The following is a 114,323-nucleotide window of genomic DNA, read 5'->3' as shown; positions in this document are numbered from 1 at the left end:
GCCACTGGGGCGGGCTCTTCAATTCGAAAATGCCTTGCACTGGCCGCAAGGAGGATCCGCCTTGCGCCGTCGCATGGATTTATGGATCGCCCGCAAATGGTTTCGCAGCCGGCCGTCATGCTCCCTGGTGACATTGCCGAGATGACGCCGGTAGTAGATCGCGACCCTGTCCGACAGCGCGTAGCGCGGGCCCGTTTCGAAGACACGCAACAGATAGTCGGTGTCCTCGGCCTGTTCGAACTCTTCGTCGAAACGACCGATACGATCGACAAGCGCACGGGAGAACAGCGCGGCGCTCAGCGAGATCCCGCGGAGCGTCATGCTCCGGCTGCCCGCCGCCGGCTCCAGTGTCGCGTCATCGATCCGGTCGACCAGCATCATCAGCGAATAAGTCAGATCGAGGTCCGGATCGACGCCGAACCTGGCAAGATCACCCTTGAAACGTCCGGGGAGCGAAATGTCGTCGGAGTCGAGGAAGGACACGAAAGCGGTCTCAGGCGGCAGGCACCGCAGCCCTGCATTGCGTGCCTTGGCGACGCCCATATTGGCTTGCTGGAACAGACGGATGCAGGGGTATTGGCTAATCATCGACCGCACCGCCTCGGCCGAACCATCGGTCGAGCCGTCATCGATGACGATGATGTCGAGATCGGCGGCGTCGCGCTGCCTGACCAGCGAACGCAATGCCGAAACGACATAGCGCTCGCTGTTGTAGACAGGCATGATCACGCTCAATTTCATCAGCCGCCCCGTGCGAGGAAATCCGCAATCGTGCCGGCGATTTCCACCGGGTCCCGTCCCAGGGAAAGCTGGTGGCACGGCAGCAGCCGGGTGAGATCGCTGAAGAAGCGAAAACCGCTTTCCCGCTCGCCAGGCATTTGCGCGATGCCCGAGGGCGCCAATGCGATCATGGCATCCCTGCGCGACATCGGCACGATCGAACTCGTCTCGCCGCCGCCGATATGTGGCACCATCAACGCAAAGATGTCCAGACTTGCAGGGATCGGCCTGGGGGCGACGGCTTCAATGTGGAATGTATGCTTGCCTTGCCAGTTGAGGGGGCCGTCGATTCCCAGCCGATTCTTCAAGCCCAGCCGCGCAAACCCCCGGGGATCCTGCTTGAGTGTCGAAAACAGCGGCCGGGCGCTCACGTCGCCCTCGAGATCGACCAGCACATAATCGTCGCCGACACTATCCAGCCCATGGAGCAGGCCGGCAACGACGGTGCCGGATTTCCCGGCGCCGCCGGCGCCGGCCAGCAGCACGCCTTTGCCGTCTAGGCCGAGTGTCCCGGCATGGGCAAGCCGCATGCCGCGGGCGGCATACTCCCAGTGCAGGAAGGCGCGCAGTGGCGAACCCGGCTCCCAGGGCGGAAATGCCTCCGCCGACCGCATCAGCTGGACGCCGATAAGGTGCTCGGGATCGTAGAACTGCCAGAAATCCAGATCGTGGAAGTGATGGCCGCGCAATCCGGCCTCGGCGAGCTCTCGGGCGAAGCCGTGTTCGGTGAAATGCGCGTCGCCCCAATGCGCCGGCTCCGGCAGCTCGCCGATGCCGGGATGGCCGATGAAAATACTGAGTTGCCGCGCGCCCGACCGATCGCCCCTGGTTTCGACGAAAGCCGGACCGATCGCGTCCGCAAGCATACCCTGACCAAGATGTACGGTGATTTCCATCCCGGGCAGGTGGACGGTTCGCGTGACCGGGAAATGCGCAGAGGCGCCTTGCGCGGCCGCAAAGAGATAGCGGGCGTATTCCGATAGGGTTGCCATGGTCACGCGTGGCATGGTCTGTCCCGGCCTAGCCTCGTCTGCATGCGGTTCGTGCGGCGCCGCCTTCTCAGGCCTGCTTAACCGCCGGCCAGCCGAGCGGCTCCTCGACCTCGTGGATCGGGTCGACGATGATCAGGTCGGCAAGGTCGTCGTGGACGCTGACATCGAGCGGCTCGTTGGCCGCCGCGAGCACTGCCGGGAAACCGTCGGGCAACGGCTGTGGCGTTGCATCGGAAGGCGCCAGCAGCCCGAACTCGACCAGTTGCGCAACGAAGGCTTCAAGCGCCGCGGCGTCGATCATCGCCGCCCCGGCAGCGGATCCGATCAGGGCCTGCGTGCCGACCCCTGAGGACAATGCCTGCCAGATCGCGCTGCCAGAATCGGAGAAGCCGAAATACTTGCCGTTGGAGAGATCGAGCACGACAGCTTCGCCGTCGAAGGACTCGAAGACAATATCCTTGCTCGCAACCGCATAGACATCCGAACGATGCATTGGTCCTGACCCCGCTCCGCAAACCCAGCCCGGACGTAGTGACTGGCGCTTATCCCTCGACAACGCCTGTAAACACTCGAACATGCACTGGCAAGGTGAGGGTCATTCAACTGTTGCTGACCCATTTTCGCGATCGATCCATGGTCTCGCATGGATCAGGCCTCGATCTCCAGCGCCGACAACGGCTTCGAGCAGCAGGCGAGGATGAAGCCGTCATCGATCTCATGGTCGAGGATGCCGCCATTGTGGCTCATCTCGACATCACCCGACACCTTCTTCACCTTGCAGGTGCCGCAAAGGCCGAACTCGCAAGCCGCCGGTATGCGCACACCCGAGGCGCGCGCCGTCTGCAGCACGGTCTGGCCGGCAACGCATTCGGCATCGACGCCCGACAGCGCGAAACGGACGGGTGTCACCGCCTCGACCGGCGCGCCTTCGCCATCCGGTGACGCGAACGGTGGCGGGATTTCCTCGACGGCCGGCGCCGCGAAACTCTCCTGGTGGTAGCGGCTCATGTCGAAACCCGACATTTCCAGCATCTGGCGCACCGCGCGCATGAACGGATCGGGGCCACAGCAGAAGACCTCCCGCTCGCGGAAATCGGGGGCAAGCAGCGGCAGCCTGATGGCGTCGATACGTCCCATATGGCCGAACCAGCCTTCACGGCTCGACCGTTCCTCGATCATGAAGCCGAGCGACAGGCCGGGCATGCGGGTGCCGAGCAGCTCGAGCTCCTTGCGGAAGATGATCTCTTCTGGCCGCCGCGCGCAATTGACGAAGCCGACATCGGTCCATGGCGCGCAGTCATTCAGCCAGCGCAGCATCGACATCATCGGCGTGATGCCCGATCCGGCCGAAATGAACAGATATTTCGCGGCCGGATGGCTGTGGTGTGAGAAATCGCCCGCCGGTCCGTAAGCCTTCACGAGCGTGCCGGGCTTCAGGTTGTCGAACATCCAACGCGTGCCGATGCTGCCGCCTTGCGCCTTCACCGTCACCGCGATCGAGAACGGCCGCGACGGTGACGACGACAGCGTGTAGGTGCGCATTACCGGCCCGTCGGCGGCCGGCAATTCCAGCGTGATGAACTGGCCGGGCTGGTAACGGAACCATGTCTGGTTGTCGGAACGGAAGGTGAAGGTTTTGACGTCGGGCGCCTCGTCGGTGATGCCGATCACCTCCAGCATCTGCAGCCGGTCGTTCCAGGGCGTCATTTCGTCGAGATGACGGTAGAGGCCGAGTTCGGTCATGGCGTTCACCCTTCAAACCTTTTCGTTTTGCGCATGTCGTAATCCCAAAACCGCTCAACACTTTCGGGCGACATGCGCTAGGCAACGCTGCGCAGCGCCGGTCGACCATCACTGGCCAGCCGCGACCCAATGAAAGAGGCGTACCATTCGACGAACTGGATCACGCCGCCTTCATGCAGCTCCGAATACGGGCCCGGCTCGTAAGCCGGCGACAGGATGCCGAAGGCGTTCTCCTCGACGATGCGGCGGTCCTGATCGTTGGTTTCGGTCCACACATGGGTCAGCTCGGCAAGATCGTAGTCGACGCCTTCGACCGCGTCCTTGTGCACCAGCCATTTGGTCGTCACCGCCGTTTCGGTGGCGCTGATCGGCAGCACGCGGAAGGTCACCGCATGATCGATCAGGATGTGGTTCCAGGTCGTCGGATAGTGGTAGTGCATTAGCGTGCCGATGCGGTCGGCGCTGACATTGGCCGAGAGGTTTTTCTTGACGGCGCGTTTTCCCGTCATGGTGTAGCTCACGGCGTCGCGCAGCAGCGGAGCGCGGGTGGCGCGATACTGGCCGGCCGGATCGATGCGGAATTTGCTCGGCAGACCGGCCGCCTCGCATTTCGCCCAGTGGGCGACCATTTCCGGGTCGCTCTCGGCGCCGTTGACACCGGTCACGGTCGGGGCTTCCGGGAAAGTCTTGCACAGTTCGGGATGGTTGCCGGCGCAGTGATAGCACTCGCGGTTGTTTTCCCAGACCAGCTTCCAGTTGCCTTTCTCGATGATCGTGCTCTCGAAGGCGACCTTGGTCTCGGCAAGGCGATGCGGCGCAAGGTAGGGCTCGATCATCGCGCGCATCGGTGCAAAGTCGGCGGGTTCCTTTGCCAGGCAGATGAAAATGTAGCCGGCGACGCTTTCGCAGGCGATCGGCTTCAATCCGAACTGGCTCTTGTCGAAACCGTCCGCCATCTGGCGGGCGAACAGCAATCGGCCGTCGAGTTCATAGGTCCACTGGTGATAGGGGCACACCAGCTTCGCCGCCGTGCCCTTGTCGGTGTTGCAGACGCGGCTGCCGCGGTGGCGGCAGGAATTGTGGAAGGCATTGATGTTGCCCTTCTGATCACGCACCAGCACGATCGGATAGTCGCCGATCCGCGCGGTGATGAAACTGCCCGGCTTTGGCAACTCGCAATCATGGCCGATGAACAGCCAGTCGCGGTACCAGATCAGCTCCATGTCGAGCTTGAAGAAGTCGGTGTCGGTGTAGAAAGGCTGTTCCAGCGAATAGCCGGGCTTGCGGCTCTGCAGGAGCCTCAGCATGTCGTCACGCGCATCCATGTCCTGTCCTCATCATCAAGGACTGAACTGGTGGAGATGGAGAAGAAGGGCGGCCACCAGCAAAAACCGGCAAGCGCCATCCGCCTCTTGATCGCCCACCGCGATCAGTCGAGTTCAAATGTCTCGGGCTGGTTTCCGGGCTCTGGAGCTGCCCATGCGGGCGATCGCGACACCTTCCCAGGCCGATGGCCCAGTGGTCTCCCGTTGCGATTTTCACTCCACCACCGTTGCGGGGGCAGCGCCGGATTTCGACCGGCTTCCCAATTCTCCGCTCCGTCACGACGAAGCGGCACCTGAGATGCGACGATCTAATCACGACACGCCATGGTTCCGCCGGTATGAAAACGACATCGCATCCATGCGGCGCGACACGCCTGCCGGCTTGTCTGGGCCCCTATGGCGACATTCTTTGGGACCGGTTGGCAGCGAATCGGCGCTTCGAAAAATGGCTTCGCGCCGATGCGTAACGGCCTCCAAGTGGCTAACAGTATCGAAAAGTGACTATTAGCAGGTTCTAAAATCGAACCGAACGGTTCGTTTCTGTTGACGGTGCGTACAGGAAAGGGTGAACATTGGCACCTTGATACACTTGGTGAGCCAAATGAGAACACTATGTAAACATCTGGATTAATTGCAGAAAAATATGATGGTAGGCATGCTTAGGAAAATTTCAAGATGTGGATTCATGGTCCAGGTGGAAAAACTTCGTGATTGGAATCCGGCAATCGGCTCACCCACATCGGGGCTGTCCGAACGACGCGATTTCATTCCCAAGACACGCCGCTAGACGGACTGAATAAAAATACTGGAGTAGCAAAAATGAAAAAGATTGTTCTCACTGCCGCCGCCCTTCTGGCAATTTCCGGCAGCGCCTTCGCTGGTAGCGACAACTACGGTTCGAAGGCTGCCAATCCGCCGGCCGTTTCGGTCGACTCTTCTTACACCGCCTCGGTCCGCAACGCCGAAGCGGCCACTCAGCTGCCTGTCAAGACGGGCGCCGACCACAACCTTTTCGGCAACAACTAACAGCCGACTTTGAACAGGCGGCGGGCTTGCCCGCCGCCTCGGTCGGATCAAGAAATTCAGGAGCACTAAAATGAAAAAGATCATCCTCGCCGCCGCCGCCCTTTTGGCCGTCTCCGGCAGCGCGTTCGCCGGCAGCGACAATTACGGTTCCAACGGCGCCAACCAGCCGGCCAACGCGGTGGACTCGTCCTACACGGCTTCGGTCAAGTCCGAGCCGGCTGCACAGAAGCCCGTCACCACGGGCGCTGACCACAATCTGTTTGGCAACCACTAACAGCCGAATTCGGACCGGCGGCGGGCTCGCCCGCCGTCTCGGTCCGATCAAGAATTCAGGAGTAAATGAAATGAAGAAGCTCATCCTTGCCACCGCGGCCATTCTGGCCGTTTCCGGTGCGGCGTTTGCCGGCAGCGACAACTACGGCAACGGCGGCGTCAACCAGCCGGCCCCGGCTGTCGACACCACGCGCACCTCGTCGATCAGCACGGACTCGCCGGTTTACAAGCTGCTTAACTCGTCGGGCGACGTGCAGAAGTCGGCCCCTCAGGGCGCCGACCGTGTCCACTTTGGTCACTAATAGGCCTCAGAGAGTAACATGAGTAAGAAAGGCGGCGGGCATGGCCCGCCGCCTTTTTCTTTGCCAGGAAAGCTCGGCCTTGGTTTGTCCAGCCAGCGTGCCTGCGCAGCGCAAGCGTCAGGCGGCCTTGGCTTGCTCGCGCTGCAGGCTGAACGAATGGCCATCCGCGTCGAAGATATGCAGGTCGCCGGCGTCGGCGTTCAGTTTGAGCGTCTCGCCGCGCTTGACCTCGACATTGCCCGGCAGCTTGGTCACCAGCGGCAGATCGGTACGGCCGATATCGACATAGACAAGCTGCACCTCGCCGAGTTGCTCGACGTAATCGACCTTGCCTTCGAACAGATAATCCGTGCCGGTGGCGATCGAGAGGTCCTCCGGTCGCACGCCGAAGCTCACCGCCGCGCCCGTCGCGGAGGCAGGCGTGGCAATCGGCACCGTCGCCTTGCGGCCGCCGACATGGCTGACCACGGTCGGGTTGCCGGCTTTGTCGATCTTGGCGGGCAGGATGTTCATGGCCGGTGAGCCGATGAACTGCGCGACGAACAGATTGCCTGGACGCTTGTAGAGCTCCATCGGCGTCCCGACCTGCTCGATATGGCCGTCTTTCAGCACCACGATGCGGTCGGCCAGTGTCATCGCCTCGACCTGGTCGTGGGTGACATAGATCATGGTCGTGGCGGGCATCGATTCCTTCAGCTTGGCGATCTCGATGCGGGTGGCGACACGAAGTGCCGCGTCGAGGTTCGACAGCGGCTCATCGAACAGGAACACCTTTGGATTGCGCACGATGGCGCGGCCGATGGCGACGCGCTGGCGCTGGCCGCCCGACATCGCCTTGGGCAGACGGTCGAGATATTTGGTGAGCTGCAGGATTTCCGCCGCCTGCCGTACGCGCTTGTCGATCTCGGCCTTGCTTTCCTTGCCGATCTTCATCGAGAACGCCATGTTGTCGTAGACCGTCATATGCGGATAGAGCGCATAGGACTGGAACACCATGGCGATGCCGCGCTTCGACGGCGGCACGTCGTTCACCACCTGGCCGTCGATCTTCAACTCGCCCGAGGTGATTTCCTCCAGCCCGGCGATGGACCTGAGCAAGGTCGATTTCCCGCAGCCTGACGGCCCGACAAAGACGATGAACTCGCCCGATTTGATGTCGAGGTCGATGCCGTGGAGAATGTTGAGGTTGCCGTATGATTTCTTCACCTGGTTCAGTTTGACATCGGCCATGATTTCGTCCTCCCAGTGATTGTTCCTAAAACTCAATCGATACGTCCGAACCAGGCGCCGTAGCCGCCAAGGCGGATGGGGCCATCGCCAGTCTGTCCCGAAAAGCCATGCCCCAGCAGGGGTTGCAGCGAGCCCTGGCCGAGATCGACCTGGGCCGCCTTGCTGCCGAGGTTGAAGACGCAAGCGATGCGCTCATTGCCCTCGCGGCGCGTGAAGGCGACGGTGTCGCCATCGCTTTCGATGAAGGTGATGTCGCCCTTGGCCAGCGCCGGATGCTGGCGGCGGAAGGCAAGGAAGCGGCGATAGTGCTCGAGCAACGAGTTGGCGTCGCCCTGCTGTTTGTTCACCGCATGCGGCAGGTGCTTGCCAGGTACCGGCAGCCACGGCTTGGCGGTCGAGAAACCGCCATTCCGGGCCTCGGCATCCCAGACCATCGGCGTGCGGCAGCCGTCGCGGCCCTTGAACTCCGGCCAGAAGCGGATGCCATAGGGATCCTGCAGGTCTTCGAACTGCAAGTCCGCCTCGGCGAGGCCGAGTTCTTCGCCCTGATAGATGCAGACCGAGCCGCGCAGCGACATCAACAGCGCCGAGATCACCTTGAGATAAGCGGTCGGGTCGGCCTCGCCGGCGGCCCAGCGCGAGGCCGGGCGCACAACGTCGTGGTTGGAGAAGGCCCAGCACGACCAGCCGTCGCTGGCGACCTTGCCGAAAGCTTCGAGAACCGAGCGCACTTTGGCGGCGCTGATCTTCTCCGGCGCCAGGAAGTCGAAGGAATAGCACATATGCACGCGCTTGCCCTGGGCAGTATAGGCGGCGACCACCTCCAGCCCGCGCTGCGAATCGCCGACTTCGCCGACGGCGGCTTGCGCCGGATATTCGTCGAGCAGCGCGCGGAAACGCTCGAGGAAGGCGAGATTTTCCGGCCGGCTCTTGTCGTAGATATGGTCCTGGTAGTTGTAAGGATTGACCGCCGGTGCGGTCTGGTCGTTGCGCTCTTCCGGCGGCAGCGGCGGGTTGTTCTCCAGGCCCTGGCTGTGGAAGTAGAAATTGATGGTGTCGAGGCGGAAGCCGTCGACGCCGCGTTCCAGCCAGAAGCGCGTGATGTCGAGCAGCGCGTCCTGGACTTCGGCGTTGTGGAAGTTGAGGTCCGGCTGCTCGGCCAGGAAATTGTGCATGTAATATTGTTGGCGGCTGGTGTCCCATTGCCAGGCCGAGCCGCCGAAGATCGACAGCCAGTTGTTGGGTGGCGTGCCGTCGGGTTTCGCGTCGGCCCACACATACCAGTCAGCCTTGGCATTGGTCCGGCTGGAACGGCTTTCCTTGAACCAGGGGTGGATGTCGGCGGTGTGCGACAGCACCTCGTCGATCATCACCTTGAGGCCCAGCCGGTGTGCTTCCGCCACCAGTGCTTCGAAATCGGCGAGCGTGCCGAACATCGGATCGACATCGCAGTAATCCGACACGTCGTAGCCGAAATCCTTCATCGGCGATTTGAAGAAGGGCGAAATCCAGATGGCATCGACGCCGAGCGCCGCGATATAGGGCAGGCGTTGCACGATGCCTTTCAGGTCGCCGATGCCGTCGCCGTCAGTGTCCTGATAGGAGCGCGGATAGATCTGGTAGATCACCGCGCCCCGCCACCAGTCGCGATCGACGGCGGGGTCCGGTTTCGAAGTCGCCTTCAGTGCCGATTGCATTGTTTCAGCCTCCTTTCACCGAGCCGGCCAGCAGCCCGCGGACGAAGTAGCGCTGCAGCGAGAAGAAGACGATCAGCGGCACGATGATGGTGATGAAGGCCGATGTCGTCAGGATCTCCCAATTGCCGCCGCGAGAGCCGAGCAGCGCGTTGAGCTTGGCCGTCAACACAATCTGGTCGGGTGCCGTACCGAGGAAAACCATCGCCACCAGCAGATCGTTCCATACCCACAGGAATTGGAAGATGGCGAACGAGGCCAGCACCGGGAAGGACAGCGGCAGCACGATCTTGACGAAGATCTCGAAGTCGCTGGCGCCGTCGATGCGTGCCGATTCCATGATCTCGCGCGGCAGGCCGGCGATGTAACTCCTGAGCAGATAGATGGCGAAGGGCAGGCCGAAGCCGGTATGCGCCAGCCAGATGCCGAGATAGGTCTTCGATGGCACGCCGAAGAACACACCGACATTGTTATAGAGCTTGAGCAACGGGATCAGCGACATCTGCAGCGGCACCACCAGGAGGCCGATGATGACCGCGATCAGCAGCGCACGGCCGGGAAACCGCATCCACGCCAGCGCGTAGGCGGCAAAGGCGGCGATCAGGATCGGAATGACGGTCGCTGGGATGGTGACGGTCAGCGAGTTCATGAACGAGCGGCCGATGCCTTCCGAAAACAGCACCGTATCGTAGTTGCCGGTGGTGAATTTCGGCGGTGCCGACGAGGCATAGTAGAGGCGCTGGCCGCGATCGCCTTCGAACGCCTTGGGCGAGACCATGACGAAGCTGCCGTCGGAATTGACCTGCAGGGTCACGCCGTCGCCGAGGTCCGCCGATGCGCCGGCCGGATATTGCGTCGGTGCCGCCGCCTTGACGCCGAAGGCGCTGATGCTGCGCTTGGCGCCGTCGCCGAAAATGTTGCCCTCGAGGACGAACTTGCCGTCCTTCTCTTTCTGCGTCGAGGCTGGCGGCAGGCGCCCGGCTTCGGTCTGGCTGGAGCTGTAGAACGAATTCCACCAGCCCGAGGCGACGATCTGGTCCTTGTCACGCAGCGACGAGACCAGGATGCCAAGCGTCGGAATGGTCCAAATGGCAACGAAGACCAGCACCGCGATGTGGACGCCGAAGCGGCTGGCGAATGAATTTCCGGTCGCGACGGCCATCTCAGTGCCCTCCCGTCTCTTTGTTGGCCTGGCGGATATTCCACACCATGATCGGGATGACCGCGATCATGATGATAATGGCGATTGTGGCGCCACGGCCGAAATCGCCGCCGCCGCGGAACATCCAGTCGAACATCAGATTGGCCAGCACCTGGCTGTTCCATTGGCCGTTGGTCATGGTCAGCACAATGTCGAACACTTTGAGCACCAGGATAGTGATAGTGGTCCAGACCACGGCGATGGTGCCCCAGATCTGCGGCACCATGATCTTCCAGAAGATCTGGAACGGGTTGGCGCCGTCGATGACGGCGGCTTCCAGCGTCTCCTCCGGAATGCCGCGCAGCGCCGACGACAGGATGACCATGGCAAAGCCGGTCTGGATCCAGATCAGGATGATCATCAGGAAGAAATTGTTCCAGAACGGCAGCGAGATCCACACCTGCGGTTGACCGCCGAAATGTTGGATAATGGCGTTGAGCAGGCCGATCTGCACCTGGCCCTCGCCGCGATATTCGTAAATGAACTTCCAGATCACGCTGGCGCCGACGAAGGAGATGGCCAGCGGTAGGAAGATCAGGCTCTTGGCAATCGTGCCCCACCAGATCTTGTCCGTGAGCACGGCAATGATCAGGCCGAGGAAGGTACAGGCGGCCGGCACTACCGCCAGCCAGAGCAAGTTGTTCAGGATCGAGCGTCGGAGATCCGGATCGCGTAAAGCCCACTCGTAATTGGCGAGGCCGACGAAACTGGTGCCACCGCGGTCGAGGAAAGAGAGCCACAATGTCGCGATCACGGGGTAGATCAGATAGATGGTGAGAATGATCAGCGCCGGGCCGACGAACAGCCATGGCCGCACCAGGCCTTGCCGGCGCAGGTTGTTGACGGCAGCCGTGCCGGAGACCCCGCGTGAGGGGAATATCAGGTCGAGCAGTTTGTTGGCGCCCCAGAAATAGGCGACACAGCCGCCGACGCCGATGATGATGACGAATATGGCCGAGAAAATTTGAGCCGCCATGGGTCCCTCTCCCTGCGCATGACCGGCCAGGCAATGCCGGCGGTCGGATGCACCGACTTTTCAGCTGTTCGGAACAATCGAAACGCGAAGGCTTCCGGCGTGCGCCGCCGGTCGGATCCGGGCCATGGCCCGGATCCAGTAGGAGGATCAGGAAGGTATCAGGTCGCGTAGCGGCCTGCTCGCCAACTGCCTACTTGGCAGCCGCCTACTTGATAGCATCCCAGCTCTTCTGGATATCGGCGGCGACGTCCTGGGCGGACTTGCCGCCGACCAGGTCGATCATGCCGGTCCAGAACGCGCCGGCGCCGATCTTGCCGGGCATCAGGTCGGAGCCGTCGAAGCGCACCGTCGTCGCGCCGACCAGGATCTCGCCCTGCTTCTTCAAGGCATCGCTGCCATAGGCGTCCTTGTTGGCCCCCTTGAAGGGCGTGACGAAGCTCTTCTGCGCCATCCACAATTCATGCGCGAGCGGCATTTCCAGGAACTTGATGAACTCGCGCGACGCCTTGGAATCCTTGGTGATCATCACCAGCGTCCCGGCGACTTCGAGCGGCGTGCCCAACTCCGGCTTGGAGGCGTAGGGCGGATAATTGAAGAAGTCCGCATCCTGGCCGAGTTTCACGCCCTGCGGGAAGAAGGACGGGATGAACGATGCCTGATGGTGCATGTAGCACTTCGGCGGTACGCTGAAGAGGCCCTTCGGGCTGTCGCGGAAGTCCGTTGCCGCAACCGCCTTGGCGCCGCCGTCCACCATCTTGTCGTCGGTGGCGATCTTGCCGAAAATGTCGATGGCGTTGACCACCGCCGGATCGGTGAACGGGATCTCGTTCTTCACCCACTTGTCGTAGACTTCCGGCGGCTGCGTCCGCAGCATGATGTCCTCGACCCAGTCGGTCGCCGGCCAGCCGGTGGCGCCGCCCGAACCAAGCCCGATGCACCAGGGCTTGCCGCCATCGGCGATGATCTTCTTTTCGAGCTCGGCCAGTTCTTCCTGCGTCTTCGGCACCTTGTAGCCGGCTTCCTGGAAATTATCGGGCGAGTACCAGACCAGCCCCTTCACATCGATCTTGTAGGGGAAGGCATAAAAGCCCGACTTGCCGTCCTTGCCATTGTAGGTGCCGAGCTTGGCCCAGGAGTCGCCCGCGGCGTAATTCTCCTTGATCCAGGCGGCGACGTCGTCGCCCAGCGGGGTCAGCACGCCCTTGGAAGCCAGATCCTGGATCAGGCCCGGCTGCGGCAGGATGGCGATGTTGGGCGGGCTGCCGGCCTGGGTGTCGATGACGATCTGCTGCTCGTAGTTCTCGGACGAGGAGTATTTGACCTCGGCGCCGGTGGCTTCGGCGAAATAGTCGAGCACCGAGCGGGCCAGGTCCTCGTCCTCGCCACGCCATGGCCCGAAGATGGTCAGCGTTTCGCCTTTGAGGTCGACCTTCTTGAGGTCGTCATAGTTGGCCCAGTGGAAGCGCGGGTCCTCGCCCGGCTTGAACTTGAGCTCGGCATGCGCCGGCAGGCCAAGGGTGAGCGCGGCAAACGCTGCGCCCAGCAAAAGCATTTTCTTCATCGCAATCCTCCCAGTGGTCGTCAAACTGTTCGGACGAAACCTCCATCTCGTCCGCCGACGCCGTGGAACTGTGACTCAGCGAGAAGGCAACCGCAACCTTTCGAAGAGCATTCCAAAGCGCTTTGGCTAAATTGATCTCGCCATCGAATTGGCAGGAAGTCAAGAGGGCTTCTACTCTAACCGATTTAAATAGTGCTCTGGAGGTTGAGAATTTGCATCGCAACATGCATTTATCGCACTGCAACAGCATTTTCTGCTTCAAACCGGCGCCCGCCGACACTATGGTCTTTCGGTCGGCGATGTTATCGGAGCGACATCGGATCGATTCAATTTGAAAGCGCTTTGAGGCTTGGAGGCCCCGATGAACCTCAAACAGCTCTCGCATATGCTGTCGCTCTCACAGACCACGGTGAGCCGCGCGCTGAACGGCTATCCGGAAGTCAATGAGGAAACGCGGCGCCGCGTCATGGACGCCGCCAAGCGCCATGGCTACCGTCCGAACCCATCCGCGCGGCGTCTTGCCACCGGCAAGTCGGGCATGATCGGCTATGTCCTGCCGACCGGCAATGCCGTCGACATCGATCCGCACTTCGTCGAATTCCTGTCCGGTCTCGGCGACTACGCCCGCGCGCACGAGCTCGACCTTGTGCTGTCGCCGGCCGACGCCGACGACGAGGAGACGACCTACCGCCGCATCGTCGCCAACCGGCAGGTCGACGCTGTCTACCTCTCCGCGCCGCGGCCGGCCGACCGGCGCCTGGCGCTGGTCAACACGCTTGGCATTCCTTTCATCGTCCATGGCCGCAGCGAGGGTTTCGACTTCGACTACCCCTATCTCGACATCGACAATGAAGGCGCTTTCCACGAGGCGGCCCGGCTGCTGCTCCAGCTCGGCCACAAAAGGCTTGCGCTGATCAACGGCACCGACCGTGAGACGTTCGCCATCCACCGCGAGCGCGGCATGCGCCGGGCGCTCAGCGCCAGCGGCCTGACGCTTGGCGAACGCCATATCTGCTCGGTGGCCATGACCGAGGAAAACGGCTACCGCGCCGCCCGCCGCCTGCTTGAGGAGAGCGAGCCGCCGACCGCAATCGCCTGCTCCAGCCTGATCATGGCGCTGGGCGTCGTGCGCGCCGTGCGCGACCTTGGCCTGACCATACCGGGCGACCTGTCGCTGGTCGCTCATGACGACGTCTTCCCCTGGCTGCGTCCCGAGAATTTCCCGGTGCCGCTGTCGACGACGCGTTCCTCGATCCGGCTGGCCGGCGCACGCGTCGCCGAGCGCCTGGCAGCGCGCATATCGGGACTGGAGGAGGGCGCCCGAGGCGAGGTCTGGCCGGTCGATCTGGTGGTCAGGGGGTCGGTGGCTGGCGCGCCTGTCTGATTTCTGTTGTGGGCCATTTTCGCCCTGCAGCCATCAGATCCGGATTTCGACCAGAGCATTGCGGTCGTGGGACAACGGTCTGCCTTCACCTGCACTTGATCTTGGAGGGTGGCAACCAGTAAGCCAGAGCCGTCAGAAGTCCTTCAGGGTGCGCCACTTGCCCACATTCCCGTTCTCCGAAGCGGACCCAGTCCAACATCCCGGCCCGTTGCCGAAGACGTCGGAGGTGATCATCGTCGGAGGCGGCGTTATCGGCGTAACGACGGCCCTTTTCCTTGCGACGCGAAACATTCCGGTGATGCTGCTGGAGAAAGGCCGGGTCGCGGCCGAACAGTCCTCGCGAAACTGGGGCTGGATCAGAAAGCAGGGCCGGGACGCGGATGAACTGCCGATCGTCATCGAGGCCATTCGCCTGTGGCGGCAGTTGGCCGGGGAATGCGGCGAAGACATCGGGCTGAACCAGACCGGTGTGACCTATCTGGCCCGCTCCGACAAGGACATGACCGGCTTCGAAGCGTTCATGAAGATCGCGGCGATCCACGAGCTCGACACGCGCCTTCTGGATGGAGACGAAACCGCAAAACTCATCAAGGGCATGTCGCGCAAATTCAAGGGCGCGATGACGACGCCCTCCGATATGCGTGCCGAGCCTTGGCTGGCGGTGCCCGCGCTTGCCCGGCTTGCCGTGCGGAAAGGCGTCAAAATCGTCGAGAATTGCGCGGCGCGAATCCTCGAAATCTCAGGCGGCAGGATCAAGGGCGTTTGGACCGAGGCCGGCTATATCGAGGCTTCCAGCGTGCTGGTCGCGGGCGGCGCCTGGTCATCCCTGTTCTTGAAAAGACACGGCGTCTCCATCCCCCAGCTCAGCGTCAGGGTCACCGTGGCGGCAACCGAGCCCTTGCCTGAAATCTACGCAGGCGCGGCCGCTGACGACCACATCGCCTTCAGGCGCCGGCAGGATGGCGGATACACGCTCGCCGCAGGCGGCAGCCACTTGCTTTACCTGGGGCCTGACGCCTTCCGGCACGCCACCCAATATCTTCCCGCCCTCAGGGACAATCCGCTGGGAACACGCTATTTCCCGTTCGCCCCGTCAGGCTATCCGGATGGCTGGTCGACGCCGCGCGATTGGGCGCCGGATTCGCGGAGTCCTTTCGAAAGAATGCGGGTCCTTAACCCAACCCCTGAACCTAAAGCCCTGCGTTCGATAGAACGCAACTTCAAAAGCCTTTTCCCACAGTTCGAAACAGCGCGCTTGAAGGCCGGCTGGGGCGGCATGATCGACGCCATGCCCGACGTCGTCCCCGTCGTGGATCAGGTAGAGGCAATCGGCGGCCTTTTCGTCGCGACGGGAATGAGCGGCCACGGCTTCGGTATCGGGCCTGGCATAGGCCGCGTCGTCGCCGACATGATCCAGGGAAACCAAACCGGACACGACCTCAGCCGCTTTCGACTGTCGCGCTTTTATGATGGCAGCCCTGTCCGGTTAGGCCCGGCGCTTTGAAACAGCCGACTGGCCAGTTTCACTACTTCGTGGTTTCGGCCGCCTTGAGGTCCAGCAGCCCATAGCCGAAGTCATTGTCGCGGCCCTTCGGGCCGAGATCCTTGGCCGTGGCGGCCAGCGCCTTCTCGATGTCGTCGGCCGAACGTTCGGGCGCGGCATGGATCAGATTGGCGATGGCGCCGCTGACGATCGCCGCCGCGAAGGAAGTGCCTGTCACCACGTCGGAGCCGGCGCCGCTCGGCGCCACCATCTCGACGCCCGGCGCCGAGATGAAGACATAAGCGCCGCGATTGGCCTGCGGCATCAACCCGTCCCTGGCGTCGGTGGCGGTCACCGCGATGACGCCGTCGAAGGCGGCCGGATAGCCATAGGGCGCCTTCGGCCCGTTGTTGCCGGCGGCGGCGACCAGCACGATGCCCAGCGCGCGCGCGTTGCGGCAGGCAGTGCCGAGCAGATCGTTCTCCGGGCCGACGAAGCTCATATTGATAATGCGCACGTCCTGTTCCGCCGCCCAGTCGAGTGCCGAGAGGATGACATCCATGGTTGACTTGCCGCCTTCAAAGGCGCGCGTGATAGATCCTGGCGCCCGGCGCCATGCCTTCCAGCGGCCCGACGCCGGCGATCAGCCCATCGACCGAGGTGCCGTGATCGCGCTTTACGATCGGCACGTTCGGCATGGCGTCGAACTGTTGGGCGATAACGCCGGCGAGCGCCGGATTGGTGGCGTCGATGCCGGTGTCGATAACGGCGACGCGCACATCCTCGCCGCTCGCTTGGCTGGCGTCGAGCGTGATGCGGTCGAAGGCGTAGTTCACGATGCCGGCAGCCTGCTGCAGCGTGTAGATATGGTTGGGCTCGCGCCGTTGCACGCGGCCGTCGGCAGCAAGCTGCGCCAGCACGACGCCGACCGGACGCCCGTCGGTGATGCCGAAGCGCACCAGCGTGGTGCCGAGCAGCCGCGACTGGCGTTGCGCGCGCACCTGCAGGCCGAAGGAATTTGCAATCTGCTGGACAGTGCCAGCGTCGCCATCGACGGTCACCAGCACCTCGTCGGGCACGAACTCGCCGCTGATCGCGCGCGCCGGCTCGGCCAGGTTGAGACCTTGCGGCACGGTGACGGGCCCGCTCGGCGTCGGCGCGGGTGTCGGCGTGCTGGTATTGCCGTTGGATGACGATGTCCCGTTGGACGGCGGTGGTGTCTGCGGGGTCGCGCCCGCCGGCGGGTTCGGGAAAAGATCGACGATCAGCGCTGGCAGCGACACTGCGCTACCTGTGGCGTTGCCGGCGCCCGTTGTCCCACCGCCATTCTTGGTACCGCCGTTCTTGTCGCAGCCAGCACCCGCCGCGGTCGTACGGTTCAGGCAGTCGACCTGCGTCTGGGTCAGGTTCGGATCGTTGGTCTGCGCAAAGCGGGCGCGGCGACAAAGGCCGCCGCGAGGAGTGCCGCATGAAGAATGACCGCCTTAGCCGCCATCAACCGGTTTCCTTCCCTGGATCACAGTATCCGCGAAAGGTTGGGCGGCAACAAGGCCAACCAATTTGTCGTAATCGGCCGCGTCGTTGGCCGGAATGGTCACATGGAAGACGCCGTCGGCGGTCGGCCCGCTGGCGATCTTCAACCCGTTCTGGCCAAGGAAGGCTGCGATGTCCGACATCTTCGCATCCGGCTTGAACTTGACCAGGGCGAAAGGCAGCTTCGCCAGATCGTCCTGCGAGCCGGCGACCTCGAAGTCGTTGCCCTTGCCGCCTGGACGCTCGAAGGATTGCACCAGGACGAGCGCCAGCAGCACTGCCGCCGCGGCCCAGGCGACGCCGGCGGGCATCGCCGTCAGCCGGCCGAGCGCCTTGGCAAGCCAGGACTGGCCGGCCGGCGCGCGCCGGGCCGGCTTCGGCGTCGAGCGCCTTGGTGAAGCGCGAGAGCGCATCGGCGGGCGGGCGGATTGCTTCATTGGCCGCCGCCGTGCCGGAGAATTCCGCTTCTGCCTCGCCAAGCGCGGCAAGCGCTGCCGGATCGGAAGCCAGCCATTCCTCGACGGCTTCCAACTCGGCGCCTTCCAGCGAGCCGTTCAGGTAGAACGGCAGCAGCGTTTCCATCTCGTCGCGGCGCGACATCTTTTCAGCGGCGCTCATGGCCACCCCCTGTCGTAACCGGCGGCTTTCAGGGCCTCGCCGAGTTTCTTGCGGGCGTAGAACATCCGGGTTTTGACGGTGGCGACCGGGATGTCGAGCACCTCGCCGATCTCGGTCACCGACTGGCCATGGTAATAGGCAAGGTCGATCACCACGCGGTGTTCTTCCGGCAAGGCGTTGATCATGCGGCGCAAGGCGGCGGCCTTGTCTTCCTTCATGGTGACGACTTCCGGCGTGTCGGCGCCATCCGCGATCTCGGCGGCATCATTGTCGTCGATCCAGTCTTCCTTCTTCTTGCGCAATGAGGACAGCGCCTTGAAGCGGGCGATGCCGAGCAGCCATGTCGAGACTTCAGAGCGGCCCTCGAAGCCGGGGGCTTGCTTCCACAGCTCGAGAAAGACCTCGTTTGCGATATCGTCGGCCATCATTTCCGATCCAGTCTGGCGCGCCACGAAGCGGTAGACCCGCGCGTGGTGACGCATGAACAGGAGCCGAACGGCGGCCCGGTCGCCCTTCGCGACCCGGTCGACGAGCACGCGATCGGTTTCGGTCGCCGCGTTCATGGCCGGTCGAGCCGCCTGGCTCCTCGTAGCTCTGTCGCTGATCGGTTCAAAAAGGTTCATCCTCCGCCAAGGAATTTTCGGAGGCTAACCGAAGAAAGCGGAGGTTGCCAGTACCCGGGCTTCAGCCCAAAAACGGCTTCGCCTTCATCGTCTCGGGTATCGCTACGCCAAGCCGGCTCAGCACCGTGGGCGCCAGCTGCAACTGGTCGAGCAGCGTATCGGCCTGCGGTCCTTTTGCCGGGCCGAAATAGTAGAGAGCGAAATCCTGCATCTCCTCGTCATGGCCGCCATGATGGCCGCGGTCGGTCTGGCCGTGATCGGCGGTGACGATCACTTCGTAGCCGGCCTGGCGCCATTGCGGCAGGAAGGCCGCCAGCATGGCGTCCATGGCGTAGCAGGCATAGTCCATCTCGTGGCAATCATGGCCGAAGCGATGGCCCATCGAATCCAGCGTGCAGGTGTGCAGGATGCCATAGTCGATGCCGTGGCGCTTCGTCAGCATGGTCAGCGTCGCGAACAGGTCGACGTCGCTCGGCGTCATCTGGTTCTTGAGATTGTAACCGGTCATGGTGTGGAAACGGCCATGCGTGATCGGCCCTTCCGGATCGTCGAACTCCATGTCCTCGACAAGGTCGAACGGAAAGCTGCGGAAGAATTCCGACCAGTAGGAATGGGTGACCGCGCCGGTCCTGCCACCGGCTTTGCTGACCTCCGAGAAGATATCCGGCTGGGTGACGCGAAAGCGGTTCTCGTTGGAAAGGATGCCGTGCACCTGCGGCGTGACTCCAGTGTGGATCGAGGCATAGCAGCAGGCCGAGGTCGACGGCAGCACGGAGCGCATCTTCCACACCTGCGCCTCGCCGGACTGCGCCCAGCCTTCGAGATTGCCCATCAGCCGGCGCCAGTTCCTGTAAGGCACGCCGTCGAGGATGAAGAGCAGCAGTTTGGAGTTGAGCGCCACGGCAGGTTCCTGTGATTGTCCTTCGAAAACAGAAGCGCCGCGTGTCGCGCGGACACGCGGCGCTTCCTTGAATTAGCTCGATATCAGGCGTTGAGCCAGCACTCGCTGAGCGCGTAGCCGTCCATCATCTCGCCATTCGGGTTCTTTACCCAGCCGCTGACCTTCTTGGTGTTGGAGGCATCGACGAACTGGTTGAAGAACGGCACGATCAGGCCGCCTTCGTCGCGCATCAGCATCGCCATGTCGCGGTAGATCGCCTTGCGCTTGGCCTGGTCGAGCTCGCCGCGCGCTGTATAGAGCATCTTGTCGAATTCGGGCCGCTTGAAACGGGTGTCGTTCCAGTCTGCGGTTGACAGATAGCCGGTGGAGTACATCTGGTCCTGCGTCGGCCGGCCGCCCCAGTAGGAGAGCGAGAAGGGCTGCTTGTTCCAGACTTCCGACCAGTAGCCGTCACCCGGCTCCCGCTTGATCTCGATTTTGATGCCGGCCTTGGCGCAGCTCTGCTGGTAAAGCTGGGCGGCATCGACCGCGCCGGGGAAGGCGACGTCGGACGTGCGCAGCAGGATCGAGCCGCTATGGCCGGACTTCTTGTAAGCCGCGGCGGCCTTTTCAGGATCGAATTTGCGCTGCTCGATGTCGGAGGAGAACAGCGGATAGGCTTCGTTGATCGGGAAGTCGTTGCCGACCGAGCCGTAGCCGCGCAGGATTTTCTCGACCATTTCGTCGCGATCCATGGCGAGCTTCAGCGCCATCCTGAGGTCGTTGTTGTCGAACGGCGCGGTGTCGCAGAACATGTTGAACGGATAGTAGCCGCGTCCGGCGACGTTCTCGATGCTGACGCCCGGCATGCGCTTGACCAGGTCGACCACTTTCGGCTCGACGCGGTTGATGAGGTGCACCTGGCCGCCCTGCAGCGCAGCAAGCCGGGCCGTCGGATCGTTGATAACTATGATTTCGATCTGGTCGGCATGGCCGGCCTTGTCGCCGCGCCAGTAATTGGCGAAGCGTTCGCCGCCATGCTTCACACCGGGCTGGTTGACGGTGACCTTGTAAGGTCCGGCGCTGATGCCGGCATTCGGATTGTCCTTGCCGCCATTCGGCTGGATGACGAGGTGGTAATCGGCCATCAGATAGGGGAAGTCGGCATCGGCGTCGCCGAGGGTGACAACCACTTCCTTGCCGCTGGCCTTGATGCCCTTGATGTTCTTCAAGACACCGAGCGCGCCGGACTTCGATTTCTCGTCGGCGTGGCGCTCGAGCGTGGCGGCGACGTCTTCGGCGGTTACCGACTTGCCATTGTGGAACTCGATGCCGTCGCGCACCTTGATCGTCCAGGTCTTGGCGTCGGCGGCGGCGCCGATCTCCTGCGCGATCAGGTTTTCGACACCGCCATCCGGCGTCAGGCGGACAAGGAATTCGCCCCACTGCTTGCAGAAGCTGTAGGTCACCTGGCTGAGGTTCAGCGCCGGGTCGAGACTGTTGGTCGATTCACCGCCCTGCAGGCCGGCCTTGATGATACCGCCTTTGACGGGGGTTGCGGCAAAAGCCTTGCCGGCAAGCGTCGTCGCCAGCGCCGCCGACACGCCAAGTGCGGCCGCGCGGCCGAGGAAATCGCGGCGTGATATCCTGCCTTTGCCGGCGAGTATGGCGAGATGGTCGAGTTCCGTCTGCATTGTCCTGCCCCCTTTTTCGAGATTGATTTGGCGCGAGCCCTACCCGCCCGCGCCATTCTTTCCCGCTCCGCATTGCAGCCGCATGACAGCGGCTGCCCGTGGGGCCGACTTTAATGAGCTAATTTCCGGCGCTCGCCATGCGCCGGCCCTTGATCGCCTTCTCCAGCCAGCCGATCTCCATCTCGGGCACGGAGGACAGGAGCAGGTCGGTGTAGTCGTCGAAGGGCGGAGCCAGCACCTGGCTCTTCGAGCCATAGCGCACCACCTCGCCGCGATACATGACGGCGATGGAATCGGCGATCGACTTCACCGTCGCCAGGTCATGGGTGATGAACAGATAGGCGACATTTTCGATCTGCTGCAGGTTGAGCAGCAGTTTCAGGATGCCATGGGCGACCAGTGGATCGAGGGCCGACGTCACCTCGTCGCAGATGATCAGTTTCGGCTTGGCGGCAAGCGATCGAGCGATGCAGACGCGCTGCTTCTGGCCGCCGGATAGCTCGGCGGGATAGCGATCGACAAAACCCTTGCCCATCTCGATCTCTTCCAGCAATTCGGCGACACGCTTGTCGCGCTCGCGTCCTCTTATGCCGAAATAAAACTCCAGCGGCCGGCCGATGATGGTGCCCACCGTCTGGCGCGGGTTCATCGCCACATCCGCCATCTGGTAAATCATCTGCAACTGGCGCAGATCCTCCTTCGGCCGGTCGGCCAGCCTGTTGGCGAGCGGCCTGCCGTCGAAGGTGACGGTGCCTTCTTCCGGCGGCAAAAGCCCGGTGATGGCGCGCGCCAGCGTCGATTTGCCGGAGCCGCTCTCGCCGACGACGGCCAGCGTCTGCCCCGGATAGATGTCGACCGAGACGTTCTTCAACACCTTGACGTTGCCGCCGCCATAAGCGGCGGTGACGTTCTTCACCGACAGGAACGGCGTCGCGCCTGGCTGCTTTTCCTGATGCTCGATCTCGTGCACCGAGACCAGCGCGTTGGTGTATTCTTGGCGCGGCTCCTTGATGATCTGGCGCGTGCCGCCCCATTCGACCAGCCGGCCGTGACGCAGCACCATGATCTCGTCCGACACCTGCGCGACGACGGCAAGGTCGTGGGTGATGTACAAAGCCGCGACATGCGTGTCCTTGATGGCGTCCTTGATCGCCGCCAGCACGTCGATCTGCGTCGTCACGTCGAGCGCCGTGGTCGGTTCGTCGAAGACGATCAGGTCAGGCTCCGAGCAGAGCGCCATCGCCGTCATCACGCGCTGCAGCTGGCCGCCGGAGACCTGGTGCGGATAGCGCTCGCCGATCGTTTCCGGATTGGGCAGGCTGAGTTTCTTGAACAGCGCCACGGCCCGCTTCTCGGCCTCGGCACGGCTGGCGGTGCCATGCAGCAGGGTGGCCTCGACCACCTGGTCGATCAGCTTGTGCGCCGGGTTGAAGGCGGCCGCAGCCGACTGCGCGACGTAGCAGACCTCGCGACCGCGCAGCGCCCGCACGCCCTTAGCGCCGGCTTTCAGGATATCGCGGCCGTTGAGGATCACCTCGCCGCCAGTGATGCGCACGCCGCCACGGCCATAGGCCATCGACGACAGGCCGATGGTCGATTTGCCGGCGCCGGATTCACCGATGAGGCCGAGCACCTTGCCCTTTTCCAGCGTCAGCGAGACGTCGTGGACCAGCGTGATCGTCTTCGGCGCCTCGCCCGGCGGATAGACGGTCGCCTCGATGCGCAGATTGCGGATATCGAGGAGACGGCCCGGCTCTGCATGCCCCGACTTTACCCGTCCGGATTTTGCCTGATCAGCCATCAGCCGCGTCCTCCCTTTAGGCTCGTCGTGCGGTTTAGCACCCAGTCGGCAACCAGATTGACCGAGATGGCCAGCACGGCGATCGCGGCGGCTGGAATAAGTGCTGCCGGGATGCCGAAGACGATGCCGTCCTTGTTTTCCTTGACCATGCCGCCCCAATCCGAATCCGGTGGCTGCACGCCGAGGCCAAGGAAGGACAGCGCCGACAGGAACAGCACAGCGAAGATGAAGCGCACGCCGAGTTCGGCGACCAGCGGCGACAACGCGTTGGGCAGGATCTCGCGGAAGATGATCCACACCTTGCCTTCGCCGCGCAATTTCGCTGCTTCGACGAAGTCCATGACGTTGATGTCGACCGCGACCGCCCGCGACAGCCGGTAGACGCGCGTCGAATCGAGGATGCCCATGACGAGGATCAAGGTCAGCGCGTTGGTCGGCAGCACCGAGAGCACGACCAGGCCGAAGATCAGCGTCGGGATCGACATCAGAAGATCGACGAAGCGCGACATCAGCGTGTCGAACCAACCGCCGAACACCGCCGCCGTGAAGCCGAGGATCGAGCCCAGCGAGAAGGACAGCGCCGTCGCCAGCACCGCGATCTCCATGGTGATGCGGGCGCCATAGATCATGCGCGAGATGAGGTCGCGGCCGAGGTTGTCGGTGCCCAGCCAATGGGCGGCCGACATCGGCTCCCACACGTCGCCGACGATCTCGCCATTGCCGTGTGGGGCGATCCAGGGCGCGAAGATGGCGCAGAACGCGAAGAAGCCGGTCAGGATAAGCCCGACCCAGGCGGTTATCGGGATTTGTCTAAGCGCCATTCGCCTCAGTTCCCCCTCTGGTGGTTCTGTATCCGGCCATCACTTCGGATGCCCCCGTCACTTCGGATGCCCCCGTCACTTCGGATGCCTAAGTCTCGGATTGGCCAGGATGGCGGCAATGTCCGCGATAATGTTGAGCGTGATGTAGACCGCGGCGAAGATCAGGCCGACCGCCTGCACCACCGGCACGTCCCGCTTGGCGACATGGTCGACGAGATACTGCCCCATGCCCGGGTAGACGAAGATCACCTCGACCACGACGACACCGACGATGAGATAGGCGAGGTTGAGCATGACGACGTTGACCACCGGCGCGATCGCATTCGGGAAGGCATGCTTGCGGATGATGTCGAAGGCCCTCAGCCCCTTCAGCTCCGCCGTCTCGATATAGGCCGATTGCATGACGTTGAGGATCGCCGCGCGCGTCATGCGCATCATGTGGGCAAGCACCACAAGCGTCAGCGCGGTCGCCGGCAGCACCACGGCTTGCAGCCTCTCGAGGAACGGTGTCGAATCGTCCACCGTCGAGATGCTCGGGAAGATCTGCCATTTCACGGCGAAGAAATAGATCAGCACATAGCCGATGAAGAATTCCGGGAACGAGGTCGAGGCCAGCGCCAGGCCGGAGATCAGCTTGTCGACAAAGCCGTTGCGGTAGCGCACGGCAATCAGGCCGAGGATGATCGCCAGCGGCACCGCCACGATTGCGGCGCATGCGGCGAGAAACAACGTGTTCTTCAGCCGGGTGCCGATCGAGGCGGCGATATCGAGCCCGCTCGATTGCGCCGTGCCGAAGTCGCCATGCAGAATGCCCCAGAGCCAGTGTACATAGCGCAGCCAGGCCGGATCGTTGAGGCCGAGCTGCTCGCGCAGGTTCGCCAGTGCTTCGGGCGTCGCCGACTGGCCGAGGATCGCCTGCGCGACGTCGCCAGGCAGGATTTGCGTGCCGGCGAAGATCAGCACCGAGACGGCCAGCAAAAGAACTAGGCCCAGCAGCACGCGCTGAGCGATCAATCTCAGGATCGGAGACGACATCGGCAACCTGCAATGGTGAAGAAGGTACGCCCGCCTTTCAAGCGGGTCATGAAACAGGAAAGGGCCGGCTTGCGCCAGCCCTCGCCTTATCCTTCATCAGGCAGCCAGCCAGCACTCGATCAGGGCGTGGCCGTTGCTCAGTTCCTGCGCCGGGTTGTCGACCCAGCCTTCGACGCCCTTGCCGGTCGCGTCTACGAACTGGTTGAAGAACGGCACGATCAGGCCGCCCTGGTCGCGCATGATCTCGCCCATGTCGCGGTAGATCTTCTTGCGCTTGGCTTCGTCGAGCTCGCCGCGCGCCGCCAGCACCATCTTGTCGAAATCCGGATGCTTCCAGCGGGTGTCGTTCCAGTCGGCGGTCGACAGATATGCCGTCGAATACATCTGGTCCTGCGTCGGGCGCCCGCCCCAGTAAGAGAGCGAGAAGGGCTGCTTGTTCCAGACTTCCGTCCAGTAGCCGTCGCCGGGCTCGCGCTTGATCTCGATCTTGATGCCGGCCTTGGCCGCGCTCTGCTGGTAAAGCTGAGCTGCGTCGACCGCGCCAGGGAAGGCGACGTCGGAGGTGCGCAGAAGGATAGAGCCGCTATGGCCGGACTTCTTGTAGGCGGCGCCCGCTTTATCCGGATCGAACTTGCGCTGCTCGAAATCATTCGCAAACAGCGGATAGGCGGCGTTGACCGGCATGTCGTTGCCGACCGAACCATAGCCGCGCAGGATCTTCTGCAGCATCTCCTCGCGGTCCATGGCGAGCTTCAGCGCCATCCGTAGATCGTTGTTGTCGAAGGGTGCGGTGTCGCAGAACATGTTGAACGGATAGAAGCCGCGGCCCGAAGCGGCGCGAATGGTGACGCCGGGCAGCCGCTTGACCAGGTCGACGATCTTCGGCTCGACGCGGTTGATCATGTTCACCTGGCCGCCCTGAAGGGCCGCCATGCGGGCGGTCGGGTCGTTGACGACGATGATTTCGACCTGGTCGGCATGGCCGTATTTGTCCGGCTGCCAGTAATTGGCGAAACGCTCGGCGCCGTGCTTCACGCCGGGCTGGTTGGTGGTGACCTTGTAGGGACCGGTGCCGATGCCGGCGTCGGGCTTGTCCATGCCGCCGTTCGGCTGGATGATCAGGTGATAGTCCGCCATCAGATAGGGCAGGTCGGCGTTCGGATCCTTGAGCGCGATCACGACATTGCCGCCATCGACCTTGATGGTGTCGATGCTCTTCAGGACGCCGAGCGCGCCGGACTTCGACTTCTCGTCGCTATGGCGCTTCAGCGTCGCCGCCACGTCGTCGGCGCTCACTTCCTTGCCGTTGTGGAACTGGACGCCCTTGCGGATCTTCATCGTCCAGGTCTTGGCGTCCTTCGAGCTGCCGATCTCCTCGGCGATCAGATATTCGATGCCGCCGCCCGGCGCGAGCTCGACCAGCGTTTCGCCCCAGCACTTGCCGAAAGCGAACGGAACCTGGCTTAGGAAGGTCGCCGGGTCGAGGCTGTTGGTGGATTCACCACCCTGCAGGCCGGCCTTCAGCGTGCCGCCCTTGACAGGACCGGCAGCGCGCACGGCGCTGGACAGCAGCGAGTTGGCAAATGTGGCGGTGACGCCGAGCGCCGCGGCGCGGCCGAGGAAGTCGCGACGGCTAAGCTTCCCAGCGGCGACACGTCGGCTGAGATAGTCGAGTTCGTTAGACATTATGGTTCCTCACTCTGATGGTGCGACCTTATGGTCGTTTTTTGTTCGTTATTACCGAAGTGATATTGACCGGAAGCCAAAGCCGTAAGCAAGACCGATTGCGACATGCCGTGGCGTAAATCGCACGTCGCAACTGGACCAGTCGATTTGGAATCAGAGAACGGCGCGGGGGACCCGGTCTTCGAAATTGCGCTCGAAAACCAGCGTTTCGCCTTCATAGGCTTCGATTCTGGCGCTGACGATGAAATTTTGCGCGTCCGAGCGCATTTCCGCCGTTGTCTCGGTACGCACCGACCATTCGTTTCGCGACAAGGTCTGTGTCCAATGCGTTTTTCCCGACGCTGACAAAGGATTGTCAGGATGGATCGTCCAGGTTTCACGCGCGATGCTGCCATTGGCTAGGCCATGGGCAAGATCGCGCACCTCGCCGAAATCATCCACTATGGACAGCGTGACGAGCCCGGTCTTCTCGTCGCGGTCGATATGCCGTTCGGAGTTGGTCGGCCTGATCGTTTCGGTTGCCCAGGGCGCGGCGCCTTCCGGTTCGGCGAAGGAAACCTCGTCGCCTTGCGCGAGCGGCCGCAGCGGCAGCGTGAGCGTCGCCTTTGACAAGTCGAGCGTCACCGGCTCCGGCGAAGGCCAGATCATCGGCCAGTAGGCGGTCGAGATGGCGATGCGAAGCTTGTGGCCGGCCGGCACCCGGTAGGCGCACTGATCGAGCACCACGCGCGCCGAGACGATCTCGCCCGGCGCCAGCGGTTGCGGGAACTCATGCGAATTGCGGTGGGTAAGGTTGAGCACGCCGTAGGAGATCAGCTCCGAGGCGCCGTCAGGGTGCACGTCGCACAGACGCACCGCGATGTTGGCTTGAGGCCGGTCGGAGGCCAGCCGAACCTCCAGTTCCGGCGCGCCGACAATGTCGATTGCATCGTCGAGCACGGGCTGGTCGAAGCATACCGACAGCGCGTCGTCGGAGCGCTGGTCGCCCGGCAATTCCGGACCGAAGGTGAAGGGAAAATACTCGCCGCCGGCCAGCCCACAGGTCTGCGGCGAAGCCACGATCGCCGGCCTGGCGCCGGCTGAAAAGAGATCGATGGCATTGACCGTGATGTTGGGAGACGGCCATTCCTGCTCGGCCACCCAGCGCCCTGGCCGTTCGGGATGCCAGCGCGCCGGCCGCACGCTGTCCATGACATAGGCGCGGTAGGCCGGGTCGGCCTCGACGCCGGTTTTCGTACCCTTCAGCCAGCGATCCCACCAGCGCAGCGCTTCCTGCAGGAAGCCGATGGCCGGACTGGGGCCTGCATAGTGCGGATATTTATGGATCCACGGGCCGACGATGCCTTTGACCGGCGACTGGATGCTGGTGACGAGATTGGAAATCGTGTTGCGGTAGCCGTCATGCCAGCCGCCGATCGACAGCACGGCCGCCTTGACGGCGGAAAAATCCTCGCAGATCGAGCCGCGCTTCCAATAGGCGTCGCGATGCTGGTGGCTCAGCCAGAGCGGCAAGAGGAAGGCCTGGTTCTCCAGCCGGCTCAGCCACAGATCGCGCCAGCGGTTTCCGCCGGCAATCAGCGGATCCGGCGGCCGCGACGAATAGGACAGCATCGTCGAGGCCCAGCCGAAATTCTCGAGCAGCAAGCAGCCGCCCTTGTAGTGGATGTCGTCGGCATAGCGGTCGACGGTCGAGCACAGGCTGATCACCGCTTTCAGCGCCGGCGGCTGTTTGGCCGCCACCTGCAGGCAGTTGAAGCCGCCCCAGGAAATGCCCATCATGCCGACATTGCCGTTGCACCAGGGCTGCGACGCCGCCCAGGCGATGACGTCGCAAGCGTCCTGCAATTCCTGCTCGGAATATTCGTCGTCCATCAGCCCTTCGGAATCGCCGTTGCCGCGCATGTCGACGCGGATCGAGGCATAGCCGTGGCCGGCGAAATAGGGATGGGTGAGCTGGTCGCGAAAAATGGTGCCGTCGCGCTTGCGGTAGGGCAGGTGTTCGAGGATCGCCGGCACCGGATCGTCGCCCGCATCCTCCGGCATCCAGACGCGCGCCGACAGCCGGCAGCCGTCCGGCATGACGATGCCCATGTCGGGAAATTCGACGACCTTGCGGGGAAATTCGGTGACGGTTTTCATGGCGCGCATAACGCTCTGTGGCGTGGCGACTTTCAATCGCCATTCGCGACTGGAGCATCAAAAAATGCGACCTGGGCCGCTAACGCAATTCATCCAGAAGTTCGGGATGCTTTTCGAGCAACGTCATCAGCTGAATGGTCGGGCCGCTTGGTTCGATCAGGCCCCGTTCATATTTGTCGAAGGCATTCTCGCCGACTTTGAACAGGGAGCCGGCCTCGCGCTGCGACAGTTTGAGCTTCGTGCGCATGCGCCGGATGGTTTCTGGCGCCGGCACACCATCGACTTTTTCCTTGAGACTGCGAAGAGCCGCATCGGTGGCAACCATATCGTCTCCCACATGCACACCTTCGCCCTCCGAAGCCGGATAGTAACCCGGCAGGTCGACGGTCATGCTCTCGCCCTTGTAGGTCACCGTAAACGGACGAACCCCGCGCCTCAGGGTCTCTCCTGTCTCGGGGGAGATCATGGGTTCACTGGTTTCTTTTGCCGCCATATCATTTCTCCTTGAATGCCATGATCGTAAAATCAGTCACAACATCCGCCTGGAATTTCACATAGAGAACGACATCGCGTGCTGGCACGTAGTAGACGTCCTGCCAGACCCGATGGTCCGCGAAAGTCGTCATCGATTTCACGAACATCTTGCGTGTCATACCGCCGATCACTTCAACAATGCTGGCGCGATCGAAGCCGAGACCGAGAGCGTCGCGCTGCGCGGATGTTGTGATCGCCAGCGTGTCTACAGACCCGAACGTCGTCTTGATCGCGCGCAAGATCGTAAGTAGGTCTGCGTTTCTCCATGCCTCAATATGCCACCATAAAGGGGGCAATTCAAGGCGGATCAGATCAACGGTCCGAAAGTCAGTTCAACGGAATGTCGTTCTCGGCCTTGCTGTCCTGGTAGACGCCGGAAAGCTCGTCGTAGCGCGCGGAAATCTCACCGATCCGTGCCTCCAGCCGCTTGCGCTCGGCCTCGGGCAAAGCCCGCACCAGCCGCCGGATCGAAAAGCTCTTCCAATAGGCGTTTTCGGCATTGTAGCCGCCGGGGTCGAGGGTGAAGACCTCTTTCAGGATCTTCAAATCATGCGGGATGGCGAAACTGTCGCGCGAATCCTCGTGGCTGAACAGGTAGTAGAAATTGTCGAAGCCGGTCCAGGTGATCGCCGACAGGCAGAGCGAACAGGGTTCGTGCGTGGCGATGAAAAGCGCGTCCTTGGTGTCGACACGCTCGGCCTTGGGCATTTCATAAAAACGCTTCAGGCAGTGCACTTCGCCGTGCCAGAGCGGGTTTTCCATCTCGTTGTTGGTCTCGGCCAGCACCAGCGAGCGGTCGTTCTTGCGCAGGATCGCGGCGCCGAACAGCTTGTTGCCATGGGCTACGCCTTGCGCCGTCTTCGGCACGATGTCGTGCTCGATGACGTCGAGCAGGCGGTCGATCAGTGAGATATCGGTCATGATGAAAATCGCAAAGGGTCAGGGAAGGTGGATTTCGTAGGGATGCGAGAAATGAAATTCCTCGAGATTGGAACCGTCGCCGGCGCGGTCGACGATGAGGAAATCCTGCGCCTCGCCGATCGGTGTCAGCACGCCGTGCCAGAGGTTCCTGCGGTAGTTGATGCCTTGCCCTGGCGACGTGATGAAAGCGTGCGGCTCGCCGGGGCCGTCCTTGGCGTCGTGGCAGACGACGACGAGGAAGGGACGCTGCGACAGCGGGACGAAGGCCTGGCTGCCGAAAGGATGGCGCTCGACCATGGTCAGCCTCAGCGGCAGCTCATAGGGCGTGCCGCGCACCATCGAGATCAGCACGCGCGCGTTAGGCCCGGTAGCCTCGGCGGTGGCGAGATCGTGGTGGCGCATCGCCCTGCCGCCATTGATCGGGTAACGATTGTCGCCGCCCATATCGATGACGTCGCCGAATGGCGCGAAGCTCTCACGGGTCAGCGGCTGGGCGATGATGCGGGTCACCGCGCGTGGCCCCCGAGATAGCCGCCAAGCCTGGCGTGGCGGTTGACGTCCTTATAGAGCAGATAGCGGAATTTGCCGGGGCCGCCGGCATAGCAGGCTTGCGGGCAGAAGGCGCGCAGCCACATGAAGTCGCCGGCCTCGACCTCGACCCAGTCCCGGTTGAGCCGGTATACAGCCTTGCCTTCCAGCACATAGAGCCCGTGCTCCATGACGTGGGTCTCCGCGAACGGGATCACCGCGCCCGGCTCCAGCGTCACGATGGTGACGTGCATGTCGTGGCGCATATCGGCCGGGTCGACGAAGCGCGTCGTCGCCCAGCGGCCTTCGGTGCCCGGCATCGGCGACGGCGCCACCTCGTGGTCGCTCGAGAAGAAGGCTTCCGGCGCGTCGAGGCCGTCGACGGCCTCATAGGCCTTGCGCACCCAGTGGAAGCGGACGGCGGCCCTGCTCTCGTTGTGTACAGTCCAGCCGCTTGCCGGCGGCAGGAAGGCAAAGCCGCCAGCCGCAAGCACATGCTTTTTGCCGGCCAACGAAACCGTCAGCTCGCCCTCGACGACAAACAGCACGCCCTCGGCGCTGGCGTCGAGTTCCGGCCGGTCGCTGCCACCGCCAGGCAGGACCTCGACGATATATTGCGAAAACGTCTCGGCGAAGCCCGACAACGGCCTTGCGATGATCCAGGCCCTGGTGTCGTCCCAGAACGGCAGCGGGCTGGTGACGATGTCCTGCATCACCCCTTTCGGAATGATGGCATAGGCCTCGGTGAAGACGGCGCGGCCGGTCAATAGCTCGTTCTGTCCGGGATGGCCGCCTTGCGGCGCGTAATAGGTTCGCTCGGGCGTCTTGATCATATCCATGGGGTCCTGACCCTCGAAAACATTACAATGGGAGCATGTCTTTCAGCCGAAGCAGCGCGATGCGCTCGACCTGTTTGCAGGCGGTGTCGAATTCGGTGCCGCGGCTGTTGCCGATGCGCGCCTCGAACTCCGCCAGGATCTCGTCCTTGCTCTTGCCCTTGACCGCGATGATGAAGGGAAAGCCGAAGGTGGTGACATAAGCGGCATTGAGCTTGGAAAACAGTTCGCGCTCCTTGTCGGTCAGCGCATCGAGGCCGGCGGAGGCCTGTTCCTTGGCCGAGTCCGGCGTCAGCCGCTTGGCCTTGGCCAGCTTGCCGGCAAGGTCTGGGTGGGCGTTGAGCACCGAAAGCCGCTCGGCGTCCGTCGCCGAACGGAAGACGCGGCAGAGCGCATTGTGCAGGCCGACGGCAGTGTCATGCGCGGGGCCAAGCTCCAGTTCATAGGCGCGCTCGGCGATCCAGGGCGAATGCTCGAACACGCCGCCGAAAGCATGCACGAACGCTTCGAACTCCATCCGAGACGGGCGCAGCGCCGGCGCCTGGTAGGGATGCGTCTCGCGCCAGTGCTTGGCGATGTCGATGCGCCGTGTCAGCCACACCTTGTCATGCGACTTCACATAGTCGATGAAGCGCTTTAGCGCCGCCACACGGCCGGGGCGGCCGACCAACCGGCAATGCAGGCCGATATTCATCATGCGCGGCCGGCCGTCTCGGCCTTCCGCGTAGAGCGTGTCGAAGCTGTCTTTCAGATAGGCGAAGAACTGGTCGCCCGAATTGAAGCCTTGCGGCGTCGCAAAACGCATGTCGTTGGCGTCGAGCGTGTAGGGGATGATGAGCTGCGGCTTTTCCAGCCCGTCGCGGTCGAACCAATAGGGCAGTTCGTCGTCATAAGTGTCGGAGACGTAGTCGAAGCCGCCTTCCTCGGCGACGAGGCGCACCGTGTTGATCGAGGTGCGGCCGGTATACCAACCGGTCGGCCGCGCGCCCGTCACCTCGTAGTGCAGCTTGATCGCCGCATCCAGGTCGCGCCTCTCGTCCTCGGGCGTATGGTCGCGGTAGTCGATCCACCGCAATCCGTGCGAGGCCATCTCCCAGCCGGCCTCCTGCATGGCGGCCACCTGGTCGGGCGAGCGCGCCAGCGCGGTTGCCACGCCGTAGCACGTTACCGGCACCTGGGCTTCGGTGAACAGCCGGTAAAGCCGCCAGAAGCCGGCCCGGGCGCCATATTCGTAGATCGATTCCATGTTCCAGTGGCGCTGGCCGACCCAGGGCGCGGCACCGACGATCTCGGACAGGAAGGCTTCGGAAGCTTTGTCGCCGTGCAACACGCAGTTCTCGCCGCCTTCCTCGTAGTTGACGACGAATTGCACCGCGACATGCGCGCTGCCCGGCCATTTCGGGTCAGGCGGATTGGCCCCGTAACCGCGCATATCCCTGTCGTAACGCATTGCCACTCCTGCCCAAGGGTTGAAACCAAGATATCGAAAGGAGTGCGCACGCATTCCCCTCAAAATTTTTGAAAGTGCTTTTTGCCGCACTCCGCTCGACCTGGGCTTATGCATCGCCTTTAATTGGCGCACAATTGAGCAGAAAATGTCGAACGGTACCGGCCAATCGATTTTACGGGAAATGGGAGGCGGCCAGTGGCAGAAACGTCGAAAGCCGATGGCGGGCGCCTGACCACCCATGTGCTCGACACCGCGACCGGCCGGCCGGCGAAGGGCCTGTCGATCGAGCTGTTCCGTATCGAGCGCCAGAACCGCACGCACATCAAGACCGTGACCACCAATGATGACGGCCGCTGCGACGCGCCGCTGCTGGCCGGCGCCGATTTCCATACCGGCGAATATGAGCTGGTCTTCGCCGCCGGCGATTATCTGCGCGGGCAAGGCATCAGCCTGCCGCAGCCGGCGTTCCTCGACATCGTGCCGATCCGCTTCGGCATGGCGGAGCAACGCCACTATCACGTGCCGCTCTTGATTTCGCCTTACGGCTACTCGACCTATCGGGGGAGCTGAGCCATGGCTAAGATCAAGATACGCAACGAAATCCGCTTTATCCTGAACGGCAGCGATGTCGCGCTGACCGAAATCGCGCCTGATGCCACGTTGCTCGACTGGCTGCGGCTCAACCGGACGCTGCGCGGTACTAAGGAAGGTTGCGCCGAGGGCGATTGCGGTGCCTGCACGGTGCTGGTCGGCAAGCTTTCCGCCGACGGCCTTGTCTATGAAAGCGTCAATGCCTGCATCCGCTTCATGGGCTCGCTCGACGGCACCCATGTCGTCACCGTCGAGCATCTGCGCGGCGATGGCGAAAAACTGCATCCGGTGCAGCAGGCGATGGTCGATTTCCACGGCTCGCAATGCGGCTTCTGCACGCCGGGCTTCGTCATGTCGCTCTATGGCCTGTGGATGAAGACGCCCAATCCGTCGAACGCCGCCATCGAGAAGGCGCTGCAGGGCACTCTGCCGCTGCACCGGCTATGCGGCGATCATGCGCGCCGCACACGCCATTTCGAGCTACGGTATGGCGGCCAAGGATCCGCTGGCGGTCGAGCGCAAGGAGATCACCGCGCGGCTGGAAGCCATGCATGACGGCGCACGGGTCGAGATCGGTTCGGCCAAGAAGCGCCTGATCGTGCCAGCCAGCGCCGACGATTTCGCCGCTATACTGGAAAGAGAGCCGACCGCCACCATCGTTGCCGGCTCGACCGATGTCGGCCTGTGGGTCACCAAGCAGATGCGCGACATCTCGCCGGCGATCTTCATCGGCGGCCTCGAAGGCCTGCGCTTCCTGTCCGAGGCCGACAGCGTGATCACGATCGGCGCCGGCGTCACCTACACCGAGGCTTTCGAGACGCTGTCCAAGCGCATCCCTGCTTTGGGTCCGCTGGTCGATCGCATCGGCGGCGAGCAGGTGCGCAACATGGGAACGATCGGCGGCAACGTCGCCAATGGCTCGCCGATCGGCGACACGCCGCCGCCGCTGATCGCGCTCGGCGCGCGAGTGACGTTGCGCAAGGGCAAGGCGCGCCGCACCATCCCGCTCGAAACCTTCTTCATCGCCTACGGCAAGCAGGACCGGCAGCCCGGCGAATTCGTCGAGGCGGTCCATGTGCCGGTGCCGGCAAAAGAAACGAAGTTCGCCGTCTACAAGGTCACCAAGCGCCGCGACGAGGACATCACCGCGACGCTCGGCGCCTTCAACCTGAGCCTGGCCAAGGATGGCACGGTTGCCGACATCCGCATCGCCTATGGCGGCATGGCGGCGACGCCGAAGCGCGCCGCTGCCGTCGAGAAGGCGCTCACCGGCAAGCCGTGGACGGAAGCGACCGTGGAGGCCGCAATGGCCGAATACGTCAATGATTTCTCGCCGCTGACCGACATGCGGGCGACGGCCGAATACCGGGCGCTGGCGGCGAAGAACCTTTGCTGCGCTTCTATGTCGAAACCACTGGAACGAAGGCGCCGTTCCAGGTATCGCGTGACGAGGCGGCCTGATGAACAAGCACGCCAGCCCGAACCCCAACGCAGAAAAGATCGTCGGCGGCGTCGCCACCGACCAGCGGCATGATTCCGCGCACAAGCATGTCAGTGGCACCGCCGTCTATATCGACGACATGCCCGAGCCCGCCGGCACGCTGCATGTCGGGCTTGGCCTGTCGAAGATCGCGCATGGCGTCCTGAAAAGCGTCGACCTGTCGGCGGTGCGGTCAGCGCTCGGCGTCGTCGACGTGCTGACCTATGCCGACGTGCCCGGCGACAACGATGTGTCGCCGAGCGGCATGCATGACGATCCGGTGCTGGCCGAAGGCAAGGTGCAGTTCCATGGCCAGCCGATCTTCGCGGTGATCGCCGAGACGCGCGAAGCCGCGCGCCGCGCTGCCCGGCTGGCCAAGATCGAGTATGACGAACTTCCGGCCATCCTTGGCATCTGGCCGCTCGATCCGATCAAGGACAGGCTGGTCACCACGCCGTTGACCTTGCGCCGTGGCGACCCCGATGCCGCGATCGCAGCGGCGCCCCGTCGGGTCAAAGGGCGCATGAGGCTCGGCGGACAGGACCACTTCTATCTTGAGGGCCAGGTGTCGTTGGCGATGCCGGGCGAAGACGACGAGGTCATCGTCTATTGCTCGACCCAGGGGCCGAGCGAGACCCAGCACCTCGTCTCCCATGTGCTCGGCGTGCCCAGCCACGCTGTGACGGTCGAGGTCCGGCGCATGGGCGGCGGCTTCGGCGGCAAGGAAACCCAGGCCAACCAGTGCGCGGCGATCGCCGCCATCGCGGCCAAGAAGCTGAAACGTGCGGTCAAGGTCAGGCTCGACCGTGATGAGGACATGACCGCCACGGGCAAGCGGCACGACTTTGCCATCGACTATGAGGTCGGCTTCGACGACGAGGGCAATATCCTCGGCGTCGACTTCATGTTCGCACTCAATGCCGGCTTCTCGGCCGACCTGTCGGGCCCGGTCGGCGACCGCGCGCTGTTCCATTGCGACAACGCGTATTTCTATCCGAATGTCCACGCCAAGTCGGCGCCGCTCTACACCAATACCGTCTCCAACACTGCCTTCCGCGGCTTCGGCGGCCCGCAAGGCATGGTCGGCGCCGAGCGCGTCATCGACGAGGTGGCCTTCGCCGTCGGCAAGGATTCTGCTCGAAATCCGCAAGCTGAATTTCTACGATCCGATGGAGGCGATCGGCGAGCGCAACGTCACGCCCTATCATCAGAAGGTCGAGGACTGCATCATCCAGCGCATCGTCGCCGACCTCGAGGAAAGCGCCAACTATGCCCGGCGGCGGCGCGAAATAAGGGCCTTCAACGCCAATAGCCGGTTCATCAAGCGCGGCCTGGCGCTGACGCCGGTCAAATTCGGCATCTCCTTCACCAAGACCGAGTCCAATCAGGCTGGCGCGCTGGTTCATGTCTATGCCGATGGCTCCGTGCACATGAACCACGGCGGCACCGAAATGGGCCAGGGCTTGCACCTCAAGGTGGCGCAGGTCGTAGCCGAAGAATTCCAGATCGATCTCGCCAGGGTCAAGATCACCGCTACCACCACCGCCAAGGTGCCCAACACGGCGCCGACAGCGGCGTCTTCGGGCGCCGATCTCAATGGCATGGCGGCGCAGGATGCGGCGCGGCAGATCCGCAAGCGCCTCACCGATTTCGCGGCCGGGAAATATCAGGTGCCGGTCGATCAGGTGGTGTTCCTGCCCAACCGCGTCCGCATCGGCAACCAGGAGGTTTCCTTCAACGATCTGGTCAGACAGGCCTTTGTTGCACGCGTGCAACTTTCCGCCGCTGGCTTCTACAAGACGCCGAAGATCCATTGGGACCGCAGCAAGGGGCAGGGCCACGCCTTCTACTATTACGCCTATGGCGCGGCCTGCGCCGAAGTGTCGGTCGACACGCTGACCGGCGAATATGTCGTCGAGCGCGCCGACATCCTGCACGATTGCGGCCGTTCGCTGAACAAGGCGATCGATATCGGCCAGGTCGAAGGCGGCTTCATCCAGGGCATGGGTTGGCTGACCACGGAGGAACTCTGGTGGGACGACAAGGGCCGGCTGCGCACCCACGCGCCGTCGACCTACAAGATCCCGCTGGCGTCCGACCGGCCGAAGATTTTCAACGTGGCGTTGACCGACTGGTCGCAGGCCTACGAGCCGACCATCCATCGTTCCAAGGCAGTCGGCGAGCCGCCGCTGCCGCACGGCATGGCGGTGCTGCACGCGCTGTCCGACGCGGTGGCAAGCGTTGCCGACCACAAGATCTGCCCGCGTCTCGACGCGCCGGCGACACCGGAGCGAGTGCTGATGGCGATCGAACGGTTGAAACGGGAAGCCGCGAAATCGGCCTGAAGGGGCCAAAACGTGCAATTCGGGGCGCGAAACGCTATATTTCCAAGCGCATGACCCCGAAATCGGCATCGATTTCGGAAAGGATCATGCGTCAAGCAGGCGCAAATGCAGACGATGAACTCGAAAGTGCAAGGTCTGAAGGAATTTCTCGGCCATCCTGGCCGGATCGCGCTTGTCGAAGTCGCGGCGACGAAAGGGTCGACACCACGCGAGGCCGGCGCTTTCATGCTTGTCTCCCTATCGTCGATTTTCGGCACCATCGGCGGTGGCCAGCTCGAATACATGGCGATCGACAAGGCGCGACAGCTCATCTCCCCCTTGAGGGGGAGATGGCCGCGAAGCGGTCAGAGGGGGTCCTCTCAGAAGGCACCGCCAAGGCGTCGAGTCCGGTCGAACCGACCCCACCCGGCGGCTTCGCCGCCACCCTCCCCTCAAGGGGGAGGGAAGCCCGCATCGAGGTCGATGAAGTTTGCGCCACGCTCGATATTCCGCTTGGACCGGAAATCGGCCAGTGCTGCGGCGGCCGCGTCGAGGTTCTGATCCGGATCATCGACAGGACAATCGAACAGAGGCTGATCGCCGAAGCCGAATCGGAAGAGGCGCATCGGCCTCATGTCTATGTATTCGGCGGCGGCCATGTCGGCCAGGCGCTGGCCGCGTCGCTGGCGCTGCTGCCGGTTCATGCTGTCGTCATCGAGACCCGCGCCGAGGCGCTGGAAGGCATGCCGGACACGGTTGAGACGAGGCTGACGCCGATGCCCGAAGCCGAGGTGCGCAAAGCACCCGCCGGCAGCGCTTTCGCCATCCTTACGCATGACCACGCTCTTGATTTCCTGATCGTTGCCGAAGCGTTGAAGCGTGACGATACCGCCTATGTCGGCATGATCGGCTCCAGGACCAAGAAGGCGACGTTCAAGAGCTGGTTCCTGAAATCCGCCGAGGGCAGCGAGGCGGAGTTCGACCGTCTCGTCTCGCCGATCGGCGGCAATGCCGTGAAGGACAAGCGTCCGCCGGTGATCGCGGCACTGGCCGCCGCGGAGATCATGACGGCGCTGGTCTCGCATTCCGCCGAGGCGTCCGGGGCAGTTACCTCCAAAGGGCGATGGCCGTCTGATCGAACGGCCACCGCCGGCTAAACTATTCCTTTTCCTGCGTATGCGCTTCGAGGAACCACAACAGCTTGTCGAGCGAGCGCGAATAGGCGGTGAAGATGTCGGCGGTGTCGGCGTCGCCGGCATCGGCCGCCTCGTCGATCGCTTCGCGCGTCAGCTTGGCGGCCGCGGCATAGCGGTCGATCAGCGCCGCCAGATGGTCCTTGGTCTTGTGGATGTCGGTCGGATAGGGCTTCAGCTTGGCAGACTTCGACACTTCCTGCGATGTGCCACGCGCGGTGCCGCCAAGCTGCACGGCGCGCTCGGCGACGATGTCGACATGGCCGTCGATCTCCTCGCGGAATTCGTCGAGCATCCCGTGGATGGCGATGAACTGCGGTCCCTTGACGTTCCAGTGCGCCTGCTTGGTGATCAGCGCCAGATCGATGGCGTCGGCGAGCCTGGCGTTGAGCAGATCGATCGATTCCTTCTTGGCGTCTGATTTCAGGTCGTTCTTGGTGACGATGGCGTCCATGGTCGGCTCCTGTCGCGGTTGCCCGCCCGATGAAAAATAGGGGATGAAACTCGAACAGCGGCCTCGCCCTCGCGCGGCCGCCTTTGCCAAAACGGCGTTGGGGCGGGATTCGTTCCGCACTGAATGCGAACGGGCCGCGTCATCCGCGCTGCCTGTCGGCTATGAATGACGCTCACAGCTGCTCATCGCTTTCGTCATTTCCCAAATCGCTCGGGACCGTGTTTTCTGCGCGCTGGCAAAACCGAGGCAGGGCCCGATGGACGTGTTGAGAATTGCAGCGTTTTCCGATGGCGATAAGGGTGGCAACCCGGCCGGCGTGGTGATCGGCGAGGCCTTGCCTGATGCCGCCGAAATGCAGCGTATCGCCGCCGAGGTCGGCTTTTCCGAAACCGCCTTCGCCGCGCCGGAGGGCGAGAACTGGCGCGTCCGCTATTTTTCGCCGGAATCGGAAGTGCCGTTCTGCGGCCATGCCACCATCGCGCTTGGCGCAGCGCTTGTCAGGCAGTTCGGCGACGGTGTTTTCCCGCTTACCCTCAACAAGGCCAGCATCACGGTCGAAGGGTTTCGCGACGGCGCCAATGTCGCCGCCGCGCTGCAGTCGCCGCCGACGCGCAGCCGGCCGGCGCCACCGGAGCTGGTCGCTGAAGTGCTGGCGCTGTTCGGCTACCAGGCGGACGATCTCGACCCGGCCATCCCGCCCGCCTTGATCCATGGCGGCGCCGACCATCTGGTGCTGGCGCTGAAGTCACGCGAGGCGCTGGCCGCCATGCAGTATGACCTGAGGCAAGGCCAGGCGTTGATGCGCCGCGAGGGGCTGGTGACGATCCTGCTTGCCTATGCCGAAACGCCGCGTCTGTTCCACACCCGCAATCCGTTCGCCTCGGGCGGTGTCTACGAAGATCCGGCGACGGGTGCCGCGACAGCGGCCTTTGCCGGCTATCTGCGCGATCTCGGTTGGCCGTATGGCGGCTCGATCGACATCGTGCAAGGCGAGGACATGGGCACGCGCTCGCGGCTCCACGCCGACATCCCGCCGGCGCCCGGCAGCTCGATCAGGGTATCCGGAACCGCCAGATTGATGGACTGAGCCGCTTAAGCCGGCCGCTTCAGGCCCAAGTGCTCGCGCAGTGTGCGGCCCTCATAGTTCTTCCGGAACAGGCCGCGCCGCTGCAGCTCCGGCACCACCAACGTGGCGAACGCATCGAGTTCGCCCGGAAACCATGACGGCATGACATTGAAGCCGTCGGCGGCGCCGCCTTCGAAGCGCGCCTGCAATTCGTCGGCGATCTGGGTTGGCGTGCCGACCAAGCGCCAGTGGCCGCGCGCGCCGGCAAAATAGCGCGCGAGCCCCCGGATGGAGAGGCCATCGCGGCGCGCCTGCTCGATGACCAGCGCCTGCCGGCTTTTCATGCCTTCGCTTTCCGGCAGTTCGGGCAGCGGCCCGTCGATCGGATAGCGGCCGAGATCGGAGATGCTGAGATAGCTGGAGAGCAGCGCCACGCCGACATCGTCGGGGATCAATTCCTGCAATTCATCATGCTTGGCGCGTGCCTCGGCTTCGGTGGCCGCCACCACCGGCGCCACGCCGGGCATGATCTTCACATCGTCGGGTTCGCGTCCGTAGGCGGCCAGCCGTCCCTTGAGGTCGTCATAGAAGGCCTTGGCGTCCTCAAAAGTCTGCGCGGCCGAGAAGACGACATCGGCGGTCCGCGCGGCAAGGTCCTTGCCGTCGTCGGAGGCTCCGGCCTGGACCATCACCGGCGCGCCTTGCGGCGAGGGTGGGATGTCGAGTGGATCGCGCACCGAAAAGCTCTCGCCGTCATGGCCGGCGGCGCGCCGGTTCCACAGGCCGGTGATGACGGTGGCGAATTCGCGCGCCCGCGCATAGCGGTCGGCATGCGGCCTGAGGCCCGTCGCGCCGAAATTCGCCGCCTCGATCGGGCTCGCAGACGTGACAAGGTTCCAGCCGGCCCGGCCGCCGCTCAGATTGTCGAGCGAGGCAAAGGTCCGCGCCAGTCCATAGGGTTCGTTGTAGCTGGTCGATGCCGTCGAAACGAGGCCGATGCGCTCCGTCTGCGCGGCCAGCGCCGACAGCAGGCTGATCGGCTCGAAGCCGATCGAGCGCGAGGTCTGGCTGGCGATCTGGACATTGGCTTCGCGCAGGCCGGCGGCGTCCTCGCAAAAGATCATATCGAACTTCGCCGCTTCCGCCGTGCGGGCGAGCTGGATGTAATGGTCGATGTCGATGCCGGCCGTTACATGGGCCTTCGGATGGCGCCAGGCGGCGATGTGGTGGCCGGTCGCCCACAGGAACAGGCCGAGCTTCATCTGGCGCGCGCTCATTTCGCACCTCCAAGCCCAAGATGTGCACGCAGCGTTGTGCCTTGCTGGCCTTGGCCGGCAATGCCATGGCGTCGAAGTTCCGGCAAAACGCGGTCGGCAAAATTCTCGAGCGCCGCACCGTCAGCCTGCAATGCCAGGTCGAGGCCATCGCATCCGCTCGTGTCCAGTAAAGCCTGGAGCCTGTCGGCATCTAGCTCGGATCCAATGGTGACCGTCTGCAGGACCTTCATTGTCTCCGGCCTACGGCCGATGGCGGCGGCTCGGCGCTTGAGGTCGCCAACAGAACCTTCAGGGCCTCAGGTGACTGTCCGTCGAACAGCACAACGTCGGCGGCGCCGCATGCGAGATCGAAATCAGCTTCTGTCAGGCCGGACATCGCCAGCACTGGCCTGTCCTGCGGCGACCGAGCGACATTAAGCGGCCCGCGCACCGAAAAAAATTCGCCGGTGAAGTTCATAGGGTGCATCTTGTCCGGGTCGTGGAAGCGGCCTGCTGCCTTGTCGAACAGCAGCGCGTCGCGATCCCAGCCGATCCACAACATCCGCACAATGTTGATGAACTCCCTGGCGCGGCGGCGAAAATCATTGTCGGAAAAACCTTCGGGTCGGCTGAAATTGGCCGCTTCGCGCGGGTTCTGCGCCAACGTCGCGTTCCAGCCGATGCGGCCGTGGCTGATGATGTCGAGCGAAGCAAACCGGCGCGCCAGATTGTAGGGCTGATGCGCTAAAGTCGAGGCGCTGGCCACCAGTCCGATGCTGTCGGTCACCATCGCCAGGGCCGCCAGCAGCGTCGTCGCCTCGAACGGGCTGCTCGATGGCCGATCCGCGGTGTCGGAGATGATGACCATGTCGACGCCGGCCGCTTCCGCCTGCCGCACAAAGCCGCTGATCCGGCCGAAATCCAGCACTGGCTCTGCGTTGGCGGCAGCGATGTTGAGCGAAATGGCGAGATGCATGAGGCGAAGCTAAGCCCGCCTGCGCGCAAGGCAAGCCTGTCGAATGGGCCAGCGCGCCGTCACTTGCCGGCCAGTCGCCTGCCGGCCCCTACTTGCCAACCCCTACTTGCCGGCCAGGAGATCCTTGATCAGCCGCTGGCAGCGTTCGGCCATGAAGTCGAGCAGCAACCGTACTTTCGGGTCCTGCAGCTTCTTGTGCGGATAGACGGCGGCGAACTGCACTGGCGTCGGCGGCGCCTTGGGCAGGATCACTTTCAACCGGTGGTCGCGGATGAACGGCTCGACCTCGAAACGCGGCTTGTTGATGATGCCGCGCCCCGACAGCGCCCAGCCAGTCAGCACGTCGCCGTCATCGGTGTCATAGGGGCCGTGTACTTCGAACTTTTGCGGGCCCGCCGGCGTCTGCAGCGTCCACACATATTCGCGCGCGCCGGCATAGCGCAGCATCAGGCAATCGTGCTTCTTGCCGATCAATTCCTGCGGCTCGGTCGGCTCGCCGCGCGCCTCCAAGTACTTTGGCGCCGCCACCAGCACCCGCTCGCATTCCATGATGCCACGCATCCTGAGGCTGGAATCCTCGATGATGCCGAGCCGGAAGGCGACGTCGATGCCTTCCTTCATGATGTCGACATTGTGGTCGGAGAGCCTCAGCCGCACCTCGATATCGGGATAGCGGTCGTGAAAATCCGGAATGCCCGACGCGATCAGCCGCCTGCCAAGACCGAGCGGCGCCGTCACCCGGATCGTGCCGCGTGGCTGGCCGGAGAGCGCCGACACCGCGGCTTCCGCTTCGGTGATCGCGTCCAGCACCTGCTTGGCGCCGGTGTAGAACACCGTGCCATGCTCGGTCGGCATCAACTGCCTTGTGGTGCGGTTGAACAGCCGCACGCCCAGATGCTTCTCCAACTCTTTGATACGATTGGAGGCGACAGCCGGAGAGATGCGCATATCACGGCCCGCGGCCGACAGATTGCCGAGCTCGACGACGCGGACGAAGACGGCGATGTTGTCGAGATAGGCCATGCGGTTTCCGTGGCTTTATGCAACTGCGTGGAACGAGCCTAGTATTTTCCATTTTTTTTGAAAGTCATCGCGCACCTCGCCTCTTTTCGTTTGCGCTGCACACCGTAAAGTCACCCGATCGGCAGGGACGATTTCAATGATGGATTTCGCGATTTTCTGGGACTGGCTGAGCTTCGCCGTCCGCTGGCTGCATGTCATCACCGGCATCGCCTGGATCGGCTCGTCCTTCTATTTCGTCGCCCTTGATCTCGGCCTGCGCCAGCGTCCCGGCCTGCCTGCCGGCGCCTTCGGCGAGGAATGGCAGGTGCATGGCGGCGGCTTCTACCACATCCAGAAATATCTGGTGGCCCCGGCCGAGATGCCGGAACACCTGACATGGTTCAAATGGGAATCCTACGCCACCTGGATGTCGGGCTTCGCCATGCTCTGCGTCGTCTATTACGCCGGCGCGGATCTGTTCCTGATCGATCCCGACGTGCTGCCGATGTCCGTTCCGGTCGCCATTCTCTTGTCGATGGCGACGATCGTCTCGGGCTGGGTGGTTTACGATCTGCTCTGCCGTTCGCCGCTTGGCAAAAGCGATACCGGCCTGATGCTGGTGCTCTATGGCGTGCTGGTCTTCATCGCCTGGGGGCTGACGCATCTCTTCACCGGCCGTGCCGCCTTCCTGCATCTGGGCGCCATCACCGCCACGATCATGTCGTGCAACGTCTTCATGATCATCATTCCCAACCAGAAGATCGTCGTTGCCGACCTGATTGCCGGCCGCAAGCCGGACCCGAAATACGGCAAGATCGCCAAGCAGCGCTCGCTGCACAACAACTACCTGACCTTGCCGGTCCTGTTCCTGATGCTGTCCAACCACTACCCGCTGGCCTTCGGCACCCAATTCAACTGGGTCATCGCCTCGCTGGTGTTCATCATCGGCGTCCTTATCCGGCACTATTTCAACACCGTGCACGCCCGCAAAGGCAATCCGACCTGGACCTGGCTGGGCGCTGCCGTGCTGTTCATGATCATCGTCTGGCTGTCGACCGTGCCGAAGGTGCTGACCGGCGAGCCGAAGACCTCGGCTGCCTCTTCCGCCGCGCAGGTCTATATGGCTTCCGCGCATTTCCCGGCCGTGCGCGACACCGTGCTCGGCCGCTGCTCGATGTGCCATGCCGAGGAGCCGGTCTATGAAGGCATCTATCATGCGCCGAAAGGCGTGATGCTCGACACCGACGCGCGCATCGCCGAGCACGCCCGCGAGATCTACATCCAGGCTGGCCGGGCGCATGCCATGCCGCCGGCCAATGTCAGCCACATAACAGACCAGGAACGGGCCCTTCTGGTGGCCTGGTTCGAAGGCGCCGGAAAGTAAGCATGACCTTGAAATTATTGCGCGGCCGCACGCTGTCCTTCCTGCGTTGGCCAGAAACTGTCGACGACCATTCGGCCTGGCGCTATGAGGAAGATGGTGGCCTGCTGATCGATGGCGGCAAGATCATCGCCGCCGGTCCCTATGCCGAAGTCGCAAAGAAGGCGGGCGCGGCTGTCGCGACCGTCGACCACCGGCCGCATCTCCTGCTGCCGGGCTTCATCGATGCGCATGTGCATGTGCCGCAAATGCAGATCATCGCCTCCTATGGCGCGGAACTGCTCGACTGGCTGAACACATACACCTTCCCGGAAGAATCGAAGTTCCAGAACGCCCAGCACGGCCGCCGTATCGCCAGGCTGTTCCTTGACGAGATGCTGCGCCACGGCACGACGACGGTCGCCGCCTATTGCTCGGTGCACAAATCTTCGGCGGAGGCCTTCTTTGCCGAGTCGCACGACCGCAACATGCTCAACATCGCCGGCAAGGTGATGATGGACCGCAACGCACCGGAAGGCGTGCTCGACACGCCACAGACCAGCTATGACGATACGAAGGCGCTGATCGCCGAATGGCACGGCAAGGGCCGCCAGCTCTGTGCCATCACGCCCCGCTTCGCCATCACCTCCTCGCCCGAGCAGCTGGAGATGGCAGGCGCGCTCTGCCGCGAATATCCCGAATTGCATATGCAGACGCATCTGTCGGAAAATCACGCCGAGATCGCCTTCACGCAGCAGCTCTACCCCTGGTCGCGCGATTACACCGACGTTTATGAGCATTACGGCCTGCTCGGCAAAAAAGCCTGTTCGGCCACTGCATCCATCTGTCGGGACGCGAGGCCGATGCGCTGTCGCAAACGGGTTCGGTGGCGGTGTTCTGCCCGACCTCCAACCTTTTCCTTGGCTCGGGCCTGTTCGACTACCAGCGCTACCGCAGGCGTGAGAAGCCGCTCAGGATCGCGGCGGCCACCGATGTTGGCGGCGGCACCAACTATTCGATGCTGCGCACCATGGACGAGGGCTACAAGGTGATCGCCCTGAATGGCGAGAAGCTGAACCCGTTCCAGTCCTTCTGGCAATTGACGCGCGGCAACGCCGAGGCGCTCTCGGTGGCCGACAAGGTCGGCACGCTGGATAAAGGCACGGACGCTGATATCGTCGTGCTCGATGCCAGCGCCACGCCGGGCATGCGGCTCAGGATGGAAACGGTCGAAACGCTGGCGGAGGAGCTCTTCCTGTTGCAGACGCTGGGCGACGATCGCGTCGTGCGCGAGGTCTATGTGGCGGGCCGGCCGGCGAAGAGTGCGATTGTTCCTTAAGCACAATGCGCTCTTCGCTTGACCCCGCCTCGGCCATCGGCCAAACCCTCCATCGACGCTGACAGGGGAACGCCATGGCCGCCGCTGACGACATCGCTCTGATCAAGAAACAGGAAGCCGCGCTGGTCTTTCCGGCCTTTGACGAGGCCGTGGCCTTCAAGATCGGCTCTGCGATCCGGGACCGGGCGCTGGCCGAAAAGCTGCCGATCATTGTCGACATCAGGCTGTGGGACAGGCCGCTCTTCTATGCCGCCATGCCGGGCTCCAATGCCTCCAACCCAGACTGGGCGCGGCGCAAGATCAATGTCGTCAGGCGCTATCTTTGCAGCACCTACCGCCTGGTGCTGGAGCAGCAGCGGCCCGATCGCACCTTCAAGGTCGGTGAGGCGCTGGACATTGCCGACTATGTGCTGGCCGGCGGCGGCTTTCCCGTCACCGTCAAGGGCGCCGGCGTCATCGGCGTCGTTGCTGTCTCCGGCTTGCCCGAGCGCCAGGACCACGGTGTCGTGGTCGATGCCCTCTGTGCCTATCTCGGCATCGATGCAAACGGGCTTGCGCTGCCGCCGGAAGAAAAATGACCGATCCCAAGTCCTTCCTCGTTTCGATCTTCAACGCCGCTGTCGCCGCCGCCGATCCGGAAAAGACGATCCGCAATTATCTGCCGGCGAAGCCGAAGCGCCGCACGATCGTCATCGGCGCGGGAAAAGGCTCGGCGCAGATGGCGGCGGCCTTCGAGAAAGCCTGGGACGGTCCGATCGACGGGCTGGTCGTCACCCGCTACGGCTATGGCGCCAAATGCGAGCGCATCGAAATCATCGAGGCGGCGCATCCGGTGCCGGACGCCGCCGGTCTCGAAGCTTCTTGCCGGCTGCTGGAGAAGGTGCGCGGCCTGACAGCGGACGACCTGGTCGTGGCGCTGATCTCCGGTGGCGGCTCGGCGCTGATGCCATCCCCGGCTTCCGGCCTGACCTTGGCCGACGAGATCGCCGTCAACGAGGCGCTGCTTGCCTCCGGCGCGCCGATCGCGGCGATGAACACCATTCGCAAGCATGTCTCGACCGTCAAGGGCGGTCGCCTGGCCGCCGCGGCCCATCCGGCGCGGGTCGTGTCGCTGGTCGTCTCCGACATACCAGGTGACAATCCGGCGCTGGTCGCGTCCGGGCCGACCATCCCCGATGCCGGCAGCCGCGAGGACGCGCTGGCATCGATCGCCGCCTATGGCATGAAGCTGCCGGCTTCGGTGATGGCCCATATCCAATCTTCGGCCGCCGATGCGCCAAGCCGCGACGATCCGCGCTTTGCCGGCAATGAAGTCCATCTCATCGCCTCCGCCGGCGTCTCGCTTGAAGCCGCCGCCACTGAGGCGAAGCGACAAGGCATCGAAGCCGTCATCCTGTCGGATTCGATTGAGGGCGAGGCGCGCGAGGTCGGCGGCGTCCATGCCGCGATCGCCCGCGAGGTGGCGACGCGCAACCGGCCTTTCGCCAAGCCTGTGCTGATCCTGTCAGGTGGCGAGACGACGGTGACGCTGCGCGCCAAAGGCAAGGGCGGTCGCAACTCCGAATTCCTGCTCGCCTTCGCCCTCGGCATCGATGGCGTCGAGGGTATTCATGCCTTGGCGGCCGACACGGACGGCATCGACGGCTCCGAGAACAATGCCGGCGCCTTCGCCGATGGCTCGACCGTGGCGCGCATGCGCGGGGCGGGCGTCGACGCTAAGGCCATGCTGGCAGGCAACAATGCCTGGACGGCCTTCAACGCGATCGGGGATTTGTTCGTGCCCGGTCCTACAGGCACGAATGTGAATGATTTGAGGGCGATTCTCGTTCGGTAATTCGCTCTTGGGAGCCGAAGCCTCTCAACGTCGTCATCCCTGGGCGAAGCAGGAGCGAAGCTCCGTCGCGAAGACCCTGGGATCCATTCCGTGACCTTGGCCGTAGAGTGCAAGCGGAGCAGAATTCTGCACCGCAACGGCGCTCGACAGTCGCGGCATGGATCCTCGGGTCTGCGCCGCGTCGCTTCGCTCCTTACTTCGCCCGTGGATGACGAACCGATGGGCGTTTCGGCCAATCGCCAAGGCGGCGCGATCGATCACGCAGCCATCATCTGCTTCACCTTGCGCATATCCTTCAAAAACCGCTCGCGCTCGGCCTCCTTGTCCTCCTGTTCGCGGATGCGCAGGATGAAGGAGGGGTGGATGGTCAGGAACACCCGGACCCCATCCTCGCGCTCCACAACATCGCCGCGCATTTTGGTGATCGGCACCGCCTTGCCGAGCAGCGACTGCGCCGCCGTGGCGCCCAGCGCCACCACGAGGTTCGGCTTGATGAGGTCGAGTTCCTTGCCGAGCCACCAGCGGCAGGCCTGGATCTCACCGGCATTCGGCTTGGAATGGATGCGCCGCTTGCCGCGTGGCTCGAACTTGAAATGTTTCACCGCATTGGTGACATAGACCTTGTGCCGGTCGATATCGGCGTCGTCGAGAATGCTGCCGAACACTTTGCCCGCCGGCCCGACAAAGGGTTTGCCGGCAAGGTCCTCATGATCGCCGGGTTGTTCGCCGACGAAGACGACATCGGCGTTTTGCGGTCCTTCGCCGAACACGGTCTGCGTCGCGTCGCGCCACAGCGGGCAGCGACGGCAGCCTCTGCCAGGTCGCGCAGTTCCGGTATCGTGTCGGCGCTTTCCGTCTCACCGACATCGTCCGGCTGCGGCGCCGGCCAGTGCCTGGCCTGGACCTTGGCGTTATGCGCTGCTGGGCTGGTCGGCATACGGGCGATCATGGCTGATGCGGCTCTGTCCGCTCCTGCTATCGGAACTGGAATGAGCGAGGCCTCGGGAAGGTTCCGCCAATATTTCTTCGGCATCTCCTTCTGCATGGCTTTCACCTTGAGGCGTCCGCCGCTTGGCTTACAGCCGCCTGAAACCGGTAAGCCCCAGGCGTATCCGCTGGCCTTCCGCAAAGGCTAGAGCGAATGATTCCAGTTCGAATGAGCGGGTAATTTCCTGGTCTTCCTCGACCACGCGGACAAACCATTCGCCGCAGGCTTCGACCACTTCAATGCAAGGCGCAATCTTGTCATTCATCTCCACGCAACCCATCGCAGCCTCCCTAGAAGGCAATGGTCACCATCGATTTTTATAAGTCCGCCGAAATCGGCCTTTCAAGTGAAATTTCTGTATGGAATCGTACCTTCTTATGACCGCCGGTCTGGCGAGCATTTGGCAGGTTGATTTCAAACCGAGACACTGCCTAACTTTTGATTGTCGGCGGAAAAAAATGATCGCCGTGCCTGTGAGGTATGCGTTCAGACCTCGTGCAGATAGAGGTGATAGTCCAGCTCGCTGACCGTGCGCGCGACACGCAGATATTCCGCCTGCTTGATCGCCACGAAGGTGCGATGCAGATCGGGGCCAAGCGCCGCTTTCAGGAAATCGGAGGCTCTGGCGGCCTCGATCGCGGCGCGCCAATCGACCGGCATCGCCGATGCGTCCGAAGTCTGCTCGTAGCCGTTGCCTGTCGTCTCGAGTCCGGGGTCGAGACCCTCGTCCAGGCCTTTGACGATCCCCGCCAGGACCGTTGCCGCAACCAGATAGGGGTTGGCGTCGACGCCGGACGGCCGATGCTCGATACGTCGGTTCTTGGCGTCGCCGGCCGGCACGCGCAGCGCCACGGATCGGTTGTTGACGCCCCAGGTCGGCGCCACCGGCGCGTAGGATTGCGAGACAAAGCGCCGCCACGAATTGGCATGCGGCGCAAACACCAGCATCGATTCCGCCATGGTGTGGATCAGGCCGCCAAGCGCGTTGAGCAGGCTCAGCGACCATTTTTCGCCGGCGGCTTCTGTGAAGACGTTGCGGCCATGATCGTCCTGTAGCGAAACGTGGAAATGCATGCCGGAGCCGGCATAGGTCTCGATCGGCTTGGCCATGAAGCAGGCGGTGACGCCGTGCCGGCGCGCCTGGGCACGCACCAGCCGCTTCAGCATGACGAGGTCGTCGGCCGCCCGCAGCACATCCTTGCGGTAGTTGAGCGTCAGTTCGTATTGGCCCGGCGCGTATTCGGAAATGACGGTCTCGGCCGGAATGCCTTGCGCTTTTGCCGCGGCATAGATGTCGGAAAACAGTGGCTCCATGCCGTGCAGATGGTCGACGGAATAGACCTCGGTCTTGGCCGAGCGCCGGCCGTCGAGCACCGCGCGGGCGGCTTGCACCTTGCCATCCGCGTCGCGCTCGTTGGACAGCAGGAAGAACTCGAGTTCGAAAGCGCCGGCCGGATGCAGGCCCCTTGCCGCCAAAAGGTCGACCTGGCGTGCCAGCACCAGCCGCGGGTCCGACGGCATCGGCTGGCCGTCGAGGTGATACATCGCCATCAGCACCTGGCCGCGGGCCGGCTTGGTGCCATAGAGCGGCACCAAGGTGCCGGGGATCGGCCAAGCGCGCAGATCGCCGTCGCCGGTGTCCCAGATCAGTCCGGTGTCGTGTACATCCTCGCCGGTGATGTCGAGGCCGAGGATCGAGATCGGCATATGCCGCCCGCCCTCGAAGATGCTCTTCAGCTCGTGCCGGCGCACGATCTTGCCGCGACCGATGCCGTTGGCGTCGGTCAAGACGATGTCGAAGGCCTCGATCTCGGGATGGGCGTCGAGAAAGGCCTTCGCCTCGGCAGGCGTCGAGCCGGAAGGTGAGGTCGCAACGGCGCTTGGATTGTCCATGGCAGCTTGTCTCATGCCGCAAGCCTGGCGGCAACCGCGCCGAAGGCGGCGATCAGCCGGTTCACCTGCGCGGCTGTGGTCGCCGGCGAGATCAGCATCATGTTGTGGAACGGCGCGATCAGCACACCGCGATTGACCAGCGCCACATGGATGGCGGCTTCGAGCTCCGGCGCATGCGCCGTCTCCGCCTCGCCGCCGTTCCTGAGCGGTCCGGGCGCGCAGATGAATTCGACGCGGGCGCCGACGCGCGCGACATGCCAGGGCAGCTTGTGACGCTTGATCGCCGCCGTCAGCCCGGTGTCGAGCAGCAGCGCCAGCCGGTCCATATGGGCATAGGCGTCTTCGGTCATCACCTCTTCCAGGGTCGCGCGCATCGCGGCGAATTGCAGCGGATTGGCCGACAGCGTCGTGCCCATGCCGGAATAGCCGGGCTCCTTTGTCCGATTGTAGGCGCCGTAACGGGTGGCGACTTCCTCGCTCATGCCCCAGATGCTTGCCGGCACGCCGCCGGCCACCGGCTTGCCGAGCACGAACAGGTCCGGCTCCAGCCCATGCTTCTTCGTATAGCCGCCGGGGCCGGTCGAGATCGTGTGCGTCTCGTCGATCAGAAGCAGCGTGCCGGCCGCGCGGGTCAGCCGCCGCAGCGCGTCGTGGAAGCCCGGCTCCGGCAGCACCATGCAGGAATTGGTCAACACCGGCTCGGTGATGACGCAGGCGACGTCGCGGTCCGCCAGCGCTGCTTCGAGCGCCGCTATGTCGTTGAACTCGACGATCCCGGTCGCCCGCGTCAGGTCGCGGAATTCGCCGGCCAGGCCGGGCCTATTCACCGGCTTGCGGTCGACCAGCCGCACCATCGTTTCGTCGACCGAGCCGTGATAGCAGCCGTTGAAGACCAGGATCTTCTCCCGTCCGGTCACCGCGCGGGCAACGCGCAGCGCGAAACGGTTGGCGTCGGTGGCGGTCGTCGCGATCTGCCAGTAGGGCAGGCCGAAGCGCTGCTGCAGAAGCGGGCCGATCGCCAATGCATCCTGCGAAGGCAGCATATAGGTCAGGCCGCGGCCGGCCTGCCGTCGGATGGCGCGGGCGACGGCCGGCGGCGAGTGACCCAGCATCGAGCCGGTGTCGCCAAGGCAGAAATCGTCGAGCCTGTTGCCGTCGATGTCGGTGATCGAGGCGCCCTTCGCAGCCTCGACCAGGATCGGAAACGGCGTCGGCCAATCGCTCATCCAGTGCATCGGCACGCCGCTGAGGAAGCCGGCCATGCCGTTGCCGACCTTGGCCTCGGACTTCGGCCGCGCCTTGCGGAAAGCGGCTGCTTCCGTTTCGCGCAGTTCGGCGATGCGGTCGCGGCCGATGCCGCCGATTGAAGTCCTTGAATGATCGACTGAATGCATGATGGCTCCCTTGCCGGGGCACTCTAGCCAATCGCTGTTCGCAACCGCAATTGGCCGCCTGGTCGCCCTGCATTGGTTCAGCGATGGCCGACCGGCGCTTGACCTTGAGACAAAGCCTGGCGCCAATACGGTCGGGCTTGTGCACTGCGACATTGTTCCTGTCGACCGGCGCGGCCTTTGCCACCGGCGGCCTCTGGTGCACAGCCGACGACGCTGCGGCAAAATTCCAGGTCGATGCCGGCATCACCACCGGCATGGGCAGCCCGACGTTCAACTTCCGCGGCGATCTCGAAATTCGGAGCAGGCCTGCCGGCGACAGCCTTCGCAAAATCGTCTTCGAGAATTCGAACCTGACGCAATACTGGCTCGACGCCAAGGAATTGCGGCTGAACGTCTATCGCGAGCATGAGGCCGCGCCAACCTACAACTCGGTCGAGCTGACGATCCTGACCAAGGCCAGTGACAAAGGCGTCTATGATGGCCGCTATACGCTCGCCATCCATGATGCCGCGGCGGATACCGAAAAGGACGGCAAACCGGTTGAAGTCACCGGCAAAGTATCCTGCGGAGCCGAATAAGCGTGTTCAGGCCGTGATGTCGATCACGCCGCAATCGCCGGCCGCGCTGCCGAAGACGATGCGGCGTTCTTCCTTGTCCCACGTCATCGCGGTGATGGCGCCCTTGCCGGGGCGGCGCAGCAGCACCTCCTTGGCGTCGGCAAAACGCGCCGCGATGACCATGCCGTCCTCGTAGCCGATGGCCACGACATCCTGGCTCGGGTGGCAGGCAACGCAGGTCACCATCGTGTTGCCGCGCGTGCCGAGTTCCAGCGGCGCCTTGCCCATCGGCCCGTCCTTGCTGGCGAACGGCCAGACGATCGCCGCCGGCGCGCCGGAGCTTGCCAGCCATTTGCCCTTGACGCTCCAGGACAGGCTTTTGACCTTGCCGGGGTAACCGCTCATGCGCATGTGCTTGCCGTCGGCGAGCTTCCAGCCATGCAGCGCGTTTTCCTGCATGGTGGTGACAAGGAAGGCGCCGTCGGGGGAAAACGTGATGCCGGTATGGGCGCCGGCCCATTCGAGTTCGACCGGTTTGCCCTCGGCGGCCGGAAAATGCAGCGTCGCGCCATTGTAGCGGGCGACGCCGAAACGCATGCCCTTGGGCGAGAAGCCCAGCCCTTCGACCGAGCGCGGATGGGCGAATTCCTTGACCTTGCCGTCGGCGAAACGCACGAAAGCGGTCTTGCCCGAGGCATAGGCGATCGCGCCGTGCGGCCCGGCGGCGACGCTGGTGACCCACTTCTTGCCGGCGCTGGCGAGTTCGCTGACCTCGCCGCCCGCCTTGACGGCAAACACCTTGCCGTCCTCGCCGCCGGTGATCAGCCTGTCGTTGGCGGCATCGTGGAAGGCTGCCAACAGGCCATCGTTCGCCTGCGCCGTCTTTTGCCCATTGTCGAGCCGGTGGATCGCGCCGTCGGCCAGAGCAAAATGCGGCACATCGCCGAGGAAGACGGCGGCAACGCAATGGCCTTCGAGATCAAGCGGGGCAACTGTGGGCATCCGAACCGCTCCAATGAAGATTGTCGTCACGCCGGTGAAGCCGCTGGCGCGGCCAGATGTGGCGCTCCCTTCTCCCCTTGTGGGAGAAGGTGGATCGGCGCGTAGCGCCGAGACGGATGAGGGGTGCGTAACGGAATACCGTCATCGCCAAGCTGGAGCACCCCTCATCCGACCTCGCTTCGCGAGGCCACCTTCTCCCACAAGGGAGAAGGAAGAAGCGCAGCGCTAGCGCCTGAAAGTCAGGAAATCAAGCCGCCTGGCAGGCGTCGAAGCTCTTCTTGAGCCGCTCGGCGTCGAGGTCGCGGCCGATGAAGACCAGCCGGCTCTCATGCTTTTCGCCGTCCTTCCAGGCGCGCTGGTGGTCGCCCTCGAGGATCATGTGCACGCCTTGCAGCACATAGCGGTCGTCGTCGCCCTTGAGCGCGATGATGCCCTTCAGCCGCAGGATGTTGGGGCCTTCCATCTGGGTCACTTTCTCGATCCAGGGGAAGAACTTCTTCGGATCCATCTCGCCGCCGCGCAGCGACACCGATTTCACCGTCACGTCATGGATGTCCGAAGCATGGTCATGATGGTGATGATCATGCCCGTCGTGATCGTGATGATCGTGGTCATGATCGTAGTGGTCATGATCATGGTCGTGCGCGTCGAGGAAGTGCGGATCGTTTTCCAGCGCGCGCGACAGGTCGAAGGCACCGCGGTCGAGCACTTCGTTGAGCGCCACGCCGGAACGCTGCGTTCGGTGGATTTTTGCCGCCGGGTTGATGGCGCGGATCGTCGCTTCGACCTTGTCGAGCTCGTCCGGCGTGACGAGGTCGGTCTTGTTCAGCACTACGACGTCGGCGAAGGCGATCTGGTCCTCGGCTTCCTTGGAATCCTTCAACCGCAGCGGCAGGTGCTTGGCGTCGACCAGCGCTACCACGGCGTCGAGCTTGGTCTTGGAGCGCACGTCGTCGTCCATGAAGAAGGTCTGCGCCACCGGCACCGGGTCGGCCAAGCCTGTCGTCTCGACGACGATGGCGTCGAAGCGGCCGGGCCGCTTCATCAGGCCTTCGACGACGCGGATCAGGTCGCCGCGCACCGTGCAGCAGACGCAGCCATTGTTCATCTCGTAGATTTCCTCGTCGGATTCGACGATCAGGTCGTTGTCGATACCGATCTCGCCGAACTCGTTGACAATGACGGCGTAGCGTCTGCCATGGTTCTCCGACAGGATACGGTTGAGCAGCGTCGTCTTGCCGGCGCCGAGGTAACCGGTGAGGACGGTTACGGGGATTTGCGTTTGTGCATCGCTCATGGCTTGCCTCGAAAATCTGGGATTGTCGGCCTCATATAGGATGGCGAGGTGGCTTTTGCACGCCGCAAAAAGCTGGGCCAGGAATTCCGGCCGGATGAGCTTCTGGCTGGGCTGTCCGGGTGGTTTCCCGCCAGCACGAATGTCGCTAAATCGACGGCTCCCGGGCAGTGCGGTTCACGCCGTGGTCATCATGCCGATCAAGACTGTTTGAACACCATGGCGCAATGCCGGTCGGTGCTGTAAATCAAGCTGTCCAAAAGTCATTTGTCATCTAACTGAAATAAACATCTGGCATCACCACGCCGGGCACCGCATTGCTTGCCGGCAAAGCTGTTCTGCAAGCGGATTCTTTTAGATCGTCATTTGCCAACCGCCAGCCAGCCTCTATGCTGGCCGTCCCGGTTCGGCCGAAGAGGGGATGACCATGGCCAAGGCGGACAAGACAGCGACAATGAGCCGGCTGCATTCAGCGGCCAGGCTGGCGCGCACGGCGCTCGCGGCGCGGCTTCTGGCGCACGGCTTCTACGCGGGCCAGGACCAGATCATGCTGGCGCTCGACCGCGAGGATGGCCAAACGCCGGGCAATCTCGCTGGCCGGCTCGGCGTGCGCCCGCCGACGATCACCAAGACCATCAACAGGCTGCAGGCGCAGGGGTTCCTGGAAAAGCGCGCCTCCTCGGCCGACGCCCGCCAGGCGCATATCTTCCTGACCGAGAGCGGCCGCGAAACCATCCGCGCCATCGAGAAGTCGGTGAAGAAGACCGAGAAGCAGGCGCTGAAGGGCCTCGACAAGAAGGACCAGAAGGCGCTGTTCAAGCTGCTTGCCCGCATCGAGGCCAATCTTTCCAATGAAGATCTGGAACTGATCGACGACGACGCGGAGTTGGATGATTAAAGCGCGACGCGTAGCGTCGTCGCTTCACACGCTGCGTCAGCGTTGTCGCCTTAAAGCGCGATGCGAAGCATCGTCGCTTCACGCTACGTCCCAGCATCATTCCGTAAGCACTGTCGCGAAGCGCGAACCTAAGCCGCCGCCCCGCGCACCAGCGCCGCCCAGCGCCCCGGCGTCACCCCGAACGCTTTCTTGAAATGCCGGTTGAAATGGCTCTGGTCGCTGAAGCCGGCGCCGGCCGCGATCTCGGCCAGCGGCTCGCCCGCCTCGATCATGCGCCGCGCCCGCTGCAGCCGGCGCATCAACAGGAACCGGTGCGGGCTGGTCGAATAGGTCGCGCGGAAATGCCGCGACAACGCATAGCGGTCGAGCCCGGTGACCGCCTCCAACTCGCCGGATCGCACTGGACGTTCGGTATTCTCCTCGAGATAGTCGCGGGCAAGCGATGCGGCCCGCCAGGCGGTTTTGCCCGCAGGCTTTGCCGGCTCTCCGGCATGGCGCTCCAGATGCTGCGCCAGCTGTGCAACGAAATCCGCCACAAAAAGATCGTCGAGTTCCTCGTCGAGAGGGCCGAGCACCGAAAGCAACGTGTCGCGCAGCGCCGAGTCGCTCACCACGGCGTCGGCAACGAAGGGTAGCGGCGCCCCGCCGAGGCAATCGAGCAGCAGCGACGGCTCCAAATAGAGGATCCGGTAGAGCAGCCCGTCCTCTGTGCCGGCGCCACCGTCATGCAGCTCGTCGGGATGCAGCGCGATCACCTGGCCGGGCAGGCTGTGCCGCACGGCGCCGCGATAGTGGAAACGCTGCACGCCTGAAAGCGTCACCCCCAGCGCATAGGTGTCGTGGCGGTGCAGATCGAAGGCGTTGCCATGGAAATGCGCCTCGATGCGCTCGATTCCGGCTCCGCCCGGCGCCGAGACGATCCGGTCCTGCGCAGCGATCGGATCCGCGCACGAACGTTCAAGACCTTGCGCCACCTCACCGCCTAGACCCTGCGTCATCGCTCGATCCTTGCCCGTCATAGGGCTCTCTTGGAGTTCAAATCTTGGTGTTCGATACGAAAATTGCAATTGTTCTCAAGGACGATCTGCCTATCTGGCAAAAGCTCAACGTCACGGCGTTCCTGACCAGCGGCATCGTCGCCCAGTTTCCCGAAGCCATCGGCGAGCCCTATCGCGATCGCGCCGGCAATCTCTACAACCCGATGTCGATCCAGCCGGTCATCGTCTTGTCGGCTGATGCGGCGACGCTGAGCACCATCCATCGCCGGGCGCTGGAGCGCGGCGTGACGACATCTGCCTATATCGAGGAGATGTTCGCAACCGGCCACGACGTGGCCAACCGCGCCGTCTTCGCCCAATTTGCGCCGGACGATGCAAAGGTGGTCGGCATCGCGCTGCGCGCCGAGAAAAAGCTGGTCGACAAGACCACCAAAGGCGCCCGCATGCACGGCTAGGCGGCCAGCTGCCGTCGATCGAGCAGGGCGGCGTATAGTGCCGCCGATAGTGCGAGTGCCGCCGATATCAGCATCGTGATGAAAAGCGCATGGACCGAATTGGCAAGGAACAGACCGGCGATCGAGGCTATAAGTGCCCCACCACCGATCCTCATTGCCGCGGCCAGCCCTGCAGCGGTGCCGACCAGATCCGGTCGCACTGACAATGCGCCGCTGTTGGCGGCCGGCATGGTCAATCCATTGCCGATGCCGACGAACACGCAAGGGCCGAAGAAAGCCAGGACGTGGGTGATGCCAAAGCCGGATAGGAGCAGACCCACCAGCAGACCTGCACATGTCGTGACGCGCGCGAGGACAAGTGTCGCGCTCAGGGAGGTCTTCGAGGCGTAACGTCCAGCCAGATAGCTGCCAAGGATGAAGCCGGTGGGAACAAATCCCATGTAAAGACCGAGCTTGGCGCTTGATCCGCCGAGGGCGTCACCAATGACCAATGGCGCCCCTCCCAGGAACACATAGAGCACTCCCATCGAGGCGGCCATGCACAGCGTGTAGGCCCAAAACCGCTGCGAACACAGGAGCAGGCCATAGGCGGCAGCGTAGTTCCTGTTCGATTTCGGCAACGCGGTGACCGTTGCTCGGATCTGGCGCGCGGACAAGGCGAAGGCGGCTGCACCGAGGATTGCAAGGACAACGAAGATCGAACGCCATCCGAACAACTCATCCAGTGCCCCGCCGAACAAAGGACCGACCATGGGCGCCAGCGCCCACCCCATGGCGAGATAGCCAAATTTGCTGGCGGCCTCGCGCTCGCCCGATGTCTCCTTGATGATCACCAAGGCGACGGAATAGCAGGGTCCGATGCACGCCTGCATCGCGCGAAACAGAAGCAAAGTCTCGATATTGGGGGCCACGGCACAGCCGATGGACGCGGCGATGAAGATGGACAGAGACATCAGGACGACCGGCCTGCGTCCAAATCGATCCGATATCGTGCCCCCGATGGCTTCTATGACGGCGGTGATAATCGCAAAGCCTGCGACCGATAGATTGACCAATGCGAAATCAGCCTTGAACGTCGCGGCAATGTGCGGCAGCGACGGCAAAATCATGTTCACCGGCAGCACAGCAAGAGCCGAAAGCAGGATAAGGGTCATCAGTCGGGGTGGGGCAACGGCTTCGGAGACCGCTGCTTTAGCAGGGATGTCCGCGCCTGGTTTTCGACTGGGGTTGTCGCTCGCCATGATCTCTTCGCTTTGTCGGAGGGATAAAGTGGATCTGACGAGGCGGCCCAATTCCGGGCATAAAAAAGGCCCCGTCAGGAGCCTGCTTACCGCGCATGGGTGCTTTCGCCGGATGGTTACACCATCCTGCCCATGCGCTCCCTTACCACGACGAAAACCGTTGCGATGTTCATGGCCTCATGAGCTAGGCGGAAAGTTGCATGTCGTCAAGCAGCACGCTGTCGACGCCGATCAGCTACAGAGCCCATGCTTTGTAGCCTGTTTCAGGCGTGACCCGAATTTCCTCGGGTCGCCCAGGATGGGATGGGGCTGAGCCTGCGGGCTCCCGTTGTTGTGCCAGCAGGCTTCGGCGTCTTGGCGGCCGACAATTGGCTTGCGGGTGAGCGATGATTGCCGCAAAGGTGGTGTCTGCCTTTGCTCCTTCCGGACTGAAATTGACTGTTTCCCGAACCCAAGACGACAGCGCAACGCCGCCGGCGGCGATGGTGTTGATGCTGTGCGTCTATGTCTGCTTCACCTTTCTTGACACCTCCAGCAAATATCTGGTGCTGGCCGGCGTTTCGGCGCTGATCGTCGCCTGGACGCGCTTCACCGTCCATGTCCTGCTCGTCGGTGTCTTCCTGCGCAGCTGGCGCGAGCCGTCGCGCTTTCGCGCCAACAATCTGCCGGCGCATATATTGCGCGGGCTGTTTCTGTTCGGCTCGACGATGTTCAACATCCTGGCCCTGCGCACGCTGCAGCTTGCCGAAACCACCTCGATCTACTTCTTCGGCCCGATGGTCATCACCGCGCTTGCCGGGCCGTTGCTCGGCGAATGGGCTGGATGGCGGCGTTGGCTCGCCATCCTCACCGGCTTTGCCGGCGTCTTGATCATCACCCGTCCGGGCATCGGCGTGTTCGGCATCGGCCATCTCTTCGCGCTGGGCTCGATGCTGTCGAACAGTTTTTACGTCATCATGACGCGGCGTATGTCGGCCTCGGAGACGTCGGAAAGCCTGATCCTGTTCTCCGCGCTGGCGCCGTCCGTGCTGCTTGCCCCGCTGCTGGTATTCTCGCATGCGCTGCCACATGGCGGCTTTCAATGGTTCGTCGTCCTGATGCTCGGCGTCTTCGGCGCCGGCGGCCACTATCTGCTGGTTCGCGCCTATCGCCTGGCGACCACGACGCAACTGGCGCCCTATCCCTATTCGCAAATGGTGTGGATGATCATTTCCGGCTGGCTGATCTTCCACCAGTTCCCGGACCGCTGGACGCTGATCGGCGCAGCCATCATCGTCGCCAGCGGGCTTTATATCATCCATCGCGAGCACCGGCTTCGCCTGCGCAACTCCGCCTCGCTCGACACAGAGACCGAGACCCTGGCGAAAAAACTTTGATTTGCTCCAGAACCGGTGGCATAAGGCCGTTTTAAACAATTTAAAGCCGTTAAAATCAAAAGACCCTGGGGAGCGAAGGGCGCTGGCACAGAAGATCAAGCTTTCGACGATCGCGGATGCGCTGGGCGTCTCCACGGCAACGGTCTCGCTGGCGCTGCGCGACAGCCCGCTGGTGGCCGGCGCCACCCGCGAGCGCATCAAGGAGCATGCCCGCGCCATCGGCTATATCTACAACCGCCGCGCCGCCTCGCTGCGCACCTCGCGCTCGGGCATCGTCGGCGTCGTCGTCCACGACATCATGAACCCGTTCTTCGCCGAGATACTGCGTTCGATCGAGAGCGAGCTCGACCGCAGCCGGCAGACCTTCATCCTCTCCAACCACTACGACCAGCTCGAAAAGCAGCGCACCTTCATCGATACGCTGCTGCAGCTCGGCGCCGACGGCGTCATCATGTCGCCGGCCATCGGCACGCCGGCCGAGGACATCATCATGGCCGAGGAAAACGGCCTGCCGGCAGTGCTGATCGCGCGCAGCGTCGCCGGCGCCGATGTGCCGGTGTTCCGCGGCGACGATGCCTATGGCACCGCGCTCGCCACCAACCATTTGATCTCGCTCGGCCACAAGCGCATCGCCATGATCGGCGGCACCGACCAGACGTCGACCGGCCGCGACCGCTACCAGGGCTATGTCAACGCCATGGAAGCGGCCGGGCTGGAGGTCAGGCCGTCCTGGCGCATTCCCGGGCCGCGCACCAAGCAAGCTGGATTTGAGGCGGCAGGACAGTTTTTGGCGCTGAAAGACAAGCCCACCGCCGCCTGCTGCTGGAATGATCTGGTCGCGATCGGGCTGATGAACGGCATCGCGCGCGCCGGCCTTGTGCCGGGCGTCGATATCTCCGTCACCGGCTATGACGATCTCGAGGAGGCGGCAATCGCGACACCGGCGCTGACCACGGTCTGGAACGGTCAGCGCGAGGTCGGCCGCCGCGCCGCCAGCGCGCTGCTCGACAAGTTGAACGGGCAAGCGGTGCGGCCCTCGCAGGAACTGATCAAGCCGGAACTGCATGTGCGGCAGTCGACCGGCAAGCCGGTGGAGCGTGCATGACCAAAGCCGAAGCGAAATTGCCGGTCGCCATCCTGGTGCCGGGCAATTTCAACGACCATGCCATCGGCCGTATCGACAAAGCGTTCCAGCGCGTGCGCGTCGAGCGCGCCGACCCGTCGCTGGTCACCGATGAGATGCGCAAATCCGTGCGCGGCATCGCCTCTTTCGGCGGCATCGACGCCGCCATGATCGACGCGCTGCCCAACCTCGAAATCATCGCCAATTTCGGCGTCGGCTACGATTCGGTCGATGCCCGTCACGCCGCCACACGCGGCGTCATGGTCACCAACACGCCGGATGTGCTGACCGAGGAGGTCGCCGACACCACGATCGGCCTGCTGATCAACACGGTGCGGGAACTCTATGTCGCCGAGAAATATCTGCGCGACGGCGATTGGCTGAAGCACGGCAATTATCGCCTGAGCCGGCTCACCTTGCGCGGCCGCAGCGTCGGCATTTTCGGCATGGGCCGCATCGGCCTCGCCATAGCCCGCCGTCTCGACGCCTTTGGCCTGCAGGTTTCCTATCACAACCGCCGCAAGGTCGAGGGTCTCGCCTACCAATACCATGCGACGCTGGAGGGGCTCGCCGAGGCTGTCGATACGCTGATCTGTGTGGCGCCGGGTGGTGCTGCGACCGAGAAGGCGATCAATGCCGAAATCCTGTCGGCGCTCGGCCCGAACGGCGTTTTCGTCAACATCGGCCGCGGCTCGACGGTGGACGAAGCCGCGCTTGCCGCCGCCCTCAAGAACGGCACCATCGCCGCCGCCGGCCTCGATGTCTTTGCCGACGAACCGAACGTGCCGGGGGCGCTGCTCGAAGCGCCCAACACCTCGCTGCTGCCGCATGTTGGCTCGGCGTCCCAGCATACGCGGCGCGCCATGGCCGATCTTTGCGTCGACAATCTGATTTCCTGGTTTACCGATCGCCGGCCGCTGACGGCGGTGCCGGAAACGATCGACGTCAAGGCGCGCGCCTAGCGCTCTGGCCACATTTGTTAATGCTTTTCTGGCGCCTTAACGCCCGCTTAACCCTTTGAAATCATTTTTCATACTTGAGTTGGTATGGAGAAGCAGGGTGAAGTTGGTTGCTGGTTTGGTCGTGTCCGTCGCGGTGTTCGGGGGCCTGCAGTTTCTGCATGGCGGCGATGGCCAAGGCACGGCCAACGAGGCCACCCCGTCAAGCACGTATCTGTTGACGGCCAATGGCGACGAAGCAGCCTGCGCCATCCATCGCGGCTCAGCGGTCTCGGATGGTCTGTCGCTGCTTTCGGTGGCCCCGAATTGCCGCAAGCTGATGCCGGGCATAGAGCGGGCGAAGTTCTGGCGCGAAGGGGCGGATGGCACGGTGGCGTTCAGCGAGAACGGGATCGATCCGATCGTCACCTTCTCCGTCGCCGACGGCGATGGTTACGAATCCTACACGCCGGCGACGCCAATTCTGGCGCTGAACAACGACAGCAACGATTGATCGCCTGCGGCGGATTTACTCTGCCGCGGCGCGCGCGCCCGCCTTGGCCGCCGCGTGCAGCCGCACGGCATCGCCGAAAGCCTTGAAGATCTTGGCGGAATTGCTGTCCGACTTCACCCAGTATTCCGGGTGCCATTGAACGCCCACCGCGAAGGCGCGGGCATCCTTGACCGAGACCGCCTCGACGGTGCCGTCGGTGGCTAGGGCCTCGACCTGAAGCTTTGATCCGAGCCTGTCGATCGCCTGGCGATGCAGCGAGTTGACCTTGATCTCGCCGGCGCCGAACACGCCGGCGAGGCAGCTGCCGGCCTTGATCGAAATCGTCTGGTGGATGCCGAAGCGCTCGTCCTGATTGTCGCTGACCGGCGCGCGATGGTCGAGCGAGCCTTCGCGCTCCTGGATCTCGGTGCCGAGCGTGCCGCCCAGCGCCACGTTGAGCTCCTGGATGCCGCGGCAGATCGCAAGCAGCGGCACGCCGCGCTCGATCGCCTTGCGGATCAACGGCAGCGTCGTGGCGTCGCGCGCCGGGTCGTAAGGACCGTTGGCCTCGCTCGGATCGCCGCCATAGAGCGCGGGGTGCACGTTTGACTTCGATCCGGTAACCATGACGCCATCGACCGACGAGAGCAGTTCGTCCAGATCGAGCCGATCGCCGAAGGACGGCACCAGCACCGGGAACACACCGGCGCCGGCGACCGCCGCTTCCAGATATTGCTGGGGCGCCGCATGCCAGGTGTAATTGTCGAACTGGCGGACGTCGGTCGAGATTGCGACGAGCGGCTGCTGCATTTTGGGTTTGGTTTCCATCAAAAAGGCCAAGGAACTGTTCCGCCTGCAAAATAAGCCATCCGTCGCGGCTTTTCCATGGCAAGTTTCGCGAGCTTGCATAGGCCACGGTGACGCACGTTAGACTATAGTTGCAAGGCCTGGCAGGATTGGCGCGAAGCCTGCGGCAATGCTGGACTCGACGCCTTGCCCGTGTATGTTTCTTGGCAACCGAACCGGACATGGAGGATAATGTCGGGACCTCGGTCAGCTGATCCACGATGGGAGGAAACTGCATGGATCGTCGTTCATTCATCCGCAAGGCCGGCGTATCCGGCGTAGGCGTTGCGGCGGCCGCCGCTGCTCTGGCCACGCCGGCGATAGCGCAGTCCAATCCGAAAGTGACCTGGCGGCTGGCGTCGTCCTTCCCGAAATCGCTCGACACGATCTATGGCGGCGCGGAAGTCTTTTCCAAGATGCTGTCGGAAGCGACCGACGGCAATTTCCAGGTCCAGGTCTTTGCTTCCGGCGAACTGGTGCCCGGCCTGCAGGCCGCTGACGCCGCATCCGCCGGCACCGTCGAGGCCGCGCATACGGTGGCTTACTATTACTGGGGCAAGGACCCGACCTGGGCGCTGGGCGCCGCCGTGCCGTTCTCGCTCAACGCGCGCGGCATGAACGCCTGGCACTATCATGGCGGCGGCATCGACCTCTTCAACGAATTCCTTGCTACGCAAGGGCTGTTCGGCCTGCCCGGCGGCAACACCGGCGTGCAGATGGGCGGCTGGTTCCGCAAGGAGATCAACAGCGTTGCCGACCTGTCCGGCCTGAAAATGCGCATCGGCGGCTTCGCCGGCAAGGTTATCGAGAGGCTCGGCGTCGTGCCACAGCAGATTGCCGGCGGCGACATCTACCCGGCGCTCGAAAAGGGCACCATCGACGCCGCCGAATGGGTCGGCCCCTATGACGACGAGAAGCTCGGCTTCTACAAGGTCGCGCCCTATTACTATTATCCGGGATGGTGGGAAGGCGGCCCGACCGTCCACCTGTTGTTCAACAAGGCGAAATACGAAGAACTTTCGCCGACTTACAAATCGCTGGTGCGCACCGCGGCGCAGGCTGCGGATGCAAACATGCTGCAGAAATACGACTATGTGAATCCACCGGCGGTCAGGCGGCTGGTTGCCGGCGGCGCCAAGCTGAGACCCTTCAGCCAGGACATCATGGCGGCATGTTTCGAGAAGGCCAACGAGGTCTATGCCGAGATGGAAGCCTCGAACGCGCCGTTCAAGAAGATCTGGGAATCGATCAAGGCGTTCCGCAAGGAGCATTACCTGTGGGCGCAGGTCGCCGAATACAATTACGACACCTTCATGATGGTGCAGCAGCGCAACGGCAAGCTGTAGGCGCTTTTGGACAATTGTGTTGATCTGGAAGGCCCCCGGCTCAGTCCGGGGCCTTTGCATTTTCGCATTGATCGAATGTGATCAGCGGCCCGGCACCACCAGCACCTTGACCTCGCCAGGCGCGGGCGGACCGGCGATCACGTCCGGCGCTTGCTCCAGAGTGACCTGCCTCGATATCAGTCTGTCGATCTCGATCGCGCCCGAGGCGATCAATTGCGCCGCGCGGCCATGCGTAAAGGGGTTGAGGAAGGAGCCAAGCACCTTCAGCTCCCGAAACAGCAGGTCGAACGGCTCGATTTCCACCTTCATGCCTTGCGGCACGACGCCGACGATCACGACCGTGCCGCCGGATCTCGCAATACGCATCGACTGCTCGACCGTGTCACGCACGCCGGCGCATTCGAGCACGACATCGACCCCGCCAGGCGCCAGGCCGTTCGGTCCGACAATGGCCGCGATCGGGTCGCCTGCACTGGGATCGATTGTCGCCGTTGCGCCAAGTTCTTCCGCAAGCGCCCGACGCGAGGCCTGCCGGGTCGACAGGATGATGGTCGTCGCGCCTGCGAGCTTGGCCAGTTGTACGACAAGCAGACCGATAACGCCGCCGCCAAGCACCGCCACTGTCGCGCCCGGCCTGATCGCGGCAAGGTCGACGCCGTGCAGGCAGCAGGCCAGCGGCTCGCAGAAAGCCCCATGTGTCGGCTTGAGATTTGCCGGCAACTTGAACGCCTGCTTGTGCGGCATAAGCACATAGTCGGCAAAGCCGCCGTCGCGATGGATGCCGATGGCGCGCAAATTGCTGCACAGATTGACGCGACCGGCGTGGCAATGGGCGCAGCGGCCGCAGGCGATGTTGGGATCGCCGGTGACGCGGTCGCCGATGGCGATGCCGGGCACCGCGGCGCCGACAGCCTCGACGATGCCGGCGAACTCATGGCCGAGCGTCACCGGCGGCGTGCAGGGAAACTCGCCATGGAACAGATGGCAATCGGTGCCGCAGACGCCGCACGCCTCGATCCGGACGAGGACGTCCTCTGGCCCGCAAACGGGCTTGGGCACCTCGCGCAGCGCAATCTTGCCTACCGCTTCCAATCGCACGGCTCGCATGGCTCTTGCCCCTCAGTTGAAGTTCGGCGGTTGTGTGAGATCGGGCGTGGGTGCGGCCGGCTTGGCCGGCGCGTCGCCAAAGCTCGGCGGCTGCGACAGATCGGGCGTGCCCGACGTTGCCGGCGCTGTGCCATTGGCCGGCGCCGAACCATTGCCCGCCGGCTGCGCGCCGAACGGTGACATGCCGGGTACGTCGGGCACCTTGTAGTCGATCGTGCCCTGATCGACGGCGGTGCTCTTGTAGCGCATGACCATTTGCGGGAAGGCGATGGTGAGCCCGATCATGATCACCTGGATGCAGACGAAGGGCACGGCGCCCCAATAGATCTGCCCCGTGGTGACCGGCGCGATCTGCTTGCCGGTGATGCGGTCGAGGTAGGGCACGCGGGCGGCCACCGAGCGCAGATAGAACAGCGCAAAGCCGAAAGGCGGGTGCATGAAGCTCGTCTGCATGTTGACGCCGAGCAGCACGCCGAACCAGATCAGGTCGATGCCGAGTTTGTCGGCGGCCGGCGCCAGAAGCGGCACGATGATGAAGGCGAGCTCGAAGAAATCGAGGAAGAAAGCAAGCACGAAGACCAGGATGTTGACGCCGATCAGGAACCCGGTCTCGCCGCCCGGCAGCGAGGTCAGGAGGTGCTCGACCCAGATATGGCCGTTGACGCCGTAGAAGGTCAGCGAAAAGACGCGCGCGCCGATCAGGATGAACAGCACGAAGGAGGAAAGCCTGGTCGTCGAGGCCAGCGCCTGGTTGATGACGTCCCTCGTCAGCCGGCCCTTGAGTCCCGCCATGATGAGCGCGCCGACGGCGCCCATGGCGCCGCCCTCGGTCGGCGTGGCGATGCCGAGGAAGATGGTGCCCAGCACCAGGAAGATCAGCGCCAGCGGCGGGATCAGCACGATGATCACCTGCTGCGTCAGCCTGGACATGATGTTGAGCTTCAGCCGTTGGTCGACGATCGCCATCACATAGATGATGATGACGCCGACGGCGAAGCCGAGGATGTCGGCATTGTCGCCCTGGGTTGGCGCAAGATAACGATAGGCGCCGTAGGAAATCGCAACCGTAACGATGAGCGCCACGATCAGCGACAGCACGCCATGGCCGAGCGTGCGCGCCTCCAGCGGCAGGGCCGGCATCGAGTGCGGCCGGACGATCGACAGGATCAGGATGTAGCCCATGTAGAGGCCGGTGAGCACGAGGCCGGGGATTAGCGCGCCCGCATACATATCGCCGACCGAGCGTCCGAGCTGATCGGCCAGCACGATCAGCACCAGCGAAGGCGGGATGATCTGCGCCAGCGTGCCGGAGGCCGCAATGACCCCCGAGGCGACCCTGCGGTCATAGCCGTAGCGCAGCATGATCGGCAAGGAGATCAGGCCCATGGCGATGACCGAAGCCGCCACCACGCCGGTCGTGGCGGCAAGCAGCGCGCCGACGAAGATCACCGCATAGGCAAGGCCGCCGCGGATCGGCCCGAACAGCTGGCCGATGGTGTCGAGCAGGTCCTCGGCCATGCCTGATCGTTCGAGCACGATGCCCATGAAGGTGAAGAACGGGATCGCCAGCAGCGTGTCGTTCGACATCACCCTGGTGCCGTAGAAATTGTCGGGCAGCGCGTGCAGCAATGGCCAGGCGAGATTGATCGAGCCGCCTGAATAGGGCGACAGCACCACGCCGATGAAGAAGAACATCAGGCCGTTGGCGGCGAGCGAGAAGGCGACGGGGTAGCCGATCAACAGGAAGATGATCAGCGAGGCGAACATGATCGGCGCCATGTTCTGGGCGATGAATTCGATCACGAACGCACCTCGCCGGCAATCGCCTTCGCCTCTTCGGCCAGCGCCTTGGCCTCGAGCTCGGCCTGCTCATGCACCGAGATGAAGGGATTGGGATCGTCCATGTCGCCTCGGATGATGGCGATCTTCTTGATGATCTCGGAAACCCCTTGCAGCGCCAGAAGGAAGAAGCCGACCAGCAGGATCGCCTTGGCCGGCCAGACGATCAGGCCGCCGGCATTGGTCGACATCTCGCCGCTGCGGAAGGACAGCGACACATAGGGCACGAAATAGATCACCATCAGCACTACGAAGGGCATCAGGAAGAAGACATGGCCGAGCAGGTCGATCCAGTGCTGCACGCGGCGTGACCACATGCCGTAGACGATGTCGATGCGGATGTGGTCGTTCTGTTTCAGCGTGTAGGCGGCGGCCAGCATGAAGGCGGCGCCGAACAGATACCATTGCAGCTCCAGCCAGGCGTTGGAGGAGGTGTCGAACACCTTGCGGATGACGGCGTTGCCGGCGCTCACCAGGATCGCGAACAGGATCAGCCACGATATCCAGCGGCCGATGAATTCATTGACGCGATCGATCGTCCTGGAAAGAGCGAGCAGCCCTGCCATGCATTTTCCTCCCTGATGCCAATGGCGCGCCCGATTCCCCTTTATCGTCGCGCCGGCTGGCCCAACGATATGCAGTGGGTGGTCCGGCAGGTCAACATGACAAAGCCGCGCCGGCAGATGCTCGCTTTCGGCGAGGCAGCCTTAACCGCCGCCTGACGAGGCGTCATGCAACCAAAGTCTGAGAGGTTCAGGCGATCTTCGCCTGGTCGCGGCTGCCGCCGATCAGCACCAGCATGGCGACGAGGAAGAGGTAGATCCAGGCATCGCGCCATTCGAGCGGGAAATAGCCTGCCCACAGCGATTCGGCCATGCCGAAGGCGGCGGCGCCGAGCGCTGCCTTGAGCGGCGACAGATAGCCACCCACCGCCGTCACGAACAGGATCTTGAGGCCGTAGACCAGGCCGGTGCCGAAGCTGACATTGCCGTAATAGAGGCCGGCAAGCACGCCTGCCATGGCAGCGCAGAACCCGCCATAGAGCACGGCGCGACGGAACACCGCGCGCACGTCGACGCCGCACATCGCCGCCGCCTTCGGGTCGTCGGAAACGGCGCGCCAGGCGCGGCCGAAGGGCGAATGCGAGAACAGCCAGGCGGCCAGCGCGACCACCGCGATCACCGCCGCGCAGTCGAGCAGTTGGATGACCGTCAAGGTGACCGTGAATCCGGCGCCCTTGGCGAAGATCACCGGATCGGCGAGCATCGGCGGCAGCCACAAATCATGCGTGTCGGCGGCAATGCGGCTCGCTTCCGACAAAAACAGCAGGATGCCGAGCGTCGTCACCACGATGGCATTGGGCGAGCGGTCAGCCAGTCTTTCGAACACGCTGCGCGACAGAACGTGGCTGATCAGCGCGGCGTAAAGAAGAGCGGCGGCGACGCCGAGCGCAACCGAGGCGGACAGCGTCAACCATAGCGCCTGGTAGCCGAAGGCCGCGGTCAGGATCATCGTCTGGCCGCAAAAGGCAAACAGCGCGCCATAAGCGAGGTTGGTGCGATGCAGGATGCCGTTGGTCAGCACATAGCCAAAGGCAAGCAGCGCGTAGAGCGCGCCCGAATGCAGCCCGTTCAGCACCTGCTGGAAGAAATAGAGCATGCGACTCCCCGGGTCCGCGCGATGCGACCCGTTTGAGAGCGTTGCACTCGGAATCTAACTTGTCAAATACGTTTTATCGGTTAGATTCCCGGCATGGCAGTCTCCTGGACCCCGCATCGCTTCACCGGCGGCATTCTCGCGCTCGACACCGCGAATACCGTCGTGCTGCGCAATGATCCCGAAAAAACTTTCGACCGTTTCGACGATCCGGTCGAAATCGCGCGCTTTGCCGAAGCCGCGAGTGACTTTCGCGCCGCCGAGCTTGGCGGCCGGCCGCTGCACGCGCCAGAGCCCAACAACATTAAGGCGGCCGTCATAGCGATCCGCGAAACGACGGACCGGCTGTTCCGGCATGCGGTGTCGAAAGGCGCGGTTGCCACGGCCCATTTGCCGGACTTTCTGAGCGCCTGCGCGAGGGGGCTATCCGCCAGCGTCGTCGAAATCGGCGCACCGGGCCAGCCTTTCGGTGACCCCGCAACGCCGGTCGCGTTCGAGGCAGCGCTTGCTTTGTCGGCACTGTCGCTTCTGCGCGACGAAACCGTCGCGAGACTCCGGATCTGCCCCAATTGCAGTTGGCTGTTCGTCGACCGCAGTCGCAACTCCAGCCGCCTCTGGTGCGATATGGCCGTTTGCGGCAATCGTCAGAAGGCCAATCGTCACTATCGCCGCCGCGCCGCGGCCAGGGAGGTCTCCAATGCCTGACAGATTTTCGCGCTCGATCGCCCTTGGCTTGGCCCTGATTGCCGCCGTCACGCTCGGCGCGTGCCGCGACACCGGCAAGGACCAGCTTTTTGCCATTTCCGGCAAGCTGTTCGAATTCAACTACAGGCTGGCGATCGCCACCTATGTCATCACGCTGAAGCCGCTGCGGCCGATGGCCGACGGCCAGGTCGCGGTCGTCAGCTTCCAGAACCCGGCCGGCGGCGATCCGCTTATCGTCAACCAGAAGATCTGGCCGAAGCTGCCGCATATAACGCTCACCAGCCCGCCGCTCACTTGCGTGGTCAAGGACAAGCCTTATTCCGTCTCGATCCGCATTCAGGATTCGAGCGGTACGCTGCTGCAAAGCATCGACACCACGATGACTTCGTCCGAGGACCAGACGATGCTGCCGGACCGGCCGCTGGTGATCGGGCCGAACTACGAGCTGAACGCGGATCTCGCCGGCCATCCCGACGGCAAGCTGCCCGGCGAGCCGAAGCCGGATTGCTCCAAGGCTGGCTGAAAAGCGCGAAATTTTCGTTCTTCACGAAGCGGTTAGCATGGTCTTGAATGCGCCGGCGGCACCTCGCCAGACCGTTTGTTGCGTGTTACCTGGCTCCAGCGATTTTGTTTGACCTCTCCCGCAAGGGAAGAAACACTGCGGCGTCACACCCCGACGTTGGCCGCTTTTTTTAAAAGCGCCTCCGCAGAGGAATGCCTGATGACGCTGCACGACGTTGCGCTCGACGACAAGTTCGACCTTGGCAAGGAGCGCGTCTTCCTGTCGGGTGCGCAGGCCGTCGTGCGCATGCTTTTGATGCAGCGCGAGCGCGACCGCCGTGCCGGCCTCAACACGGCGGGCTTTGTCTCCGGCTACCGCGGTTCGCCGCTCGGCGGTCTCGACATGCAGCTGTGGCGGGCGAAGAAGCAGCTCGCCGCAGCCGACATCGTCTTCCAGCCCGGTCTCAACGAGGAGCTTGCCGCCACCGCCTGCTGGGGCTCGCAGCAGACCGAATTGCTGGGCGAGGGCACGCATGACGGCGTCTTTTCGGTCTGGTACGGCAAGGGGCCGGGCGTCGACCGCTCGGGCGACGTCTTCCGCCACGCCAATCTCGCCGGCTCATCCAAGCATGGCGGCGTGCTCGCGTTGATGGGCGACGACCACATGGCCGAGTCCTCGACCAACGCGCATGCCACCGAATTCCTGTTCGTCGACACCATGGTGCCGATCCTCAATCCGGCCGGCGTCCAGGAGATCATCGACTACGGCCTGTACGGCTTTGCCATGTCGCGTTTTGCCGGCACCTGGGCGGCGATCAAATGCGTCAAGGACAACATCGAATCGACGGCTTCGGTCGATGCCTCGATTGGACGGTTGAACATCGTCATTCCCGAATTCGAGATGCCGCCGGGCGGCTTGAACATCCGCCACGAGATCGACATGCTTGGCCAGGAAGAGCGGCTGCATGAATACAAGCGCGCCGCCGCTTCCGCCTTCATCCACGCCAACGGGCTGAACCGCATCGTCTACCCGGGCGGGCGCAACCCCAAGCTCGGCATCATCACCATCGGCAAGAGCTATCTCGATGTCCGCCAGGCGCTGGAGGATATCGGCATCGACGAGGACGCCGCCGGGCGCATCGGCATCCGCCTGTTCAAGGTCGGCTGCCCGTGGCCGCTCGACCTGCAGCATATCGCCGAATTCGCGCGCGGCCTCGACACCATCGTCGTCGTCGAGGAGAAGCGCTCGCTGATCGAGGTGCAGCTGCGCGAAAACCTCTACGGCACTGCCTTGCAGCCGACGATCGTCGGCAAGAAGGACGAGCGTGGCGACTGGCTGTTCCCGGCCAAGGGCGCGCTCGACCCCAACGAGATCGCCATCGCGCTCGGCGAGCGGATCCTGCGCACAATCGGTCCGTCTGAAGAGATCGCCGCGAAGGTGGCGAAGCTGCGCCAGTTCCAGGCGATGCTTGCCGACACCGCCGATATTGGTTCGCGCACGCCCTTCTTCTGTTCGGGCTGCCCGCACAATTCCTCGACCAAGGTGCCGGATGGCTCGATCGCCGCCGCGGGTATCGGCTGCCATTTCATGGCGCTGTGGATGGACCGCAACACTGTCGGCTTCACGGCGATGGGCGGCGAGGGCGCGCAGTGGGTCGGCCAGGCGCCGTTCTCCAAGCGCGACCACATCTTCCAGAACCTCGGCGACGGCACCTACAATCATTCCGGTGCGCTGGCGATCCGCTTCGCGCTGTCGAGTGGCGCCAACATCACCTACAAGATCCTTTACAACGATGCCGTCGCCATGACCGGCGGCCAGCCGCATGAAGGCGGGCTCACCGTCGACATGATCGCTAGGCAAGTGCGCGCCGAAGGTGTCGAGCGCATCGCCATCGTCACCGACGAGCCGGACAAATATGCCGGCAAGGTTGAACTCCCGGCTGGCGCCACCATCCATCACCGCGACGATCTCGATATCGTCCAGCGCGAGTTGCGTGGCCTCAAAGGCGTTTCCGTTCTCATCTACGACCAGACCTGCGCTGCCGAAAAACGCCGCCGCCGCAAGCGCGGCACGTTCCCTGACCCCGACAAGCGCGTCTTCATCAACGAATTGGTCTGCGAAGGCTGCGGCGATTGCGGCGTGCAATCGAACTGCGTCTCGATCCAGCCGGTCGAGACCGAGTTCGGCCGCAAGCGCCGCATCGATCAGTCGAGCTGCAACAAGGATTTCTCCTGCCTCGACGGCTTCTGCCCGTCCTTCGTCACCGTGCATGGTGGCAAGATCCGGAAGGCCGAAGGCATTGCCGGCAAGGCCGATCCGCTCGAAGGCGTGCCCGCGCCGGCCGAATTCCGCTTGGGTGAGGAGGGCTGGGCGGCGATCATCGACGGCGTCGGCGGCACCGGCGTCGTCACCGTTGGCGCGGTGCTCGGCATGGCCGCGCATCTCGAAGGCAAGGGCTGCGGCATGATCGACATGGCGGGCCTTGCGCAGAAGGGCGGCTCGGTCTTCACCCATGTCCGCATCGCCTCGACACCGGAAGACATCCACGCCATCCGCGTTTCGGCGGGCAAGGCCGATCTTGTCCTTGGCTGCGATCTCGTCGTCTCCGGCGCCAAGAAGGTACTGGGCGCGGTGCGCGAGGGCCACACCATCTTCCTCGCCAACACCGCCGAAATCATGCCCGGCGAATTCACCCGCTCCGCCGACTTTTCACTGCCCGTCGAGCGGCTGAAGAAGGCGATCCGTGCGGCCGCCGGCGACGACAAGGCGCATTTCTTCGACGCCACCCGCACGGCGACTGCGCTGTTTGGCAATTCGCTCGGCGCCAACATGTTCATGCTGGGCTTCGCTTTCCAGCACGGCGGGCTGCCGCTCTCGGCCGAAGCCGTTGAAAAAGCGATAGAATTGAATGGCGAGGCGGTGGCGATGAACATCGCCGCCTTCCGCTGGGGCCGGCGTGCCGCGCATCAGCCGGACTTCGTGCGCAATTTGGTCGGTCAGACCGGCAACGCGGCGCCCAAGCCGGCTGGAACGCTCGACGATGTCGTCGCGCGTCGTGTCGCTTTCCTGACGGCCTACCAGAACGCCGCCTACGCCAGGCGCTATGCCGACCGCGTGGCGACGCTGCGCGCGGCTGAAACCAAAGCAGCGCCCGGTTCGACCGCGGTCACCGAGGCCGCCGCCAGAAACCTGTTCAAGCTGATGGCGATCAAGGACGAGTACGAAGTGGCGCGGCTCTACACCGATGGCACGTTCGCGACCGACCTTGCCAAGCAGTTCCAGAGCTACGACAAGCTTGAGTTCCATCTCGCGCCGCCGATCCTCGGCCGGCGTGGCAATGACGGCAAGCCAAGGAAATCGAGCTTCGGCCCCTGGACGATGAAGGGGTTTCGGCTGCTGGCGGCGCTGAAAGGCCTGCGCGGCAGCGCCTTCGACCTCTTCGGCTATAGCAGGAGCGGCGCGGCGAGCGGAAACTTCTGGCGCAATACGAAGCCGATCTCGACCTGGTCGCCGCCGCGCTGGCGCCGGGCAGGATCGAGGCCGCCACCGCTCTTGCCTCCGTGCCGGCGCTGATCCGCGGTTACGGCCACGTCCGGCAGGCCAGCGTGGCGAAGGCGGCGGGTGAACGTTCCAGGTTGCTGGATCGCCTGCAAAAGGCTGTGGCGGAGCCGGTGCTGCGCGCGGCCGAGTGATCGCGCCAACTGGTTGCCCAAGGTTAATTTTCAGCGGTTGGTTTACGTCCCGTCCTGGGTCCTATCTGCCGCCGCGGGCGCTCTGCGCCCTGTTCTAAGCCTTTCTTAAGAGCAGGTGTGCCATGACACGGCTTAGCGTTGGGCCGACGATATGGGCAGAACAAAGACCGAAAGCATCCCAGCGGATGTCTATATCCAATTTGTGCGGTCGTTGTTCGACAACGCGCACATGTTGTTGATTGGCGGCGCGTGCTACTCGATCCTCGGGATCATGATCTATCTGCGCACGGGCAACCCCTTGTTCCTGGGGTTTTCCTTTGCTCTGCTTTCCGTCAGCCTTATCCGTTACTTCGGCATTCGCGGTTTCCTGAGGACCGGCGGCGTGATTGCCGATGTCGAGCACGCGCAGCGATTGGAGCGCGGCTACATCCTCAAAGGCTGCTTGCAAGGCCTCGGCTTGGGTGCGCTGTGCTTCGTGTCGATCTATGTGTATCCCGATCCCTTTGCCGAGCTGGCGGCGATGTCGCTCACCCTGGCGACCCTGGTCACGGTTGTCGCCCGCAACTACGGCTCTCCGCGCATGGTGCGGATTTTTTCCGTCACCTTCATCGGACCGGCGGCCCTCGCGCTTCTGCTGCGCATGGACGCGCCCTCCATCGTCCTCGGCCTGATGATCATCCCGATGACGTTCATCACCATTACAGGCGCCGACCATGTCCGCAATGTGCTGTTCTCGGCGGTGATTGGTCACAAGCAGGCCAGGAATCTGACGCGCCGGTTCGACCGCGCGCTCAACACCATGTCGCATGGCCTGGTCATGCTGGGCCCCGACGGGCGCGTCGCGGTGGCCAATGCCGAAGCCGCGCGCCTGATGTCGCTGAAATCGGGCGACGCTTTGCTTGGGCGCTCGATCCATGGTCTTTTGATGCGCGGCGTCGCCGGTGGCATGCTGGCGCCGAAAGACTGCCGCTACATCGAGGCGCAACTGACGCGCGCCTTGCGCGAGGGACGCGACCGCAAGGTGCTGGTTTCTCTCGCCAACGGCCAGCACTACGAATTCTCCGCCCGTGAAGGCAGCCAGGAACTGGGCGTCATCACCTTCGAGGACGTGACCGCGCGCGTCGAGGCGGAGGAGAAGATCCGCTTCATGGCGCGCTACGACAGCCTCACCGGTCTGCCGAACCGCGCCTATTTCCACGAACTGGTCGGCGAGGCCATGGCCTCGGGCGAGCAGGACCGGCTCTGCGCCCTTGCCGTGCTCGACCTCGACGATTTCAAGAGCGTCAACGACACGCTCGGCCATCCGGTCGGCGACGGACTGATCTATGCCGTCGCCGAGCGGTTGGCGGCGATCGCCGAACCGGGCGTCACCGTCAGCCGCTTCGGCGGCGACGAGTTCATGATTTTCTTCGACCGGGTGGAAGACGAGAGCCATCTGAACAATCTGCTCGATCAGCTCTTCGTCAACCTGCAGGGCGAGGTGGACGTCGCCGGCCACGGGTTGCGCATCCAGAGCAGTGGCGGCGCGGTATTGTCCATAGTCAAGGACACCGACGCGGACGCCATGATCGTCAAGGCGGACCTTGCCCTCTACAAGGCCAAGGAGCTCGGCAAGAACAGCTGGCGGCTGTTCGAGGCGTCCATGGACGCCGCTTTCCGCAGCCGCCAGTTGATGAAGGCCGATCTTCGCAATGCCGTGCAAGCCAAGGAACTGCGTGTCGTCTATCAGCCGATCGTCGCTGTAGACACAATGCGCATCGCCAGTTGCGAGGCGCTCTGCCGTTGGGATCACCCCGATCTCGGCCCGATCTCGCCCAGCGTCTTTATTCCGCTGGCCGAGGAGATGGGCATCGTTTCCGACATAAGCAGTTTCGTGCTGGAGGCGGCGTGCGCCGAATGTGCCAAATGGCCGGCTCAGACCAGCGTGTCGGTCAACCTCTCGGCAAAGGATTTCCGCAGTCGCGAGATCGTTCAGAAGGTCGCGGACGCCTTGGCCAGGTCGGGCCTGGCGGCGCACCGGCTCGAAATCGAGGTCACTGAAACCGCGTTGCTCGACGATAAATCGCTGACGCGCGGATCGATCGAGGAGCTGAAGGCGCTGGGCGTGCGCATTGCGCTTGACGACTTCGGAACCGGCTATTCGAGCTTGAGCTATCTTCACAAGCTGCCGCTGGACAAGATCAAGATCGACCGTTCCTTCCTGGTCGATGTAAACCAAAACCGGCAGTCGCTCGACCTGCTCAAGGGGATTGTCGGCCTGACCCGTACGCTGGGCCTTTCCGTCACCATTGAAGGCGTCGAGACCTTCGAGCAGTTGAAGACGCTTGTGCATTCGATCAAGCCGGACTTTGTCCAGGGCTTTCTCTTCGGCGCCGCGCTCAGCGCGTCGGGCATCGAAACGATGTCGAGCGTCACATGGCCGTTTGCCGCGGACCTGCATGTCGCCAGCAAGCGGACAGCCAGCTAAACGCAATTGCAGGAAAAGTGCGAAACGGTTTTCCGTTCGCAATTGCGTCCAAAACAAAAGAGCAATTGCAGGAAAAGTGTGAAACGGTTTTCCGGCCGCAATTGCGTTTAAAAAGACGGCGCGATCATGTGTTTTTCGTGAAACGATGGTCGTTCTGATGCGGTCTAAACCCGCTACGTCCTGGCGCGTCCAAGCCGTTGAGTTCTGATTAATCTTGATGGCCCCGTTAGATCGATCAGACAGCCGCCGGCTGCGGTATTTGCTTTTTTGTCGCGCGCGAGATCAGCGAAACAGCGGCGGTCATTAAGGTTAACAAGCGGTAAATCAGCAACATCGAATTTTCAGCTTGTGTCCCATTTCAACTCGAATAGCCTAGCTGCAGGCGGAATTCGAGGAATGACAATGGATGCTGCGAGCAACAGTGCGTCGGCTGGCGCCAGCGCGAGATTGGACTCGGCGCTCACCCAATCCATCATGCAACTATTGGACCATGTCGAATATCGTCTCATAACCGGCGGTGAAGATCTGGAAGCGATCTATCGGCTGCGCTACAATTCCTACCTGCGCTCAGGCATGTGCGGTCCGATCGCCAGCGGGATGTTCGAGGACCGCTGGGACAATCTGCCGAATTCCTACCGGTTCGGCGTCTATTTCGATGGTCACTTGGTCAGCACGCTGCGGCTCCACTACATTTCCAGCGAGCACCCCTATTCTCCCTCCGTCGACGCTTATCCGGAGATATTGGCCGAGCGGCTTGCCCGCGGAGAGACTTTCATCGACGGAACCCGCTTCGCAACCGATGCCGACAGCGCGCCTGCGCCGGGGGTCTTGCCTTTTCTGACGCTCAGGCTCGGCATGGTGGCCTCCAGCTACTTTGGCCAGACCGCGGTGCTTACGCCGGTCAAGGTGGAACATTCCGCTTACTATGCCCGCATCTTCCATGCCGTGCAGCGGACCGAGGGCAAGGTGTTTCCGGGCGTTCTTGCGCCGATCGCCCTGTTCGAAATTCCCTGCGGTGAAAACTTGCGCCAGACACTTGAACGGTTCCCATTCTTCAAGTCCACGCCGGTGGAACAGCGGCTGATGTTCGGCAACCCGGCCATCAACCGGTTGACGCCGCTGTCGATCGTGCCGACGGCGAAATATTACCGCGCCGCTGCCTGAGCGGCCTTCCTTCCTTCTGCAATGAACCTTTCTGGCGCTGCGCCGTTTTAAGGCGGCGGCCCGTCCGGCTGCTCCAAGCCGTGATAGGAAAGGATACCGACATGACCATCCACTCGATCGCGCTCACCCCACTGATCTCGCTGATCGCCGGCGTGCTGATCCTGGTGATGCCGCGGCTCCTCAACTACATCGTCGCGCTCTACCTGATCGTCGTCGGCGTGCTCGGCCTGTTCCCGCACCTCGCGGGCTGACTTTCGCCATCGGCCGCGCGTCGGGCGAAGCGCCGCCGGCAGTTTCAAACTTCATTTGAGGCTGTTGTCGCCGGCCGTGCGGCAATAGCGCCATTGCTCTCGGTCCGGCTTTTCGCTATGTGCCTCAAAGGCATTTTCGAAGGGGTATTCCTATGGCTGATCACACGCCGACCGGTCCTGTCGAACTGGGCGCGCAGATGGACTATGCCGAGCATGACCGTACCTACCATGGCTTCCTCGCGCTTGCCAAATACGGCTCGCTGTTTTGCGCCGGCATTCTCATCGCCATGGCTTTCGGCTTCTTCGTTGGCGGCTTCTTCTCGGCGACCATCGTGTTCATCCTGATCATGGCGGTCGGCGCACTCATTCTGCGGTAGTTTCTTCCAGCCCATTGCCCTCGACGTCGCCGGACGTCCGGCCGACGCCTTGCGTAATCAAGGTTCCAGCCGAAAGGATCATCCGGTGGGACAGATCATATTCATCCCTCGTGAGCTTGACCCGAACGAGCCGCGCGTCGCGGCTTCGGCGGACACGGTCAAGCGTCTGACAGGCTTCGGCTTCGACATCATCGTCGAGAAGGGCGCTGGTCAGGGCTCACGCATCACCGACCAGGACTTTGCCGGCGCCGGTGCGGCGATCGGCAAGGCGGGCGACGCCGCCAAGGCCGATGTCGTGCTGAAAGTGCGCCGGCCGACCGATGCGGAGTTGAAGACCTACAAGTCCGGCGCCGCGGTCATCGCCATCATGGATCCCTATGGCAACGACGCCGCTGTCGCCGCGCTTGCCAAGGCCGGGGTCACCGCCTTCTCGATGGAATTCATGCCGCGCATCACGCGCGCCCAGTCGATGGACGTACTGTCCAGCCAAGCCAATCTCGCCGGCTACCAGGCGGTGATCGACGCGGCCGCCGAATATGACCGCGCGCTGCCGATGATGATGACGGCGGCGGGCACCGTGCCGGCGGCCAAGGCCTTCATCATGGGCGTCGGCGTCGCCGGCCTGCAGGCGATCGCCACCGCGCGCCGGCTCGGCGCGGTCGTCACCGCCACCGACGTGCGCCCGGCGGTGAAGGAGCAGGTGCAGTCGCTCGGCGCCAAGTTCCTGGCTGTCGAGGACGAGGAGTTCAAGGCAGCCGAGACGGCCGGCGGCTATGCCAAGGAAATGTCCAAGGAATACCAGGCCAAGCAAGCGGCGCTCACCGCCGAGCACATCGCCAAGCAGGATATCGTCATCACCACGGCGCTGATCCCCGGCCGCCCGGCGCCGAAGCTGGTCTCCGCCGCCATGGTCGCCTCGATGAAGCCAGGCTCGGTGATCGTCGACCTCGCCGTCGAGCGCGGCGGCAATGTCGAGGGCGCGGTGCCGGGCAAGGTCGTGACGACGGAAAACGGCGTCAAGATCGTCGGCCATCTCAACGTTCCGGGCCGTGTCGCGGCCTCGGCCTCGCTGCTCTATGCAAAAAACCTGTTCGCCTTCCTCGAGACGATGATCGACAAGACGGCGAAGACACTCGCCATCAAGCGCGACGACGAACTGGTCAAGGCGACCATGCTTACCGATGGTGGGAAGATCGTGCATCCGAACTTCGCCAAGGCAGCGGAAGAACCGCGCACCGAGCCGGCGGCCATTCCCGCGGCGACCATGGTCGCCGACGCCAAACCGGCGCCGAAGAGGAAGGCCGCCGCCAAGTCGCCCTCGTCCAAGCCAGAAGGGACCGCATGATGGACGCCCTGCAGAAAGCCCTCGACCAGCTCGATCAGGCGACCGCCGCGGTGCGGGTCGCGGTGCATGATCTGGCCAACGCGCCGGGCGCGGCCGAGGCCGCCGGCGCGGCGCACGCACTGTCCGGCGGCGCCGTCGATCCCTTCGTCTTCCAGTTCGCCATCTTCGTGCTGGCGATCTTTGTCGGCTATTATGTCGTCTGGTCGGTGACGCCGGCGCTGCATACGCCGCTGATGGCTGTCACCAACGCCATTTCCTCGGTCATCGTCGTCGGCGCGCTGCTCGCGGTCGGCATCTCGGCCTCGGGGCTTGCCGCCGGCTTCGGTTTCGTCGCCCTAGTGCTGGTCTCGGTCAACATCTTCGGCGGCTTCCTGGTCACCCAGCGAATGCTTGCCATGTACAAGAAGAAGGACAAGTGACGTGACCGTCAATCTGGCTTCCTTCCTCTATCTCGTCTCCGGCATCCTGTTCATCCTGGCGCTGCGCGGGCTGTCGCATCCGACAACCAGCCGCCGGGGGAATCTCTTCGGCATGATCGGCATGGCCATCGCCATTGCCACCACGCTGGCGCTGGCCTTGCCCTTGGCTCCCTCGATCGGCCGTTTCGGCCTGATCGTGCTCGGCCTGGCCATCGGCGGCGGCATCGGCGCCGTCACCGCGCGCCGCATCGCCATGACCTCGATGCCGCAACTGGTCGCCGCCTTCCACTCCCTCGTCGGCTTTGCCGCCGTGATGGTGGCGGCCGCCGCCATGTACGCGCCGGAAAGCTTCAGGATCGGCACGGCGGGCGACATCCATGCCGAAGCGCTGATCGAGATGAGCCTTGGCGTTGCCATCGGCGCCATCACCTTCACCGGCTCGGTCATCGCCTTCCTGAAGCTCGACGGCCGCATGTCCGGCAAGCCGATCATGATCGGCGGCCGCCATCTCATCAACATCGCGCTTGGCGTCGCCCTGGTGGTGCTGATCGTGCTCCTCGTCACCACCGAAGCGAAGTTCGTCTTCTGGCTGATCGTGCTCGCCTCGCTGGCACTGGGCGTGCTTCTGATCATCCCGATCGGCGGCGCCGACATGCCGGTCGTGGTGTCGATGCTGAACTCCTACTCGGGCTGGGCAGCGGCGGCACTTGGCTTCACGCTGGGCAATCTGGCGCTGATCATCACCGGCGCGCTGGTCGGCTCTTCGGGCGCGATCCTGTCCTACATCATGTGCAAGGGCATGAACCGAAGCTTCATCTCGGTCATCCTTGGCGGCTTCGGCGGCGAGACGGCGGCCGCGGCCGACGATGGCATCGAGCGCACCGTCAAGCAGGGCTCGGCCGAGGACGCCGCCTATCTGATGATGAACGCGCAGAAGGTGATTATCGTGCCCGGCTACGGCATGGCGGTCGCCCAGGCACAGCACGCGCTGCGCGAAATGGCCGACAAGCTCAAGGCCAACGGCGTCGACGTCAAATACGCCATCCACCCGGTCGCCGGCCGCATGCCCGGCCACATGAACGTCCTGCTCGCCGAGGCCAACGTGCCTTATGACGAGGTGTTCGAACTCGAGGACATCAACTCCGAATTCGCACAGGCCGACGTCGCCTATGTCATCGGCGCCAACGACGTCACCAACCCGTCCGCGCGCGACGACAAGTCCTCGCCGATCTACGGGATGCCGATCCTCGACGTTGACAAGGCCCGCACCTGCCTGTTCGTCAAGCGTTCGCTCGGCTCCGGCTATGCCGGCATCGACAACACGCTGTTCTACAAGGACGGCACCATGATGCTGCTCGGCGACGCCAAGAAGATGACCGAGGAAATCGTCAAGGCTTTTGATCACTGATCAAGCCGCAACCTTCTGCAGAAGGTTGTCGGCCCATGCATCCAAAACCAAAAGCCCGGCTCGATCCGGGCTTTTTTTGTAAGACAAGACGAGGGTCAGCGTGTGGTCAGATAGGCGGTTTCCTCGTCGTCGCGCTGCCTGCCGCCGAGAGCGGCTGCGGCACTGGCGATGAAAGCACCGATGACCAGCGACAGCGCGCCGAGCAACGCAAAGGTCGCGCTGCCCTTCCTGGCCGTGTTGGCGGCCTGCTTGGCCTTTGTCTTGGCATCCTGAACCTTGGCAACCAGGGCATGACACGCGCCTTGGCGTCGCCCTCGGAGAGGCCGGTGCGGGCGGCGACCAACTGCGACAGATAGGTCTTGTTGTCAGCCGAAATCTCGCCTGCGCCGCACTGTCGATCAGGATGCGCGAGGCGTCGACAGCCGATACGGTGGATTGGTCCGCCGTAGCGCGCCAATGTTGATCCTCGATCAAATATCCAGGTTGGCGACCGACAGCGCATTGTCCTGGATGAACTCGCGCCTGGGTTCCACCTCGTCGCCCATCAGGCGCGAGAACAGCGAGTCGGCATCGGTCGCGTCGTTGACCTTGACCTGCAGCAGCGAGCGCACATTCGGGTCGAGCGTGGTTTCCCACAGCTGCTCGGCATTCATCTCGCCGAGACCCTTGTAGCGCTGCATGGTCAGCCCCTTGCGGCCGGTGGCGAACACCGCGTTGAGCAGCGCCAGCGGCCCCGCGATCGTCTCCGAGACCTCCTTGCGGCGCAGCACGGGCGGCTCGCCATAGACCTCGGCAAGGCGCGGTGCATAGCGGTCGAGCTGGCGCGCATCGGCCGAGTTGATCAGCCCGGCATCGAGCTGGGCGAATTCCTTCACGCCGCGCACCGTGCGCTCGAAGACATAGCCGCCGACGCCTTCATTGGAGGTCGACAGGCGGCCGGTCCAGCCGCGCTCGGTCTCTTCGGCAATGATGTCGAGGCGCTGGGCGACGCGTTCGGCCATGGCATTGGCGCGGCCGAGATCGTTCAGCACGTCGGCATTGAGCGCGCCGGCAATCGCCGCCTGCTCGACCACGCCTCTGTTGTAGCGCGTGTGCAGTCCGTTGATCAGCTGGCGCACGGCCAGCGCATCGTCGATGGCGCTGCGCAGGTCCTGCCCGGTTCGGACTTCGCCTGAGCCTAGCGAAAGCGATGCTTCCTCCAGTCCCGAACCGATCAGGAATTCCTCGAAGGCGCTTTCATCCTTGATATATTGCGAGCTCTTGCCACGCGTCACTTTGTAGAGCGGCGGCTGGGCGATGTAGAGATGGCCGCGCTCGATCAGCTCCGGCATCTGCCGGAAGAAGAAGGTGAGCAAGAGCGTGCGGATGTGGGCGCCGTCGACGTCGGCGTCGGTCATCAGGATGATCTTGTGATAGCGCAGCTTGTCGGCGTTGAACTCGTCCTTGCCGATCGAGGTGCCGAGCGCGGTGATCAGCGTGCCGATCATGTCGGAGGAGAGCATGCGGTCGAAGCGGGCGCGTTCGACATTCAGGATCTTGCCGCGCAGCGGCAGGATCGCCTGGTTCTGGCGCGAGCGGCCGCCCTTGGCCGAGCCGCCGGCCGAGTCACCCTCGACGATGAAGATTTCGGACTTGGCGGGATCGCGCTCCTGGCAGTCGGCAAGCTTGCCGGGCAGCGAGGTGACGCCGAGCGAGCTCTTGCGGGTGATGTCGCGCGCCTTGCGCGCGGCCTCGCGCGCCGCGGCTGCCTGGATCACCTTCTCGACCACCACCTTGCCTTCGGCCGGATGCTCTTCCAGCCAGGTGCCGAGCGCCTCGTTGACCAGGCTTTCCACCACTGGACGCACTTCGGACGAAACCAGCTTGTCCTTGGTCTGCGAGGAGAATTTCGGGTCGGGAACCTTGACCGAGAGAACGGCGGTCAGGCCTTCGCGGCAGTCATCGCCGGTCAGCGAGACCTTTTCCTTCTTGGTCTGTCCGGAGGACTCGCCATAGCCGGTGACCTGCCTGGTCAACGCGGCGCGGAAACCGGCCAGATGCGTGCCGCCATCGCGCTGCGGGATGTTGTTGGTGAAGGCCAGCACATTCTCGTGGTAGCTGTCGTTCCACCACATCGCCACCTCGACGGTGATGCCGTCGCGTTCGGCGCGGATCGCGATGGGGTTCTCGATCAGCGGCTTCTTCACCCGGTCGAGATATTTGACGAACTCTTCCAGGCCGCCGTCGTAGTGCAGCTCATGGCGCACGAGATCGGCGTGGCGGGCGTCGGTCAGGATGATGCGCACGCCCGAATTGAGGAAGGCAAGCTCGCGCAGCCGGTGTTCCAGCGTGCCGAAGTCGAACTCGACCATGGTGAAGGTCTCGGCCGACGGAAAGAAGGTGATCTCGCTGCCGCTGCGGCCCTCATTGGTGCCGGGCTGCTTGTTTTGGACGTAGCTGCCGGTCACCTTCAGCGGTGCATCGGCATTGCCGTGCGTGAAGCTCATCTCGTAGATTTCGCCATTGCGGCGGATCTTGAGCTTCAGCCAGGCCGAAAGCGCGTTGACCACCGAGACGCCGACGCCGTGCAGGCCGCCAGAGACCTTGTAGGAGTTCTGGTCGAATTTGCCGCCGGCATGCAGCTGCGTCATGATCACTTCGGCCGCTGAAACCCCCTCACCGGTGTGGATATCGGTCGGAATCCCGCGGCCATTATCGATGACCGTCACCGAACCGTCGGGGTTGAGCGTCACCGAAACAAGGTCGGCGTGGCCGGCCAGCGCCTCGTCGATGGCGTTGTCCACCACCTCATAGACCATGTGATGCAGGCCCGAGCCGTCATCGGTGTCGCCGATATACATGCCCGGACGCTTGCGGACAGCATCCAACCCCTTCAAAACCTTGATGGAATCGGCGCCGTACTCGGCTGCCGCGCCATTGGCGCCTTCGATTTGGTCGCTCATGAAAACCTGTCTGATTGATGCCGCTGAACCAGCGCGGGAAAATGCCCCCGAATCGCGCCGTTTTGATGTCCTAGATATAGGTGCAAACGGCTGGTTTTCCAAGGTTTGCAGGCATTTTGCCGGCTTGGCGACAGGCGTTTCCAGATCCGTCCGGACATGGCGGCACGCGCTATCGGGCAAGGGGACCGGTTGAAACGCGAAAGCCACGCCGACGCGCGGCTTTCGCTGCCGTCTTTTGAGGCAGACTTGGCCTCTAGCCCGGCAGGCCGGCGCGCAGCCCCTTCAGCGCCTCGCTCCAGCGGAATAGCTCGTCGAGCATCGTCTTGGCGCCCCCAAGTACTTGCTCGCTGGGATGATACGCGCGGTTCGCATCAAGCAGCGTCTGATAGGCCGGCAGCGCCACGCCTTCCGGGATCGGCATGACGCCGACCGAGGTCAGCAGCGGCTTCAACGCCTGCGCCGCGCGCAGGCCGCCGGACACGCCGCCATAGCTGAAGATCGCCGCGGGCTTGTAGCGCCATTCATGGACCAGGTAATCGATGGCGTTCACGATCGCGGGCGCCACGAAGTAATTGTACTCCGGCGCCACGAACACGAAGGCGTCTGCGGCATCGATCGCCTTCGACCACGCCTTGGTGTGATCGTTCTCGTATTTGCGCAGACGCGGATGGTGCGGCTCGTCGAGTATCGGCAGGTTGAATGCGGCGATATCGGTCAGCACCGGTTCGAACTTGCCATGCTCGCGCGCGAACCCTTCCAGGCATTCGGCAAAGATCGGCCCGGCGCGTCCGGGCCGCGTGCTGCCGATGATCACGTTCAACTGGTGCTTCACTTGTGGCTCCTTCGGGTTGACAGTATCCGTTGGTGACTAACGTAAGCCGTCACCTGCAACAAGCAGGAGTTGGCAAAGGCCGGTCACTTTCCGGCGAGGCGTTTGCCGGTTGCCGCCCGCCGTTCGGTCACATGGACGCCTGCTTTGGCGGGCACTACATTCAGCGCTGTCAGCGGAGCATGCCATATGGACACCCAGCCCGCCCCTTTCGTGCCGCCGGCGCCCAAGCCGCGCACCACGCCGCCGTCGACGCTGGAGATGATGCGCATCGTCTACCGCAACCCGCTCGAATTGTGGGGCGAGCACACCTACAACGAACCCTGGATTTCTGCGAATGGCGTTGGCGGACATCTGATCGTCGCCAACGACCCGGGCCTCATCCGCCATGTGCTGATCGACAACGCCAAGAACTACAAGATGGCGACGGTGCGCCAGCTGATCCTGCGGCCGATCCTGCGCGATGGCCTGCTGACCGCCGAAGGCGAGGTCTGGAAACGCTCGCGCAAGGCGATGGCGCCGGTGTTCACGCCGCGCCATATCTTCGGCTTCGCCAGGCCGATGCTGAAGCGCACGCAGGAATTCGCCAGCCGCTACGAGGCCGGCGGCATGACCGATGTCGCCCACGACATGACGCTGCTCACCTACGATATCCTGGCCGAGACGCTGTTCTCCGGCGAGATCGCCGGCGAGCCGGGCAGCTTCGCCAAGGAGATCGACCGCCTGTTCGAGACGATGGGCCGCGTCGATCCGCTGGACCTGTTGCGCGCGCCGGCATGGCTGCCGCGCCTCACCCGCATCCGCGGCCGCAAGACCATGGCCTATTTCCGCGACATCGTCGCCGGCACGGTCAGGATGCGCGAAGAGCGGATGAAGCGCTACCCCGATGGCGTGCCGCAGGATTTCCTGACGCTGCTGTTGAAGGCTGAGGGCCCGGACGGGCTGACCCGCCCGGAAGTCGAGGACAACATCATCACCTTCATCGGCGCCGGCCATGAGACGACCGCGCGGGCGCTCGGCTGGACCATCTACTGCCTCGCAGAGGCGCCGTGGGAGCGCGACCGGGTCGAGCAGGAGATCGACGCGGTGCTGGCGCGCGAGCCCGATCCGACGCAATGGCTGGACGCCATGCCGTTCACCCGCGCCGCTTTCGAGGAGGCGCTCAGGCTCTATCCGCCGGCGCCCTCGATCAACCGCGAGCCGATCGAGACAGAGACCTGGAACGATCTGGTGCTCCCCAAGCACGCCGCCGTGCTGGTCATGCCCTGGGTGGTGCACCGACACCGCAAGCTGTGGGACAGGCCGGACGCCTTCATGCCGGAGCGCTTCCACCCGGAGAACCGCGACAAGATCGATCGCTTCCAGTACCTGCCGTTCGGCGCCGGGCCGCGCGTCTGCATCGGCGCCAGCTTCGCCATGCAGGAAGCAATCATCGCGCTGGCGATCCTGTTGTCGCGCTTCCGCTTCGACGCGACGGCCGAGACCAAGCCATGGCCGGTGCAGAAGCTGACGACGCAGCCGCAGGGCGGCCTGCCGATGCAGGTCTCCCGACGGGCTTGAGTGCTGCTTACCGGTCGGCGATCGGCCGACGCTGCTGGAACTGGCCGGCGGCGCGGAAACGCCACAAATAGCTCGGCAGGATCGTCGCGATCGCCTGCGGCTGGATGCCGAGCCCGGCGAGCGTCCTGCCCGCCTTGTCAGCCTCGTCCGAGACGATGTTGTGCTCGCGCAGCTGCAGCACCTGATCCTTGGTCAAGAGCGGATTGGGCAGCAGCTGAAGGATCGACGCCTGGATGTTCGCCACCCAAAACGGCACCGGCACCAAAAGGCGACGGCGGTCGACGACCGCCAGCAGCTCTTGCATGCATTCCTTGAAGGTCAGCACCTGCGGGCCGCCGAGCTCATAGACTTGGCCGCCCTTGATCTTGCCGTCGACCGAACGCGCCACTGCCTCGGCGACGTCGCCGACATAGACCGGCTGCAGCTTGTTCTGGCCGCCGCCGATCAGCGGCAGCACCGGCGAATAGCGCGCCATGTTGGCGAAGCGGTTGAAGAAGCCATCTTCCGGTCCGAAATTGATCGACGGCCTGAAGATGACGGCATCGTCGATTGTCTCGAACACCGCCTTCTCGCCCAGCGCCTTGGTGCGGGCATAGTCCGACGGCGAATTCTCGTCGGCGCCGAGCGCCGAGATGTGGGTCAGCCCGGCGCCGACCGAACGGGCGGCCTCGGCGACGGCGCGGGCGCCGAACTCCTGAACGGTGTTGAACTTCTGCCGGCCGGTCTCGTGCAGGATGGCGACGAGGTTGACGACATGGTCGGCGCCTTGCACGGCGCGGTCGACCGACCAGCGCACGCGCACATTGGCCTGCACCGGCTGGATCTGGCCGACATTGCCGAGCGGCTGCAGATGGCCGGCAAGATCGGGCCGCCGGCAGGCGACCCGGATGCGGTAGCCGCGCTTGGCCAGCGCCCGCACGACATGGCGACCGACGAAACCCGAGCCGCCGAAGACGACGACGAGCTTGGGGGTCTGCAGGATTTCGGTCATGACTGGCTCCGCGCGAGTGCTTGGCTGAAGCCGTTTCTTAATCCGTTTCGCGCCAAAGGCAAAGAGCGACCAGAGGTCGCCGTCATCCAGTTTCCGAAGTTGCCCGGAATGCGCTCCAGCCGCGTTTGCAAAACGCAGAAAACCCCGCCGAAGCGGGGTTTTCCGGGCAGTGCCAACACCGAAACAAGGCTCAACGAGGCAGCCTGACCTGAGACGGTATCAAGGCGGCGTGAAGCAAGCACGCCCACCTCGCCCCTGAACGCCCGGCGCGGCCCGCCAGCCGCGAGCCGGACGAAGCCAACCAAGCGGCTCGCGGTATGGGGTGCCGAGGATGGGTCGTTGCAGATCGGGAAAAGGTTCAGCAGCCGCGCAAAGAATGCGCCGAGCGCTACTCGGTCCCGCCGGCTCAGGCCGAGTAGCGCTCGGCGAACTCGGAGATACGCTGCACGACAGCCTTGGACGCGGTGATGCCGCGCGCCTTGGCCTTCTCGGCGGCCTCCGCCCGCGACCGTCCGGGGATATGCACGCCATAGCGCCGCCGCAGCCGGTCGAGCTGGTCCTTCATGCGCGGTTCGAAATCCGGATCGAGCAATTTCGGCTCGATGGCCAATATAAACAGGCCGGTGCCGGGGCTGTCCGGCCCGCCGGTGAACCAGGGCGCGTCGAGCGACCAATTGGCGCCGGAAATGCCTGCAGCCAGCACCTCGACCATCAGCGCGATGTTGGCGCCGCGCTGGCCGCCGAAGGCAAGCATAGCGCCTTTCATGGCCGCCGCCGGATCGGTGGTCGCATTGCCGTTGGCGTCGAGCGCCCAGCCTTCGGGGATTTTCTTGCCGTCCTCGGCCGCCTTGCGGATGTTGACGAAGGCAGTGGCGCTCGATGACTGGTCGATGACCAGAGGCGGACCGTCGGCGGCCGGCGCCGCAAAGGACATCGGATTGGTGCAGTAGACCGGCTTGATCGAGCCGGAGCCGGCAAGCACGGCCGGGCCGTTGGTGGCGGCGAAGGAGACCAGTCCCTGTTCGGCGAGCCGCCCGGTGAAATAGCCGAGCGCGCCGCAGGTATAGGCGTTCTTCTGCGAGAACATCGAAACACCGAACAGCTTTGCGGCCTTGGCCAGATCCTCGATCGAGCGGTCGAAACCGGTATGGGCAAGCCCGCCGCGCGCGTCCGAAAGATAGACGGCGAGCGCCGGCCGGGTGATCACCGGATCGGCGTTGCCGTCGATGCGGCCGGCTTCGAACGCTTCGAGATAGTCGATGAAATGCGACAGGCCGACCGTCGACAGGCCTTCCGCTTCCGCGGCGATGATCGAGGCGGTAAGCGACTGCGCCGCTTCTTCATTGGCGCCGGCGCCAAGCGCCGCCATCCGGCATAGGCCTGTCGCCTGGTCGAGACTGAGTTGCATCATGGCTGTCCTAAGGGAGTAGGGGAATAGGGGAGTAGGGGGAAATTGTGGTGCGAATAGCGAATAAGGATGGAAATGTGAATGCGGGTAACGACTGGATACTCCCCTACTCCCCTACTCCCCTACTCCCCTACTCCCCTACTCCCCTACTCCCCTACTCCCCTACTCCCCTACTCCCCTACTCCCCTACTCCCCTACTCCCCTACTATCCGATCTTCACCGGAATCCGTGCCTCGATCCGGCTGAAGACAAGAACCAGGATGCCGGTGATCGTCATATAGATCAGCGCCAGCAGCAGCAGGGGCTCGTAAGTCAGGTAGGTGTCCTGGCGCACTTTGGACGAGACGGCGAAGATGTCGATGACGCTGATCGTCGCCACCAGCGGCGTCGACTTCAGTTGCAGCACGGTCTCGCCTGTCAATGTCGGCAGCGCCCGATAGAAGGCCTGCGGCAGCCAGATGCGGCGAAAAATCTTCCAGCGGCTCATGCCAAAGGCGCGGGCGGCCTCGAGCTGGCCTCGCGGCACGCCGGCGAAGGCGCCGCGCATCACTTCGCCTTCATAGCCGGCGAAGGACAAGGTCAGCGCCAGCACGCCATAGGGCCACGCCTGCCGCAGATACGGCCATATCCAGGATTCGCGGATCCACGGATATTGTGGAAACAGCGAGCCCAGCCCGTAATAGAGCAGCCACAGCTGTAAGAGCAGCGGCGTTCCTCGGATGATGGTGCAAAAGACCTTGGCCGGTATGGCGAACCAGAACGGGCCGCCGGCCTGGGCGAGCCCGAGCGGCACGGCAAGCGCAAAGCCCAGCGCGCAGGTGACGGCAAGGATCCAGAGCGCCCGCCACAGGCCCATCAGGCCCATTTCCCAATATTGCGGCAGCCAGTCCCAGCGCATGAAGAAGGCCGCGCAGAAGACCAGCGCCAGCGCGATCAGGATCAGCACGATGCGGTGCGGCCTGAGCCACAACGAGGCGCGCGCCGCCATGTTGATGGCATTCGCCTCGACCGCCATCAGCGGGCCTCCTTGACCGAAGGCATGCCGCGTCGCGACCAGGCCTCGACGCGGCCGATGATCAGGTTGGAAAACAGCGACAAGGCAAGGTAAAGCGCGCCTGCCGCCAGGAAGAACAGAAGATAGGCCTTGGTGACGCCCGCCGCCTGGCGCGTTGCCAGTGTCAGCTCGGAGAAACCGACGACGGCGAGCAACGCGGTGTCCTTGGTGGCGATCAGCCACAGATTGGCGAGGCCTGGTATAGCGAAAGGCAGCATCGACGGCAGCGTGATGCGTCTCAGCATCAGGCCGGGCGACATGCCATAGGCGCGGGCGGCCTCGATCTGACCCTGTGGAATGGCCAGGATCGCGCCGCGGATCACCTCCGTCGAATAAGCGCCCTGGACGAAACCCAGCACGAAGATGCCGGCAGCCAGCCCGCTGATGTCGACGCGCTGGTAGCCTATCGCCGTCAGCACTTGATTGATGAGGTCGGTGCCGGCGTAATAGAGCAGCAGGATCAGCACAAGCTCCGGCACGGCGCGGACCACAGTGGTGTAGACGGCAAGAAGATCGCGCGTCACCGGGCCGCCATAGAGCTTACCGAAGGCTCCGCCAATACCGATCAACAGGCCAAGGCACGTGGCGCCGACGGCGATCTCGATCGAATGCAGCAGGCCTACCAGCAGCGTGCCGCCCCAGCCGGGCGCCACGGGCGACAGGAGTTCCATGATGCCGACCGCGGAGGCCGGAAGAAAGGCGTCGATCAGCTTCGCCCCCGGATTGCTGGCAAGCCGCTCAGCGGCAAGCGTGCGTGGGAAGGTTGGGGCATGGCGCCGAGCGCCATGCCCTTGCGCATTTTGCGAAAAGCCTCAGTTCGACTGCGTTGCGCCGCCGTAGATGTCGAAGTCGAAGTATTTCTTCGAGATCTCGTCATACTTGCCGTTGGAACGGATCGCCTTGATGCCGGCGTTGATCTTGCCCTTGAGGTCGGTGTCTTCCTTGCGCACGCCGGCGCCGACGCCCGGTCCGAGCACCTCGTCATCCGGCGCCACCATGCCCTTCAGGTCGCAGCAGGCTTTGCCCTGATCGGACTTCAGGAATTCGCCAAGCGCGATGGAATCGGCCTGCACCGCGTCGAGGCGACCGGCGGCAAGATCGTTGTTGGCTTCATCCTGGGTCTGGTATTCCTTGATCTCGGATGCCCCGGTGCCAAGTGCTTCTTGGCGTAGACGGCGTGCACGGTGGAGACCTGGACGCCGACAACCTTGCCCTTGAGATCGTCCGGCGTGGCGCCGAATTTCTTGTCCTTCGGGCCGATGATGGCGGTCGGCGTGTTGTAGTACTTGTCCGAGAAGTCGATGGTCTTCTCGCGCTCGGCGGTGATCGACATCGAGGAGACGATGAGGTCGATCTTCTTTGTCGTCAGCGACGGGATGATGCCGTCCCAGGCGACAGGCGTGATGACGCAATCGAGCTTCTCCTCGGCGCAGACGGCGTCGATAAAGTCGATTTCCCAGCCAACCCATTTGCCCGAGGCATCGGGCGAGGTGAACGGCGGATAGGGCTCGGCGGCGACGCCGATCTTGACCTGGTCGGCCTTGGCCATGCCGCCCATCGCGGCAACGCCGAGAAGCAGCGCCGCGGCGAATGTCTTCAAAACAGTCTTCATGTCAGAACTCCCAGTTTGTTGTTGTTCCCGGTTCTTCGCTCCGCTTGATGCCGGCTCTAGCCGACATTGCGGAGGAATTGTTTGAGCCTTTCGGATTTGGGCGTGCCGAACAGCTGTTCGGGTGTTCCCTCCTCCTCGACCAGCCCGTTGTAGAGGTAGACGACATGCGTCGCGACCTCGCGGGCAAACTTCATTTCATGCGTCACCAGCACCATGGTGCGCCCCTCGCGCGCCAGGTCGCCGATCACCTTCAGCACCTCGCCGACCAGTTCCGGATCGAGCGCCGAGGTCGGCTCGTCGAACAGCATGACGCGCGGATTGATCGCCAGCGCCCGGGCGATCGCCGCGCGCTGCTGCTGTCCGCCGGACAGGTAGGCCGGGTAGACGTCGCGCTTTTCGGCAAGGCCGACACGGGCGAGCAGCTTCTCGGCTTCCTTGATCGCGACGTCCCGCTTGACGCCGAGAACATGCACCGGAACCTCGATGACGTTCTCGATCAGCGTCATGTGGCTCCACAAATTGAAATTCTGGAACACCATGCCGAGCTTGGAGCGGATGCGTTCGATCTGCTTGCGGTCGGCGGGCACCGTGTGGCCGTGACTGTCGGCCTTGAGCTTGATCTCTTCGCCATTGACCCGGATGATGCCGCTGGTCGGATTTTCCAGGCAGTTGATGCAGCGCAAAAGCGTCGACTTGCCGGAACCCGAGCCGCCGATGATGGCGATCACCTCGCCGTCGCGCGCCGACAGCGACACGCCCTTCAGCACATGCAGCAGGCCGAATTTCTTGTGCAGGTTTTCGACATGGATGGCTTCGGCGGCGCCGTCCTGCGCCTCGCCGGATGAGACTGCGGCAGCTGCCACCGCGCTCAACGGGTGACCTCTATGTGGCCGACGATAGGTCGTCGAAAGGCTATCCGGCTAATCAACATACGCTGTACTGTCCCGCTCCAGGCTTCAGCATGGACCCAACAGCGCGAGCCCGTCAATCCCGCTCATTACGGCACTTGCGGGCTTGTTATGCAAGTGTATAAATAGCCCTCCATGAAATTTTCTCGGTTTTTTTCAGCTTAAAAAAAGGGCATCGATGAGCGCTTTCGGAGCACAATCCATGGCGGCGCCGCTGCGACGCGTGCTGATGCGCTCGGCGGCCAACGCAATGCGCGACGCCGACAGAGCCGCCTGGCACTATGGTCCGGGGTTCAACCCGGTGAAAGCTGCCTCGCAGCATGCGGTCCTTGCCGAGCTGGTGGCGGCTTCCGGCGCCGAAGTCGAATGGATAGAGGACAAGGCCGACGGACTTTCGGATTCGGTGTTCACGCACGACCCGTCGCTGATGACCGACCGCGGCGCGCTGATCCTGTCCATGGGCAAGCCATTGCGCGCCCGGGAGCCTTCGCTGCATGAGGAGACCTATAAAAGACTGGGCATTCCGATCCTCGGCCGCGTCGAGGCTCCCGGCCAGGTCGAAGGCGGTGATTGCGTATGGCTGGATGCCCGCACGCTGGTCATCGGGCGCGGTGTCCGCTCCAACCAGGAAGGCATCCAGCAGGTGTCCAACTTGCTGACGCCGCTGGGCGTTTTGGTCTACGGCTTCGATCTGCCGCTGTGGCAGGGTGAAGAGGCGTGCCTGCATCTGATGTCGGTGATCAGTCCGCTGGCCGACGACCTCGCATTGGTCTATTCGCCGCTTCTGCCGGCCGCCTTCTATCAGATGCTGAAGGCGCGCCGCGTCCGGCTGGTCGAAGGCGATGCCGAAGAGTTCGCGGCTTCCAACGGCCTCAGCCTGAACGTGCTGCCGACGAGCCCACACAAGGTCATTGCCGTTGCGGGCTTCCCCAAGACCAAGGCCGCGATGGAAGCAGCCGGCTGCACGGTCGAAATCTTCGAGGCGGATGCGCTGTGCATCGCCTGCGAAGGCGGGCCGACATGCCTGACGCGACCGATCCTGCGCCAATGAATGCCACGCCCCGCCGCAGGTTCCGTCGCGAGGGCGAGGAGCGACGGCGGCAGGATCTGATCGAGGCGACCCTGGACAGCGTGGCCGAACATGGCTTGCAGGGCGCTACCTTGCGCACCATCGCCTTGCGCGCCGGCGTCACCGCCGGGTTGATCCGCCACTATTTTCCCAACAAGGAAGAATTGCTGCAGGAAGCCTATGCATCGCTCATGGGCCGCATGACCGAACAGGCGAAAGCGGCGTTGGTCATGGAAGATGCCTCGCCACGCCAGCGCCTTGCGGCGTTCGTCACCGCCAACCTCAACGCGCCGATCATCGACGCACGGGTGTTTTCGCTCTGGGCAACCTTCATCGGTCGCGCCGGTGCGGATCCAAGCCTGGCCCGCGCCCACCGCGAAGGCTATCTTGGCTTTCGCAACGAGGTGGAAGCCGTTGTGGCCGAGGTGCTCGCCGCCGAACGACGCGAGCCGGACGCAGGCCAGCTGCGCCACCATGCCATTGCGATCAACGCGATCATCGACGGGCTCTGGGTGGAAGGCTGCCTGGCCGGCGAGATGTTCTCGCCTGGCGAATTGGCGACGATTGGCATCAAGACTATCGAGGCCGAACTCGGCCTCACGCCGCTAGAGCAATTCCAGGAAAAGCGAGAAGCGGTTTTCCGTCCGCAATTGCCCTGAAAACAAAGAGACAGAGCGGATCGCTGTTCGGTTGAACAGTGATCGGCTCGAAAGGGAGAAGACCAATGACCACGCTTGGCGAAGCGCTCATCACCTTGCTAGAGGCGCATGGCGTCGACACCGTTTTCGGTATTCCGGGCGTTCATACGGTCGAACTCTATCGCGGCCTGGCGCGCTCGAAGATCCGCCACGTCACGCCGCGCCACGAGCAGGGCGCCGGCTTCATGGCCGACGGCTATGCCCGCGCCAGCGGCAGGCCAGGGGTGGCTTTCGTCATCACCGGGCCGGGCCTCACCAACACCATCACCGCCATGGGCCAGGCGCGCGCCGATTCGGTGCCGATGCTGGTGATCTCCGGCGTCAATGCCACCGACACGCTCGGCAAAGGCCTCGGCTTCCTGCACGAACTGCCCGACCAGCGCGGCATGATGGAAAAGGTGGCGCTGTTTTCCGAGCGCGTCACCGAGGCCCATGAATTGCCGGGCGCGCTCGCCCGCGCCTTCGCGCTGTTCTCGTCCGCACGGCCGGGCCCAGTGCATATCGAGATCCCCACCGATGTCATGGTGAAGCCTGCCAATGGGCTTGCACCAACGCTCAGCAATGTCGCCCCGCCGGTACCGGATCGAGCGGCGATTGCTGAAGCGGCAAAGTTGATCGAGGCCGCTCGCCGCCCGCTGATCCTTGCCGGCGGCGGCGCCAAGAAGGCCGACACAGCGTTGCGCCGCCTGGCCGAGACACTTGGCGCACCGGTCGTCGAGACCACCAATGCGCGTGGCCTGATGCACGGCCATCCGCTTTGCGTGCCGGCGAGCCCCAGCCTCAAGGCGGTGCGCGCGCTGATGGCGGACGCCGACCTGGTGATTGCCGCCGGCACGGAGTTCGGCCCCACCGACTATGACGGTTACGGCGATGGCGGCTTCGTGTTGCCGAAGAACCTGATCCGCATCGACATCGGCGCCGACCAGCTGGCACGCCGCCCGGTGACGGTCGCTATCCTGGCCGATTGCGCTCAAGCGACTGAGGCATTGCTCGCCGCGATCGGGCCCGGCCACGCGGCGGCAAAGGATGGCGAGGTTAGCGCCGCGGCGGCGCGTGAAGCTGCGCAGGCCGAGCTGAAGCCCGACTATGTGGCACAGGTGCGCGCGGTGGAGACGATCCGCGACGCTTTGCCGGGCGCAATCATCGTCGGCGATTCCACCCAGCCGATCTACGCCGCCAATCTCTACTACGACCACGACCGTCCAGGCGGCTGGTTCAATGCCGCGACCGGCTTCGGCGCGTTGGGCTACGGCCCGCCGGCCGCCATCGGCGCGGCACTTGCCGTGCCGGAGGCGCCGGTCGTGTCTCTCACCGGCGACGGCGGGTTCCAGTTCACCTTGCCGGAAATCGGCGCGGCGCTCGATGCCGAAGCGCCAGTGATCTTCGTCGTCTGGAACAATCGCGGCTATCGCGAGATCGAGACCTCGATGCTCGATGTCGGCGTCGAGCCGGTCGGCGTGTCGCCGGCGCCGCCGGATTTCTGCAAGCTCGCCGAGGCCTATGGCATCGCCGCCGAACGGCTGACCGGCGTTGGCGGCCTGGCCGAGGCGCTGAAGCGCGCCCGCGCGGCCGGCAAGCCGCGCGTCATCGAAATCACCGTCGACTGATTGCCGTGTCCACGAATGTCGTCGACCAGCAGGTTACGCTGGGCCTTCGTTCCGGCTTTGCCCTGGCCGCTGGTTAGCCGGCTGATGCATGCAAAGACGTGACGGCTGCCATGTCGAGATAGCGATTGAGTGATCGCGCGAAAGGCGCGACGCTTCGCGTCGGCGCGGCTTAACAAGCGACATAATCATAAAAGACGACAGGAGCGGTCCAGGATGACGGAAACACTTGAGGGCAGGCATATCGTTGTAACCGGCGGAACCGGTGCGCTTGGTGGCGCGGTGGTTGGCCGGTTGCTCGAACAGGGCGCGATCTGCCACGTGCCCAATGCCCATGCTGCTGCCCCGCCGCATTTCCCTTTTGCGGCCCACGCCAGTGTCCACCTGGCGCATAATGTCGACCTGTCGGACTCCGCCAAGGTCGAGGCTTTCTACCACCAGGTACCCGAGCTCTGGGCGTCGATCCACCTGGCCGGCGGCTTCACCATGGCGCCGGTCGAAAAGATCGAATCGGCATCCTTCGCCGAAATGATGGAGACCAACGCCCGCACCGCCTTCCTTTGCAGCCGCGCCGCTGTGCGCTCGATGCTGGAGTCCAATACGGCCGGCCGCATCGTCAATGTCGCCGCGCGCGCGGCGCTGGAGCCGCGTAAAGGGTCCGGCATGGTCGCTTATGCCGCGTCCAAGGCCGCGGTCGCGGCTATGACGGTGGCCATGGCCGAAGAGCTGAAGGGCAAAGGCATACTGGTCAACGCCGTGGCGCCGTCGACGCTCGACACGCCTGCCAACCGCGCCGACATGCCCGATGCCGATTTCGGCAAATGGGTCAGCCTCGAAGCCGCCGCCGAGGCAATTGCCTATCTCGCCTCACCGGCCAACCAGGCGATGAGCGGCACGCTGGTTCCGCTGTACGGCCGGGCCTGAGTTTCCATGAGCCGGCGAGCGCTGGCCCGTGCCGTCGCCCCGCTGTTTATGACCGGATCTGAGCCGTTGAAACGGGGCAGCCGGCATCCGATCCGTCGGCATTGCGGTAGGCGTAGATCCGCAGCGGCGACGAAGCATCGGTGGGGCATTCCCGTAACCATGGCGGCGGCTTGCCTTCCATCAGCGCCGCCGCGAATGGGTAGGCGGCGTCCAGTTTCGGCAAAGGCGGGTCCCGCCAGGCGCAAACCGCGACATGTGTCGCCTTGGACGCATCGAGATAGGCGCGCGGATCGGCGGTGGCGGGATCAAGAAACCGGTAGCTTCGCTCGATACCTTGCGCTGAGCGATGGTTGCCGATCGTCACCACCTTGGGACCCGAGGCGAGGGCGACAAAATGCTCCCCCACCTGAGGCGGTGCGAGGATAACCGCGCCTGCCGGCCAGCTTTGCTCCAATTTCAAATGACGGAGGTCGCAGCTTTCCGCCAATTCGCCTGCGGGAATGGCTCCCTGGGAAGGACGAACCGACAAATGATACAGCGCCATTGCGCTAGACAAAGCCAGGCCGGGCAGGATCAACGCATATTTTCGCGATGTCACCGGCACGTTGGGCGTCAGCAATCGTGCCAGTCTCGAACCTGCCGGCAGGAAACTCGCGATCACCAACGCCAGGCCGATGCTGGCGAAAACCGCAGTGTAGCGGAAATAGCGCATATAGCCGATGCCGAGGACCAGCGCGAGGATCGAAAACAGGGCAAGGATGACACGGGGCCGGGTTCTGCTCCGCGGATCGAGGCAGATCACGGCCGGCGCCAGCGCCCCGACGAATATCAGCACCGCGCCGGGTAAAACCAACGACAGAAAATGCTGATAGCGAAACATGCTCTGTTCTTGAACGATCAGATTGATCATGTTGTCGCGGACATAGGCGTCCAGGGCGGCATAAGGACCGTGCAGGCACTGCGGGAACAACAGCACCAGTGCCGCCAGGCTGGCGGTCGCGAGCACCAGAAGGAGTGCCGCCCGCATTGCCCATCCGCCGCGCCTGCCGGCAAGCAGGGGCGCGACCGCAAATGAAAGCCCGGCAGCGACCAGCGCCGTCACATGCGGCGCCGAATAGATGTCGCACTTGGCCAGGGCATAGGCTGAAGGCGGCTGCACGGCGGCAAGCAGGCCGATCGCGCCGGCCGCCAGGCTGAGCCCGAAACGGGTGATCCTGGCCGCGTCGTCGTCGTGGCCGGCGATCCAGTCAAAGGCATAGATCGCCATGACCAGGGCGTAGAAGGGCGCGAACTCAGCGCTGATTGCAAATGCCAGCGCCGCCAGCAGCCCGTTGATGACCGGAGCGGCGCGGCTCCGCGACAGCAACAGAATCAGAGCTGCCAACAGAAGCAATATCTGCAGATTGTGGTAGTCGATCCGCCCGGGCGCGTATTCGAAAAAGCTGCCTGTCGAGAAGATCAGCGCCAGCGGCAAAGCCGCCGCCGTCTTGCCGATATCCATTGCGGCCACCAGCCGGGTGTAGAAATAGAGTGCCGGCGCGAACAACAGCAGAGGCACGACCGCGCTCGCCGTCGCCAAAGCCGGCTCGATGCCCGCGAATGGCGCGAGCAGGCCCGCGAAGACGGCATAAGGCAGGTCCACGATCCCTGGCCAATGCGAGACATAGGGCTCCGGCTGGACTATGCCGGGCAGTGTGCGGTCGAAGATATCCCCGGTGTGAAGCAAGGTGCGGACTTCGTGCAGCTTGATCACGTCGTCCATGTCGCCGTTGAGCTGGACGCCGAAGGACCGCAGCACGATCATGATGATCGCCATGCCGCAATAGCAGAACAAGGCCGGCGATCTGGCGTAAAGCCGCAGCGCCCGCGATGGTGGCATGGCGGGACGATCGTCGCCGTTGCTCATGGAAAGCCCTTCCCTCGGGCTATAGCCAATACGCCAGGAAGTTTATCTTGCCGTAAAGAAAAAACCCCGCCGGAGCGATCCGGCGGGGTTTTGTTTTGGAGGGGGCTTAGCTGCCCTGCTTCTTCAGCGCGGCGCCCAGGATGTCGCCCAGCGAGGCGCCGGAGTCGGTCGAGCCGTACTGCGCGACTGCTTCCTTCTCCTCGGCGATTTCCAGCGCCTTGATCGAGACCTGCAGCTTGCGGGTCTTCTTGTCGAAGGCGATGACGCGGGCGTCGACCTTCTGGCCGACGGTGAAGCGCTCGGGGCGCTGCTCGTCGCGGTCACGCGAAAGGTCGGAGCGCTTGATGAAGGTCTCTAGGCCGCTGTCGACCAGCCGCACTTCCAGACCGCCATCCTTGACGCCGATGACCTCGCAGGTGACGACGGCGTTCTTGCGCAGTTCGCCGCTGTTGGCTGCTTCGCCGACCGTATCCTTGGCCAGCTGCTTGATGCCGAGCGAGATGCGCTCCTTCTCGATGTCGACGTCGAGCACCTGCGCCTTGACCATGTCGCCGCGATTGTACTCTTCGATGACCTGCTCGCCCGGACGGGTCCAGTCGAGATCGGAAAGGTGCACCATGCCGTCCACGTCGCCTTCCAGGCCGATGAACAGGCCGAACTCGGTCTTGTTCTTGACCTCGCCCTCGACCTGGCTGCCAACCGGATGGCTGCGCGCGAAGGCTTCCCACGGGTTCTCCAGTGTCTGCTTGAGACCGAGCGAGATGCGGCGCTTGGCCGGATCGACTTCGAGCACCACGACGTCGACTTCCTGCGTCGTCGACAGGATCTTGCCGGGGTGCACGTTCTTCTTGGTCCACGACATTTCCGAAACGTGGATGAGGCCTTCGATGCCCGGCTCCAGCTCGACGAACGCGCCGTAGTCGGTGATGTTGGTGACGGTGCCGCGGATCTTCTTGCCGATCGGGAACTTGGTGCCGATATCCGACCACGGATCCGACTCGAGCTGCTTCATGCCGAGCGAGATGCGGTGGGTTTCCTGGTTGATGCGGATGATCTGCACCTTGACCGTCTGACCGATGTTGAGGATTTCGGTCGGATGGTTGACGCGGCGCCATGCCATGTCGGTGACATGCAGCAGGCCGTCGATGCCGCCGAGGTCGACGAACGCACCGTAGTCGGTGATGTTCTTGACCACGCCTTCGACAACCTGGCCCTCTTCGAGGTTCTGCACGATTTCCGAACGCTGTTCGGCGCGGCTCTCTTCGAGCACGGTGCGGCGCGACACCACGATGTTGCCGCGGCGGCGATCCATCTTGAGGATCTCGAAGGGCTGCGGGTTGTGCATCAGCGGGGTGACGTCGCGGATCGGGCGGATATCGACCTGACTGCGCGGCAGGAACGCCACGGCGCCGTCGAGATCGACCGTGAAGCCGCCCTTGACCTGGTTGAAGATGACGCCTTCGACGCGCTCACCCTTGGTGAACTTCTCCTCGAGGCGGACCCAGCTCTCCTCGCGGCGAGCCTTCTCGCGCGACAGCATGGCCTCGCCAAGCGCGTTTTCGATGCGCTCGACATAGACTTCGACGGTGTCGCCGACCTTGAGGGTGGTTTCCTTGCCCTTGGCGCCGAATTCCTTCAGCGGCACGCGGCCTTCGACCTTGAGGCCGACATCGATGATGGCCATGTCCTTTTCGATCGCGGTGATCGTGCCCCGGACAACCTGGCCTTCGCCGGAATGGCCGGCGGTGAATGATTCTTCGAGCATGCTCGCGAAATCGTCGCGAGACGGATTGGCTACTGACATTGTTTCTCCTGGAATGCTCCGCAACGAGCGAAGCGGGCGCCGTGGGTTAGCGTTGCGTGAGCCTGCCGGCGTTCCGGGCTAAAAGCCCTGGGCCGCTTTTAGCGGCAAGTCCGGCGCATGAAGAATGCTGGCAGGCTGGTTCTTGCCCGATATGGGTATTTTCGGCGCCTACGGCAAACGAAACGCCCGGATCAGGGCTTGTTTCTCTTGGCCAGGACGTCGTCAACGATCGCCATGGCCGCCAGGAACGCGGCCTCTATAGCCATTTCGCTGGTATCAAGCAAGTGCGCGTCTGTCGCCGGCTTGAGCGGCGAGTCGGCGCGGCCCATGTCGCGCTCGTCGCGGCGCTCGATATCGGCCAGGATGGTGGCGAAATCGGCGCTGCCGCCGATAGCCTCGATCTCGGCCAGCCGGCGCCTGGCGCGCACCTCCCCGCTTGCCGTGACATAGAGCTTGATGTCGGCGTCGGGGCACACGACGGTGCCGATATCGCGGCCGTCGAGCACAGCGCCCGGCGGCGCCTTGGCAAAGGCGCGCTGCTTTTCCACCAGGATGCGCCGTACCGTGGGGATGACCGCGACTTTCGACGCGGCCTCGCCTACCGCATGCGCCGAAAGCACCACGCGGTCGAGGTCCGAGAGGTTCACCTGGCGCGCCGCCGTTTCCGCCGCTGAGACATTGTCGAGCGGCAGGCCGAGCTCGAGCAACTTATGGGCCACCGCGCGGTAGGTGAGGCCGGTGTCGAGCAGGTTGAGGCGGTAATGGTCGGCAAGGCGGCGGGCCAGCGTGCCCTTGCCGGCGCCGGCGGGGCCGTCGATGGCGATGGTGAAGGTGTCGGTCATGGTCGGGCCGCCGAAAAGCACAGGGGCTGTCCCGCCGACATCTCCGCTTGCTTTGCGCTTGCCATCAACCTTTATCCGATCTCCGCGCCCAGCCCCGTCATCAGCCCCATGAACTCCGGAAAGCTCGTCGCGATCATGTTCGCATCGTCGATGGTCACCGGCTTTTCCGTCGCCAGGCCCATCACCAGGAAGCTCATGGCGATGCGGTGGTCGAGATGGGTCTTCACCGGCGCGTCCGGTCCATTGCCGCCCAGGCCCTTGCCGTCGGGCTTGCCGCGCACGGTGAGGCTTGCCTCGCCCTCGGCGCAGTCGACGCCGTTGAGCTTCAGCCCATTGGCGACCGCCGCCAGCCGGTCGGATTCCTTGACGCGCAGTTCCTCCAGCCCCTGCATCAGCGTTTCGCCTTCGGCGAAGCTCGCCGCGACCGCCAGCACCGGGTATTCATCGATCATCGACGGCGCCCGCTCCGGCGGCACGATAACGCCTTTGAGCTCGGAGGCGCGCACGCGCAGGTCCGCGACATCCTCGCCGCCGGCATTGCGCGGATTGAGGATGTCGATCCGGCCGCCCATTTCCTGCAGCGTCAAAAGCAGGCCGGTGCGGGTCGGGTTCATCAGCACATTCTCGATTGTAATGTCCGAACCCGGCACGATGAGCGCGGCGACCAGCGGGAAGCCGGCCGAGGAGGGGTCGCCGGGAACGGCGATCGTCTGTCCGGTAAGCCTGCCCTGGCCTTCGATGAAGATATGGCGCACGCCACGCTCGTCGGTCTCGACGCTCAGGTTGGCGCCAAAACCCTTCAGCATTTTTTCCGTATGATCGCGCGTCATCACCGGCTCGATCACCGTGGTGATGCCCGGCGTGTTCAAGCCCGCAAGCAGCACCGCCGACTTCACCTGCGCGGAAGCCATCGGCACGCGATAGGTGATGGGTGCAGCATGTTTGGGGCCGCGCAGCGTGATCGGCATGCGGTCGCCGGGTGCCGCCTGCAACACTTGCACGCCCATCTGGCGCAGCGGTTCCAGCACGCGGCCCATCGGCCGTCCCGACAGCGAGGCATCGCCGATGAAGGTCGTCTCCATGTCATAGGTGCCGACCAGGCCCATGGTGAGCCTGGAGCCGGTGCCGGCATTGCCGAAGTCGAGCGGGCGTTCCGGTTGCAGGAGCGCGCCGTTGCCGGTGCCGCGGATCACCCATTCGGCGCCGTTCTTTTCAATATGCGCGCCCATCGCCTTCATGGCCGCACCCGTGCGCATCACGTCCTCGCCCTCGAGCAGGCCGGTGATGCGGGTCTCGCCGGAGGCGAGACCGCCGAACATAAAAGAGCGATGCGAGATGGATTTGTCGCCCGGCACGCGTGCGACGCCGCTCAACCCTTTCGACATGCGGGCCGTGGCCTGCTTCGGGGCGGCAGAGTGAGACATGGTCTTTTCCAAATGACAGTGCCGGCGGACCGGCTCGGTTCGTGATGTTGCGGCGGTCTCGTATCACGGCGAGCAATAATGGTCATCCCCTCGCGCGAGCCTTTGAAAGCCGCCTTTTCATGAGGCGGCTTTAGGCTTTGACAGCGCCGTCAACTGCGGCTAAGGGGACCCTTCTTTTTTTGACGAGGCTTGCTGTGGCGAAAGCTGAACTTGGCACAAAGCGTGTCGACCCTGAAACGGGTCGGAAATTCTACGACCTGAACAAGGACCCGATCGTCTCGCCCTATACCGGCAAGAGCTATCCGCGTTCCTATTTCGACGATGGCAAGATTGCCGCCATCGAGGAAGAGGAGGAGGTCGCGGAGAAGGAAGTCGACGCCGAGGAGGAAGAAGGCGCCGAAATCGTCTCGCTGGAAGACGCGGACGAGGAGGCCAAGGGCGGCGCGGACGATCTTCCCGATCTCGGCGACGATGAGGAAGATGTCGATCTCGGCGACGATGACGACGACACCTTCCTTGCCGATGAGGAAGAAGAGGACGACGACGTCGCCGACATGATCGGCGTCGGCGACGACGACGACGAGGTCTGATCGGATCGTTTGCCGGCCATTTTCGCCTTTGGCGAAAAAGCGGCCTGTGAAGGCTTGATCTTGACCGAAGGCGGCGCTAGAAGCCGCCAGCACTGAAAGACGGCGCGGCCTTCAAACCGCGCCGGATCTCTTCGCCGGAAACGGCGCCGGCTGACTGCCGGGAGTGGGGCCATAGCTCAGTTGGGAGAGCGCTTGAATGGCATTCAAGAGGTCGTCGGTTCGATCCCGATTGGCTCCACCAAACAGTCTCTCGCTGGGCTTCGCGGCATTTGCACTCGTTGCCTGCCAATCCGCTCCTGAGACACCGCCTGCTGCCCTACCGCAACCTGTCCCGGCTGCCGTTGCAGCGCCTGCCGCGTCGAATTCGGCGGCTTTGGATCAGGCTGTTTCGGTCACGCCGCCCGGCAAGGGCGTTCCGGCCAGATATGCGGCATTCTCCGGTATCTGGGCCGGACAGCTCAACGGCATGTATGACGGCAAGCTGGCGGTTCTGACGGTGTCCCCGGGCGGGCAGGTGACGGTCAGCTACGCCTGGGGCGATCTCGCCGACAACAAGCCGGGTGTCGCCGACGGCTCTGGCAGGATTTCCGGCAACACCATGAAGCTTGGTCGCCTGCCGAATGGCGCCGATATCACCGCCGCGATGCTGTCTGAAGGAACGCTCAACGTTACCTACGCGCTTGCCGGCCAGACCTATACCGGCCAGTTCACCCGGGTCGACCGCTGAAAACCGTCTACTAAGACTGAAGCGGGTCCGGCGTGATCCGCACGCACATCGGCGTTCCAATCTCGATTGCCTGCCCGGTGTTGGCCAGCCGGCCGCTCGCTTCGTCCCGCGCGAAGATGGAAATGCGATCGGCGTTCTGATTGGCCGAAAACAGGTGTCGGCCGGAGGGTGTCAGCGCCAGGTTGCGCGGCGTCGCGCCGCCACAGGGCGTGAAGTCGACGATGTTGAGTTCCCCCGATTGCTGATCGACCGAGAAGATGGCGACGCTGTCGTGGCCGCGGTTGGAGCCATAGAGGAAGCGGCCGTCGGGCGAGATCTGGATGTCGGCGCAATGATTGATCGCGCGGGCTTGCGCCGGAACCGCCGGCTTGGTGTCGATCAATTCGAGCTTGCCGGAGGATTGATCGAGCGCCAGCGAGACCACCGTCGAGTCGAGCTCGTTCATGACGAACACGAACCTGCCGTTCGGATGCAGCGCGAGATGGCGCGGACCGGCGCCGGGTGCCAGTGAAGACGAGGCAAGCTTGCTCAGACCGCCGTCGGCCTCGATCCGGTAGGAAACAAGCTGGTCGATGCCGAGATCGGCGACGATGGCGGTGCCGCCCTGGATGGTTTCGGTGACGCTATGGGCATGCGACCGCTCCTGGCGCTCGGCATTGGGGCCGGTTCCGGAATGCGCCACGCTTGCCAGCGGCGTGGTCAGGCCGCCATCGGCCTGCAGACCGAACACAGACACAGCCTTGTCGGGGCCGCCGCTTCCCATCCCGTAATTGGCCACCAGCAGCTTGCTGCCGTCGCGGGTGATCGTGTTGTGCGCCGTGATGCTGCCGAGCGACGGCTGCTTGTTGATATAGGCCAGCGTATTGGTGGCGCGCTCGAAGCGATAGGCCGAGACCGTGCCCTCGCGCCAGGCGAAGACTTCCGAATTGGCATAGATCAGCGAGCCGTCCGGCGTCACCGACAGGAAGGTCGGATTGTCGACCTCGCTGGTCTCGGCAAGCTTCTGCACCGCAAGCGTCGCCTCGTCGAAAGCGTAGACGCCAAGCCCGACGCCGCGCGCGCCCTGAAAATAGGGTGCCTCGCGATTGAGGCTGCCGACAAACACAAGACAGGCGCTCTGCATCGAATTCCTCCCATGGTCCGGCGGCCCTCCACGAGTGCCGGTCAGCAAAAATTTCGCCGATCGTCGCTTGCAAGGCAATCCCATATGTGAAAATATTATTTACAAAAGAAAATCGACGGGAGGAAAAGCGGCAATGCATCTCGCCATCCGGCATCGTGCCCGGCGTTGCTTTGCCGGCATCGCCCGGCAAGATCGGTGCGCGGCATGAGCGCGTTCTCGCCGACTATCGGTGTCGCCTCGACGCACCCGACCGACATGCCGCAAGGCCATGCCGAGATCCCGGTCTGGAATTCGGAAAACTGGTTCTACGAGGACTGGCAGCCCGGCCACAAAATCCGCTCGCTACGGCGCACCATCGCCGAGGGCGAAAGTCATATGTTCAATGCGCTGGTGCTGGATATCCACCCTTACGTGCAGGACCAGATGTTCGCCGAGCGGGAGGGCATCTTCGGCAAGCGGCTGGTGGCCGGCGCCTTCGTCTTTTCCGCCGGGCTCGGCCTCGTCGCCACCAACTGCGTCAACGCCTTCTCTTATGGCTATGACAAGCTACGCTTCATCAAGCCGGTGTTCATCGGCGACACCATCTATTCGATCCGCACCAACCTCGACAAAAAGCCGCGCTACAAGGACATGGGTCTGATCCGCGCCAGCTATGAAGTCTTCAAGGGTGAAGGGGAGCTGGTGCTTTACTGCGAGCATCTGCAGACGGTGAAATACAAGAACCCGGCCGATTTCGTCGGCAAGACCGAGAAGTGAACCGTGGTCGCTGAAAAAGAACTTCCGCTGGCCGGCCTCGTCGTCATCGACATGAGTCAGTTCCTGTCGGGTCCCTATTGCTCGCTGCGCCTGCTCGACCTTGGCGCGCGCGTCATCAAGATCGAGCGGCCCGATGGCGGCGACCTGTCGCGCCGGCTTTATCTCAGCGACACCGAAATCGGCGGCGATTCCACCATTTTCCACGCCATCAACCGCGGCAAGGAAAGCCTTGCCATCGATCTCAAGGACGCGGCCGACCTCGCCGCGCTGCGCGGGCTCATCGCCAAGGCGGACGTGCTCATCCAGAACTTCAGGCCGGGCGTCATCGAACGCCTCGGCCTCGACTACGAGCATGTGAAGACCATCAATCCGCGGCTCGTCTACGCCTCGATCAGCGGCTATGGCGAGGAAGGCCCCTGGGTGAAGAGGCCCGGACAGGACCTGCTTGCGCAATCGCGCTCCGGCGTGATGTGGCTGAACGGCGATGAGGAGCAGGGACCGGTGCCCTTCGGCCTGGCGATCGCCGACATGCTGGCGGGCGCCGCCTGCGCGCAAGGCATCCTCGCCAAACTGGTGCGCCGCGGCATCACCGGCCAGGGCGGCCATGTCGAGACCAGCCTGCTCGAGGCGCTGATCGATTTCCAGTTCGAGGTGCTGACCACGCATCTCAATGACGGCCGCCGCCTGCCCAAGCGCTCGTCCTTCCGCAGCGCGCACGCCTATCTGTCGGCGCCCTACGGTGTTTACCCGGCAAAGGATGGCTATTTGGCGATAGCCATGACGCCGATCCCGAAGCTCGCCGATCTGCTCGAATTGCCCGAACTCGATCCATTCCGCGACAAACCGGCGACCTGGTTCACCGCGCGCGACGAGATCAAGGCGATCATCGCCAGGCGTATTGCGCGGAAGACCATCGATGAGTGGCTGGCCATTCTGGAACCCGCCGATATCTGGTGCGCCAAGGTGCTGACCTGGCCGGAGATGATGGCAAGCGACGGCTTCAAGGCGCTCGACATGCTGCAGACCGTGACGCGCGAGGACAATGTCTCGATCCTCACCACGCGCTCGCCGCTGCGCGTCGACGGTATTCGCCCGGTGGTGGATCGCGCCGCGCCCCGCATCGGCGAGCACAGCGACAGGATACGCGCGGAGTTCGGCCTGTGAGCGGTGTTGCGCTGAAAGGCATGACCTGGAGCCACCCGCGCGGCTACGACCCGATGGTGGCGTGCTCGGCGCTGTGGAGTGAAAAGACCGGCGTCTCGATCGAGTGGGAAAAGCGCTCGCTGCAGGATTTCGAATCCTTTCCGGTGGAAGAGCTCGCGCGCGCCTACGATCTCATCGTCATCGATCATCCGCATGTAGGCCAGATCACCGCCGAAAAGTGCCTGGCGCCGCTCGACGTGCCTGGTCGCGAGGCGGAACGCGAGGCGCTGGCGGCGGGGAGCGTCGGCCGCTCCTATCCGAGTTACAATTGGCAAGGCCGGCAATGGGCCTTTCCAATCGATGCGGCGACACAGGTGCAGGCCTGGCGTCCCGATCTGATAGAGGCCGCGCCGACGGTCTGGACCGAAGTGCTGCAGCTTGCCGAGCAGGGCCGCGTGCTCCTGCCGCTGAGACCGCCGCACTCGCTGATGTGCTTCTACACTTTAGCCGCCGATGTCGGCCGGCCCTGCGCCGTCGATGGCCCCGGCGATCTGATCGATGCCGATACGGGCGAGACCGCCTTCGAGATGCTGCGAGAGATCGCCGCGCTCGTCGATCCTGAATGCCTGGCGATGGACCCGATCGCCGTGTTCGAAAAGATGGCCGAACCCGGCTCGGCCTTCGCCTGCGCGCCGCTGATCTACGGTTATGTGCCCTACGCCGTGGAGGGTTTCAGGCCGCGCCGCCTTGCCTTTGCCGACATGCCTTCGGTTGGATTGCTCGGGCCTGTCGGTTCTGCGCTGGGCGGCACCGGCATTGCCGTATCGGCCTTTTCCGCCGAACGGGAGGCGGCCATCGACTTCGCCTATTGGATCGCCAGCGGCGCGGTGCAGCGCGGGCCTTATGCCGCCGCCGGCGGCCAGCCCGGCCATGCCGCGGCCTGGGAGGATGACTCCGTCAACGCCGCCACGGGCGACTTTTATCGCGCGACCAGGGCGACGCTCGAAGGCGCCTGGGTTCGCCCGCGCCATGACGGCTATATGGCATTCCAGCAGCAGGCTTCCGACCGCATCAACGAGGGCCTGGCCGGCAAACAGGACGCCCGTCGCGTCGTTGCCGACATCAATCGCCTTTTTCGCGAGAGCTTCGCGCCGGCCGTCGCGGCCGGCCAGTCCATTGCAACCAAGGGAGGAAAAAATGACCAGCCTGCTACGCGGCCTTCTCGCCGCAACAGCCTTCGCGTCGATCCCGCTCGCCGCGCACGCGGCCGACGTGAAATCGGCGATCGATGGCCTGCCGGATTTGCTCAAGGCGCAATATGACGGCGCGCCGCAAAAGGTGCTGCCGTCGGCCTGGGACAATTTCACGCCGCCGCCCAAGCCGTGGAAATGGTGCCATTCGGAAAGCTACCAGGGCAATCCGTGGCGCGTGTCGGTGACCAAGGAATTGAAGCGGCTGGTCGACGGGCTGATCGCCGACGGCACGGTGTCGAGCTTCGAAGTGTCGGATTCCAACAACGATCCGAGCCAGCAGATCAACCAGATCCGCGCCTTCATCGACAAGAAGTGCTCGATCATCACCTCGATCCCCGGCTCGGCGACGGCGCTCGACGATGCCGTGGACGCCGCGGCCAAGGCCGGCATTCCCTTCATCACGGCGGCTGGCTCGATCACCAGCCCCAACGCCATCAACGTCGATTCCAACTATGCCCGCTGGGGCTATGACATGATGACGGCGATCGGCAAGGCCAAGGCCGATTCCAGCGTGCTGGTCGTCGAAGGCATCGCCGGGCATCCGATCGTGGTCCAGGAAAAGCAGGGCGCCGATAAGGCGCTTGGCGAAAACACCGGCCTCAAGGTCGCGCGCACCGTCAACGGCAACTGGACCGCCAACGTCACCAAGACGGTGGTGCTCCAGGCGATCGCCACCAACCCGGCGCCGATCGACGCGGTCTGGACGACGGGCAGCGAAAGCCGCGTCGTCGCCGAAGCCTTCGCCGAAGCCGGCCGTCCCGCGCCGTTGATCACCGGTTCGATCACCGGCGATGCGCTCGGCTACTGGAAGGCCAATCCCGACAAATACCGCTTCGAAGGCCATGCCGTGCTGCCGGGCTGGACGGCGCAGACGTTGTTCCGCGTCGGCGAGCGCATGCTCGACGGCCAGAAGCCGAAGCTCAACACGTTGCTCATCCCGATCCCGCCGGTGCATGCCGCCGAACTCGACAAATGGTACAAGGACTGCATGACGCCGGACGCCGTTTCGGTCTTCCCGGTGCCGCCGGCTGATCCGATGCCGGAGGACGCGCTCGACGCCTATTTCAGCAACCCGGCGCCGACCAAGGGCTGGGACTATTCCAAGGTGCCGGACGCCTGCGCCAAGTGATGCCGTGCGAAGCCGGCTTTTCCTGAAGAGCCGGCTTCTCTATTTTCGGAAACAAACATGCTCGAAGTCCAAGGCGTCTCCAAACGCTATGGCGAAACGGTCGCGCTGGCGCAGGCGTCTATCGCCTTCCGGTCCGGCACGATCCATACGATCCTCGGCGAGAACGGCTCGGGCAAGAGCACGCTGGTCAAGCTTTTGTCCGGCATCGTGCAGCCTGACGACGGCGCTATCCTTCTCGACGGCAAGCCGTTTTCCGGAACCCAGCCGGCCGCCTTCCAGGCCGCCGGCTTCGCCACCGTCTTCCAGGAGGTGCTGGTCGCGCCTGACCGGTCAGTGACCGACAACATCCTGCTCGGCCTCGATGGCCTCTGGCGACGAGCCGTACCGCGCGATGAGCGAAAGGCCAGGGCGCAGGCTGCGCTCAGTCGCTTCGCGGTGACGCCCATTGACCTTGACCGTCCGTGTGGCGAGCTCCCGCTTGCCGCGAGGCAACTCGTCGTGCTGGCCCGCGCCGTCATCCGCGAGCCGCGCGTGCTCATCCTCGACGAGGTGACCGCCGCGCTCGATTTCTCCGACCGCGAGTCGGTCTTTGCGCTGATGCGCTCACTTGCCGGGCAGGGGACGCTGATCCTGTTCATCACCCACCGCATGGACGAAGTCATGGAACTGTCCGACCGCATATCGATCCTGCGCGCCGGCCGCGTGGTGAAGACCGAGGAGCGCGGCGCTTCCACGCCGGCGGAACTCCTGGCGGCGATGGCGCCGCAAACCGCGGCGGAGCTGGCGCATGGCTGACGCCCGCGCACTTCGCGTCCGCGACCTTGTGATCACGCCCGGCGTCGATCCGATCAACCAGGCCATCGCGCCGGGCGAGATCGTCGGCCTTGCCGGGCTCGACGGCCATGGCCAGGAGCGCTTCCTGCGCGCGCTCGCCGGCCTCGAGCGGCCGGCGGCCGGCGCAGTCACTGTGGAAGACAAGGCCGGGTCGATCACCAGCTTCCGCAAGGCCGTCGCCAGCGGCATCGCCTATTTGCCGCGCGACCGGCGCACTACCGGCATTTTCCCGACGCAGTCGGTGCTCGACAATTTCGCCATTTCCACCGTATCGAATGACCGCCGCTTCGGCCTTCTCAGCTTCGCCGCCCGGCGCCGGCGTTACGATGCCTATCGTGAGAGGCTCGGCATCGTCGCGCCGCGTCCCGATGCGGCCATCACCACTCTGTCCGGCGGCAACCAGCAGAAGGTGTTGTTGGCGCGTGCGCTGGCGCTGGAGCCTAACGTCCTCCTGCTTAACGACCCGACGCGCGGCGTCGACGTGGCGACCCGCCACGTGCTCTACGACGTCTTCCGCGGCCTTGCCGCCGAAGACATGGCGCTGGTCATCCTGTCCAGCGAGATCGAGGAGATATTGCTTCTGTGCCATCGCGTGCTGGTGTTCCGCGAGCAGCGCGTGTCGGCGGAGTTCTCCGGTGCTCGGATGACTACCGATGCGGTGATCGCCGCCATGTTCGGACGCGCCGCATGAGCCCGATCTTTCGCAAGCTCAGTGGCGTCGGCTTCGCCGTGGTGATGCTGGTCGTCCTTCTCGTGCTCAACGTCACGCTCAATCCCGCGCGCTTTCAGCCTTCGGGATGGGGCACGCTGCTCGGGCTGGCGGCTCCGTTGATCGGCGCTGCGGTTGCCTCGGCGCCGGTCATCCTGGCGGGACGCGGCGGCATCGACATCTCGGTCGGTCCGCTGATGGGCTTCGTCAACGCCCTGGTCATCCAGGTGCTGTTCCTCAATCTCGGCATCTCGTCGCCATGGATCATCGTCCCGACCGCGCTCCTGGTCGGTGCCGCGGTCGGCGCCGCCAATGGCGTGCTCGCGACAATCGTGCGCATCCAGCCGATCGTGGCGACGCTCGGCACCTACCTCATCCTGACCGGCGTCACGCTCACCATCCTGCCGGCGCCGATCGGCCCCGCGCCGGATTGGCTGAAGGCGATGTCCGGACCGCTCTCGATCCTGCCTTTGGCGCTGATCGGCCTGTGCTGGCTGGTCATCCGCCGGACGCCTTACCACGACCTTCTGATGGCTGTCGGTAGCGACGACCGTGCCGCCTATACCGCCGGCGTGCCGGTGACCAAGGTACGGCTGATCGCCTATGTCCTGACCGGGTTGTTCGCGGCGGCGGCCGGCTTGATGCTCACTTCGCTCATCGGCTCGGCCGATCCCAACATCGGCGCGACCTATACGCTGATCGCCATTGCCGCGGTGGCGCTTGGCGGCGTCAGCCTTGCCGGCGGCCGCGGCGGTCTGGGCGGTGCCGCGATCGGCGCCATCGACATCTTCCTGCTGCAGAGCCTGCTCACCACCTTCAACGTCTCCACCTATGTGCTGCAGATCGCCTATGGCCTGATCCTCGTCGTCGCCGTGGTGCTGACGGCGCTGCAGGAGCGGTTCTCGGCGCGGAAAGGTAGGCCGTGATGACGCGCAACTGGTTCCAGTCCACCAGCGCCCGCATCGCCGGCGCCTTCCTAATGGCGCTGCTGATGCAACTGATCGGCACGCTGCTCATCCCTGGCTATTCCGCGCCCTTCGCCATCCGCGCGCTGCTGGTCATCGCCTCGCTGCTGGCGGTCGCCTCAATCGGCCAGACGCTGGTCGTCATCCTCGGTGGCATCGATCTGTCCATCCCCTTCGTCATCGGCTTTGCCAATGTCGTGGCGGCGCAGCTTTACGCGCAGGGCTGGAACTTCGCCTTGGTATGTATCCTGGTTGGTATACTTGCCGTCGCCATCGGCGCGCTCAACGGTTTGATTTCGCGCGGGCTCAACATCCATCCGCTGATCGTCACGCTCGGCATCGGCATGATCGTGCAGGGCGCCGTGCTGTTGTGGACCGGCGGCTTTCCATCGGGTTCGGCGCCCGAAGCCGTATCCACCTTCGTCTCCATCGGCGGCTCGGTCGGCCCTTTGCCTGTGCCCTTGCTGGTGCCGTGTCTTGCCGTGCTGACGGCGCTGATCGTGCTGGTGCTTGCGCGAACGCCTTATGGGCGCCGGCTCTACGCGGTCGGCAGCAATCCGGAGGCGGCGCCGCTGGCGCTGATCGATCCGCTGCGCATGTGGATCGTCACCTACGCGGCAAGCGCCTTCTTTGCCGCCGTCGCCGGCGTGCTGCTGCTCGGTTTCACCGGCTCTGCCTATGGCGATGTCGGCCAGCCTTATCTGTTCCAGACGATTGCCGCTGTCGTCGTCGGCGGTGCGGCTCTGGTCGGCGGTCGCGGCAGCTATCTCGGCACCATCGCCGGCGTCCTGGTGCTTACGGAAATCAACACGCTGCTGATCGGCCTCGGCTTCCGCCCTTCAACGGTGCAGGCGGCGTTCGGCCTTGTCATTCTGCTGCTGGTCTCGCTCTACGGCCGCGAGCGCCACGTCCGCACGACGATCTAGATTGAGCGGCTAACTGCTCAGCTGACTGCAGAGAAGCGTCGTTCTGGAATCGTCAAGCCAGATGTGCCATATGACTATCTACATGGTCAGGAGCGTGACATGAATGCGATCAGTCTGGCGGATGCCAAGGCCCACCTTAGTGAACTGGTAGATCGGGTCGAGGCGGGCGATTCGATCGATATCACCCGTCGCGGCAAGCCGGTCGCGCGGCTCACTGCCGTAATCGGGCCGCGCAAACCGATCGATGTCGCGTTGCTTCGATCGCTGACCGCAGCGATGCCGGCCCAGTCCCAGGGCGCCGCCGATCTCGTGCGGTCGATGCGGGATGGCGATCGCTACTGATGCTCTATCTCGATACGTCGCTGATCGTCGCGGCGCTCTCCAATGAGGCAATGACGCCGCGTGTGCAGGCTTGGCTGGCGGAACAGGAGCCGGCGCAGCTTCTCATTAGCGACTGGACAGTCACCGAGATGTCGTCCGCCATGGCGATCAAGCTACGCACTGGACAAATCAGCCTGGACCAGCGTGCCGCGGCGCTCGCCATGTTCAACAGGCTGGTCGCCGAAAGCTTTACCGTCCTGGGTGTGACGGGCGGGCAATTCCGGGCGGCAGCGAAGTTTGCCGATCGACACGAGCTCGGGCTTCGCGCGGGGGCCGCGTTGCATCTCGCCATCGCATCGGAGCATGGCGCCACGATATATACGCTCGATCAGCGGCTTGCCGACGCCGGGCCAGAGCTCGGTGTGCCGGCGCAAATGCTCGCTGACAGAGATCAGTTCGCAGGCGAGTTTCTTATAGCCTAATGCATGTCGCCCAAAAGTGACCTCGGTTTTGGGAAGACGACATGCATAAAACAAAGACCTAAAGCGCGTCGC

The 114,323-nt window shown here is 63.8% G+C and carries 97 protein-coding genes, 1 tRNA gene, 11 pseudogenes and 1 riboswitch (1 of these 110 only partly in view); of the genes and pseudogenes, 51 read left to right on the top strand and 58 right to left on the bottom strand.

Annotation, left to right across the window (positions count from 1 at the left end; all coding sequences use genetic code 11):
* The 5 genes and pseudogenes from ACVDG8_RS17790 to ACVDG8_RS17770 form a co-directional block, all read right to left on the bottom strand.
* A pseudogene (locus ACVDG8_RS17790) lies at positions 1–741 on the bottom strand (glycosyltransferase family 2 protein); it reaches 11 nt to the left of the window's first position.
* Positions 741–1,787 (bottom strand): serine kinase, encoded by a 1,047-nt coding sequence (locus ACVDG8_RS17785; protein WP_447255834.1) that lies wholly within the window; start codon positions 1,785–1,787, stop codon positions 741–743. The pseudogene ACVDG8_RS17790 and the gene ACVDG8_RS17785 overlap by 1 nt, the downstream one beginning before the upstream one ends.
* A gap of 52 nt (positions 1,788–1,839) precedes the next feature.
* Entirely contained in the window at positions 1,840–2,265 is a 426-nt protein-coding gene (locus ACVDG8_RS17780) for a PqqD family peptide modification chaperone (RefSeq protein ID WP_447255833.1), read from the bottom strand.
* A gap of 155 nt (positions 2,266–2,420) precedes the next feature.
* A complete protein-coding gene (locus tag ACVDG8_RS17775) occupies positions 2,421–3,515 on the bottom strand; it encodes a 2Fe-2S iron-sulfur cluster-binding protein (RefSeq protein WP_447255832.1) in 1,095 nt (364 codons plus the stop codon).
* 77 nt (positions 3,516–3,592) lie between these two features.
* Positions 3,593–4,840 carry an aromatic ring-hydroxylating oxygenase subunit alpha gene (locus ACVDG8_RS17770; protein ID WP_447255831.1) on the bottom strand — a complete coding sequence of 416 codons (1,248 nt, stop codon included), beginning with the start codon at positions 4,838–4,840 and terminating at the stop codon, positions 3,593–3,595.
* Between the two features lie 109 nt (positions 4,841–4,949).
* A riboswitch (cobalamin riboswitch) is annotated at positions 4,950–5,152 on the bottom strand.
* A gap of 507 nt (positions 5,153–5,659) precedes the next feature.
* Here ACVDG8_RS17770 and ACVDG8_RS17765 point away from each other — a divergent pair.
* The 3 genes from ACVDG8_RS17765 to ACVDG8_RS17755 all read left to right on the top strand — a co-directional run bounded on the left by ACVDG8_RS17765 (position 5,660) and on the right by ACVDG8_RS17755 (position 6,441).
* Positions 5,660–5,866, top strand: a complete 207-nt coding sequence (locus ACVDG8_RS17765) for a DUF680 domain-containing protein (RefSeq protein WP_447255830.1) — start codon at positions 5,660–5,662, stop codon at positions 5,864–5,866.
* A gap of 70 nt (positions 5,867–5,936) precedes the next feature.
* On the top strand, positions 5,937–6,140 hold the full coding sequence (locus ACVDG8_RS17760) for a DUF680 domain-containing protein (protein WP_447255829.1): 204 nt from the start codon (positions 5,937–5,939) through the stop codon (positions 6,138–6,140).
* 70 nt (positions 6,141–6,210) lie between these two features.
* A complete protein-coding gene (locus ACVDG8_RS17755) occupies positions 6,211–6,441 on the top strand; it encodes a DUF680 domain-containing protein (RefSeq protein ID WP_447255828.1) in 231 nt (76 codons plus the stop codon).
* A 117-nt stretch (positions 6,442–6,558) separates the two neighbouring features.
* Here the strand turns inward: ACVDG8_RS17755 and ACVDG8_RS17750 are convergent, their stop codons facing one another.
* From ACVDG8_RS17750 to ACVDG8_RS17730, 5 genes are all read right to left on the bottom strand, one after another.
* On the bottom strand, positions 6,559–7,671 hold the full coding sequence (locus ACVDG8_RS17750; RefSeq protein ID WP_447255827.1) for an ABC transporter ATP-binding protein: 1,113 nt from the start codon (positions 7,669–7,671) through the stop codon (positions 6,559–6,561).
* Positions 7,672–7,703: 32 nt separating this feature from the next.
* A complete protein-coding gene (gene bglA, locus ACVDG8_RS17745) occupies positions 7,704–9,368 on the bottom strand; it encodes a beta-galactosidase BglA (protein WP_447255826.1) in 1,665 nt (554 codons plus the stop codon).
* A 4-nt stretch (positions 9,369–9,372) separates the two neighbouring features.
* Positions 9,373–10,527 (bottom strand): carbohydrate ABC transporter permease, encoded by a 1,155-nt coding sequence (locus ACVDG8_RS17740; RefSeq protein WP_447255825.1) that lies wholly within the window; start codon positions 10,525–10,527, stop codon positions 9,373–9,375.
* A gap of 1 nt (position 10,528) precedes the next feature.
* Complete coding sequence (locus tag ACVDG8_RS17735) at positions 10,529–11,542, bottom strand: carbohydrate ABC transporter permease (RefSeq protein WP_447255824.1); 1,014 nt, start codon at positions 11,540–11,542, stop codon at positions 10,529–10,531.
* Positions 11,543–11,747: 205 nt separating this feature from the next.
* The gene (locus tag ACVDG8_RS17730) at positions 11,748–13,103 is read right to left on the bottom strand and encodes an ABC transporter substrate-binding protein (RefSeq protein ID WP_447255823.1); all 1,356 of its coding nucleotides are present in this window, start codon (positions 13,101–13,103) and stop codon (positions 11,748–11,750) included.
* A gap of 361 nt (positions 13,104–13,464) precedes the next feature.
* On the opposite strand from ACVDG8_RS17730, the gene ACVDG8_RS17725 reads away from it, so the two are divergent.
* The gene (locus tag ACVDG8_RS17725; RefSeq protein ID WP_447255822.1) at positions 13,465–14,487 is read left to right on the top strand and encodes a LacI family DNA-binding transcriptional regulator; all 1,023 of its coding nucleotides are present in this window, start codon (positions 13,465–13,467) and stop codon (positions 14,485–14,487) included.
* Between the two features lie 157 nt (positions 14,488–14,644).
* Complete coding sequence (locus tag ACVDG8_RS17720; RefSeq protein WP_447255821.1) at positions 14,645–15,991, top strand: NAD(P)/FAD-dependent oxidoreductase; 1,347 nt, start codon at positions 14,645–14,647, stop codon at positions 15,989–15,991.
* 22 nt (positions 15,992–16,013) lie between these two features.
* On the opposite strand, the pseudogene ACVDG8_RS17715 reads toward ACVDG8_RS17720, so the two are convergent.
* The 16 genes and pseudogenes from ACVDG8_RS17715 to puuE all read right to left on the bottom strand — a co-directional run bounded on the left by ACVDG8_RS17715 (position 16,014) and on the right by puuE (position 33,069).
* Positions 16,014–17,376, bottom strand: a pseudogene (locus ACVDG8_RS17715) (S8 family serine peptidase).
* A 78-nt stretch (positions 17,377–17,454) separates the two neighbouring features.
* Positions 17,455–18,121: pseudogene (locus ACVDG8_RS17710) on the bottom strand (anti-sigma factor).
* Positions 18,118–18,684: a sigma-70 family RNA polymerase sigma factor gene (locus ACVDG8_RS17705; RefSeq protein ID WP_447255818.1), complete on the bottom strand. Its 567-nt coding sequence runs from the start codon at positions 18,682–18,684 to the stop codon at positions 18,118–18,120. The pseudogene ACVDG8_RS17710 and the gene ACVDG8_RS17705 overlap by 4 nt, the downstream one beginning before the upstream one ends.
* Positions 18,685–18,805: 121 nt before the next feature.
* The gene (locus tag ACVDG8_RS17700) at positions 18,806–19,645 is read right to left on the bottom strand and encodes an alkaline phosphatase family protein (protein ID WP_447257375.1); all 840 of its coding nucleotides are present in this window, start codon (positions 19,643–19,645) and stop codon (positions 18,806–18,808) included.
* 83 nt (positions 19,646–19,728) lie between these two features.
* Positions 19,729–21,318, bottom strand: coding sequence for an ABC transporter substrate-binding protein (locus ACVDG8_RS17695; RefSeq protein WP_447255817.1), 1,590 nt, complete (start codon positions 21,316–21,318; stop codon positions 19,729–19,731).
* 118 nt (positions 21,319–21,436) lie between these two features.
* Positions 21,437–23,119 carry an ABC transporter ATP-binding protein gene (locus ACVDG8_RS17690; RefSeq protein WP_447255816.1) on the bottom strand — a complete coding sequence of 561 codons (1,683 nt, stop codon included), beginning with the start codon at positions 23,117–23,119 and terminating at the stop codon, positions 21,437–21,439.
* The gene (locus ACVDG8_RS17685; RefSeq protein ID WP_371008395.1) at positions 23,119–23,940 is read right to left on the bottom strand and encodes an ABC transporter permease; all 822 of its coding nucleotides are present in this window, start codon (positions 23,938–23,940) and stop codon (positions 23,119–23,121) included. The genes ACVDG8_RS17690 and ACVDG8_RS17685 overlap by 1 nt, the downstream gene beginning before the upstream one ends.
* Before the next feature lie 75 nt (positions 23,941–24,015).
* Positions 24,016–24,975, bottom strand: a complete 960-nt coding sequence (locus tag ACVDG8_RS17680; RefSeq protein ID WP_447255815.1) for an ABC transporter permease — start codon at positions 24,973–24,975, stop codon at positions 24,016–24,018.
* Between the two features lie 96 nt (positions 24,976–25,071).
* Complete coding sequence (locus ACVDG8_RS17675) at positions 25,072–26,661, bottom strand: ABC transporter substrate-binding protein (protein ID WP_447255814.1); 1,590 nt, start codon at positions 26,659–26,661, stop codon at positions 25,072–25,074.
* A gap of 153 nt (positions 26,662–26,814) precedes the next feature.
* Positions 26,815–28,800, bottom strand: a complete 1,986-nt coding sequence (locus ACVDG8_RS17670) for a CocE/NonD family hydrolase (protein WP_447257374.1) — start codon at positions 28,798–28,800, stop codon at positions 26,815–26,817.
* A gap of 79 nt (positions 28,801–28,879) precedes the next feature.
* Positions 28,880–29,293 carry a type II toxin-antitoxin system MqsA family antitoxin gene (locus ACVDG8_RS17665; RefSeq protein ID WP_455707805.1) on the bottom strand — a complete coding sequence of 138 codons (414 nt, stop codon included), beginning with the start codon at positions 29,291–29,293 and terminating at the stop codon, positions 28,880–28,882.
* Between the two features lies 1 nt (position 29,294).
* On the bottom strand, positions 29,295–29,573 hold the full coding sequence (locus ACVDG8_RS17660) for a type II toxin-antitoxin system MqsR family toxin (protein WP_447255812.1): 279 nt from the start codon (positions 29,571–29,573) through the stop codon (positions 29,295–29,297).
* An 88-nt stretch (positions 29,574–29,661) separates the two neighbouring features.
* The gene (locus ACVDG8_RS17655) at positions 29,662–30,255 is read right to left on the bottom strand and encodes a nucleoside deaminase (RefSeq protein ID WP_447255811.1); all 594 of its coding nucleotides are present in this window, start codon (positions 30,253–30,255) and stop codon (positions 29,662–29,664) included.
* Positions 30,256–30,273: 18 nt separating this feature from the next.
* Positions 30,274–30,765, bottom strand: coding sequence for an ureidoglycolate lyase (locus ACVDG8_RS17650; RefSeq protein WP_447255810.1), 492 nt, complete (start codon positions 30,763–30,765; stop codon positions 30,274–30,276).
* Positions 30,762–31,622, bottom strand: coding sequence for a bifunctional allantoicase/(S)-ureidoglycine aminohydrolase (locus ACVDG8_RS17645; RefSeq protein WP_447255809.1), 861 nt, complete (start codon positions 31,620–31,622; stop codon positions 30,762–30,764). Before ACVDG8_RS17645 ends, ACVDG8_RS17650 begins: the two co-directional genes overlap by 4 nt.
* 22 nt (positions 31,623–31,644) lie before the next feature.
* Entirely contained in the window at positions 31,645–33,069 is a 1,425-nt protein-coding gene (puuE, locus tag ACVDG8_RS17640; protein ID WP_447255808.1) for an allantoinase PuuE, read from the bottom strand.
* Between the two features lie 195 nt (positions 33,070–33,264).
* On the opposite strand from puuE, the gene uraH reads away from it, so the two are divergent.
* The 5 genes and pseudogenes from uraH to xdhC form a co-directional block, all read left to right on the top strand.
* On the top strand, positions 33,265–33,639 hold the full coding sequence (uraH, locus tag ACVDG8_RS17635) for a hydroxyisourate hydrolase (protein WP_447255807.1): 375 nt from the start codon (positions 33,265–33,267) through the stop codon (positions 33,637–33,639).
* 3 nt (positions 33,640–33,642) lie between these two features.
* Positions 33,643–35,121: pseudogene (xdhA, locus tag ACVDG8_RS17630) on the top strand (xanthine dehydrogenase small subunit).
* Positions 35,121–37,485 (top strand): annotated as a pseudogene (xdhB, locus tag ACVDG8_RS17625) (xanthine dehydrogenase molybdopterin binding subunit). The pseudogenes xdhA and xdhB overlap by 1 nt, the downstream one beginning before the upstream one ends.
* 105 nt (positions 37,486–37,590) lie before the next feature.
* Positions 37,591–37,740, top strand: a pseudogene (locus ACVDG8_RS17620) (XdhC family protein); the annotation flags it as partial.
* Positions 37,725–38,621: pseudogene (xdhC, locus tag ACVDG8_RS17615) on the top strand (xanthine dehydrogenase accessory protein XdhC); the annotation flags it as partial. The pseudogenes ACVDG8_RS17620 and xdhC, both read left to right, overlap by 16 nt.
* Position 38,622: 1 nt before the next feature.
* On the opposite strand, the gene dps reads toward xdhC, so the two are convergent.
* Positions 38,623–39,111 carry a DNA starvation/stationary phase protection protein Dps gene (gene dps / locus ACVDG8_RS17610; RefSeq protein WP_447255805.1) on the bottom strand — a complete coding sequence of 163 codons (489 nt, stop codon included), beginning with the start codon at positions 39,109–39,111 and terminating at the stop codon, positions 38,623–38,625.
* Between the two features lie 256 nt (positions 39,112–39,367).
* Between dps and ACVDG8_RS17605 the strand changes: the two genes are divergently transcribed.
* On the top strand, positions 39,368–40,198 hold the full coding sequence (locus tag ACVDG8_RS17605; RefSeq protein ID WP_447255804.1) for a PhzF family phenazine biosynthesis protein: 831 nt from the start codon (positions 39,368–39,370) through the stop codon (positions 40,196–40,198).
* 5 nt (positions 40,199–40,203) lie between these two features.
* Here the strand turns inward: ACVDG8_RS17605 and ACVDG8_RS17600 are convergent, their stop codons facing one another.
* The 4 genes from ACVDG8_RS17600 to ACVDG8_RS17585 form a co-directional block, all read right to left on the bottom strand.
* On the bottom strand, positions 40,204–41,454 hold the full coding sequence (locus ACVDG8_RS17600) for an LLM class flavin-dependent oxidoreductase (RefSeq protein WP_447255803.1): 1,251 nt from the start codon (positions 41,452–41,454) through the stop codon (positions 40,204–40,206).
* Complete coding sequence (locus ACVDG8_RS17595) at positions 41,451–41,684, bottom strand: hypothetical protein (RefSeq protein ID WP_447255802.1); 234 nt, start codon at positions 41,682–41,684, stop codon at positions 41,451–41,453. The genes ACVDG8_RS17600 and ACVDG8_RS17595 overlap by 4 nt, the downstream gene beginning before the upstream one ends.
* Positions 41,681–42,409: an LLM class flavin-dependent oxidoreductase gene (locus ACVDG8_RS17590; protein WP_455707804.1), complete on the bottom strand. Its 729-nt coding sequence runs from the start codon at positions 42,407–42,409 to the stop codon at positions 41,681–41,683. Before ACVDG8_RS17590 ends, ACVDG8_RS17595 begins: the two co-directional genes overlap by 4 nt.
* A gap of 102 nt (positions 42,410–42,511) precedes the next feature.
* Entirely contained in the window at positions 42,512–43,432 is a 921-nt protein-coding gene (locus ACVDG8_RS17585) for a LysR family transcriptional regulator (protein WP_447255800.1), read from the bottom strand.
* 136 nt (positions 43,433–43,568) lie between these two features.
* Between ACVDG8_RS17585 and ACVDG8_RS17580 the strand changes: the two genes are divergently transcribed.
* The 4 genes and pseudogenes from ACVDG8_RS17580 (at position 43,569) to ACVDG8_RS17565 (ending at position 47,944) form a co-directional block, all read left to right on the top strand.
* Positions 43,569–44,795 (top strand): urate hydroxylase PuuD, encoded by a 1,227-nt coding sequence (locus ACVDG8_RS17580; RefSeq protein WP_447255799.1) that lies wholly within the window; start codon positions 43,569–43,571, stop codon positions 44,793–44,795.
* Between the two features lie 2 nt (positions 44,796–44,797).
* Positions 44,798–46,110: pseudogene (gene guaD, locus ACVDG8_RS17575) on the top strand (guanine deaminase).
* A 74-nt stretch (positions 46,111–46,184) separates the two neighbouring features.
* Positions 46,185–46,688 carry a heme-degrading domain-containing protein gene (locus ACVDG8_RS17570; protein ID WP_447255798.1) on the top strand — a complete coding sequence of 168 codons (504 nt, stop codon included), beginning with the start codon at positions 46,185–46,187 and terminating at the stop codon, positions 46,686–46,688.
* A complete protein-coding gene (locus tag ACVDG8_RS17565; RefSeq protein WP_447255797.1) occupies positions 46,685–47,944 on the top strand; it encodes a glycerate kinase type-2 family protein in 1,260 nt (419 codons plus the stop codon). The genes ACVDG8_RS17570 and ACVDG8_RS17565 overlap by 4 nt, the downstream gene beginning before the upstream one ends.
* Positions 47,945–48,201: 257 nt before the next feature.
* Here the strand turns inward: ACVDG8_RS17565 and ACVDG8_RS17560 are convergent, their stop codons facing one another.
* The 4 genes from ACVDG8_RS17560 to ACVDG8_RS17545 form a co-directional block, all read right to left on the bottom strand.
* Positions 48,202–48,714 (bottom strand): UdgX family uracil-DNA binding protein, encoded by a 513-nt coding sequence (locus ACVDG8_RS17560; protein ID WP_455707803.1) that lies wholly within the window; start codon positions 48,712–48,714, stop codon positions 48,202–48,204.
* A 306-nt stretch (positions 48,715–49,020) separates the two neighbouring features.
* The gene (locus tag ACVDG8_RS17555) at positions 49,021–49,197 is read right to left on the bottom strand and encodes a hypothetical protein (protein ID WP_447255795.1); all 177 of its coding nucleotides are present in this window, start codon (positions 49,195–49,197) and stop codon (positions 49,021–49,023) included.
* Between the two features lie 221 nt (positions 49,198–49,418).
* Complete coding sequence (locus tag ACVDG8_RS17550) at positions 49,419–50,825, bottom strand: glutamine synthetase family protein (RefSeq protein WP_447257373.1); 1,407 nt, start codon at positions 50,823–50,825, stop codon at positions 49,419–49,421.
* Between the two features lie 11 nt (positions 50,826–50,836).
* Positions 50,837–52,219, bottom strand: coding sequence for an aspartate aminotransferase family protein (locus tag ACVDG8_RS17545; protein WP_447255794.1), 1,383 nt, complete (start codon positions 52,217–52,219; stop codon positions 50,837–50,839).
* Between the two features lie 137 nt (positions 52,220–52,356).
* Here ACVDG8_RS17545 and ACVDG8_RS17540 point away from each other — a divergent pair, with 137 nt between their 5' ends.
* Positions 52,357–52,797: a hypothetical protein gene (locus ACVDG8_RS17540; protein WP_447255793.1), complete on the top strand. Its 441-nt coding sequence runs from the start codon at positions 52,357–52,359 to the stop codon at positions 52,795–52,797.
* A gap of 6 nt (positions 52,798–52,803) precedes the next feature.
* Here the strand turns inward: ACVDG8_RS17540 and ACVDG8_RS17535 are convergent, their stop codons facing one another.
* Together ACVDG8_RS17535 and ACVDG8_RS17530 are read right to left on the bottom strand one after the other, a co-directional pair.
* On the bottom strand, positions 52,804–53,778 hold the full coding sequence (locus tag ACVDG8_RS17535; RefSeq protein WP_447255792.1) for a WD40 repeat domain-containing protein: 975 nt from the start codon (positions 53,776–53,778) through the stop codon (positions 52,804–52,806).
* A gap of 247 nt (positions 53,779–54,025) precedes the next feature.
* Entirely contained in the window at positions 54,026–55,075 is a 1,050-nt protein-coding gene (locus ACVDG8_RS17530; RefSeq protein ID WP_447255791.1) for a CobW family GTP-binding protein, read from the bottom strand.
* A gap of 424 nt (positions 55,076–55,499) precedes the next feature.
* Between ACVDG8_RS17530 and ACVDG8_RS17525 the strand changes: the two genes are divergently transcribed.
* Complete coding sequence (locus ACVDG8_RS17525; protein ID WP_371008369.1) at positions 55,500–55,970, top strand: MarR family winged helix-turn-helix transcriptional regulator; 471 nt, start codon at positions 55,500–55,502, stop codon at positions 55,968–55,970.
* 128 nt (positions 55,971–56,098) lie between these two features.
* Here the strand turns inward: ACVDG8_RS17525 and ACVDG8_RS17520 are convergent, their stop codons facing one another.
* Positions 56,099–56,968: an AraC family transcriptional regulator gene (locus tag ACVDG8_RS17520; RefSeq protein ID WP_447255790.1), complete on the bottom strand. Its 870-nt coding sequence runs from the start codon at positions 56,966–56,968 to the stop codon at positions 56,099–56,101.
* Between the two features lie 47 nt (positions 56,969–57,015).
* Here ACVDG8_RS17520 and ACVDG8_RS17515 point away from each other — a divergent pair, with 47 nt between their 5' ends.
* Positions 57,016–57,423, top strand: coding sequence for a DUF2000 family protein (locus ACVDG8_RS17515; protein ID WP_447255789.1), 408 nt, complete (start codon positions 57,016–57,018; stop codon positions 57,421–57,423).
* Here ACVDG8_RS17515 and ACVDG8_RS17510 read toward each other — a convergent pair.
* Positions 57,420–58,664, bottom strand: a complete 1,245-nt coding sequence (locus ACVDG8_RS17510; protein WP_447255788.1) for a multidrug effflux MFS transporter — start codon at positions 58,662–58,664, stop codon at positions 57,420–57,422. The two genes, ACVDG8_RS17515 and ACVDG8_RS17510, sit on opposite strands and share 4 nt — an antisense overlap.
* A 491-nt stretch (positions 58,665–59,155) precedes the next feature.
* On the opposite strand from ACVDG8_RS17510, the gene ACVDG8_RS17505 reads away from it, so the two are divergent.
* The 4 genes from ACVDG8_RS17505 to ACVDG8_RS17490 all read left to right on the top strand — a co-directional run bounded on the left by ACVDG8_RS17505 (position 59,156) and on the right by ACVDG8_RS17490 (position 62,615).
* Positions 59,156–60,040 carry a DMT family transporter gene (locus tag ACVDG8_RS17505; protein WP_447257372.1) on the top strand — a complete coding sequence of 295 codons (885 nt, stop codon included), beginning with the start codon at positions 59,156–59,158 and terminating at the stop codon, positions 60,038–60,040.
* Positions 60,041–60,122: 82 nt separating this feature from the next.
* Complete coding sequence (locus ACVDG8_RS17500) at positions 60,123–61,145, top strand: LacI family DNA-binding transcriptional regulator (RefSeq protein WP_447257371.1); 1,023 nt, start codon at positions 60,123–60,125, stop codon at positions 61,143–61,145.
* Positions 61,142–62,125, top strand: coding sequence for a 2-hydroxyacid dehydrogenase (locus ACVDG8_RS17495; RefSeq protein WP_447255787.1), 984 nt, complete (start codon positions 61,142–61,144; stop codon positions 62,123–62,125). The genes ACVDG8_RS17500 and ACVDG8_RS17495 overlap by 4 nt, the downstream gene beginning before the upstream one ends.
* 97 nt (positions 62,126–62,222) lie before the next feature.
* A complete protein-coding gene (locus ACVDG8_RS17490; protein ID WP_447255786.1) occupies positions 62,223–62,615 on the top strand; it encodes a hypothetical protein in 393 nt (130 codons plus the stop codon).
* Between the two features lie 15 nt (positions 62,616–62,630).
* On the opposite strand, the gene ACVDG8_RS17485 is transcribed toward ACVDG8_RS17490, so the two are convergent.
* Complete coding sequence (locus ACVDG8_RS17485) at positions 62,631–63,404, bottom strand: gamma-glutamyl-gamma-aminobutyrate hydrolase family protein (RefSeq protein WP_455707802.1); 774 nt, start codon at positions 63,402–63,404, stop codon at positions 62,631–62,633.
* A 272-nt stretch (positions 63,405–63,676) separates the two neighbouring features.
* On the opposite strand from ACVDG8_RS17485, the gene ACVDG8_RS17480 reads away from it, so the two are divergent.
* The gene (locus ACVDG8_RS17480; RefSeq protein WP_447255784.1) at positions 63,677–64,786 is read left to right on the top strand and encodes a TRAP transporter substrate-binding protein; all 1,110 of its coding nucleotides are present in this window, start codon (positions 63,677–63,679) and stop codon (positions 64,784–64,786) included.
* 81 nt (positions 64,787–64,867) lie between these two features.
* Here ACVDG8_RS17480 and ACVDG8_RS17475 read toward each other — a convergent pair whose 3' ends face one another.
* The 4 genes from ACVDG8_RS17475 to ACVDG8_RS17460 form a co-directional block, all read right to left on the bottom strand.
* Positions 64,868–65,893 carry a zinc-dependent alcohol dehydrogenase family protein gene (locus ACVDG8_RS17475; RefSeq protein WP_447255783.1) on the bottom strand — a complete coding sequence of 342 codons (1,026 nt, stop codon included), beginning with the start codon at positions 65,891–65,893 and terminating at the stop codon, positions 64,868–64,870.
* A 12-nt stretch (positions 65,894–65,905) separates the two neighbouring features.
* Positions 65,906–67,693, bottom strand: coding sequence for a TRAP transporter large permease (locus ACVDG8_RS17470; protein ID WP_447257370.1), 1,788 nt, complete (start codon positions 67,691–67,693; stop codon positions 65,906–65,908).
* The gene (locus ACVDG8_RS17465) at positions 67,693–68,298 is read right to left on the bottom strand and encodes a TRAP transporter small permease subunit (RefSeq protein WP_447255782.1); all 606 of its coding nucleotides are present in this window, start codon (positions 68,296–68,298) and stop codon (positions 67,693–67,695) included. Before ACVDG8_RS17465 ends, ACVDG8_RS17470 begins: the two co-directional genes overlap by 1 nt.
* Positions 68,299–68,485: 187 nt before the next feature.
* Complete coding sequence (locus ACVDG8_RS17460; protein ID WP_447255781.1) at positions 68,486–69,391, bottom strand: branched-chain amino acid ABC transporter permease; 906 nt, start codon at positions 69,389–69,391, stop codon at positions 68,486–68,488.
* A gap of 93 nt (positions 69,392–69,484) precedes the next feature.
* Between ACVDG8_RS17460 and ACVDG8_RS17455 the strand changes: the two genes are divergently transcribed.
* From ACVDG8_RS17455 to ACVDG8_RS17410, 10 genes and pseudogenes are all read left to right on the top strand, one after another.
* A complete protein-coding gene (locus tag ACVDG8_RS17455; protein ID WP_447255780.1) occupies positions 69,485–70,093 on the top strand; it encodes a CGNR zinc finger domain-containing protein in 609 nt (202 codons plus the stop codon).
* Complete coding sequence (locus ACVDG8_RS17450; protein ID WP_447255779.1) at positions 70,086–70,616, top strand: hypothetical protein; 531 nt, start codon at positions 70,086–70,088, stop codon at positions 70,614–70,616. Before ACVDG8_RS17455 ends, ACVDG8_RS17450 begins: the two co-directional genes overlap by 8 nt.
* A 198-nt stretch (positions 70,617–70,814) precedes the next feature.
* A pseudogene (locus tag ACVDG8_RS17445) lies at positions 70,815–74,287 on the top strand (indolepyruvate ferredoxin oxidoreductase family protein).
* Positions 74,288–74,438: 151 nt separating this feature from the next.
* Positions 74,439–76,754 (top strand): putative bifunctional diguanylate cyclase/phosphodiesterase, encoded by a 2,316-nt coding sequence (locus ACVDG8_RS17440; protein ID WP_455707801.1) that lies wholly within the window; start codon positions 74,439–74,441, stop codon positions 76,752–76,754.
* 402 nt (positions 76,755–77,156) lie between these two features.
* Complete coding sequence (locus tag ACVDG8_RS17435; protein ID WP_447255776.1) at positions 77,157–77,918, top strand: N-acyl amino acid synthase FeeM domain-containing protein; 762 nt, start codon at positions 77,157–77,159, stop codon at positions 77,916–77,918.
* Positions 77,919–78,019: 101 nt separating this feature from the next.
* On the top strand, positions 78,020–78,169 hold the full coding sequence (locus ACVDG8_RS17430) for a DUF3096 domain-containing protein (RefSeq protein ID WP_447255775.1): 150 nt from the start codon (positions 78,020–78,022) through the stop codon (positions 78,167–78,169).
* Positions 78,170–78,321: 152 nt separating this feature from the next.
* Complete coding sequence (locus tag ACVDG8_RS17425; protein ID WP_447255774.1) at positions 78,322–78,546, top strand: aa3-type cytochrome c oxidase subunit IV; 225 nt, start codon at positions 78,322–78,324, stop codon at positions 78,544–78,546.
* Positions 78,547–78,631: 85 nt separating this feature from the next.
* On the top strand, positions 78,632–79,891 hold the full coding sequence (locus tag ACVDG8_RS17420) for a Re/Si-specific NAD(P)(+) transhydrogenase subunit alpha (protein WP_447255773.1): 1,260 nt from the start codon (positions 78,632–78,634) through the stop codon (positions 79,889–79,891).
* Complete coding sequence (locus tag ACVDG8_RS17415; RefSeq protein WP_447255772.1) at positions 79,888–80,310, top strand: proton-translocating transhydrogenase family protein; 423 nt, start codon at positions 79,888–79,890, stop codon at positions 80,308–80,310. Before ACVDG8_RS17420 ends, ACVDG8_RS17415 begins: the two co-directional genes overlap by 4 nt.
* A 1-nt stretch (position 80,311) precedes the next feature.
* Positions 80,312–81,718 carry an NAD(P)(+) transhydrogenase (Re/Si-specific) subunit beta gene (locus ACVDG8_RS17410; RefSeq protein WP_447255771.1) on the top strand — a complete coding sequence of 469 codons (1,407 nt, stop codon included), beginning with the start codon at positions 80,312–80,314 and terminating at the stop codon, positions 81,716–81,718.
* 95 nt (positions 81,719–81,813) lie between these two features.
* Here the strand turns inward: ACVDG8_RS17410 and ACVDG8_RS17405 are convergent.
* The 3 genes and pseudogenes from ACVDG8_RS17405 to ACVDG8_RS17395 form a co-directional block, all read right to left on the bottom strand.
* Positions 81,814–82,135, bottom strand: a pseudogene (locus ACVDG8_RS17405) (hypothetical protein); the annotation flags it as partial.
* Positions 82,136–82,188: 53 nt separating this feature from the next.
* Positions 82,189–84,660, bottom strand: coding sequence for a DNA topoisomerase (ATP-hydrolyzing) subunit B (gene gyrB / locus ACVDG8_RS17400; protein ID WP_447255770.1), 2,472 nt, complete (start codon positions 84,658–84,660; stop codon positions 82,189–82,191).
* A 253-nt stretch (positions 84,661–84,913) separates the two neighbouring features.
* Positions 84,914–85,492: an NADPH-dependent FMN reductase gene (locus ACVDG8_RS17395; RefSeq protein WP_447255769.1), complete on the bottom strand. Its 579-nt coding sequence runs from the start codon at positions 85,490–85,492 to the stop codon at positions 84,914–84,916.
* A gap of 186 nt (positions 85,493–85,678) precedes the next feature.
* On the opposite strand from ACVDG8_RS17395, the gene ACVDG8_RS17390 reads away from it, so the two are divergent.
* Positions 85,679–87,049, top strand: coding sequence for a cytochrome P450 (locus tag ACVDG8_RS17390; protein ID WP_447255768.1), 1,371 nt, complete (start codon positions 85,679–85,681; stop codon positions 87,047–87,049).
* A 7-nt stretch (positions 87,050–87,056) separates the two neighbouring features.
* Here ACVDG8_RS17390 and ACVDG8_RS17385 read toward each other — a convergent pair whose 3' ends face one another.
* The 6 genes and pseudogenes from ACVDG8_RS17385 to ACVDG8_RS17360 all read right to left on the bottom strand — a co-directional run bounded on the left by ACVDG8_RS17385 (position 87,057) and on the right by ACVDG8_RS17360 (position 92,986).
* On the bottom strand, positions 87,057–88,040 hold the full coding sequence (locus ACVDG8_RS17385) for a complex I NDUFA9 subunit family protein (protein ID WP_447255767.1): 984 nt from the start codon (positions 88,038–88,040) through the stop codon (positions 87,057–87,059).
* A gap of 406 nt (positions 88,041–88,446) precedes the next feature.
* The gene (locus ACVDG8_RS17380) at positions 88,447–89,448 is read right to left on the bottom strand and encodes an Ldh family oxidoreductase (RefSeq protein ID WP_447257369.1); all 1,002 of its coding nucleotides are present in this window, start codon (positions 89,446–89,448) and stop codon (positions 88,447–88,449) included.
* 205 nt (positions 89,449–89,653) lie between these two features.
* Entirely contained in the window at positions 89,654–90,463 is an 810-nt protein-coding gene (locus tag ACVDG8_RS17375) for an ABC transporter permease (RefSeq protein ID WP_447255766.1), read from the bottom strand.
* Positions 90,463–91,173 (bottom strand): ABC transporter permease, encoded by a 711-nt coding sequence (locus ACVDG8_RS17370; protein ID WP_447255765.1) that lies wholly within the window; start codon positions 91,171–91,173, stop codon positions 90,463–90,465. The genes ACVDG8_RS17375 and ACVDG8_RS17370 overlap by 1 nt, the downstream gene beginning before the upstream one ends.
* 141 nt (positions 91,174–91,314) lie before the next feature.
* Positions 91,315–92,114, bottom strand: a pseudogene (locus ACVDG8_RS17365) (transporter substrate-binding domain-containing protein).
* Between the two features lie 56 nt (positions 92,115–92,170).
* Positions 92,171–92,986, bottom strand: a complete 816-nt coding sequence (locus tag ACVDG8_RS17360; RefSeq protein ID WP_447255763.1) for an ABC transporter ATP-binding protein — start codon at positions 92,984–92,986, stop codon at positions 92,171–92,173.
* A 214-nt stretch (positions 92,987–93,200) separates the two neighbouring features.
* Here ACVDG8_RS17360 and ACVDG8_RS17355 point away from each other — a divergent pair, with 214 nt between their 5' ends.
* The 4 genes from ACVDG8_RS17355 (at position 93,201) to ACVDG8_RS17340 (ending at position 97,317) form a co-directional block, all read left to right on the top strand.
* Positions 93,201–94,073, top strand: coding sequence for a dimethylarginine dimethylaminohydrolase family protein (locus ACVDG8_RS17355; RefSeq protein ID WP_447255762.1), 873 nt, complete (start codon positions 93,201–93,203; stop codon positions 94,071–94,073).
* Complete coding sequence (locus ACVDG8_RS17350) at positions 94,070–94,750, top strand: TetR family transcriptional regulator C-terminal domain-containing protein (protein WP_447255761.1); 681 nt, start codon at positions 94,070–94,072, stop codon at positions 94,748–94,750. Before ACVDG8_RS17355 ends, ACVDG8_RS17350 begins: the two co-directional genes overlap by 4 nt.
* Positions 94,751–94,815: 65 nt before the next feature.
* A complete protein-coding gene (locus tag ACVDG8_RS17345; RefSeq protein ID WP_455707800.1) occupies positions 94,816–96,396 on the top strand; it encodes a 5-guanidino-2-oxopentanoate decarboxylase in 1,581 nt (526 codons plus the stop codon).
* 213 nt (positions 96,397–96,609) lie between these two features.
* Positions 96,610–97,317, top strand: a complete 708-nt coding sequence (locus ACVDG8_RS17340) for an SDR family NAD(P)-dependent oxidoreductase (RefSeq protein ID WP_447255759.1) — start codon at positions 96,610–96,612, stop codon at positions 97,315–97,317.
* A gap of 46 nt (positions 97,318–97,363) precedes the next feature.
* On the opposite strand, the gene ACVDG8_RS17335 is transcribed toward ACVDG8_RS17340, so the two are convergent.
* From ACVDG8_RS17335 to aroA, 4 genes are all read right to left on the bottom strand, one after another.
* On the bottom strand, positions 97,364–99,223 hold the full coding sequence (locus ACVDG8_RS17335; RefSeq protein WP_447255758.1) for a hypothetical protein: 1,860 nt from the start codon (positions 99,221–99,223) through the stop codon (positions 97,364–97,366).
* 106 nt (positions 99,224–99,329) lie between these two features.
* Positions 99,330–101,027, bottom strand: coding sequence for a 30S ribosomal protein S1 (gene rpsA, locus ACVDG8_RS17330; protein ID WP_447255757.1), 1,698 nt, complete (start codon positions 101,025–101,027; stop codon positions 99,330–99,332).
* A gap of 191 nt (positions 101,028–101,218) precedes the next feature.
* On the bottom strand, positions 101,219–101,869 hold the full coding sequence (cmk, locus tag ACVDG8_RS17325) for a (d)CMP kinase (RefSeq protein ID WP_447255756.1): 651 nt from the start codon (positions 101,867–101,869) through the stop codon (positions 101,219–101,221).
* A gap of 71 nt (positions 101,870–101,940) precedes the next feature.
* On the bottom strand, positions 101,941–103,293 hold the full coding sequence (gene aroA, locus ACVDG8_RS17320) for a 3-phosphoshikimate 1-carboxyvinyltransferase (protein WP_447255755.1): 1,353 nt from the start codon (positions 103,291–103,293) through the stop codon (positions 101,941–101,943).
* Positions 103,294–103,487: 194 nt separating this feature from the next.
* Here aroA and ACVDG8_RS17315 point away from each other — a divergent pair, with 194 nt between their 5' ends.
* The 3 genes from ACVDG8_RS17315 (at position 103,488) to ACVDG8_RS17305 (ending at position 104,610) form a co-directional block, all read left to right on the top strand.
* Positions 103,488–103,883, top strand: coding sequence for a TIGR02300 family protein (locus ACVDG8_RS17315; protein WP_371008327.1), 396 nt, complete (start codon positions 103,488–103,490; stop codon positions 103,881–103,883).
* A gap of 165 nt (positions 103,884–104,048) precedes the next feature.
* Positions 104,049–104,124 (top strand) — tRNA-Ala (locus tag ACVDG8_RS17310).
* Between the two features lie 132 nt (positions 104,125–104,256).
* Complete coding sequence (locus ACVDG8_RS17305; protein WP_447255754.1) at positions 104,257–104,610, top strand: hypothetical protein; 354 nt, start codon at positions 104,257–104,259, stop codon at positions 104,608–104,610.
* A 10-nt stretch (positions 104,611–104,620) separates the two neighbouring features.
* On the opposite strand, the gene ACVDG8_RS17300 is transcribed toward ACVDG8_RS17305, so the two are convergent.
* Positions 104,621–105,733, bottom strand: a complete 1,113-nt coding sequence (locus ACVDG8_RS17300; RefSeq protein ID WP_447255753.1) for a lactonase family protein — start codon at positions 105,731–105,733, stop codon at positions 104,621–104,623.
* A gap of 204 nt (positions 105,734–105,937) precedes the next feature.
* Between ACVDG8_RS17300 and ACVDG8_RS17295 the strand changes: the two genes are divergently transcribed.
* The 10 genes from ACVDG8_RS17295 (at position 105,938) to ACVDG8_RS17250 (ending at position 114,251) form a co-directional block, all read left to right on the top strand.
* Complete coding sequence (locus ACVDG8_RS17295) at positions 105,938–106,489, top strand: MaoC family dehydratase (RefSeq protein WP_447255752.1); 552 nt, start codon at positions 105,938–105,940, stop codon at positions 106,487–106,489.
* 3 nt (positions 106,490–106,492) lie between these two features.
* On the top strand, positions 106,493–107,653 hold the full coding sequence (locus ACVDG8_RS17290) for a CaiB/BaiF CoA transferase family protein (protein WP_447255751.1): 1,161 nt from the start codon (positions 106,493–106,495) through the stop codon (positions 107,651–107,653).
* A 20-nt stretch (positions 107,654–107,673) separates the two neighbouring features.
* On the top strand, positions 107,674–108,954 hold the full coding sequence (locus tag ACVDG8_RS17285) for an extracellular solute-binding protein (protein WP_455707847.1): 1,281 nt from the start codon (positions 107,674–107,676) through the stop codon (positions 108,952–108,954).
* A complete protein-coding gene (locus ACVDG8_RS17280) occupies positions 108,839–110,014 on the top strand; it encodes a substrate-binding domain-containing protein (RefSeq protein ID WP_455707846.1) in 1,176 nt (391 codons plus the stop codon). Before ACVDG8_RS17285 ends, ACVDG8_RS17280 begins: the two co-directional genes overlap by 116 nt.
* Positions 110,015–110,071: 57 nt before the next feature.
* On the top strand, positions 110,072–110,809 hold the full coding sequence (locus ACVDG8_RS17275; protein WP_447255748.1) for an ATP-binding cassette domain-containing protein: 738 nt from the start codon (positions 110,072–110,074) through the stop codon (positions 110,807–110,809).
* Positions 110,802–111,539 carry an ATP-binding cassette domain-containing protein gene (locus ACVDG8_RS17270; protein ID WP_447255747.1) on the top strand — a complete coding sequence of 246 codons (738 nt, stop codon included), beginning with the start codon at positions 110,802–110,804 and terminating at the stop codon, positions 111,537–111,539. Before ACVDG8_RS17275 ends, ACVDG8_RS17270 begins: the two co-directional genes overlap by 8 nt.
* The gene (locus ACVDG8_RS17265) at positions 111,536–112,483 is read left to right on the top strand and encodes an ABC transporter permease (protein WP_447255746.1); all 948 of its coding nucleotides are present in this window, start codon (positions 111,536–111,538) and stop codon (positions 112,481–112,483) included. Before ACVDG8_RS17270 ends, ACVDG8_RS17265 begins: the two co-directional genes overlap by 4 nt.
* Positions 112,483–113,448, top strand: a complete 966-nt coding sequence (locus ACVDG8_RS17260; protein WP_447255745.1) for an ABC transporter permease — start codon at positions 112,483–112,485, stop codon at positions 113,446–113,448. Before ACVDG8_RS17265 ends, ACVDG8_RS17260 begins: the two co-directional genes overlap by 1 nt.
* A 99-nt stretch (positions 113,449–113,547) precedes the next feature.
* Positions 113,548–113,790, top strand: coding sequence for a type II toxin-antitoxin system Phd/YefM family antitoxin (locus ACVDG8_RS17255; protein ID WP_447255744.1), 243 nt, complete (start codon positions 113,548–113,550; stop codon positions 113,788–113,790).
* Positions 113,790–114,251, top strand: a complete 462-nt coding sequence (locus ACVDG8_RS17250) for a type II toxin-antitoxin system VapC family toxin (RefSeq protein WP_447255743.1) — start codon at positions 113,790–113,792, stop codon at positions 114,249–114,251. Before ACVDG8_RS17255 ends, ACVDG8_RS17250 begins: the two co-directional genes overlap by 1 nt.
* Positions 114,252–114,323: the final 72 nt, after the last annotated feature.

This window comes from Mesorhizobium sp. ORM8.1, from assembly GCF_053005525.2.
Note: the sequence above shows the minus strand (reverse complement) of the source record. Positions and strands in the feature narration are given on the sequence as shown.

Excerpts from the sequence above, each read along its gene's own strand:
- ACVDG8_RS17785 (WP_447255834.1), bottom strand. The coding sequence starts at position 1,787 with ATGCCACGCGTGACCATGGCAACCCTATCGGAATACGCCCGCTATCTC.
- ACVDG8_RS17780 (WP_447255833.1), bottom strand. The coding sequence starts at position 2,265 with ATGCATCGTTCGGATGTCTATGCGGTTGCGAGCAAGGATATTGTCTTC.
- ACVDG8_RS17775 (WP_447255832.1), bottom strand. The coding sequence starts at position 3,515 with ATGACCGAACTCGGCCTCTACCGTCATCTCGACGAAATGACGCCCTGG.
- ACVDG8_RS17770 (WP_447255831.1), bottom strand. The coding sequence starts at position 4,840 with ATGGATGCGCGTGACGACATGCTGAGGCTCCTGCAGAGCCGCAAGCCC.
- ACVDG8_RS17765 (WP_447255830.1), top strand. The coding sequence starts at position 5,660 with ATGAAAAAGATTGTTCTCACTGCCGCCGCCCTTCTGGCAATTTCCGGC.
- ACVDG8_RS17760 (WP_447255829.1), top strand. The coding sequence starts at position 5,937 with ATGAAAAAGATCATCCTCGCCGCCGCCGCCCTTTTGGCCGTCTCCGGC.
- ACVDG8_RS17755 (WP_447255828.1), top strand. The coding sequence starts at position 6,211 with ATGAAGAAGCTCATCCTTGCCACCGCGGCCATTCTGGCCGTTTCCGGT.
- ACVDG8_RS17750 (WP_447255827.1), bottom strand. The coding sequence starts at position 7,671 with ATGGCCGATGTCAAACTGAACCAGGTGAAGAAATCATACGGCAACCTC.
- bglA (WP_447255826.1), bottom strand. The coding sequence starts at position 9,368 with ATGCAATCGGCACTGAAGGCGACTTCGAAACCGGACCCCGCCGTCGAT.
- ACVDG8_RS17740 (WP_447255825.1), bottom strand. The coding sequence starts at position 10,527 with ATGGCCGTCGCGACCGGAAATTCATTCGCCAGCCGCTTCGGCGTCCAC.
- ACVDG8_RS17735 (WP_447255824.1), bottom strand. The coding sequence starts at position 11,542 with ATGGCGGCTCAAATTTTCTCGGCCATATTCGTCATCATCATCGGCGTC.
- ACVDG8_RS17730 (WP_447255823.1), bottom strand. The coding sequence starts at position 13,103 with ATGAAGAAAATGCTTTTGCTGGGCGCAGCGTTTGCCGCGCTCACCCTT.
- ACVDG8_RS17725 (WP_447255822.1), top strand. The coding sequence starts at position 13,465 with ATGAACCTCAAACAGCTCTCGCATATGCTGTCGCTCTCACAGACCACG.
- ACVDG8_RS17705 (WP_447255818.1), bottom strand. The coding sequence starts at position 18,684 with ATGAACGCGGCGACCGAAACCGATCGCGTGCTCGTCGACCGGGTCGCG.
- ACVDG8_RS17695 (WP_447255817.1), bottom strand. The coding sequence starts at position 21,318 with ATGCAGACGGAACTCGACCATCTCGCCATACTCGCCGGCAAAGGCAGG.
- ACVDG8_RS17690 (WP_447255816.1), bottom strand. The coding sequence starts at position 23,119 with ATGGCTGATCAGGCAAAATCCGGACGGGTAAAGTCGGGGCATGCAGAG.
- ACVDG8_RS17685 (WP_371008395.1), bottom strand. The coding sequence starts at position 23,940 with ATGGCGCTTAGACAAATCCCGATAACCGCCTGGGTCGGGCTTATCCTG.
- ACVDG8_RS17680 (WP_447255815.1), bottom strand. The coding sequence starts at position 24,975 with ATGTCGTCTCCGATCCTGAGATTGATCGCTCAGCGCGTGCTGCTGGGC.
- ACVDG8_RS17675 (WP_447255814.1), bottom strand. The coding sequence starts at position 26,661 with ATGTCTAACGAACTCGACTATCTCAGCCGACGTGTCGCCGCTGGGAAG.
- ACVDG8_RS17670 (WP_447257374.1), bottom strand. The coding sequence starts at position 28,800 with ATGAAAACCGTCACCGAATTTCCCCGCAAGGTCGTCGAATTTCCCGAC.
- ACVDG8_RS17665 (WP_455707805.1), bottom strand. The coding sequence starts at position 29,293 with ATGGCGGCAAAAGAAACCAGTGAACCCATGATCTCCCCCGAGACAGGA.
- ACVDG8_RS17655 (WP_447255811.1), bottom strand. The coding sequence starts at position 30,255 with ATGACCGATATCTCACTGATCGACCGCCTGCTCGACGTCATCGAGCAC.
- ACVDG8_RS17645 (WP_447255809.1), bottom strand. The coding sequence starts at position 31,622 with ATGGATATGATCAAGACGCCCGAGCGAACCTATTACGCGCCGCAAGGC.
- puuE (WP_447255808.1), bottom strand. The coding sequence starts at position 33,069 with ATGCGTTACGACAGGGATATGCGCGGTTACGGGGCCAATCCGCCTGAC.
- dps (WP_447255805.1), bottom strand. The coding sequence starts at position 39,111 with ATGGACGCCATCGTCACCAAGAACGACCTGAAATCAGACGCCAAGAAG.
- ACVDG8_RS17605 (WP_447255804.1), top strand. The coding sequence starts at position 39,368 with ATGGACGTGTTGAGAATTGCAGCGTTTTCCGATGGCGATAAGGGTGGC.
- ACVDG8_RS17600 (WP_447255803.1), bottom strand. The coding sequence starts at position 41,454 with ATGAGCGCGCGCCAGATGAAGCTCGGCCTGTTCCTGTGGGCGACCGGC.
- ACVDG8_RS17595 (WP_447255802.1), bottom strand. The coding sequence starts at position 41,684 with ATGAAGGTCCTGCAGACGGTCACCATTGGATCCGAGCTAGATGCCGAC.
- ACVDG8_RS17590 (WP_455707804.1), bottom strand. The coding sequence starts at position 42,409 with ATGCATCTCGCCATTTCGCTCAACATCGCTGCCGCCAACGCAGAGCCA.
- ACVDG8_RS17585 (WP_447255800.1), bottom strand. The coding sequence starts at position 43,432 with ATGGCCTATCTCGACAACATCGCCGTCTTCGTCCGCGTCGTCGAGCTC.
- ACVDG8_RS17580 (WP_447255799.1), top strand. The coding sequence starts at position 43,569 with ATGATGGATTTCGCGATTTTCTGGGACTGGCTGAGCTTCGCCGTCCGC.
- ACVDG8_RS17570 (WP_447255798.1), top strand. The coding sequence starts at position 46,185 with ATGGCCGCCGCTGACGACATCGCTCTGATCAAGAAACAGGAAGCCGCG.
- ACVDG8_RS17565 (WP_447255797.1), top strand. The coding sequence starts at position 46,685 with ATGACCGATCCCAAGTCCTTCCTCGTTTCGATCTTCAACGCCGCTGTC.
- ACVDG8_RS17555 (WP_447255795.1), bottom strand. The coding sequence starts at position 49,197 with ATGAATGACAAGATTGCGCCTTGCATTGAAGTGGTCGAAGCCTGCGGC.
- ACVDG8_RS17550 (WP_447257373.1), bottom strand. The coding sequence starts at position 50,825 with ATGGACAATCCAAGCGCCGTTGCGACCTCACCTTCCGGCTCGACGCCT.
- ACVDG8_RS17545 (WP_447255794.1), bottom strand. The coding sequence starts at position 52,219 with ATGCATTCAGTCGATCATTCAAGGACTTCAATCGGCGGCATCGGCCGC.
- ACVDG8_RS17535 (WP_447255792.1), bottom strand. The coding sequence starts at position 53,778 with ATGCCCACAGTTGCCCCGCTTGATCTCGAAGGCCATTGCGTTGCCGCC.
- ACVDG8_RS17530 (WP_447255791.1), bottom strand. The coding sequence starts at position 55,075 with ATGAGCGATGCACAAACGCAAATCCCCGTAACCGTCCTCACCGGTTAC.
- ACVDG8_RS17525 (WP_371008369.1), top strand. The coding sequence starts at position 55,500 with ATGGCCAAGGCGGACAAGACAGCGACAATGAGCCGGCTGCATTCAGCG.
- ACVDG8_RS17520 (WP_447255790.1), bottom strand. The coding sequence starts at position 56,968 with ATGACGCAGGGTCTAGGCGGTGAGGTGGCGCAAGGTCTTGAACGTTCG.
- ACVDG8_RS17510 (WP_447255788.1), bottom strand. The coding sequence starts at position 58,664 with ATGGCGAGCGACAACCCCAGTCGAAAACCAGGCGCGGACATCCCTGCT.
- ACVDG8_RS17505 (WP_447257372.1), top strand. The coding sequence starts at position 59,156 with ATGCTGTGCGTCTATGTCTGCTTCACCTTTCTTGACACCTCCAGCAAA.
- ACVDG8_RS17495 (WP_447255787.1), top strand. The coding sequence starts at position 61,142 with ATGACCAAAGCCGAAGCGAAATTGCCGGTCGCCATCCTGGTGCCGGGC.
- ACVDG8_RS17485 (WP_455707802.1), bottom strand. The coding sequence starts at position 63,404 with ATGCAGCAGCCGCTCGTCGCAATCTCGACCGACGTCCGCCAGTTCGAC.
- ACVDG8_RS17480 (WP_447255784.1), top strand. The coding sequence starts at position 63,677 with ATGGATCGTCGTTCATTCATCCGCAAGGCCGGCGTATCCGGCGTAGGC.
- ACVDG8_RS17475 (WP_447255783.1), bottom strand. The coding sequence starts at position 65,893 with ATGCGAGCCGTGCGATTGGAAGCGGTAGGCAAGATTGCGCTGCGCGAG.
- ACVDG8_RS17465 (WP_447255782.1), bottom strand. The coding sequence starts at position 68,298 with ATGGCAGGGCTGCTCGCTCTTTCCAGGACGATCGATCGCGTCAATGAA.
- ACVDG8_RS17460 (WP_447255781.1), bottom strand. The coding sequence starts at position 69,391 with ATGCTCTATTTCTTCCAGCAGGTGCTGAACGGGCTGCATTCGGGCGCG.
- ACVDG8_RS17455 (WP_447255780.1), top strand. The coding sequence starts at position 69,485 with ATGGCAGTCTCCTGGACCCCGCATCGCTTCACCGGCGGCATTCTCGCG.
- ACVDG8_RS17450 (WP_447255779.1), top strand. The coding sequence starts at position 70,086 with ATGCCTGACAGATTTTCGCGCTCGATCGCCCTTGGCTTGGCCCTGATT.
- ACVDG8_RS17440 (WP_455707801.1), top strand. The coding sequence starts at position 74,439 with ATGGGCAGAACAAAGACCGAAAGCATCCCAGCGGATGTCTATATCCAA.
- ACVDG8_RS17435 (WP_447255776.1), top strand. The coding sequence starts at position 77,157 with ATGGATGCTGCGAGCAACAGTGCGTCGGCTGGCGCCAGCGCGAGATTG.
- ACVDG8_RS17430 (WP_447255775.1), top strand. The coding sequence starts at position 78,020 with ATGACCATCCACTCGATCGCGCTCACCCCACTGATCTCGCTGATCGCC.
- ACVDG8_RS17425 (WP_447255774.1), top strand. The coding sequence starts at position 78,322 with ATGGCTGATCACACGCCGACCGGTCCTGTCGAACTGGGCGCGCAGATG.
- ACVDG8_RS17415 (WP_447255772.1), top strand. The coding sequence starts at position 79,888 with ATGATGGACGCCCTGCAGAAAGCCCTCGACCAGCTCGATCAGGCGACC.
- gyrB (WP_447255770.1), bottom strand. The coding sequence starts at position 84,660 with ATGAGCGACCAAATCGAAGGCGCCAATGGCGCGGCAGCCGAGTACGGC.
- ACVDG8_RS17390 (WP_447255768.1), top strand. The coding sequence starts at position 85,679 with ATGGACACCCAGCCCGCCCCTTTCGTGCCGCCGGCGCCCAAGCCGCGC.
- ACVDG8_RS17385 (WP_447255767.1), bottom strand. The coding sequence starts at position 88,040 with ATGACCGAAATCCTGCAGACCCCCAAGCTCGTCGTCGTCTTCGGCGGC.
- ACVDG8_RS17380 (WP_447257369.1), bottom strand. The coding sequence starts at position 89,448 with ATGCAACTCAGTCTCGACCAGGCGACAGGCCTATGCCGGATGGCGGCG.
- ACVDG8_RS17375 (WP_447255766.1), bottom strand. The coding sequence starts at position 90,463 with ATGGCGGTCGAGGCGAATGCCATCAACATGGCGGCGCGCGCCTCGTTG.
- ACVDG8_RS17370 (WP_447255765.1), bottom strand. The coding sequence starts at position 91,173 with ATGGAACTCCTGTCGCCCGTGGCGCCCGGCTGGGGCGGCACGCTGCTG.
- ACVDG8_RS17355 (WP_447255762.1), top strand. The coding sequence starts at position 93,201 with ATGAGCGCTTTCGGAGCACAATCCATGGCGGCGCCGCTGCGACGCGTG.
- ACVDG8_RS17350 (WP_447255761.1), top strand. The coding sequence starts at position 94,070 with ATGAATGCCACGCCCCGCCGCAGGTTCCGTCGCGAGGGCGAGGAGCGA.
- ACVDG8_RS17345 (WP_455707800.1), top strand. The coding sequence starts at position 94,816 with ATGACCACGCTTGGCGAAGCGCTCATCACCTTGCTAGAGGCGCATGGC.
- ACVDG8_RS17340 (WP_447255759.1), top strand. The coding sequence starts at position 96,610 with ATGACGGAAACACTTGAGGGCAGGCATATCGTTGTAACCGGCGGAACC.
- ACVDG8_RS17335 (WP_447255758.1), bottom strand. The coding sequence starts at position 99,223 with ATGAGCAACGGCGACGATCGTCCCGCCATGCCACCATCGCGGGCGCTG.
- rpsA (WP_447255757.1), bottom strand. The coding sequence starts at position 101,027 with ATGTCAGTAGCCAATCCGTCTCGCGACGATTTCGCGAGCATGCTCGAA.
- cmk (WP_447255756.1), bottom strand. The coding sequence starts at position 101,869 with ATGACCGACACCTTCACCATCGCCATCGACGGCCCCGCCGGCGCCGGC.
- aroA (WP_447255755.1), bottom strand. The coding sequence starts at position 103,293 with ATGTCTCACTCTGCCGCCCCGAAGCAGGCCACGGCCCGCATGTCGAAA.
- ACVDG8_RS17300 (WP_447255753.1), bottom strand. The coding sequence starts at position 105,733 with ATGCAGAGCGCCTGTCTTGTGTTTGTCGGCAGCCTCAATCGCGAGGCA.
- ACVDG8_RS17295 (WP_447255752.1), top strand. The coding sequence starts at position 105,938 with ATGAGCGCGTTCTCGCCGACTATCGGTGTCGCCTCGACGCACCCGACC.
- ACVDG8_RS17285 (WP_455707847.1), top strand. The coding sequence starts at position 107,674 with ATGACCTGGAGCCACCCGCGCGGCTACGACCCGATGGTGGCGTGCTCG.
- ACVDG8_RS17275 (WP_447255748.1), top strand. The coding sequence starts at position 110,072 with ATGCTCGAAGTCCAAGGCGTCTCCAAACGCTATGGCGAAACGGTCGCG.
- ACVDG8_RS17270 (WP_447255747.1), top strand. The coding sequence starts at position 110,802 with ATGGCTGACGCCCGCGCACTTCGCGTCCGCGACCTTGTGATCACGCCC.
- ACVDG8_RS17265 (WP_447255746.1), top strand. The coding sequence starts at position 111,536 with ATGAGCCCGATCTTTCGCAAGCTCAGTGGCGTCGGCTTCGCCGTGGTG.
- ACVDG8_RS17260 (WP_447255745.1), top strand. The coding sequence starts at position 112,483 with ATGACGCGCAACTGGTTCCAGTCCACCAGCGCCCGCATCGCCGGCGCC.
- ACVDG8_RS17255 (WP_447255744.1), top strand. The coding sequence starts at position 113,548 with ATGAATGCGATCAGTCTGGCGGATGCCAAGGCCCACCTTAGTGAACTG.
- ACVDG8_RS17250 (WP_447255743.1), top strand. The coding sequence starts at position 113,790 with ATGCTCTATCTCGATACGTCGCTGATCGTCGCGGCGCTCTCCAATGAG.